Annotated in this window: 112 protein-coding genes, 1 tRNA gene and 1 other RNA gene (1 of these 114 running past the window's edge); 35 read left to right on the top strand and 79 right to left on the bottom strand. The window is 51.6% G+C overall.

Annotation, left to right across the window (positions count from 1 at the left end; translation table 11 throughout):
- The 5 genes from Q4526_RS07505 to Q4526_RS07485 form a co-directional block, all read left to right on the top strand.
- Positions 1 to 95, top strand: the end of a protein-coding gene (locus Q4526_RS07505) for a zeta toxin family protein (RefSeq protein WP_215976383.1). Its footprint begins 508 nt before the window's first position; only the last 95 of its 603 coding nucleotides appear in the window; the start codon falls outside the window, past its left edge; the stop codon is at positions 93 to 95.
- A 280-nt stretch (positions 96 to 375) separates the two neighbouring features.
- The gene (locus Q4526_RS07500; RefSeq protein WP_215976382.1) at positions 376 to 2,922 is read left to right on the top strand and encodes a hypothetical protein; all 2,547 of its coding nucleotides are present in this window, start codon (positions 376 to 378) and stop codon (positions 2,920 to 2,922) included.
- 15 nt (positions 2,923 to 2,937) lie between these two features.
- Positions 2,938 to 4,812, top strand: coding sequence for a GMC family oxidoreductase (locus Q4526_RS07495; protein ID WP_215976381.1), 1,875 nt, complete (start codon positions 2,938 to 2,940; stop codon positions 4,810 to 4,812).
- On the top strand, positions 4,812 to 5,774 hold the full coding sequence (locus tag Q4526_RS07490) for a DUF4331 family protein (protein ID WP_215976380.1): 963 nt from the start codon (positions 4,812 to 4,814) through the stop codon (positions 5,772 to 5,774). Before Q4526_RS07495 ends, Q4526_RS07490 begins: the two co-directional genes overlap by 1 nt.
- A gap of 5 nt (positions 5,775 to 5,779) precedes the next feature.
- A complete protein-coding gene (locus Q4526_RS07485; RefSeq protein WP_215976379.1) occupies positions 5,780 to 7,099 on the top strand; it encodes a hypothetical protein in 1,320 nt (439 codons plus the stop codon).
- Between the two features lie 318 nt (positions 7,100 to 7,417).
- Here the strand turns inward: Q4526_RS07485 and Q4526_RS07480 are convergent, their stop codons facing one another.
- The 5 genes from Q4526_RS07480 to rplU form a co-directional block, all read right to left on the bottom strand.
- The gene (locus Q4526_RS07480) at positions 7,418 to 8,164 is read right to left on the bottom strand and encodes a hypothetical protein (protein ID WP_215976378.1); all 747 of its coding nucleotides are present in this window, start codon (positions 8,162 to 8,164) and stop codon (positions 7,418 to 7,420) included.
- A 105-nt stretch (positions 8,165 to 8,269) separates the two neighbouring features.
- On the bottom strand, positions 8,270 to 9,391 hold the full coding sequence (gene proB / locus Q4526_RS07475) for a glutamate 5-kinase (protein WP_215976377.1): 1,122 nt from the start codon (positions 9,389 to 9,391) through the stop codon (positions 8,270 to 8,272).
- A 20-nt stretch (positions 9,392 to 9,411) separates the two neighbouring features.
- Complete coding sequence (gene cgtA / locus Q4526_RS07470; RefSeq protein WP_215976376.1) at positions 9,412 to 10,617, bottom strand: Obg family GTPase CgtA; 1,206 nt, start codon at positions 10,615 to 10,617, stop codon at positions 9,412 to 9,414.
- Positions 10,618 to 10,775: 158 nt separating this feature from the next.
- Complete coding sequence (gene rpmA, locus Q4526_RS07465; protein ID WP_215976375.1) at positions 10,776 to 11,033, bottom strand: 50S ribosomal protein L27; 258 nt, start codon at positions 11,031 to 11,033, stop codon at positions 10,776 to 10,778.
- A gap of 14 nt (positions 11,034 to 11,047) precedes the next feature.
- Positions 11,048 to 11,359 (bottom strand): 50S ribosomal protein L21, encoded by a 312-nt coding sequence (gene rplU, locus Q4526_RS07460; RefSeq protein ID WP_215976374.1) that lies wholly within the window; start codon positions 11,357 to 11,359, stop codon positions 11,048 to 11,050.
- 392 nt (positions 11,360 to 11,751) lie between these two features.
- On the opposite strand from rplU, the gene leuS reads away from it, so the two are divergent.
- The 4 genes from leuS (at position 11,752) to Q4526_RS07440 (ending at position 16,887) form a co-directional block, all read left to right on the top strand.
- On the top strand, positions 11,752 to 14,214 hold the full coding sequence (gene leuS, locus Q4526_RS07455; protein WP_215976373.1) for a leucine--tRNA ligase: 2,463 nt from the start codon (positions 11,752 to 11,754) through the stop codon (positions 14,212 to 14,214).
- Between the two features lie 33 nt (positions 14,215 to 14,247).
- Complete coding sequence (gene lptE, locus Q4526_RS07450) at positions 14,248 to 14,748, top strand: LPS assembly lipoprotein LptE (RefSeq protein ID WP_215976372.1); 501 nt, start codon at positions 14,248 to 14,250, stop codon at positions 14,746 to 14,748.
- 3 nt (positions 14,749 to 14,751) lie between these two features.
- The gene (gene holA / locus Q4526_RS07445; RefSeq protein ID WP_215976371.1) at positions 14,752 to 15,801 is read left to right on the top strand and encodes a DNA polymerase III subunit delta; all 1,050 of its coding nucleotides are present in this window, start codon (positions 14,752 to 14,754) and stop codon (positions 15,799 to 15,801) included.
- 201 nt (positions 15,802 to 16,002) lie between these two features.
- A complete protein-coding gene (locus Q4526_RS07440) occupies positions 16,003 to 16,887 on the top strand; it encodes a DUF3014 domain-containing protein (protein WP_215976370.1) in 885 nt (294 codons plus the stop codon).
- Positions 16,888 to 17,128: 241 nt separating this feature from the next.
- Here Q4526_RS07440 and Q4526_RS07435 read toward each other — a convergent pair whose 3' ends face one another.
- Positions 17,129 to 18,145, bottom strand: a complete 1,017-nt coding sequence (locus tag Q4526_RS07435; RefSeq protein ID WP_215976369.1) for a LacI family DNA-binding transcriptional regulator — start codon at positions 18,143 to 18,145, stop codon at positions 17,129 to 17,131.
- Between the two features lie 265 nt (positions 18,146 to 18,410).
- On the opposite strand from Q4526_RS07435, the gene fucP reads away from it, so the two are divergent.
- Complete coding sequence (gene fucP / locus Q4526_RS07430; protein ID WP_215976368.1) at positions 18,411 to 19,712, top strand: L-fucose:H+ symporter permease; 1,302 nt, start codon at positions 18,411 to 18,413, stop codon at positions 19,710 to 19,712.
- Here the strand turns inward: fucP and Q4526_RS07425 are convergent.
- From Q4526_RS07425 to Q4526_RS07395, 7 genes are all read right to left on the bottom strand, one after another.
- Positions 19,709 to 20,620 carry a DUF4380 domain-containing protein gene (locus Q4526_RS07425; RefSeq protein WP_215976367.1) on the bottom strand — a complete coding sequence of 304 codons (912 nt, stop codon included), beginning with the start codon at positions 20,618 to 20,620 and terminating at the stop codon, positions 19,709 to 19,711. The genes fucP and Q4526_RS07425 overlap by 4 nt on opposite strands.
- Positions 20,621 to 20,675: 55 nt before the next feature.
- Complete coding sequence (locus Q4526_RS07420) at positions 20,676 to 21,524, bottom strand: co-chaperone YbbN (RefSeq protein ID WP_215976366.1); 849 nt, start codon at positions 21,522 to 21,524, stop codon at positions 20,676 to 20,678.
- A 24-nt stretch (positions 21,525 to 21,548) separates the two neighbouring features.
- Positions 21,549 to 22,085, bottom strand: a complete 537-nt coding sequence (locus Q4526_RS07415; protein ID WP_215976365.1) for a YaeQ family protein — start codon at positions 22,083 to 22,085, stop codon at positions 21,549 to 21,551.
- A 3-nt stretch (positions 22,086 to 22,088) separates the two neighbouring features.
- A complete protein-coding gene (lysS, locus tag Q4526_RS07410) occupies positions 22,089 to 23,573 on the bottom strand; it encodes a lysine--tRNA ligase (protein ID WP_215976364.1) in 1,485 nt (494 codons plus the stop codon).
- Positions 23,574 to 23,590: 17 nt separating this feature from the next.
- Positions 23,591 to 24,686 (bottom strand): peptide chain release factor 2 gene (gene prfB, locus Q4526_RS07405; RefSeq protein ID WP_215976363.1). Its coding sequence is split into 2 segments (ribosomal slippage): positions 23,591 to 24,613 and positions 24,615 to 24,686, totalling 1,095 coding nucleotides; the frame shifts between segments, so codons are not numbered across the junction.
- A 111-nt stretch (positions 24,687 to 24,797) separates the two neighbouring features.
- A complete protein-coding gene (locus tag Q4526_RS07400) occupies positions 24,798 to 25,889 on the bottom strand; it encodes a permease (protein WP_215976362.1) in 1,092 nt (363 codons plus the stop codon).
- Positions 25,882 to 26,328, bottom strand: coding sequence for a MerR family transcriptional regulator (locus Q4526_RS07395; RefSeq protein WP_215976361.1), 447 nt, complete (start codon positions 26,326 to 26,328; stop codon positions 25,882 to 25,884). Before Q4526_RS07395 ends, Q4526_RS07400 begins: the two co-directional genes overlap by 8 nt.
- Positions 26,329 to 26,621: 293 nt before the next feature.
- On the opposite strand from Q4526_RS07395, the gene Q4526_RS07390 reads away from it, so the two are divergent.
- Positions 26,622 to 26,849, top strand: a complete 228-nt coding sequence (locus Q4526_RS07390; protein WP_215976360.1) for a 4-diphosphocytidyl-2C-methyl-D-erythritol kinase — start codon at positions 26,622 to 26,624, stop codon at positions 26,847 to 26,849.
- A 23-nt stretch (positions 26,850 to 26,872) separates the two neighbouring features.
- Here Q4526_RS07390 and Q4526_RS07385 read toward each other — a convergent pair whose 3' ends face one another.
- Complete coding sequence (locus Q4526_RS07385) at positions 26,873 to 27,127, bottom strand: DUF4404 family protein (protein ID WP_215976359.1); 255 nt, start codon at positions 27,125 to 27,127, stop codon at positions 26,873 to 26,875.
- A 156-nt stretch (positions 27,128 to 27,283) separates the two neighbouring features.
- Here Q4526_RS07385 and Q4526_RS07380 point away from each other — a divergent pair, with 156 nt between their 5' ends.
- A complete protein-coding gene (locus Q4526_RS07380) occupies positions 27,284 to 27,670 on the top strand; it encodes a GtrA family protein (protein WP_303609575.1) in 387 nt (128 codons plus the stop codon).
- A 4-nt stretch (positions 27,671 to 27,674) separates the two neighbouring features.
- Positions 27,675 to 28,625, top strand: a complete 951-nt coding sequence (locus Q4526_RS07375) for a glycosyltransferase family 2 protein (protein WP_215976357.1) — start codon at positions 27,675 to 27,677, stop codon at positions 28,623 to 28,625.
- Positions 28,626 to 28,676: 51 nt separating this feature from the next.
- Here the strand turns inward: Q4526_RS07375 and Q4526_RS07370 are convergent, their stop codons facing one another.
- Together Q4526_RS07370 and Q4526_RS07365 are read right to left on the bottom strand one after the other, a co-directional pair.
- Entirely contained in the window at positions 28,677 to 31,151 is a 2,475-nt protein-coding gene (locus tag Q4526_RS07370) for an ABC transporter permease (protein WP_215976356.1), read from the bottom strand.
- Between the two features lie 9 nt (positions 31,152 to 31,160).
- Positions 31,161 to 31,850, bottom strand: coding sequence for an ABC transporter ATP-binding protein (locus Q4526_RS07365; RefSeq protein WP_303604478.1), 690 nt, complete (start codon positions 31,848 to 31,850; stop codon positions 31,161 to 31,163).
- 59 nt (positions 31,851 to 31,909) lie between these two features.
- On the opposite strand from Q4526_RS07365, the gene Q4526_RS07360 reads away from it, so the two are divergent.
- Positions 31,910 to 32,536 (top strand): arylesterase, encoded by a 627-nt coding sequence (locus Q4526_RS07360; protein WP_215976355.1) that lies wholly within the window; start codon positions 31,910 to 31,912, stop codon positions 32,534 to 32,536.
- Here Q4526_RS07360 and recJ read toward each other — a convergent pair.
- From recJ to Q4526_RS07310, 10 genes are all read right to left on the bottom strand, one after another.
- Entirely contained in the window at positions 32,533 to 34,263 is a 1,731-nt protein-coding gene (recJ, locus tag Q4526_RS07355) for a single-stranded-DNA-specific exonuclease RecJ (RefSeq protein WP_215976354.1), read from the bottom strand. The two genes, Q4526_RS07360 and recJ, sit on opposite strands and share 4 nt — an antisense overlap.
- A 105-nt stretch (positions 34,264 to 34,368) precedes the next feature.
- A complete protein-coding gene (thrC, locus tag Q4526_RS07350; protein WP_215976353.1) occupies positions 34,369 to 35,766 on the bottom strand; it encodes a threonine synthase in 1,398 nt (465 codons plus the stop codon).
- Between the two features lie 56 nt (positions 35,767 to 35,822).
- Complete coding sequence (locus tag Q4526_RS07345; RefSeq protein WP_215976352.1) at positions 35,823 to 37,127, bottom strand: homoserine dehydrogenase; 1,305 nt, start codon at positions 37,125 to 37,127, stop codon at positions 35,823 to 35,825.
- 113 nt (positions 37,128 to 37,240) lie between these two features.
- On the bottom strand, positions 37,241 to 38,035 hold the full coding sequence (locus tag Q4526_RS07340) for a DsbC family protein (protein ID WP_215976351.1): 795 nt from the start codon (positions 38,033 to 38,035) through the stop codon (positions 37,241 to 37,243).
- 82 nt (positions 38,036 to 38,117) lie between these two features.
- Positions 38,118 to 38,993 carry a site-specific tyrosine recombinase XerD gene (xerD, locus tag Q4526_RS07335; protein WP_303609578.1) on the bottom strand — a complete coding sequence of 292 codons (876 nt, stop codon included), beginning with the start codon at positions 38,991 to 38,993 and terminating at the stop codon, positions 38,118 to 38,120.
- 159 nt (positions 38,994 to 39,152) lie between these two features.
- Complete coding sequence (rplS, locus tag Q4526_RS07330) at positions 39,153 to 39,506, bottom strand: 50S ribosomal protein L19 (RefSeq protein ID WP_215976350.1); 354 nt, start codon at positions 39,504 to 39,506, stop codon at positions 39,153 to 39,155.
- A 32-nt stretch (positions 39,507 to 39,538) separates the two neighbouring features.
- Positions 39,539 to 40,252, bottom strand: coding sequence for a tRNA (guanosine(37)-N1)-methyltransferase TrmD (gene trmD / locus Q4526_RS07325; RefSeq protein ID WP_303609577.1), 714 nt, complete (start codon positions 40,250 to 40,252; stop codon positions 39,539 to 39,541).
- A gap of 72 nt (positions 40,253 to 40,324) precedes the next feature.
- Entirely contained in the window at positions 40,325 to 40,864 is a 540-nt protein-coding gene (gene rimM / locus Q4526_RS07320; RefSeq protein WP_215976349.1) for a ribosome maturation factor RimM, read from the bottom strand.
- 14 nt (positions 40,865 to 40,878) lie between these two features.
- On the bottom strand, positions 40,879 to 41,124 hold the full coding sequence (gene rpsP, locus Q4526_RS07315) for a 30S ribosomal protein S16 (RefSeq protein ID WP_215976348.1): 246 nt from the start codon (positions 41,122 to 41,124) through the stop codon (positions 40,879 to 40,881).
- Between the two features lie 233 nt (positions 41,125 to 41,357).
- Positions 41,358 to 43,256 (bottom strand): beta-ketoacyl synthase, encoded by a 1,899-nt coding sequence (locus Q4526_RS07310; protein WP_215976347.1) that lies wholly within the window; start codon positions 43,254 to 43,256, stop codon positions 41,358 to 41,360.
- 145 nt (positions 43,257 to 43,401) lie between these two features.
- Between Q4526_RS07310 and Q4526_RS07305 the strand changes: the two genes are divergently transcribed.
- The gene (locus tag Q4526_RS07305; RefSeq protein WP_215976346.1) at positions 43,402 to 44,403 is read left to right on the top strand and encodes a GlxA family transcriptional regulator; all 1,002 of its coding nucleotides are present in this window, start codon (positions 43,402 to 43,404) and stop codon (positions 44,401 to 44,403) included.
- A 17-nt stretch (positions 44,404 to 44,420) separates the two neighbouring features.
- Here the strand turns inward: Q4526_RS07305 and Q4526_RS07300 are convergent, their stop codons facing one another.
- The 3 genes from Q4526_RS07300 to Q4526_RS07290 all read right to left on the bottom strand — a co-directional run bounded on the left by Q4526_RS07300 (position 44,421) and on the right by Q4526_RS07290 (position 46,668).
- Positions 44,421 to 45,020, bottom strand: a complete 600-nt coding sequence (locus Q4526_RS07300; RefSeq protein WP_368411098.1) for a class I SAM-dependent methyltransferase — start codon at positions 45,018 to 45,020, stop codon at positions 44,421 to 44,423.
- Positions 45,021 to 45,120: 100 nt separating this feature from the next.
- Positions 45,121 to 45,600: an Hsp20 family protein gene (locus tag Q4526_RS07295; protein WP_215976344.1), complete on the bottom strand. Its 480-nt coding sequence runs from the start codon at positions 45,598 to 45,600 to the stop codon at positions 45,121 to 45,123.
- Between the two features lie 141 nt (positions 45,601 to 45,741).
- Positions 45,742 to 46,668 carry a TIGR01777 family oxidoreductase gene (locus Q4526_RS07290; RefSeq protein WP_215976343.1) on the bottom strand — a complete coding sequence of 309 codons (927 nt, stop codon included), beginning with the start codon at positions 46,666 to 46,668 and terminating at the stop codon, positions 45,742 to 45,744.
- A gap of 116 nt (positions 46,669 to 46,784) precedes the next feature.
- Here Q4526_RS07290 and Q4526_RS07285 point away from each other — a divergent pair, with 116 nt between their 5' ends.
- On the top strand, positions 46,785 to 47,216 hold the full coding sequence (locus tag Q4526_RS07285; RefSeq protein ID WP_215976342.1) for a universal stress protein: 432 nt from the start codon (positions 46,785 to 46,787) through the stop codon (positions 47,214 to 47,216).
- Positions 47,217 to 47,268: 52 nt separating this feature from the next.
- Here the strand turns inward: Q4526_RS07285 and Q4526_RS07280 are convergent, their stop codons facing one another.
- The 10 genes from Q4526_RS07280 to thrS all read right to left on the bottom strand — a co-directional run bounded on the left by Q4526_RS07280 (position 47,269) and on the right by thrS (position 55,808).
- Positions 47,269 to 48,015 carry a SapC family protein gene (locus tag Q4526_RS07280; RefSeq protein WP_215976341.1) on the bottom strand — a complete coding sequence of 249 codons (747 nt, stop codon included), beginning with the start codon at positions 48,013 to 48,015 and terminating at the stop codon, positions 47,269 to 47,271.
- 195 nt (positions 48,016 to 48,210) lie between these two features.
- Positions 48,211 to 48,287: transfer RNA gene (locus Q4526_RS07275), tRNA-Pro, on the bottom strand.
- Positions 48,288 to 48,404: 117 nt separating this feature from the next.
- A complete protein-coding gene (locus Q4526_RS07270; protein ID WP_215976340.1) occupies positions 48,405 to 48,773 on the bottom strand; it encodes a MerR family transcriptional regulator in 369 nt (122 codons plus the stop codon).
- Positions 48,754 to 49,062 (bottom strand): integration host factor subunit alpha, encoded by a 309-nt coding sequence (gene ihfA / locus Q4526_RS07265; protein ID WP_215976339.1) that lies wholly within the window; start codon positions 49,060 to 49,062, stop codon positions 48,754 to 48,756. The genes Q4526_RS07270 and ihfA overlap by 20 nt, the downstream gene beginning before the upstream one ends.
- 11 nt (positions 49,063 to 49,073) lie before the next feature.
- On the bottom strand, positions 49,074 to 51,452 hold the full coding sequence (gene pheT, locus Q4526_RS07260) for a phenylalanine--tRNA ligase subunit beta (protein ID WP_215976338.1): 2,379 nt from the start codon (positions 51,450 to 51,452) through the stop codon (positions 49,074 to 49,076).
- A gap of 53 nt (positions 51,453 to 51,505) precedes the next feature.
- On the bottom strand, positions 51,506 to 52,543 hold the full coding sequence (pheS, locus tag Q4526_RS07255; RefSeq protein WP_215976337.1) for a phenylalanine--tRNA ligase subunit alpha: 1,038 nt from the start codon (positions 52,541 to 52,543) through the stop codon (positions 51,506 to 51,508).
- Positions 52,544 to 52,655: 112 nt separating this feature from the next.
- Positions 52,656 to 53,015: a 50S ribosomal protein L20 gene (rplT, locus tag Q4526_RS07250; RefSeq protein ID WP_215976336.1), complete on the bottom strand. Its 360-nt coding sequence runs from the start codon at positions 53,013 to 53,015 to the stop codon at positions 52,656 to 52,658.
- 33 nt (positions 53,016 to 53,048) lie between these two features.
- Positions 53,049 to 53,246, bottom strand: coding sequence for a 50S ribosomal protein L35 (rpmI, locus tag Q4526_RS07245; protein WP_215976335.1), 198 nt, complete (start codon positions 53,244 to 53,246; stop codon positions 53,049 to 53,051).
- A 61-nt stretch (positions 53,247 to 53,307) separates the two neighbouring features.
- On the bottom strand, positions 53,308 to 53,847 hold the full coding sequence (gene infC, locus Q4526_RS07240) for a translation initiation factor IF-3 (protein ID WP_215976397.1): 540 nt from the start codon (positions 53,845 to 53,847) through the stop codon (positions 53,308 to 53,310).
- Between the two features lie 20 nt (positions 53,848 to 53,867).
- Positions 53,868 to 55,808 carry a threonine--tRNA ligase gene (thrS, locus tag Q4526_RS07235; RefSeq protein ID WP_215976334.1) on the bottom strand — a complete coding sequence of 647 codons (1,941 nt, stop codon included), beginning with the start codon at positions 55,806 to 55,808 and terminating at the stop codon, positions 53,868 to 53,870.
- Positions 55,809 to 56,005: 197 nt separating this feature from the next.
- Here thrS and Q4526_RS07230 point away from each other — a divergent pair, with 197 nt between their 5' ends.
- The 5 genes from Q4526_RS07230 (at position 56,006) to xthA (ending at position 60,709) form a co-directional block, all read left to right on the top strand.
- The gene (locus tag Q4526_RS07230) at positions 56,006 to 56,629 is read left to right on the top strand and encodes a DoxX family protein (RefSeq protein WP_215976333.1); all 624 of its coding nucleotides are present in this window, start codon (positions 56,006 to 56,008) and stop codon (positions 56,627 to 56,629) included.
- 86 nt (positions 56,630 to 56,715) lie between these two features.
- The gene (locus Q4526_RS07225; protein WP_303609574.1) at positions 56,716 to 57,339 is read left to right on the top strand and encodes an RNA polymerase sigma factor; all 624 of its coding nucleotides are present in this window, start codon (positions 56,716 to 56,718) and stop codon (positions 57,337 to 57,339) included.
- On the top strand, positions 57,333 to 57,563 hold the full coding sequence (locus Q4526_RS07220) for a zf-HC2 domain-containing protein (RefSeq protein WP_215976331.1): 231 nt from the start codon (positions 57,333 to 57,335) through the stop codon (positions 57,561 to 57,563). The genes Q4526_RS07225 and Q4526_RS07220 overlap by 7 nt, the downstream gene beginning before the upstream one ends.
- A gap of 117 nt (positions 57,564 to 57,680) precedes the next feature.
- A complete protein-coding gene (locus tag Q4526_RS07215) occupies positions 57,681 to 59,831 on the top strand; it encodes a carboxy terminal-processing peptidase (protein ID WP_303609573.1) in 2,151 nt (716 codons plus the stop codon).
- A 62-nt stretch (positions 59,832 to 59,893) separates the two neighbouring features.
- A complete protein-coding gene (gene xthA, locus Q4526_RS07210) occupies positions 59,894 to 60,709 on the top strand; it encodes an exodeoxyribonuclease III (protein WP_215976330.1) in 816 nt (271 codons plus the stop codon).
- 43 nt (positions 60,710 to 60,752) lie between these two features.
- Here the strand turns inward: xthA and Q4526_RS07205 are convergent, their stop codons facing one another.
- Both Q4526_RS07205 and Q4526_RS07200 read right to left on the bottom strand, forming a co-directional pair.
- Positions 60,753 to 62,990: a response regulator gene (locus Q4526_RS07205; protein WP_215976329.1), complete on the bottom strand. Its 2,238-nt coding sequence runs from the start codon at positions 62,988 to 62,990 to the stop codon at positions 60,753 to 60,755.
- A gap of 27 nt (positions 62,991 to 63,017) precedes the next feature.
- The gene (locus Q4526_RS07200) at positions 63,018 to 63,218 is read right to left on the bottom strand and encodes a DUF2788 domain-containing protein (protein WP_215976328.1); all 201 of its coding nucleotides are present in this window, start codon (positions 63,216 to 63,218) and stop codon (positions 63,018 to 63,020) included.
- Positions 63,219 to 63,401: 183 nt separating this feature from the next.
- Between Q4526_RS07200 and Q4526_RS07195 the strand changes: the two genes are divergently transcribed.
- Entirely contained in the window at positions 63,402 to 63,761 is a 360-nt protein-coding gene (locus Q4526_RS07195; protein ID WP_215976327.1) for a hypothetical protein, read from the top strand.
- 23 nt (positions 63,762 to 63,784) lie between these two features.
- Here the strand turns inward: Q4526_RS07195 and moaE are convergent, their stop codons facing one another.
- The 3 genes from moaE to moaC are packed head-to-tail and all read right to left on the bottom strand — an operon-like array spanning position 63,785 to position 64,979.
- Positions 63,785 to 64,240: a molybdopterin synthase catalytic subunit MoaE gene (gene moaE, locus Q4526_RS07190; RefSeq protein ID WP_215976326.1), complete on the bottom strand. Its 456-nt coding sequence runs from the start codon at positions 64,238 to 64,240 to the stop codon at positions 63,785 to 63,787.
- Positions 64,241 to 64,492, bottom strand: coding sequence for a molybdopterin converting factor subunit 1 (gene moaD / locus Q4526_RS07185; protein ID WP_215976325.1), 252 nt, complete (start codon positions 64,490 to 64,492; stop codon positions 64,241 to 64,243).
- Positions 64,493 to 64,496: 4 nt separating this feature from the next.
- Positions 64,497 to 64,979, bottom strand: a complete 483-nt coding sequence (gene moaC, locus Q4526_RS07180; protein ID WP_215976324.1) for a cyclic pyranopterin monophosphate synthase MoaC — start codon at positions 64,977 to 64,979, stop codon at positions 64,497 to 64,499.
- Between the two features lie 66 nt (positions 64,980 to 65,045).
- Here moaC and Q4526_RS07175 point away from each other — a divergent pair, with 66 nt between their 5' ends.
- Positions 65,046 to 65,738, top strand: a complete 693-nt coding sequence (locus Q4526_RS07175) for a glutathione S-transferase N-terminal domain-containing protein (RefSeq protein ID WP_215976323.1) — start codon at positions 65,046 to 65,048, stop codon at positions 65,736 to 65,738.
- Here Q4526_RS07175 and Q4526_RS07170 read toward each other — a convergent pair.
- The 3 genes from Q4526_RS07170 to Q4526_RS07160 form a co-directional block, all read right to left on the bottom strand.
- Positions 65,735 to 66,499, bottom strand: coding sequence for a YdiY family protein (locus Q4526_RS07170; protein WP_303604495.1), 765 nt, complete (start codon positions 66,497 to 66,499; stop codon positions 65,735 to 65,737). The two genes, Q4526_RS07175 and Q4526_RS07170, sit on opposite strands and share 4 nt — an antisense overlap.
- A 771-nt stretch (positions 66,500 to 67,270) precedes the next feature.
- The gene (locus tag Q4526_RS07165; RefSeq protein WP_215976322.1) at positions 67,271 to 67,750 is read right to left on the bottom strand and encodes a hypothetical protein; all 480 of its coding nucleotides are present in this window, start codon (positions 67,748 to 67,750) and stop codon (positions 67,271 to 67,273) included.
- Positions 67,751 to 67,946: 196 nt separating this feature from the next.
- Positions 67,947 to 68,378, bottom strand: coding sequence for a hypothetical protein (locus tag Q4526_RS07160; protein WP_215976321.1), 432 nt, complete (start codon positions 68,376 to 68,378; stop codon positions 67,947 to 67,949).
- 1,045 nt (positions 68,379 to 69,423) lie between these two features.
- On the opposite strand from Q4526_RS07160, the gene dusA reads away from it, so the two are divergent.
- The 3 genes from dusA (at position 69,424) to Q4526_RS07145 (ending at position 72,054) form a co-directional block, all read left to right on the top strand.
- Complete coding sequence (gene dusA / locus Q4526_RS07155) at positions 69,424 to 70,443, top strand: tRNA dihydrouridine(20/20a) synthase DusA (RefSeq protein WP_303609572.1); 1,020 nt, start codon at positions 69,424 to 69,426, stop codon at positions 70,441 to 70,443.
- A gap of 203 nt (positions 70,444 to 70,646) precedes the next feature.
- Positions 70,647 to 71,606, top strand: a complete 960-nt coding sequence (tal, locus tag Q4526_RS07150) for a transaldolase (RefSeq protein ID WP_215976320.1) — start codon at positions 70,647 to 70,649, stop codon at positions 71,604 to 71,606.
- 16 nt (positions 71,607 to 71,622) lie between these two features.
- Positions 71,623 to 72,054: a TerB family tellurite resistance protein gene (locus tag Q4526_RS07145; RefSeq protein ID WP_303604500.1), complete on the top strand. Its 432-nt coding sequence runs from the start codon at positions 71,623 to 71,625 to the stop codon at positions 72,052 to 72,054.
- Between the two features lie 5 nt (positions 72,055 to 72,059).
- On the opposite strand, the gene Q4526_RS07140 is transcribed toward Q4526_RS07145, so the two are convergent.
- Together Q4526_RS07140 and Q4526_RS07135 are read right to left on the bottom strand one after the other, a co-directional pair.
- Positions 72,060 to 72,557 carry an STAS domain-containing protein gene (locus tag Q4526_RS07140; protein ID WP_215976318.1) on the bottom strand — a complete coding sequence of 166 codons (498 nt, stop codon included), beginning with the start codon at positions 72,555 to 72,557 and terminating at the stop codon, positions 72,060 to 72,062.
- A gap of 1 nt (position 72,558) precedes the next feature.
- Complete coding sequence (locus Q4526_RS07135) at positions 72,559 to 73,734, bottom strand: SpoIIE family protein phosphatase (RefSeq protein WP_215976317.1); 1,176 nt, start codon at positions 73,732 to 73,734, stop codon at positions 72,559 to 72,561.
- Between the two features lie 337 nt (positions 73,735 to 74,071).
- On the opposite strand from Q4526_RS07135, the gene Q4526_RS07130 reads away from it, so the two are divergent.
- Positions 74,072 to 74,377 carry a PilZ domain-containing protein gene (locus tag Q4526_RS07130; protein ID WP_215976316.1) on the top strand — a complete coding sequence of 102 codons (306 nt, stop codon included), beginning with the start codon at positions 74,072 to 74,074 and terminating at the stop codon, positions 74,375 to 74,377.
- 77 nt (positions 74,378 to 74,454) lie between these two features.
- Here Q4526_RS07130 and Q4526_RS07125 read toward each other — a convergent pair whose 3' ends face one another.
- From Q4526_RS07125 to Q4526_RS07030, 20 genes are all read right to left on the bottom strand, one after another.
- Positions 74,455 to 75,147, bottom strand: a complete 693-nt coding sequence (locus Q4526_RS07125) for a VacJ family lipoprotein (RefSeq protein ID WP_303609571.1) — start codon at positions 75,145 to 75,147, stop codon at positions 74,455 to 74,457.
- Between the two features lie 166 nt (positions 75,148 to 75,313).
- Complete coding sequence (locus Q4526_RS07120) at positions 75,314 to 75,766, bottom strand: hypothetical protein (RefSeq protein WP_215976315.1); 453 nt, start codon at positions 75,764 to 75,766, stop codon at positions 75,314 to 75,316.
- Positions 75,766 to 76,674 (bottom strand): porin, encoded by a 909-nt coding sequence (locus tag Q4526_RS07115; protein ID WP_215976314.1) that lies wholly within the window; start codon positions 76,672 to 76,674, stop codon positions 75,766 to 75,768. The genes Q4526_RS07120 and Q4526_RS07115 overlap by 1 nt, the downstream gene beginning before the upstream one ends.
- Positions 76,675 to 76,921: 247 nt before the next feature.
- Entirely contained in the window at positions 76,922 to 77,668 is a 747-nt protein-coding gene (locus tag Q4526_RS07110; RefSeq protein ID WP_303609570.1) for a DUF2063 domain-containing protein, read from the bottom strand.
- Complete coding sequence (locus tag Q4526_RS07105) at positions 77,661 to 78,527, bottom strand: DUF692 domain-containing protein (protein WP_215976312.1); 867 nt, start codon at positions 78,525 to 78,527, stop codon at positions 77,661 to 77,663. The genes Q4526_RS07110 and Q4526_RS07105 overlap by 8 nt, the downstream gene beginning before the upstream one ends.
- Complete coding sequence (locus Q4526_RS07100) at positions 78,527 to 78,853, bottom strand: hypothetical protein (protein ID WP_215976311.1); 327 nt, start codon at positions 78,851 to 78,853, stop codon at positions 78,527 to 78,529. The genes Q4526_RS07105 and Q4526_RS07100 overlap by 1 nt, the downstream gene beginning before the upstream one ends.
- Before the next feature lie 158 nt (positions 78,854 to 79,011).
- A complete protein-coding gene (gene hrpA / locus Q4526_RS07095) occupies positions 79,012 to 82,920 on the bottom strand; it encodes an ATP-dependent RNA helicase HrpA (protein WP_215976310.1) in 3,909 nt (1,302 codons plus the stop codon).
- A gap of 154 nt (positions 82,921 to 83,074) precedes the next feature.
- A complete protein-coding gene (locus Q4526_RS07090) occupies positions 83,075 to 83,545 on the bottom strand; it encodes a Dps family protein (protein WP_215976309.1) in 471 nt (156 codons plus the stop codon).
- A gap of 140 nt (positions 83,546 to 83,685) precedes the next feature.
- On the bottom strand, positions 83,686 to 84,471 hold the full coding sequence (locus Q4526_RS07085; RefSeq protein ID WP_303604505.1) for a class II glutamine amidotransferase: 786 nt from the start codon (positions 84,469 to 84,471) through the stop codon (positions 83,686 to 83,688).
- Positions 84,472 to 84,485: 14 nt separating this feature from the next.
- A complete protein-coding gene (locus tag Q4526_RS07080; protein WP_215976308.1) occupies positions 84,486 to 84,920 on the bottom strand; it encodes a GNAT family N-acetyltransferase in 435 nt (144 codons plus the stop codon).
- Positions 84,920 to 87,043 carry a VWA domain-containing protein gene (locus tag Q4526_RS07075; RefSeq protein ID WP_215976307.1) on the bottom strand — a complete coding sequence of 708 codons (2,124 nt, stop codon included), beginning with the start codon at positions 87,041 to 87,043 and terminating at the stop codon, positions 84,920 to 84,922. The genes Q4526_RS07080 and Q4526_RS07075 overlap by 1 nt, the downstream gene beginning before the upstream one ends.
- A gap of 65 nt (positions 87,044 to 87,108) precedes the next feature.
- The gene (locus Q4526_RS07070) at positions 87,109 to 87,483 is read right to left on the bottom strand and encodes a hypothetical protein (RefSeq protein WP_215976306.1); all 375 of its coding nucleotides are present in this window, start codon (positions 87,481 to 87,483) and stop codon (positions 87,109 to 87,111) included.
- A 1-nt stretch (position 87,484) separates the two neighbouring features.
- Entirely contained in the window at positions 87,485 to 87,928 is a 444-nt protein-coding gene (locus tag Q4526_RS07065) for a YcgN family cysteine cluster protein (RefSeq protein ID WP_215976305.1), read from the bottom strand.
- Entirely contained in the window at positions 87,928 to 88,218 is a 291-nt protein-coding gene (locus Q4526_RS07060; RefSeq protein ID WP_215976304.1) for a YcgL domain-containing protein, read from the bottom strand. The genes Q4526_RS07065 and Q4526_RS07060 overlap by 1 nt, the downstream gene beginning before the upstream one ends.
- Positions 88,215 to 89,357, bottom strand: coding sequence for a ribonuclease D (gene rnd, locus Q4526_RS07055; RefSeq protein ID WP_215976303.1), 1,143 nt, complete (start codon positions 89,355 to 89,357; stop codon positions 88,215 to 88,217). The genes Q4526_RS07060 and rnd overlap by 4 nt, the downstream gene beginning before the upstream one ends.
- A 50-nt stretch (positions 89,358 to 89,407) precedes the next feature.
- Positions 89,408 to 90,004, bottom strand: a complete 597-nt coding sequence (recR, locus tag Q4526_RS07050; protein WP_215976302.1) for a recombination mediator RecR — start codon at positions 90,002 to 90,004, stop codon at positions 89,408 to 89,410.
- Between the two features lie 27 nt (positions 90,005 to 90,031).
- A complete protein-coding gene (locus Q4526_RS07045) occupies positions 90,032 to 90,355 on the bottom strand; it encodes a YbaB/EbfC family nucleoid-associated protein (protein ID WP_215976301.1) in 324 nt (107 codons plus the stop codon).
- Positions 90,356 to 90,381: 26 nt separating this feature from the next.
- Positions 90,382 to 92,454, bottom strand: coding sequence for a DNA polymerase III subunit gamma/tau (gene dnaX / locus Q4526_RS07040; RefSeq protein ID WP_215976300.1), 2,073 nt, complete (start codon positions 92,452 to 92,454; stop codon positions 90,382 to 90,384).
- A gap of 99 nt (positions 92,455 to 92,553) precedes the next feature.
- Positions 92,554 to 92,650: signal recognition particle sRNA small type (ffs, locus tag Q4526_RS07035), an RNA gene on the bottom strand.
- Positions 92,651 to 92,750: 100 nt separating this feature from the next.
- The gene (locus Q4526_RS07030; protein WP_215976299.1) at positions 92,751 to 94,238 is read right to left on the bottom strand and encodes an AbgT family transporter; all 1,488 of its coding nucleotides are present in this window, start codon (positions 94,236 to 94,238) and stop codon (positions 92,751 to 92,753) included.
- A gap of 212 nt (positions 94,239 to 94,450) precedes the next feature.
- On the opposite strand from Q4526_RS07030, the gene tpx reads away from it, so the two are divergent.
- The gene (gene tpx / locus Q4526_RS07025; protein ID WP_215976298.1) at positions 94,451 to 94,948 is read left to right on the top strand and encodes a thiol peroxidase; all 498 of its coding nucleotides are present in this window, start codon (positions 94,451 to 94,453) and stop codon (positions 94,946 to 94,948) included.
- Between the two features lie 7 nt (positions 94,949 to 94,955).
- On the opposite strand, the gene Q4526_RS07020 is transcribed toward tpx, so the two are convergent.
- Positions 94,956 to 95,153: a hypothetical protein gene (locus tag Q4526_RS07020; RefSeq protein ID WP_215976297.1), complete on the bottom strand. Its 198-nt coding sequence runs from the start codon at positions 95,151 to 95,153 to the stop codon at positions 94,956 to 94,958.
- A gap of 243 nt (positions 95,154 to 95,396) precedes the next feature.
- Here Q4526_RS07020 and Q4526_RS07015 point away from each other — a divergent pair, with 243 nt between their 5' ends.
- Positions 95,397 to 96,254 carry a 6-carboxytetrahydropterin synthase gene (locus Q4526_RS07015; RefSeq protein ID WP_215976296.1) on the top strand — a complete coding sequence of 286 codons (858 nt, stop codon included), beginning with the start codon at positions 95,397 to 95,399 and terminating at the stop codon, positions 96,252 to 96,254.
- Here the strand turns inward: Q4526_RS07015 and lpxL are convergent.
- The 3 genes from lpxL to fabV are packed head-to-tail and all read right to left on the bottom strand — an operon-like array spanning position 96,245 to position 99,260.
- Positions 96,245 to 97,165: an LpxL/LpxP family Kdo(2)-lipid IV(A) lauroyl/palmitoleoyl acyltransferase gene (lpxL, locus tag Q4526_RS07010; RefSeq protein ID WP_215976295.1), complete on the bottom strand. Its 921-nt coding sequence runs from the start codon at positions 97,163 to 97,165 to the stop codon at positions 96,245 to 96,247. The genes Q4526_RS07015 and lpxL overlap by 10 nt on opposite strands.
- Positions 97,162 to 98,064, bottom strand: a complete 903-nt coding sequence (locus Q4526_RS07005) for an acyltransferase (protein ID WP_303609569.1) — start codon at positions 98,062 to 98,064, stop codon at positions 97,162 to 97,164. The genes lpxL and Q4526_RS07005 overlap by 4 nt, the downstream gene beginning before the upstream one ends.
- A gap of 11 nt (positions 98,065 to 98,075) precedes the next feature.
- Positions 98,076 to 99,260, bottom strand: coding sequence for an enoyl-ACP reductase FabV (gene fabV, locus Q4526_RS07000; RefSeq protein WP_215976293.1), 1,185 nt, complete (start codon positions 99,258 to 99,260; stop codon positions 98,076 to 98,078).
- Positions 99,261 to 99,424: 164 nt separating this feature from the next.
- Here fabV and Q4526_RS06995 point away from each other — a divergent pair, with 164 nt between their 5' ends.
- Positions 99,425 to 99,835, top strand: a complete 411-nt coding sequence (locus tag Q4526_RS06995; RefSeq protein WP_215976292.1) for an MAPEG family protein — start codon at positions 99,425 to 99,427, stop codon at positions 99,833 to 99,835.
- Positions 99,836 to 100,111: 276 nt separating this feature from the next.
- Here the strand turns inward: Q4526_RS06995 and Q4526_RS06990 are convergent, their stop codons facing one another.
- Positions 100,112 to 100,597: a midcut-by-XrtH protein gene (locus Q4526_RS06990; protein ID WP_303609576.1), complete on the bottom strand. Its 486-nt coding sequence runs from the start codon at positions 100,595 to 100,597 to the stop codon at positions 100,112 to 100,114.
- A 315-nt stretch (positions 100,598 to 100,912) separates the two neighbouring features.
- Here Q4526_RS06990 and Q4526_RS06985 point away from each other — a divergent pair, with 315 nt between their 5' ends.
- The 3 genes from Q4526_RS06985 to Q4526_RS06975 all read left to right on the top strand — a co-directional run bounded on the left by Q4526_RS06985 (position 100,913) and on the right by Q4526_RS06975 (position 107,289).
- Positions 100,913 to 102,883: a hypothetical protein gene (locus Q4526_RS06985; protein WP_215976291.1), complete on the top strand. Its 1,971-nt coding sequence runs from the start codon at positions 100,913 to 100,915 to the stop codon at positions 102,881 to 102,883.
- A 280-nt stretch (positions 102,884 to 103,163) separates the two neighbouring features.
- Complete coding sequence (locus tag Q4526_RS06980; protein ID WP_215976290.1) at positions 103,164 to 106,217, top strand: FAD-binding and (Fe-S)-binding domain-containing protein; 3,054 nt, start codon at positions 103,164 to 103,166, stop codon at positions 106,215 to 106,217.
- A gap of 268 nt (positions 106,218 to 106,485) precedes the next feature.
- The gene (locus tag Q4526_RS06975) at positions 106,486 to 107,289 is read left to right on the top strand and encodes a peptidylprolyl isomerase (protein ID WP_215976289.1); all 804 of its coding nucleotides are present in this window, start codon (positions 106,486 to 106,488) and stop codon (positions 107,287 to 107,289) included.
- On the opposite strand, the gene Q4526_RS06970 is transcribed toward Q4526_RS06975, so the two are convergent.
- Together Q4526_RS06970 and Q4526_RS06965 are read right to left on the bottom strand one after the other, a co-directional pair.
- Entirely contained in the window at positions 107,273 to 107,635 is a 363-nt protein-coding gene (locus tag Q4526_RS06970; RefSeq protein ID WP_215976288.1) for a DUF6164 family protein, read from the bottom strand. The two genes, Q4526_RS06975 and Q4526_RS06970, sit on opposite strands and share 17 nt — an antisense overlap.
- A 3-nt stretch (positions 107,636 to 107,638) precedes the next feature.
- Positions 107,639 to 108,079 carry a thioesterase family protein gene (locus Q4526_RS06965; RefSeq protein WP_215976287.1) on the bottom strand — a complete coding sequence of 147 codons (441 nt, stop codon included), beginning with the start codon at positions 108,077 to 108,079 and terminating at the stop codon, positions 107,639 to 107,641.
- Between the two features lie 194 nt (positions 108,080 to 108,273).
- Between Q4526_RS06965 and Q4526_RS06960 the strand changes: the two genes are divergently transcribed.
- Together Q4526_RS06960 and Q4526_RS06955 are read left to right on the top strand one after the other, a co-directional pair.
- The gene (locus Q4526_RS06960; protein ID WP_215976286.1) at positions 108,274 to 110,103 is read left to right on the top strand and encodes a sodium:proton antiporter; all 1,830 of its coding nucleotides are present in this window, start codon (positions 108,274 to 108,276) and stop codon (positions 110,101 to 110,103) included.
- 77 nt (positions 110,104 to 110,180) lie between these two features.
- Positions 110,181 to 111,551, top strand: a complete 1,371-nt coding sequence (locus Q4526_RS06955) for a YihY/virulence factor BrkB family protein (protein WP_215976285.1) — start codon at positions 110,181 to 110,183, stop codon at positions 111,549 to 111,551.
- Between the two features lie 50 nt (positions 111,552 to 111,601).
- On the opposite strand, the gene Q4526_RS06950 is transcribed toward Q4526_RS06955, so the two are convergent.
- The 3 genes from Q4526_RS06950 to Q4526_RS06940 form a co-directional block, all read right to left on the bottom strand.
- Positions 111,602 to 113,743, bottom strand: coding sequence for a methyl-accepting chemotaxis protein (locus Q4526_RS06950; protein ID WP_215976284.1), 2,142 nt, complete (start codon positions 113,741 to 113,743; stop codon positions 111,602 to 111,604).
- Positions 113,744 to 113,964: 221 nt separating this feature from the next.
- Entirely contained in the window at positions 113,965 to 114,825 is an 861-nt protein-coding gene (purU, locus tag Q4526_RS06945; RefSeq protein WP_215976283.1) for a formyltetrahydrofolate deformylase, read from the bottom strand.
- An 83-nt stretch (positions 114,826 to 114,908) separates the two neighbouring features.
- The coding region (locus tag Q4526_RS06940) for an AEC family transporter (RefSeq protein WP_215976282.1) at positions 114,909 to 115,343 on the bottom strand (435 nt) is incomplete at its 5' end.

The following is a 115,343-nucleotide window of genomic DNA, read 5'->3' as shown; positions in this document are numbered from 1 at the left end:
TAAAAATAAAAACCGGATATTATGAAAACGTACAACCTATTCCACCTGATTGGGTTAGACAAAGCTACCCCACTTACCAATGCGAGATAATTTAAACACTACGACTTCACTTCCGCTTTATTATTTTCATTTATGGCGCTGAAATATACCGTTTGTATTTTTGCGCATATTTTAATTGATTCTTCTGCAAACTCTGTTTAGAGTGCTCAAGCAACAGGATGTTGTCCAGCCCCAGATGTAACTGTCGCCATTAATTGTGGCGCCAATTGGACGTAGCAGTACATCTCATAACTTTATTATTTCAATTCTACAACTCAACAATAATGACCAGTTTCTACTGGCTGCAACCTATTGGCTTCAAGGAAGGGGGATACCATGCGGGCATTACGCTTCATTACCTTTTATTCAGCAATCACTGCGTTGTTATTATTATCAGGGTGTAGTGATGCCCCCTGCGGGTCCGGCGCTGGAAATGTACTCGACGAAGCCCAGTGTGCCGGCGTTAAAGAAGATCAGCTATCGGGTTCAACGAACGATTACTACGCCGACATGGATTACGGAATTTCCAAAAATCCTAAGGCTTTACAGGCACGACTCGCCCCTTTCTTTCCCGGTATATCAGAAGAAGATGCCGTTAAACGCTTTGCCAGGGGTCGCAATAACTGGATTGTTTGGACGGCCGGTAATGACCGGTTTTGGGACGAGCTTAGCCAATTCACTTTTGGCAATTCCGACTTACTTAAAACCATTTCTAACCACCCTGAATTAGGCTATAGCCGCGATAACCGCTGGGAATATCTTGGTGTGGTGAACGAACCGTGCTTCACGAAGGCCAATAGCCCCAGAGCCGATCGTTACGGCCTTTGGCTCGATGTGAGAGACGAGAACTGTCAACCCGATCCGTTTGAAAATGCGGATGAGTATCCTGGTATTAAAATCGGCGCCCGCGGTGAAAATATCGAAGTGGGCTCTTATTACGGCTATGGCACTGGGATTGTGGGTTTACGACTTTTCCCTAATCCCGAGTTTGACGAACAAGCCGAAGCCAACTGGGACCCAGTACGCTACTACACAGACCCGGATTATTACGACAATAAGGACTTAATTCGCCCATATCGAGTCGGTATGTCGTGCGGGTTTTGCCATGTTGGCCCCAACCCAACCAATCCACCACAGGATTTTAATAATCCAGAGTGGGCCAACCTGAACTCTAACCCAGGAGCTCAATATTTTTGGGTGGATAGAATTTTATTGTGGCGCCAAGATGAAAGTAATTATTTAAAACAACTGTTTCACGCCTCAAAGCCAGGCGCGCTCGATACCTCTTTGGTGTCAACCGATTACATTAATAATCCGCGCACTATGAATGCTATTTACAACTTAGCATCACGCCTGGAGCTCTCTACCAAGTGGGGTAAGGAAAATATTGAAGGTCCAGAGCAAGATAACAAACAACTTAATGACTTCCTTCCTGACGACCATGCATTAAGTCAGTTTTATGATGCCCCTGATACCGTTTACACACCCCGTGTGCTCAAAGATGGGGCCGATTCGGTCGGCGCACTAGGCGCACTGAACCGAGTGTATGTCAACATAGGTCTTTTCAGTGAAGAATGGTTAGAGCACTTCCGTCCGGTGGTCGGTGGCAAGAAAATCACCCCCTTCCCCATAGCCAGCGCCCAAAAGAACTCTGCTTACTGGCGTGCCAATGAAAACCAAACCGCTGATGTGGCATTATTTTTTCTGGGCAGTGCCGAGCCGGATTACTTAAAAAATGCTCCCGGCGGCAGCAGTCACCTTACAGACGATGAAGCTCAGCTCACCTTGGGCAAAGAGGTTTTTGCCAGTACCTGTGCGCGCTGCCATTCCTCTAAACTACCCGATTATGTATTCCAGGACTTCTTCCCCGACAAAGGTTGCGTCAATAATAACTACTTAAAATGTTGGAACGATTACTGGCAACACACCAAGACCGATCAATTCAAATCAGCGATGGAAGATATCGTTCAAGCGGATGATTTTCTCGACAATAACTTTTTATCCAACGAGCTGCGGGTCCCCCTACCCCTGCTCGAAACCAATGCCTGCAGCCCGCTGGCACGCAATGGCCTGGCCGGTGATATATGGGACAACTTCACCTCCAGCTCTTACAAATCACTGCCGCCGGTGGGAACCATTAACGTGCAAAACCCTTATACCGGTGAGCTGCGTGATTTCACCATGCCTGGCGGTGGCCGGGGTTATACCCGCCCTGCCTCTTTAATCAGCCTTTGGTCGAGCGCTCCATTTTTGCTAAACAATGCCCTCGGGCCGTTTGAGTACCAAGGCACCGTTGATGCTCGAATGAAATCGTTTAACGAGTCTATCGAACGCCTACTATGGCCGGAACAACGCGCCTATTCGGGGCAAGATGATCAGTACGATTACGATTATCCGTTTGAAGTCATCACCCGCTCCGGTAAAAAACACCCAGGTTATATTCAAGTAACTCAGCAAACCACGCATTTAAATATTACTGAGGGCTACTTGCCCAAGGTGGTCGCTGAATTTGAAGGTATCTTGGCAAAATTACTGCCTAAATTCTTCTCGTCCGAGGGGATTACTCTGGGCCCAATCCCAGCCGGCACGCCTGTTAATTTGTTGTACAACACAGACCTGGGCAATATCGATAAGCAACGGATTAAACTGTTAGTCAAAATAATTAAAGACTTAAAGAAATTACCGGCCGATGCAACCGACGAGCAGGCCAAGGCGATCTTTGCCAACTTAGTCGACCCACTGCTTAAAAACAGTAGTTGCCCCGACTATGTAACCAACAAAGGTCATTATTTTGGCACGGATTATCTACCCGACACGGAAGAAGAGGCGCCGCTAAGTGACGAGGAAAAATTTGCTCTTATTGAATTTCTAAAAACCTTATAAACAAAGGAATTTGACATGAGTAATTACGATTATATTGTCGTCGGCTCTGGGGCCGGCGGCGGCACTGTAGCAGCTCGACTGGCCGAATACGGCGCGCGCGTTTTAGTACTGGAATCCGGGCAAGATCCAGTCAAACACCGAGGATCTGATCAGGTAAGTGATGAAAATCGCTTACCTGAGGATTACGAAGTGCCCGTCTTTCATGCCTTTTCTACCGAAAATAACGAAATGCGTTGGGACTATTTTGTGCGCCACTACAGTGACCAAACCCAGCAAGAAAAAGACCCTAAGTATTCTGCCGAGTATTTAAACCAACCGGTCAATGGTGTGCTTTACCCGCGCGCGGGCTGCCTTGGCGGCTGCACCGCGCACAATGCCATGATAACCGTTTACCCTCACAACCAAGATTGGGACGGCATTGCCGAGCTAACAGGCGACGACAGCTGGAACTCGAGCAATATGCGCTCTTACTTCCAAAAAATGGAAGATTGTCGTTATCGTCCAGTCTGGCGTTGGATTCATAAACTGTTTCGACTCAACCCTTCGCGACATGGTTTTAGCGGCTGGTTTCGCACTGAAAAAGCGATTCCGCTGGAATCGGTTCTGAAAGATCACGCCCTGATCGATACGATCGAAGAATCCGGAACCATCGGCTTTAAAATGCTTGCCAAGCCTTTACAACGCCTCGGTTGGGTTAAAGAAGGCGCCGGCGACCCGAACGATTGGCGACTAGTAGAGAAAAATGCCACCGGACTCAGATATCCGCCACTTGCGACCGATAAGCATAAACGCCACGGCACTCGTGAGCGTCTACTAGAGGTTGCCGCTCGTTTGCCCAACCACCTAACCATTGAAACCAATGCCTTAGTGACCCGAGTCATACTGGATGAAAACCTCAATGCCACTGGAGTGGAATATCGCAAAGGCGAAAAGTTATATCGCGCCTATCAATACCCAAGTGGCGAACAGGGAACCCTCCACCAAGTCTACGCCAACAAAGAAGTTATTTTGGCCGGTGGCGCTTTTAACACGCCACAATTGCTGATGCTCTCGGGTATAGGCCCGCGCGAAGAACTAGAAAAACACGATATACCCTGCTCTGTCGACTTACCAGGGGTAGGCAAAAATTTACAGGACCGCTATGAAGTCGGTGTCGTCAACCGTATGAACTTCGAGCACTGGAAGGTATTAGAGCACGCCAATTACGACACTAAAGACCCGCAATACCAACAGTGGTTAAAAGGCAAAGGCGTCTACACCACTAACGGCGCCGTGCTCGCTGCCATTAAACGCTCTTTCCCTGAGCGCCCCCTGCCCGATTTATTCTGTTTTGCTCTGCTTGCGGAGTTTCGTGGCTATTTTCCTGGCTACTCTCAGTTAATCAAAAAGCTCAATTATCTAACATGGGCCATCCTTAAAGCCCACACAAACAATACTGCCGGTTACGTTAGCCTCGCATCCAATGATCCACTGGATCGCCCCTACATTAACTTCCGCTATTTCGAAGAAGGTAATGATACCACGGGGGAAGATTTAGCATCGGTGGTAGAGGGCATTAAATTTGTGCGTGAAATGACCCAGCCATTGATTGAAAAAGGCATTATTGCCGAGGAGGAACTGCCAGGCAAAGAAGTTCAAACAGATCAAGAATTAGCGGAATTTGTTCGCAACCGTGCTTGGGGCCACCACGCCTCTTGCACTTGTAAAATGGGTCGCGATGATGACCCTCTCGCGGTGCTCGACAGTGATTTTAAAGTGCGCGGAGTGAGTAATTTACGCGTCGTGGATGCTTCTATTTTCCCACGTATACCCGGTTTTTTTATTGTCACCTCAATTTATGTGGCCGCCGAAAAAGCCGCTGATGTCATCTTCAAGAGCCAAAAACCCTAATGATAAAGCTACCGTTAATCAAAATCTTTGCTAGCCTTATTTTATTATTGCTACTGCAGGGAGCCGCCGCCTCTGATCACGCTGACCCTGTTTTTAATCAACAACCGACTCGAAGTTTATCCGGTCTGTTTGCGTTTATTGATAACAACGATCTAATAATCATTTTAACCACCCATCCGGGGCTTAATCATCCACTGCCCATTCATCATCTTCACGAACAAACTTATCGAGTACACCTCGATTTAACCTCTAAGGTGTCGTTCGACAACCCGCAACAACGGATGCGATACGGCGGCAGCATCAACCGTCCAAAACATATTAAAGAGAGTGCCACCTTGGCGTTCTCCCTTAACGAGAACGCTGAACTCGTTAAATTTAAACCGCAAGGAGCTTTGCAAGAGACAGACAACATTCGGGTTTTCACCGGCGTACGAGACGATCCATTTATTTTCCCCAAGTTTTTTGGCACCAATGTCGTTGCAATGGTCACGGCAATACCTCTTGATGCCTTCCCCAAGCAGCAAAAGGATTTTGTATTGTGGGGCGATATTATTCGAAAGGGTAAAAAAATAGATCATGTAGGACGATCAAATCGAACCATGCAACCCAGGCTCGACTTTCTCAATACACTAGAACCTTATGAACACCTTGAGGCTATCAACAAAAAACATAATGACCCTGGGCTTGTCGATAAGGTTCTGATGTCTAAGTTAGCACCTTTGTTTGCCATACGAGACTACGACAAATTTCCCGACGTAATGATTTTTAGTCGGCACCATAAGGCAGGTTTCCCCAACGGCCGTTTACTCACCGACGATGTTGCCGATTTGACCTGTCAGCTAGGCGATTGCCTACTGTGGGAGCTGTCGTATGGCGATGTCAGAACTTGGAATTGGCCCAGAAAAAACACCAACGACAAGCCATTTCTGCCTCACTTCCCCTATTTAGCTAAGCCTTGGTAAATATTATGCGCAACACACTTATCCGCCTAGGGCTTTTGCTAGGGAGCGTGGCGATCCTGGCCTTTATTACCACCTCCTGTACTCGTGATACGGCATGGCGCACCCAACCGCCTGCCGACTGCCAACAAGGTTGTGGCTCGTCTTACATAGAAGAACGAGAAAACTACGAGCTTAGTTTTATTGAATTTTCTGAGCGAGGCAATCAATTTGATCGACGTAGGACGCGCGATATTATCAATCGTATCGAGCGTTATTCCGCTCAAGAGTCAGGTGTCGCGGTAGTGGTTTTTGTACACGGCTGGCTACACAATGCCAGCGACAGTGACCGCAATGTCAAAAGCTTTCGTCAGGTTCTGGATAAAATTGGGGCGTCCGGTATTCTAGGGCAACGACAACTAATGGGTGTATACGTAGGCTGGCGAGGAAAATCACTGCATGGCGCAGGCTCTGAATATCTAACCTATTGGTCCCGAAAATCTGTTGCCGAAGAAATTGGCACCAACGGAGTTTCTTCTGTCTTATTAAAACTGTCCGAGATTGACGCACGTAAACCCAGTAACATTTTACTGGTAGCCGGCCACAGCTTTGGCGGCGCCATGACGCTGTCTGCCATCGACAATATATTATTAACCAAGATGATTCACGGCCTGGCCGATGATAAACCGGCGCCTACTATTGGTGAAGGAGTCGTGCTGTTAAACCCAGCTATAGAGGCGAATCAGATATTTGCGCTCAAAGAGCACAGCATGCAATTTGCCAAAATTAAAGAGCCTCAGCCGGAGCTATTGCACGTTATAAGCTCGGAAGGTGATAAAGCGACCCACGTCTATTTTCCTATCGGCCAGGCTATTGCCGCTTTAGCATGGGACGAGGTGGACTTTGAGCGCCTGTACAATGATCAAACCTATCGATTTTCGGAACACAACCTAGACACCACCACAATCGGCAATTACCAGCGTTTTTGGACCGGTGCACTGACATTAAACAAAAACAATCAGATGGATGCCTACGACCAACCCATGGGAAAATGGAATTTTCACGATTTTTGTGACAGCTCGACTACAACCCACGATCCAACCACTGCCCGCCTACCTTGCAGCCATCAAGACCCCATTGTTTTTCTTAAAACTGACACCAGTTTTATCAAAGATCATGGCGATGTGTTTAATGACAAAGTATCCGCTTATATGACTTCTATTGTAGCGGCCAATATGTACCATGAATCGAAGATGTTGAGTGAGCAGTGTACATATCAAGGCACCTTTTCATTCTCGCTGTGTTTTGATTTCTTTTTGGGCCGGTTTAACGATCTGAATGCCGAGTGAGGCATGCCAAATATTATTTTTTGCACGCTAGATAAACTCACTCAAGGGCCGCAGGGAAATTGCAACAAACGGGTTTATTTAAACTGGCCTATGGTTGGAACACATTCAATATTACTGTGTGATGATTCTAAATTTTTCCACTTCAGAATTTATGCCCGTCGCATCAAGCGTGCCAAATCCATAACTAAGCTCGCCTGACCAATATACTGCTGTACTGCCCCTGCCAGTTGACGTTGAGTGGCATCATCTACCACTCAAAAATGTTGGCTATTATTTTTGTCTACGGGTGAGCACCACAGCCCTCACCCGTAATATGTATTATGGATAACCGGTCTCAGCTTCATCCACTAAAACTTCTAATACTCGCCAGCTATTGCTATAGCGCGACGTATTGGAAAAAACAATTCGCCCCTGTCCTTTATACAAGGCAGCTTGGCGACGAATATCACCACCTTTATAGTTAAACGGAATCCATTGTTTACCGGTTTGATAGGTATGCTCGGAGGTTGGATAACCCACCAAGTCATAGGCCTCCTGAATGCTCATGCCCTCGCGAACAATAGTGATGGGGTGCACTTCTCGGTTTGACTCAGTTGCAGCGCTTGCGCCCGCAACTGGTGACGCTTGATCCGGCTCATAATCGGCCAGCACAACACTACCCGGCTCGTAAGCTGGCCCTTCGGGCAAGTCGTCATCTTGCATTTTTCGTGCATATTTGGCTATTTTTCGATGTGAAGCATTCTCTGCAACCTCGGCCAATATGACCTGATAGCGGTTGGTGTCGGCCAAAGCAAGCGCTTTAATCACCCAAGCCAATGCATCGATTTGAGTGTTATCAATAGCGACCTGATAATCGCGCATTAATACCTCTGCCGCCACATCCAACACTTGCGTATTGGCTTGCTCAGAGCGATAGATGCTCTTCGCTACATCGCGTATGGTGGTAGGGCCACCGATACTTAAACGCTCCACATAGCGCTGATCAATAGGGGAAAGAGGCTCTGTTGAGAAACAGGGGTGAGAGAAAAACAGAACAGTAACAAGTGCCAAATAAAATATCTTCATCCTTGGGTCCTTTTTTAATTATTAATATAGCTGCTCAAGCCGGTAAGAACACCGCCTTGAGCTCACGATTCTAACACTAAACATTTGCAGTGTTAGCGGTAAGAATCAGTGAATAACCATATTATCGCGATGAATCAACTCTTCATCGCCTTGATAACCCAACACCGATACAATTTTTGAACTAGAGAGGCCAATAATTTGCGCAGCCTCAGTGGCATGGTAGTTAACCAATCCGCGGCCTATTTCCCGCCCCTGTAAATCTTTGCACACCACCATCTCTCCGCGCTTAAAGTCACCCTGCACTTCTCGCACGCCTACCGGTAGCAAGCTTTTACCTTGTTTTTGCAATACACCCACTGCGCCGTCATCTAGAATCAACGTGCCGCGAGATTGCAGGTGCCCCGCCAGCCATCGTTTGCGCGCCGCCTGTGGTTGTTGATCAGCCCAGAGTAAAGTGCCCAGCGCTTCTCCGGCATGTAAACGAGTCAGCACTGCATTCTGGCGTCCGCCAACAATAATCGTATCAGCCCCAGAGCGCGCCGCCACTTTTGCCGCACGCACTTTGGTGATCATACCGCCGCGACCTAAACTGCCGCCGTCGCCGGCCATCGCGCTGAGTCTATCGTCGGCCGCCGCCATTTCGCTGATTAATTGCGCATCGGGATTGCTGCGCGGATCTGCCGTGTACATACCGTCTTGATCGGTCATGATGACCAGTACATCGGCGTCAATAAGGTTCGCCACCAACGCACCCAAGGTGTCGTTATCACCAAAGCGGATTTCGTCGGTCACGACTGTGTCGTTCTCGTTCACGATGGGAATAACGTTGAGATCTAGCAGGGCTCGTAGGGTCGAGCGCGCATTTAAATAGCGCTCGCGTGACGATAAATCGTCGTGGTCCAACAGTACTTGCGCGGTGTGCAAGCCGTATTGAGAGAATTCTGTTTGGTAGTTTTGCACCAAACCCATCTGCCCCACTGCCGCCGCTGCCTGTAAAAGATGAACCTCGGTTGGCCGTTCGTTCCACCCGAGCCGAGTCATGCCCGCCGCCACCGCGCCAGAGGAGACCAATACCAACTCAATACCGCTTTTCTTTAGCGCCGCTATTTGCGCCACCCACTCGGCAATGGCGGCATAGTCTAAACCTTTACCGTCATTGGTCAGCAAGGCGCTGCCTATTTTAACCACCCAGCGCTGGGCGCGATTTAATTCCTGGCGCTTAGACATGCATTCCACTCTTACCGATTTTAAGGGGCGTAAACCACTTCGACATCATCATCGTCGTCATCGAAATCGTCATCATCATCATCGTTCGATTTTTGAGCTTTTCGAGCTGCGCGGTGTTGCAGGCGTAAGGTTTCAATTCTTTCCCGCACCTCTTCTTGCATGGCATCCTGAAAGGCGTATTCAGCTTCTAGCAGCTCTGGGTCGTCCTTTTCTGCTTGCCACAGTGTCTCGAGATGCTGCATCAACGCGCCTGTCAGAGAGTCAACATTGTCACCACTGACCGCTGCAATCGCAAAAACAGGGCCTTCCCAGTCAAGAGCCTGGGTGATCGCCCGGCACATCTCTTCGCGTTCGTCTGGGGGTAGTAAGTCGATTTTATTTAGTACCAACCAACGCTTGCGCTGGGCTAGATGCGGACTGAAATTTTCCAACTCGCGAGCAATCGCTTTGACGTTTTCCACCGGGTCACTACTATCCACCGGCGCAACATCCACTAAATGCAACAATACCCGGCAGCGAGTTAAATGCTTTAAAAAGCGAATACCCAAACCGGCACCATCTGCCGCGCCTTCAATCACACCGGGGATATCGGCGACTACAAAGCTGCGATGCTCCTGTACTTTTACCACCCCTAAATTTGGTACCAAAGTGGTAAACGGGTAGTCAGCTACTTTCGGTTTGGCCGAACTCACCGAGCGAATAAAAGTGCTTTTACCCGCATTTGGCAAGCCCAACAGTCCCACATCGGCCAGCACTTTCATTTCCAATTTTAAATTGCGAAACTCACCTGGACTACCGGGGCTGGTTTGTCTTGGAGCACGGTTGGTGCTGGATTTATAGCGCGCATTACCCAGGCCGTGGAAGCCACCCTGTGCCACTTTAAGCAGATCACCTTCACAGGTTAAATCACCCAAAGTTTCACCGGAGTCTTGATCGATTACCGTGGTACCTACCGGCACAGGAATGATTAAGTCTTCACCGCTTTTACCGCGGCAATCTTTACCGCGCCCGCCATCACCACTTTGGGCTTTAAAGCGGCGGGTATAACGGTAATCCACCAAGGTATTGAGGTTAACATCGGCCTGTAGATACACGCTGCCGCCATCACCGCCATCGCCGCCGTCTGGGCCGCCCTTGGCAATAAATTTTTCCCGGCGAAAGCTTAAGCAGCCATTGCCGCCCTTTCCTGCTTCCACGTATATCGGTGCCTCGTCGACAAATTTCACGGCTTTCTCCGCTGAGTGAACTGATTAGACCGGATGAGTACGTCTCACAACCCGGCCCTTGTTGTGAGTTTACCAACAAAAAAGCCCCATCGGTATCGACGGGGCTCTTTCTATTCGGCTTGCGCCGAGTGGCTGCCAGGCAGCCGACCTAGGATGACTTAGGCAGTTTCGATGGAAACGAAACGGCGGTTTTTGTCACCTTTGACTTCAAATTTTACAGTACCGTCTGATTTGGCAAACAGGGTGTGGTCTTTGCCAATACCCACGTTTACACCGGCGTGGAACTTGGTGCCACGCTGACGAACAATAATTGAACCGGCCGATACAGCTTCACCGCCAAAGCGCTTAACACCAAGGCGTTTACTTTCCGAATCGCGGCCGTTACGTGTACTACCGCCTGCTTTTTTATGAGCCATGAGTAAACTCCTGCTTAACCTTTGATACCGGTGATTTTAACTTCAGTGAACCACTGACGGTGGCCCTGACGCTTCATAGAGTGCTTACGACGACGGAACTTGATGATTTTCACCTTGTCCGCACGGCCGTGGGTAACCACCTCAGCGGTCACTTTAGCACCAGCTACTACTGGCGCGCCGATTTTTACATCATCGCCATTAGCAACCAGATAAACTTTGTCGAATTCGATTTTTTCGCCGGTGGCGACTTCGATTTTTTCGAGCTTCAGGGTTTCGCCTTCCACTACACGGTGCTGCTTACCACCGCTTTCAAAAATAGCGTACATAACTGCTCCAATACTCTTGGACGGCACGAAGTAACATGGGGTTCCCATGCGTTTTATAGACTTGAGCCGTATTCGGGGCCGCGATTCTATGCCAAACCCCCTGCCAAATCAACCACTTTTGCGGTTTTAACGGTGGCCTTATGGGCCGAGATATAGGTATGTGCCCTAGTGATTGGTGATTGAGACGCCAATTGACTATAAATAAAGCCGCCTAAAATTGTAGATTGACCGATGAACACGCAGGCTTTTTCAAATAAGCCGGCGAATGATTGTTCACATTGCCAGCATCGAGCGAGAAATAGCCGGCCCTGCCCTTGGTATCAAGCGGCCTACCCCCTATAATGCGCGGTCTTTATCAATCAATGACAAACCGCAGGGAAATACAGCCCAAAATGCAAGAGCAATATCACCCCGCCGAGGTGGAATCCGAGGCCCAGAGCTACTGGGATGAAAACCAGAGCTTTACCGTCACCGAAGACACCAGTCGCGAGAAGTTTTACTGTCTCGCCATGTTTCCCTACCCCAGCGGTAAACTGCATATGGGGCATGTGCGCAACTACACCATTTCCGATGTAATTGCCCGCTTTCAACGCATGCAAGGCAAAAATGTGCTGCATCCCATGGGCTGGGATGCGTTCGGCTTGCCGGCCGAAAACGCCGCCATTAAAAACAATTCGGCTCCGGCCAAGTGGACCTACTCCAACATCGAATACATGAAAGGGCAGCTGAAACAGCTGGGCTTTGGTTTCGACTGGAGCCGCGAGCTGGCCACTTGTCGCAGCGACTACTATCGTTGGGAGCAATGGTTCTTCACCCGTCTGTACGAAAAAGGGCTGGTGTATAAAAAAATGGCTACGGTTAATTGGGACCCTGAAGACCAGACCGTACTGGCCAACGAACAAGTGATCGACGGTCGCGGCTGGCGCTCTGGTGCCGTTGTCGAGCGCAAAGAAATACCTCAGTGGTTTATCCGCATTACCGGCTATGCCGAAGAATTGCTCAAAGATTTGAACAAGCTGCCCAACTGGCCCGAACAAGTAAAAACCATGCAGCGCAACTGGATCGGCAAAAGCCGCGGCGTGGAGATGCGTTTTGATTTGGCCGAGAAGCTCGGTGGCCACACCGGCTTTGAAGTCTACACCACCCGGCCCGACACCCTGATGGGCGTTAGCTATGTCAGCCTTGCCGCCGAGCACCCTATTACGCAACAGCTAGCCGAAAACGACGAATCCATCGCGCAGTTTGTCGCCGAGTGCAAAGAACAGTCGGTCGCCGAGGCTGATATGGCCAGTATGGAAAAAATCGGGCTGGATACCGGTCTAAAAGCGCTGCACCCCATTACCGGCGATGAAATTCCGGTATGGATCGCCAACTATGTATTGATGGATTATGGCTCGGGCGCGGTGATGGCGGTTCCCGCTCACGATCAACGCGATTACGAATTCGCCCACAAGTACAACTTACCCATTCAGCAAGTTATCGCCCCTAAAGATGGCTCGGCCATTGATCTGGATAAAGAAGCCTATGTCGAAAAAGGCGTATTGGTAAACTCGGGCGAGTACGACGGACTGGACTTTAAAGCCGCTTTTGACGCGATTGCGCAAACCTTAAAAGCCGCTAAAAAAGGCAAGGTGCAAACCAACTATCGTCTGCGCGATTGGGGCGTATCGCGCCAGCGCTATTGGGGCACCCCTATCCCTATGATGAATATGCCAGGCGGTGGGGAAATACCTGTTCCTGCCGACAAGCTGCCCGTATTACTGCCCGAAGATGTGGTGCTAGACGGCGTGCAATCGCCCATTAAGTCTGACCCCGAGTGGCGCAAAACCGAGCATGACGGCCGTGCAGTGGAACGCGAAACCGATACCTTCGACACCTTTATGGAGTCCTCCTGGTATTACGCGCGCTACACCTGCCCTAACTTCGCCGACGGTATGCTCGACTCCGACGCTGCCAACTACTGGCTGCCGGTGGATCAGTATGTCGGTGGTATTGAGCACGCCATCTTGCATCTGTTATATGCCCGCTTCTTTCACAAGCTGATGCGCGATGAGGGGCTGGTAGACAGCGACGAGCCTTTTGACCGTCTATTGTGCCAAGGCATGGTGCTGAAAGACGGCACCAAGATGAGTAAATCCAAAGGCAATACGGTTGATCCGGCCGAGCTGATTGAGCAGTACGGCGCCGATACGGTGCGCCTGTTCTCGATGTTCGCCGCCCCTCCCGAGCAAAGCATGGAGTGGAGCGACTCTGGTGTAGAAGGTGCCAACCGCTTTTTGCGCCGCCTCTGGAAGAGCCTACACGGGCACCTGCAAGCGGGCACCCCGGGCAAGCTCGACGGCAATACGCTGAATGATAGCCAGCGCGACTTGCGCCGCAAAACCCACGAGACCATTGCCAAGGTCACCGATGACTACGGCCGCCGTCAAACCTTTAATACCGCAGTGGCCGCGGTCATGGAATTAATGAACGAGGTCAACAAGCTGGCGGACCGGGCCACCCCAGAAGGCTTAGCGGTCGAGCGCGAGGCTCTGGAAACGGCCGTGCTGATGCTCGCCCCCATTGTGCCGCATATTGCGCATAAACTTTGGCAAGCGCTGGGCCACAACAATATTCCGCTGGATGCTCCTTGGCCGAGCGCTGACGAAGCCGCCCTTAAACGCACCAGCATTGAAATTGTGGTGCAGGTTAACGGCAAGGTCCGCGACAAAATCCAAGCGCCAATTGATGCCGCCCGCGATGATATGGAAGCACTGGCTCTGGCACAGGACAATGTGCAGCGCTTTTTGGCCGACCTCACCGTGCGCAAGGTAATCGTGGTACCCAATAAGCTTGTCAACATTGTTGCCAATTAACCACACCCGTGCTTTGCACAAGGGAGGCCGCTTATGAATACTTGGCTGATGGCCGCTCTACTCCTGCTGGCTGGTTGCGGCTGGCAGGTACGAGGTGATTTGCTGCCTCCCTTCACGCTTGAGTCGGTGCGCTTAATCTCCAGTGAGCAGCACACACCGGTGCAGCAAGCTTTGAGCGACGCCTTTACCCAAAGCGGGATTGAGATGGTGACCCAAGCGGGCCAAAAGGCCGAATACCGCCTCGCCCTCGAGCCCGAAGAGCTGCGCAAACGCACAGTTGGCGTAGGTACCGATAGCCTAGCTGCGGCTTACGAGCTGCAGTTGAGCCAAGACTTCCAATGGTTTGATGCCGCCGGGCGCGAAGCCACCGGCCCGCTGACAACGGTGGTCACCCGATCGCTGGACGCCTCCGATGCCACCGGCATCGAGCGCGAAGAAGCGCTACTGCTGGAAGAAATGCGCCGCGATTTGGCCCAACAAATACTGCGTCAGAGTTACTTTCAGCTGCAACCCGATCAGGCCAAACCGGAGTAACCCGTGGCCAAAATACGTATCGACCAACTGGGCCGCAGTCTGACCGATAAGTTGGCGCCTCTGTATTGGGTCAGTGGCGATGAACCCCTATTGGTTCAGGAAGCCTGTGACAGCATTCGCCTAGCCGCGCGCCAGCAAGGCTTTACCGAGCGCGACCTCCATCACGTTGACCAAAGCTTTGACTGGGGGCAACTGCTGAGCGCGGCCAACAGCCTCTCTTTATTCGCCAATCAAAAGCTTATTGAGCTGCGCCTACCCACGGGCAAGCCTGGGGACAAAGGCTCTCGCGCCCTGGTTGAATACTGCACCAACCTGCCGGACGACACCCTTCTGCTGGTCGTGACCGGCAAACTCGATGCCACGGCCACCCGCAGTAAATGGTACAAAGCCATTGACGGGGCCGGCATTCATCTGCCGATTTGGCCCATTGATCCGCCGCAACTGCCGCGCTGGATTGGTCAGCGTTTAAAGCAAGCAGGGTTAAACGCCGACAACAGTGCCATTGAGATGCTGGCATCACGCATTGAGGGCAACTTGCTGGCAGCCGCTCAAGAAATAGAAAAATTAAAACTTTTAACCACCGACGGTTATGTCAGCGCCGAGTTAATGGCCTCCGTGGTCGCCGACAGCGCGCGCTACGACATTTTTGGTTTAGCCGATAAAGCCCTACTGGGCGATGCCCGCGCTGCGGTTAAAAGCCTGCACGGCCTCAAAACCGAAGGCACAGAGGCGCCCGCCATACTCTGGGCCCTCACCCGCGATTTGCGCCAAATGCTGCAAGCTTCCATTCAAATTGAGCAAGGTAAACATCCGGATTGGGCCATGAAGCAAGCGGGTATTTGGGCCAAACGGCAAGCGTTGGTCGGCGGCGCCCTAAAAAGACTCAAGCGCGCCAAATTGGAATTACTACTGCGCCAGGCCGGAGGCATCGACCGCGCCATTAAAGGCATGCGCGACGCCAGCGCCTGGGATGACCTGCTGGATTTAGTGATCAACATTGCCGGCGCTCAGAGCTTATCCCCCATCAATATTCGCTTGAATTTAAAGCTCTAATCATTGCTCAGAGCAAGCAATAGCCAACCCGAAAGACCAAGCCTAGCCTGATAAATCGACCCAGTTTGGTGCGGCAAGTCATCTTTACCTTTCTTATAAGAAAAAATCTCTGAACCAACACGAGAAATAACATTCTAATACTTGTAAATCCGTAAAACCTAACGCAAAGTTAGGGAAAAGAAGAGCTCAACGGAGCAAGCTATGAAGGATAGTAGTACCTCGGGCAACCTAGTTGCCATCATCGCGATCGTAGTAGTCATTGCACTGCTAGGAGGGTTTATTTATTGGTATAAGACGCTATCAACTCCGGCCGAGCCCATCGAGGTTCCTGTTGCCAGCGTTCATACCAACTCTGTATCCTCAAGCTCAGCCTCCATACCGGCGGCCAAGCCAATTGCCGCCCCTAAAGAGCCTAGTCCACCGCCACCCGAGCCCATTCAAGAAACCGTTGAGAACACAGAGCCTGCAGCCGAAGAAAGTGAACCCGCCGTTAGCTTACCCCCTCTTAACGACAGCGACGCTTTTGTCAGTGAGCAGCTATCCACCCAAAGCGAACAATCTCTGATGGGGTTAATCGTACCCGACGAGGTGGTGCGTAAAAGCGTTAGAGCAATTATCGGGGTTGCCAACAATCGCCTGGTGAACCAATACCGGCCTGTGCTTTCACCGATGCCAACATTGGGGGTTTCTCAAATTAGCGGCGGCGAAGATGCTGAATACGAATTAACCGAGGCGAATTTCCGTCGTTATGACAAACATATCGCCTTAATGCAATCTTTTGAGCCGGCCACCCTAGCAAGCGTCTTCGATAAACTGGAGCCCCTGCTCAGCGAGGCTTATGCCGAACAAGGATTAGACGGCAGCTTTCGTGAGGTTGTCATCAGTGCGATCGACAACCTCTTGGCCACCCCCGATATCGATAAAACATTAATTTTGACGCGGCCAGCCGTTATGTTCAAATACGCCGATCCTGAGCTCGAAGCACTGCCAGAGCCACAAAAACTGATGCTGCGTATGGGTCCCGATAACCGGGGCAAAGTCAAAAGCTACTTAAGCGCGTTCAAGAAAGCGTTATCCGAAAATTAAAAATGTCACTTCAATAATATTGTTGGCGTTTTTCTTATAGGTGGGGGAAAACCGAAATCGGGGATGCCAAAATTATTATGCCAATAGACGTATTTCACACCTAAGCACAGGGGGGATTAAGCTGCAAAGCTTCCCCCAAGCCCCACCTTAACGGTGAAGCCCAATGTAAACAGCGGCGCTGATCATCGGTGGTAAAAGTCCAGTCGAAAATCCATGGCTTTAAAACCCATACCTTGCCAGCTTAAACCGATGGCGCCTTACCGGTACTTTCCCGCTCCAAAATACAGCAATCCATCGAAGCTTCGGCCCCTTTGGGTTTACCATCAATCGACCGCAGCAAAAGCTCTACTGCTCTTTCGGACATATCACTGATCGGCTGACGCACGGTGGTTAACGAGGGGTAAATTTGGTGGGCAACCGGCGTATCATCGAAACCGGCAATGGAAAGTTCGGCCGGCATAGAAATGCCGCGATGATGGGCAGCAATAATAGCACCCGCAGCCATATCATCGTTACCGGCAAAAATGGCGGTGGGAGCATCGGCCAAGGCCAGAAGTCTCTCGGCGCACTCGCTGCCCGAATCAAACGAGTTGTAACCCTGCTCGACCAAAGCCGGATCGAGGGCTATAGCGCGATCATCCAGTGCTTGCTTGTACCCCAAAAAACGCTGCACAACGGCTTTGTGATCGGGGTGACCGGCAATAAAACCTATACGCGTATGACCGAGATCCAACAAACGGCAGGTCATTTCATAGGCCGCCTGCTGGTCATTGGTCTGAACATAGGGGCAAATTTTCTTGTCTTCGGTGGGTGACAAACGCACCACGGGCACTTTTGCCTCCACCAACTGGTGCACCAGCTCAACCATATCCGACAAAGGCGGGGTCAAAATCAACCCATCAACTCGATTTTGCCTAACCAATGACAGAACCTCTTCAATTATTGAGGCGCTCTCGTGACTGCAGGGGTGAATTAACAAGTCATACCCAAGCCGACGACAACTTGCCAAAGCGCCCGACTGCACGTCAATAACATAGCTCGCACTGGGATTATCGTAGAGTAAACCTAAAACGTAGGAACGATTGGCGGCTAACGAGCGAGCAGATTGGCTGGGCCGATAATCGAGCTCGGCAATGGCTGATTCGACTTTTTCGCGGGTAGTGGCGCGCACATTGGGCTCTTTGTTGACCACACGCGACACGGTCTTCATAGACACGCCCGCCAGTGCAGCTACATCGTCAATGGTTGCTCTTGCCACTTACTACCCCCGTTAAAGCCTCATTTTACCCCAATGTGGGTAAACTTGTGTGAATTGAGATGACAGCGCTGTCAGTTTGTTTTATAGTAACAGAATAATATGGCTGCAACGAGTAGATTTAACCTGCCTTGCCCAGCGCAGGGGCTATTCAAAGGTCAATAAAACAGCAGGAAGTACCTGACAATAATCACACTGCACTCCTTCGGGGGTCACACTTACCCCCTTAAACAGTGCAATAAAATACGTTTTTCCTACGAGGTTTACTATGGCAACTGCTCCGACCAGCGCTGGCGTCAGTCAGGTAGCTGAACATAACAACCAAAACTACACCACTCCACTGGTCATCATTACATTGCTATTTTTTATGTGGGGCTTACTAACAGCCATGAATGATGTGCTGATCCCCCATTTAAAGAATGTGTACACCTTAAGCTACACCCAGGCGATGATGGTGCAGTTCTGTTTCTTTTTTGCGTATGCTGTGGTTTCACTACCCGCTGGTATGCTGATTAGAAAAATCGGCTATCAAAATGGCGCGGTGACAGGCTTAGTCATAGCAGGCTTTGGTTGTTTCTTGTTCTATCCAGCCTCCATGAGCACATACTCAGTATTCCTGCTCGCCTTTTTTATTCTCGCCGCAGGTATTACAGTGCTGCAGGTAGCCGCCAACCCGTATGTAACCGTACTTGGCCCCGCACGTACTGCCTCCAGCCGATTAAATTTAACCCAAGCGTTTAACTCACTAGGCACCACTATCGCCCCGACTTTGGGTGGCCTGTTAATTCTGGCCGCCGCCGGTGAGGCGATCGACTCCGCTGCCCTGTCAGAACTGGATGCCGCCGCAGCTAAAGCCAAAGAGGCCGCCGCGGTGCAAATGCCCTACCTGGTGCTGGCGGGTTCTTTGATTGCACTTGCCATCTTTTTTAAGCTGGCCAAGTTGCCCAAAATCACTCATGACTCGGACCCGGTAGAAGCCACATCGAGCGAGCAAACTAAAGTTTCCATTTTCGCCAAACCGCATTTGTTATTGGGCGCACTGGGAATCTTTATGTATGTTGGGGGCGAGGTTGCCATTGGCAGCTTTCTGGTGAACTTTTTCGGCGAAGACAATATCGCCGGCCTGAAAGAGCATCAAGCCGCAGCCTATGTTAGCTTTTATTGGGGTGGCGCCATGATCGGCCGGTTTATTGGCTTTGTGGTGATGCGTCATGTTCAGCCTGGCAAGGTGTTGGCTGTTAACTGCTTGGCAGCGATTGCATTGGTTCTGTCGGCGGTTTTCTTTGAAGGCAAAATTGCGATGTGGTCGATCATTGCGGTGGGCTTATGCAACTCGATTATGTTCCCAACCATTTTTAGTATGGCGTTGCACAAGCTGGGCGGCCTAACCAGTCAAGGCTCGGGTCTATTGTGTGTTGCGATTGTGGGCGGTGCTTTTATCCCGCTGCTACAAGGTGTATTAGCGGACAGTATCGGTATTCAAATGTCCTTTTTACTGCCTGCAGCGTGTTACGGCTATATTCTGTTTTACGGTGTGAAGTACGCCAACCTGTTCAATAACGAGGATTAATCCTCGTTATTGCGTGCGAGCCTGGCCAGTTGGCGGGCTCGTACTACCCACCCCTCGCGATGCGAACTCGCATCGGTCTCAGACAACGATGCAAACACCCAACTTACCTGCCAAGGTAAAGTTTCACCCGGCATCAGTGTGGTCAAATATCCCTGTTGCTCCATTTCAATATAGCTGCCATCGCCTTTGGCATAGAGTTCAATTTCACCTTCACCGGGCGCTATAAGTTCGGCGGGCACCTTTTCGAATACTTTAACGAACAACCAATCTTCGGCTTGGTAAGCCAGCCAGCCCTCCTCCCCATCGGTCATGGATTTGTGGTGCTCGGCGGTAAAATTTTGCGCGGCAGTGTTAAACCAAGCAATGCCGTTATCAAGGGTAAAATTCAAAGGCGAGAATTCACCACTGTGAAAATCCGTTTCTCCTTTGGGGAAAAACACCTGCCCTTGCGCTGGCAGTCGGGTAACCTCCCAAGGGGCTAAGGTCACTTCAGCGTCGGATTTATTATGAATCTGGTATTGAATAATTAACCGGTCGCTATCGTCGGCCAGCGTGTAGAACTTACTAAAAGCCACCCCCAGTTGTGAATCGTGTGGGCCATGCAGGTAAATCCCTTTCGAGGTTAATTCCACCCGGTAAGGCGCAGAGTTTAAGGCCTCAGGCGGAGGCCAGCCCCAATCACTTTGCGGGCTGGTCCACAGCACATTCCCCCAAGGATTATTCTGCGCAGGGGTAAGTAGTCGTTCACGTCCGGCGTACACCAAAGACTCAATACGCCCAGCCACACCAGGGTTGATAGTGACACGCAGTGAGCCGCGCTCAAGGTAGATTCGGCCATCGGCCATCGAGACGAAATCCGGCGGTGTAACAGCCACCAATTCCGCATTTTTATCACTGCACTGTGTCATTGAGAGCGCCGCGGCCAATAAAACGATTTTAACGTGTGCTTGCACCTTGTTTGAATCAATACAAAAGCGTAAACAACTTACGCTGGTACTGCACCGCTAGCGGATCACCCTTACCCAATGCAGCAATGATATCGGTAATGGCTTTGCGTGGCGCACCGTCTTTAAAATTGCGATCGCGCTTGAAAACATCCAGCAATAACTCCAGTGCATTTTTATGCTGGCCTTCTTCGTTCATCTGTACAGCCAGAGCATAGGCCGCCTCCAGGTTAGAAGGGTTAGCCTCGTACTCAGCCTGTAGCTTTTCCAGTTCGGGCGAGTTAGCCGCTTGTTTTTTCAACTCCAGCACGGCCATTGCCTGCTGATAGCTGGCATCTTGATCGGCCATTTTTACTTGCGCCAATAACGCTTCAGCCTCCTCGACACGATTCATCTCGGCATAGCAAAGCCCCAACAAAACCGCGATAAAAGGCAACTGATTGGACTCTTCCAGCGCTTGGCGCAACAACGGTAGCGCCTCGGCGTAGTTCGCCTCATCGAGAAATGCTTGCGCTTGGGCAACATCGGCCTCCCAAGCTTTGGGCAGGTATTTTTCAAGTAACTCACGAATCTGCGGCTCTTGCTGTTCTCCGGCGAATCCATCCACCGGCTGGCCATCTTTGATTATCATAACGGTGGGCAAGCCCTGGATACCGAACTGCTGCACCAACATTTGCTGCTCGTCTACATTAATTTTGGCCAGCAACATATTGTCGGTGTACTCAGCGGCAAACTTCTCCAATACGGGCATCAGAGTTTGGCAGGCCGGACTGCGAGCCGACCAAAACTGAACGACGACAAGACGTTTAAACGATTCGTCGATTACCGTCTGCTGCGCGTTTTCTGCAGTCACATCAAAAATATTCATTTCACTCGTTCTCTTAGAGAGTTCTCATCCAATATCGGTTAACGGGGTGATATTGACACTGTGCTCGGCACTGCTGATAAAAGCACTGCCCTCACTGATACATACACTTAAAGTCATATTTTTTTGCGCTAACGCGGCAAGTTCTGCCACCTCACCAGCGCTTAAATGGTAAACAGACAAATCGGTAAATGCACCGAGCGCCTCTTGCACACTGTGCCACCACTGATCCCGCCCGCGCCCGGCGCTGTAGATAACCTGCCGGGTGGAACGCGAACGCCCCTTTTTTAATTTATCGACGCTCGGCTGGCCCACTTCAATCCATTTTTCAATCACACCTGAGGGGGCCACATGCCATAAATCAGGTTCGTCTACGGTGGACAGGCCTTTGCCGAAGATTAGATCCTCATTGGCATGGAAGCACCAGGCGAGCAAGCGCACCATCATGCGTTCCTCGGTTTCCGATGGGTGGCAGGCCAGAGTCAATTTGGTATCCAGGTAAACCTGCCGGTCCATATCCGACAGGTTGAGATCGACTTTGTAGACCGTTGCCGTCAGTGCCACCGGTTACTCCGGACGCATGTGCGGGAAGAGCAATACATCGCGAATGGTAGAGGCATCCGCAAATAACATTACTAAGCGATCGATACCGATACCCTCACCGGCAGTGGGAGGCAAGCCATACTCCAGAGCGCGCACATAGTCGGCATCGTAGTGCATGGCTTCGTCATCACCGGCGTCTTTTTCCGCGACCTGAGCCTTAAAGCGCTCGGCCTGATCTTCGGCGTCGTTGAGCTCGGAAAAGCCATTGGCCACTTCCCGGCCACCGACAAAAAACTCAAAGCGTTCGGTAACAAATGGGTTGTCGTCTTTGCGACGCGCCAACGGCGACACTTCGGTCGGGTACTCGGTAATAAAAGTCGGCTGGTCCAACTTTTCTTCCACCGTCGCTTCAAAGATTTCGATTTGCACCTTGCCCAAACCGTAACTGTCTTTCAGTGGGACGTGTAACTTTTCTGCCACCTTGCGGGCGGAGTCTAAATCTGAAATGTCAGCCGCAGTAAGATCGGGGTTATAATGCAAAATAGAATCAAATACGCTGATGCGCTGAAACGGTTTGGCAAAGTCGTATTCACTGCCCTGATACTGAATCGTGGTCGTGCCCATCACGCTTTCACACATACCGCGCAACATGTTTTCAGTATGGTTCATCAGGTCGTTGTAATCGGCGTAGGCCTGGTAGAACTCCAACATGGTGAACTCGGGATTGTGGCGGGTCGACATCCCCTCATTGCGGAAATTGCGGTTAATTTCATACACCCGCTCAAAACCACCGACCACCAATCGCTTAAGATAAAGCTCGGGCGCGATACGCAAATACATATCGACATCCAGTGCATTGTGATGAGTGACAAACGGACGCGCGGTAGCGCCCCCAGGAATCACCTGCAACATGGGGGTTTCCACCTCCATAAAGCCTTGGCCATCCAGATAGTTGCGAATAAAACTGATGCACTTAGAGCGCAGCTTGAATGTATCGCGTACCTCGGGATTTACAATTAAATCCACGTAGCGCTGGCGATAACGCAGCTCTTGGTCGGCCAAGCCGTGGTATTTTTCCGGCAGCGGACGCAAAGATTTGGTCAAGAGCTTCCACTCGGTTAAGTTGACATACAAGTCACCTTTGCCCGATTTGTGCAAGGGCCCGGACCCGCCGACAATATCGCCGATATCCCACTGACCGTCGGTTTCTTTAATAGACTTTTGCACATCTTTCGCGGCGTAAAACTGAATGCTGCCCTCGCTGTCTTGAATCAGCATAAAGGGGCCGCGTTTGGCCATAATACGACCGGCCACGGCGACTTGATGATCCAAAGCTTCCAGTTCTTCTTTGGCTTTCTCGCCAAATTTTGCCTGCAAATCGACGCTGACATCGGTGCGGCGAAAATCATTGGGGAACGCATTGCCGCGCTCGCGAATCTGGGCGAGCTTGGCGCGGCGCTCGGCGATCAGTTTGTTTTCTTCCTGTGCAGTTTGCTTTTCGTCAGTCATGGGCATCACTTGTTGGGTTAGAGTCCAGCCTTGAGGCTCGCTTCAATAAATAAATCTAAGCCGCCGTCGAGTACGGTTTGGCAGTTACTGGTCTGTACGCTGGTGCGCAAATCTTTAATGCGCTGGTCGTCCAGCACATAGGAGCGAATCTGGCTGCCCCAGCCGATATCAGATTTGGTATCTTCCAGTGCTTGCTTATCGGCGTTGCGCTTTTGAATCTCCAGCTCGTACAACTTAGCGCGCAGCATTTTCCAGGCTTTGTCCCGGTTGGCGTGTTGCGAACGCTCGCTCTGACACTGCACCACGGTACTGGTTGGCTCGTGTGTTAAACGCACGGCCGAATCGGTTTTGTTCACGTGCTGACCACCGGCCCCAGAGGCGCGGTATGTGTCGGTGCGCACATCGGACGGATCGATATCAATTTCAATATTGTCGTCAATTTCAGGCGAGACAAACACCGAGCAAAACGACGTGTGGCGACGATTGCCCGAATCGAAAGGCGACTTGCGCACTAATCGATGAACCCCGGTTTCGGTGCGCAACCAGCCAAAGGCGTATTCACCTTCAAAGCGAATGGTGGCACTCTTGATACCTGCCACCTCACCCGAGGAGGCTTCTTCCAGGGAGGTTTTAAAGCCTTTGGCCTCACCCCAGCGCAAGTACATGCGCAACACCATTTCGGCCCAGTCCTGCGCCTCGGTACCGCCCGAGCCAGACTGAATATCCAAGTAGGCGCTGTTCTCGTCCATCTCGCCGGAAAACATCCGGCGGAATTCCAACTTTTGCAGCTGTTGGTCGAGCGCCTCGATCTCTTCAATGACATCCGCCAGGCTGTCTTCGTCGTTTTCCTCATTCGCCATGTCCAGCAACTCGGACAGGTCACTGACCCCGGTATCCAAATCGTCAATGGTTTTCACTACGGCTTCGAGGGAGGCGCGCTCTTTACCCAGCGCTTGGGCGCGCTCGGGTTCGTTCCAGACATCGGGCTCGCCCAGCTCTAATTCGACCTCGGTCAGACGCTCATGCTTGGCATCATAGTCAAAGATACCCCCTAAGCACGTCGGTGCGTGCTTTAAGGTCTTTAAGGGCAGTCAACTGCGGGTTAATTTCCATGGATTCTCGCTGTCAAAATTGTATACAAAAGCGGCGCATTCTAACGCAGAAACGCTGTGCAAACTACCGCCTGCACAGCGTCTCGGGGTTTTCGGTCACAATGCAAGCGTCTTATCCGGCCAGGTTTAGCACCACCCCCACCACAATAACTTGCGGCAAAACCACTAAGGGCAAAAACAGCGCCGTTTTCCAAGACTGCATGGTGTCTTTAATCACCATAATCTCGGTATAGTCCGTCGCCACTCCCGCCATAAGAAACAAAAAGCTATTGCCCGGTGCCCGGGCCCGATTCATCAAATCGGCGGCAATCGGGGTAGAGCCCTCGGAGCAAACCTCAATAATCGTCGCGGCCACGGCCGTCAGCAACAACCCCAGAAAGGTGGGGCCAAACCAGTCGGCAAACACATCGGTCGGTACCAGAGCGCGAATCAGTGAAGCCAAGAGCACACCGAACAACAACCAGCGCAACACCATACGCGAGCCCTGTAAGCCCTGTCGCGCCAACTCTGCCACACCGGCTGGCGTAAGCCGAATACCGCTCAAAAGCTGTTTTAACTGCGGCAACACAGGAGCTGACTCTATCTCAGCAACCAGTGCCGGATTGTATTGCAGCCGTTTGCGGGCCACCAAGGCGTCGAAGATAAGCCCAGTTATCACACCCAACACCATCGATAAAGCGATGAAGGCTAAAGTCCAGGGCAAGCCGATCAAGGCAATCATAACCAGCGTCAGCGACAGTGAGTTCCAGGGGCTTGCCACTAAAAATGCCATCACCTGCCCCAGGCTAGCGCCTTTTTGATAGAGCTTCATACCGACCATCAAGATGCCGTGGCTGCATAAGTCCATCAATACGCCGGCCGCCGTGGCTCGCATAATGCCACTTAGGCTGCCGCCGCGCCCGAGCAGGGACACCACCAAGGTTTGCGGTACAAAATGTAACAACCCGACAAATACAATCCCCAGAGCCACCCCCCACCACATGGTGTTGAGCAGTTCAAACACTCCGTGCGCCACATGCGTAAGCCACTCAGGCAAAGGAATACCCAACCCGTAAAGACCATAAAGGAACGCGCAAGCAATCAGTGAGCCCCAAAGCAGTAAATCGGGTCTCGACTTAGTGTCTTGCGAGTTTGAGCCACCACAACAGCCATGTTCAGGCGCTGGAGCGGTTTGAGTCTTGTCGCTGTGGCAGTGTTCAGTCATTGGAATTCTCCGTGCCCTGCTCGCCCTCTACTAAGGTAAAGCGCATAGGGTTTTGCGGTGCGGTAAGGTTTTGCAAAATAGCGCACTGCGGCGATTCATCGCCTATACAGCGCTCGGCCAACTCAAGCAATGTAGTGCGTATTGAGGTTAACTGCTGCACCTGTTGATCAATTTGGGCCACCTTGCCCAACACCTGATTTTTCACATCGATACTGCGGCACTCTTGGTTATTGAACATCATCAGTAAGCTGCGACACTCTTCCAGTGAGAAACCAACCTGCCGAGCACTGGCCACCAGCTGCAACTCTTTAAGACACTGCGGACTGTAGTGTCGATAGCCATTATCCAACCGTTCGCTTTGCACGAGCCCGAGCGACTCGTAATAGCGTATAGACTTTGCACTTAAACCCGTGGTTTGGGCCGCCTGTCCAATCTTCACCCTGCTCTCTCCTGCCGCGCTTAGCGAACGTCTGTTGCTTGCTATTGACTACAATAAACCTTCCCACAAGGTTAAGGTCAAGCTAAATTCAGGCTGTTTTTTCGAGCACACCGGCCTTCAGACACTATATTTTGAATTAAAATCACCCAATTTAGATACAAAAAACCTCAAACCAACACAACAAAAACTTAATTATATTGTTATATTTCAGCGACTTATAACAACTAGTTGACAAATGAAATTAATTATTCAAAATAACCTAAGAATCGGACTTTCAAAGAGTGGCAAATGCGATGGAATATTTAGACGTTTCGCACCCAGAGTGGGGCAAAATGTGGGATGAACTGGCCTCATACCGCTTAAACGATGGTGACCACTTGTGTATTCATGAGGGATTTTGCTGGGAGTATATGGGGTCGAGCATGGACCACCATCATTTAAAGCATAACCGGCACCCCGCGACCGATAAAACCGAATACATTTATATCGAGCGAGCGCGGGCTGCGGTAGGCTGGGCCTAACGCAAGCCTACTGAACGCGGCCGTTAAATTCCCATATTTTTAAGCGATGTAATCACCTGGCCTAATACGGCTGACACCTGCGGATGCTCACCTTCAAACTCATCAAGCATTTCCTCCAGAGTATCCAATGGTCTAGGGTCTAGCTGCTCGTCGCTTCCCGTCGCATGAGTATGCCTTGCCAACTCAGCCATTAATCGCTGCTGAGCCGGGCTCTCATCCTCGGTTCCGAAAAGCTCATGTAAGCGACCGATTAGCTGGTCCAGATTATCGTTTGACATACAAAATTCCTCTCAATATTAAAGCCATCGGGTGCATAGGCTACTTGCTGCGTGATATAACACTTTTTCACTATAGCCAGAGTTAACGCTGAACGTCTACTTAGGATCCCTACTTTGACCGATGTAACGCCTCAAAAGCAATCACGCGCTGCATATATGTCGCAGCTTAAGTCTGGCCTGCAAACGCGTTTTGGACGGTTTTTAATCGTTGGCGGCACCGCCACAGCGCTGCAATACATCTTGCTCATTGTCTTGGCAGAGGTTACGCCCCTGCCCCACCTTTATTGCTCAGCGCTAAGCTATGCATTGTCTGCCATTTTTAACTATCTGGCCAATTACTACTTCACCTTTGAAGCAACCGGTGATCACAGCTCAACCAGCGCCCGCTTTGCCATCACGACCGCGATTGGACTTGGCATCAACACCCTTGTGTTTTACTTGGCAAATTTAATTCTGCCCCACTATATACTCTCGCAAATTATGGCTACTGGCGTTACTCTAGTCAGCAACTACTTATTACATAAATATTGGACATACCGATAACACTATGGATACCCCATCTCTGGCGATTGTCGTTCCCTGCTACAACGAAGAGGAAATGCTGCCCACCAGCCTGCCGGCATTGCTGGCCGTACTCAATCAATTGCAGGCTCTCAATAAAATCAGCCCTGAGTCTAAGCTGTATCTAATTGACGACGGCAGTCAGGACAATACATGGGAGCAAATAGAGCAAGCCTGTGAGGAATACCGCGGGCAGGTGGTCGGTCTAAAATTATCACGCAACCGCGGCCATCAATACGCACTCTTGGCGGGTTTGGAAAATTGCTGTGAAGATATTACCGTCAGTATTGATGCCGATCTGCAAGACGACCCCAGTAATATTGAAAAAATGGTGGACGAGTATCACCAAGGCAGCGATGTGGTTTACGGTGTGCGCGCTGCGCGCGATACCGATACATTCTTCAAACGCGCCACAGCAGAAGGCTATTACTCATTAATGCGCCGCATGGGTGTGGACTTAGTGTTTAACCATGCTGACTTCCGCTTAATGTCGCGCCGCGCACTCGATGCCATGCTGGAGTACCGGGAGAGCCAACTCTTTTTGCGCGGCATTGTGCGCGAAGTGGGATTTCCTTCCAGCACCGTGGAATACAACCGACAAATTCGTATCGCAGGGGAGAGCAAATACCCGCTGCGCAAAATGTTATCTCTGGCGTGGAGCGGCATTTCCAGCTTTTCCACCGCACCTCTGCGAGCCATCACTGTACTTGGCATAGTCGCTAGCGGCCTATCGATGTTGATGATTGTGTGGGTACTCTCTGTACGCCTGTTTGGTGACAGCGCAATACCCGGCTGGGCATCGATTCTAACCCCATTGCTGTTTATTGGCAGCGTACAGCTGTTGAGCCTCGGCGTCATTGGGGAATATCTCGCTAAGCTCTATAACGAAATCAAACAGCGACCGCGCTACCACATCAGTGAAAAGCGCGGAGAATAAACCATATACTCACAACTACCCCAGCAGCATAAACAGACAATGCACTGCCCGCTATAATGCCTCGCGCAATACAGTGGCAGGTGGTGTAGTGACGCTTTGGCGGCAACTCAGCGCGCCCAAACTGCTGACAAAGAACGCACTGAGCACAGGCGTCAGTAACCAGTATATATAATGCGGTTGTACAGGAATTTCAAACACAAATACCTGCAGCCCCAGCAGCAATGCCTCGGCGGCCAATACGGCTATCAGCCCCGCACAAAAGCCCAATAGAGCAAACTCAATCCAAATACTGCCCACCAGTAATCGTCGCGGCGCACCTAGCGCACGCAATAATCCCGCCTCTTGTTTGCGCGCTTCAATGCTGCCCGTAACCGCTGCAATCAATACCAAACAACCGCCCAAGAGCACCATCACCAGTACCATGCCCACCCCATCGCTGACCTGAGCCACAATGTCACGAATTTGATTAATAATTCGATCCAACTCAAGTACAACAATCGTTGGATAGCGAGTGAGCAATGTATTGATAAAACGCTTTTTCTCGGATGGCAGGTAAACACTGGTCATATACATGGGCGAGTAATCAGACAGGGCGCCAGGTTCAAAAATAAAATAAAAATTGGGCCGCAGTGACTCCCACTCCAGCGTGCGAAAACTGGCGACTTGCGCCTCGGCGATTAAACCGCCAATGGAAAACGTCAATCTGCTGCCAAGCTCGATACCGAGCCGCTGCGCCACTTCTTGTTCTACCGACACACCGGGCAACTCACCATCCGCCCCCGACCATTCATTCCACCACTTGCCGGCTACAATTTCGTTGTCGTCGGCCAGTTGGTCGGTCCAGGTTAAAGACGCTTCGCGATCTAGGGTGTCGTCCGGCTTGGGCTCGCCATCAATGTGAGTCAGGCGGCCGCGCACCATTGGGTACAGGGGTTCAACGCGAAGATTGTCATCCATCAACAACTGTTTAAAGTCTGCCACTTCGCTCGGCGCAATATTGATTAAGAAATGATTGGGGGCATCGGCCGGCACTTTCACCTGCCACTCCTCAATCAAGGAGGTGCGCACAATGGTCAAGGTCAGTAGCAACATAATGGCAGTGGCAAACACCACAACTTGTAACACGCTGGCACCGCGACGGCGCTGAATACTGGCCAGTGCCAAGCGCCAGCGACTGCCCGCCTGCGCTCCGGCTTTTTTGCCCATTGTTAACAAAGCCAGCGCCATTGCCGCGGTTAATACCCCCACTACCGCCAGAGCGGCTAAAACCGTAAAACCTAACAGTAAATCGCGACCAAAAACGCCCACCAGAATAACCAAAACCAAACTGGCCATGCCTATTTGCCAACCCATCGCGCTTTTATCCAGAACCAGCTCTTGGCGCAAAACTTTTATCGGCGGTACACCCGGCAAAAACCACAAACTGGGTAAGGCAAATCCCACCAAGGCTAATGGGCCGCTCAACAGCGACAAAATATAAGGCGTTGCGCCGGCCGCCGCCATAGGGATTTGGTACAGCGAGAGCACCGCTTGGGCAATGAGTGCCTGTAAGCTGACCCCCAGCGCCAAACCAATCATTGAGGCAATGCCGGCCAACATCAATAACTGCAAACAATACAAACGCCGAATACGCTGCGAGCTTGCCCCCAAGCTTTTTAACAGCGCCACTTGGTTGACATGACGCTCGGCAAATTGTCGGGCCGCCAAAGCAATTGCCACGCCCGCCAAGAGTACACCCATAATCGCAGCCAGCACTAAAAACTGACGACCAGTTTGCAGCGTGCCTTGCAATCGGCGCTGGGCATTTTCAATGTCCATCACCTCGTCATGATCCGACAGGCGCGGCTCTAACCAAGTCATCAGCGATGCGACATCGGCGTTGTCTCCGGCCAGCAACCACTGGTACTCAACTCGACTGCCCGGCTGAATAACTCGGGTTTGCGCCAAGTCTTGCCAATTTAAAATAATGCGCGCGCCCATCATGCTAAAAGGGCCACTGGCGTCGGGCTCACTGATAATCACTTTGCTCGCTTGCAGTGTTTGCTCACCCACTTGCAAGGCGTCACCCAGCTCAATATTGAGTAAGGGCAAGAGTCTGGAGTCTACCCACACCTCGCCCGCCGCCGGCACACCTTGAGCGCGTTCTATTAAGCTGGTGTCGGTGGCAAAGGGGGTGTTGCTCACATCGATATAACCGCGCAGAGGGTAGTTTTCGGCCACCACTTTCACCGCGGCCAAATGCATTTCATCCCCGGCGTATACCATTGATGCAAAGTGAGCGACTCGGGTGTGTGCAACCCCTTCGGCCTCGGCGGTTGCTTCCCAAGCCGGCTGATGTGGCTGGTTGCTTTTTATCAGGCGATCGGCACCGAGCAGGGAGTTACTCTGCTCCAGCAATGTGCCTTCTAAGCGGTCGGTAAACAGGGCAATGGCACTGACAACGGTAACAGCCAAGACTAAGGCTACCGCCAATAATTTTAATTCTCCACTGCGCCAATTGCGCCAAAGTAATTGCCAAGCTAACACATTCGTCCCCTATTGAACGGCGGCCGAGCCGCAGATCATTAATTCGCCGGCAGCCAGTTGTACTTGGCGAGCGCAGCGATTGGCTAATCGATCTTCGTGGGTAATTAACACCAAGGTCGTCCCCATTTCGGCGTTAAGCTCAAACAGTAAATCGTTAATGGTGTGGCCGGTGGTGCTATCGAGATTACCGGTAGGCTCATCGGCAAATAAAATGTCGGGCTTGCAAGCAAAGGCACGCGCTATGGCCACTCGCTGCTGCTCGCCACCGGACAATTGCGGTGGATAATGACTGAGCCGCTCCCCCAAGCCCACTCGATTCAGGTATTGTGCGGCTTGCTCGCGTACGTTGCGATCGCCGCGCAGCTCTAGCGGCAGCATGACATTTTCCAGCGCAGTCAACCCCGGCAAGAGCTGGAAGGATTGAAACACAAAGCCTACATGATCGGCGCGCACCTTAGCCCGCCCCTCTTCATCCAGCGTGTTCAAATCAATACCCGCTAGCGCCACACTGCCGGTGGAGGGAACATCCAAACCGGCCAGTAGTCCAAGCAGCGTGGATTTGCCCGAACCCGAGGCCCCGGTAATGGCTAGGCTTTCACCCTTAGCGACAGTCAGATTAATATCGGTAAGGATGGTAAGATCACCGCTGGTGGTGGTGACGGTTTTGCCCAGTGCTTTGGCCTGGATCATAGTCGCCATAGGGTCTCCCTAAAAGTGCCGCGGTGCGGCTTAAAACCATTGAATAACTGGATTCTACTATGACCGGTGGGTTAAAACGTTTAATTTTGGTAAATAGCTACCTGATATGCCTGTTTTTGGCGAGCTTTGCTCAGGCTGACAACAAAACCTTGTTGGTGGTGGGCGACAGTTTAAGTGCAGGTTATGGTATCGACATCAAACAAGGCTGGGTGCACCAACTGCAACTCAAGCTCGACCGAGAGCAATTGGCGTATACCGTCGTAAACGCCAGCGTCAGTGGCGAGACGACCACCGGCGGCAAGGCTCGACTGCCAAAGTTATTAGAGACTCACCAGCCTGATATCGTGTTGTTAGAACTAGGAGCTAACGATGGCTTGCGTGGCCAGCCGATTAAAATTCCACACAATAACCTCGCGAATATGATTACCGCCGTGCAAAACGCCGATGCTCAGGTGTTGCTGATTGGCATTCAAATACCACCTAATTACGGGGCGCGGTACACAGAAGCCTTTGCCGGGATCTTTGCGCGCTTAGCGCAAACTTACGATACCGCCTTAGTGCCTTTTTTATTAGAGGGTGTCGCCCTTAACCCGCAACTGATGCTAAAAGATGGCATACACCCAACCGCCGAGGCCCAGCCCATACTGCTCGATACGGTTTGGCCTTACCTCAAACCACTGCTTTAACAGGCCTCAAGGTAATCGACCATTAACTGCACCGATTCGCGCCCACGGTACTCATTGACGTTGAGCTTATAAGCCAAGCGCACCTTTTGCGCGCTGGGGTTGGGCCAGAGATCGGTATCGATATTAAAGGCAATGGCGTCAATCAGTTGCTGACGCGCCTCATCGACTGCCAGTAAGAGTTTAAGATGCTTCTCTCCCACAATGCGTTGCTCGACAAGATAAAAATCGCCATCGAATAACGGCTCGGGAAATTGCTGTCCCCAAGGCCCGGCATTGCGCAACTGGTGGGCGAGGTCTAAGGCAAATTCAGAAGGTGCCAAGGCCCCGTCGCTCAACAGCACCGCTTGTAAATCGTCCTCATTTAATCGACGCTTGATTTCGGCATCAAAGGCCTGACTAAACGCTTGATAGTGCTCGGCCTTAATGCTCATTCCGGCCGCCATAGCGTGGCCACCAAACTTTTGTAACAGCTCAGGCTGACGCGCGGCCACTGCATCGAGAGCATCGCGAATGTGCAAACCGGGAATCGAGCGCGCCGAACCTTTTATCTCACCTTCATCGGTATCGGCAAAAACAATCACCGGTCGATGAAAACGGTCTTTAATACGCGAGGCAAGAATACCGATGACGCCTTGGTGCCAGCTGGCATCGTACAGGCAGAGTCCCCAGGGTAGCTCATCGCTCTCGTTTAACTGAAGTTTATCCAGCATGGCAAAGGCTTCGCGCTGCATACCCGTCTCAATCGCCTTGCGATCGCGGTTAAAACCATCCAGCTCTGCCGCCAGCTCTCGCGCCTCGGTAAGGTTGTCGGTCAATAGGCACTGAATACCGATACTCATATCATCCAGTCGGCCCGCCGCGTTTAACCGCGGCCCAATAGCGAAACCTAAATCGCTCGCCACCAATCGCTCTTTGTTACGACCGGCCACCTCTAGTAGAGCCAGTATGCCTGGACGTGCGACACCCGCCCGAATTCGGCGCAACCCCTGCTCCACCAAAATACGATTGTTAGCATCGAGAGGCACCACATCGGCTACCGTCCCCAAGGCTACCAGGTCGAGATAGTTGGCCATATTGGGCGGATCAATAGCCAACTCGTTAAACCAGCCAGTCTGAACCAACTCGTGTTTAAGAGCGTTTAGCACATAAAAAATCACCCCGACACCCGCTAAGTTTTTACTGGGGAAGTCACAGCCCGGCTGATTGGGATTAACAATCGCCTCGGCCGGGGGCAGGTATTCACCTGGCAGGTGGTGATCGGTAACCACCACCGCTATACCCAGCTGTTGCGCGGCGGCAACACCGGCCAAGCTGGAGATACCGTTGTCGACGGTGATAATAACGTCCGGTTCATACGCCGCCGCCACCTCGACAATCTCCGGTGTTAAGCCATAGCCGTATTCGAAACGATTGGGCACCAAGAAATCGACATGGCGTGCCCCCATGGCGTTTAAAGCCAGCACGGCCAGAGCCGAACTGGTGGCGCCATCGGCATCAAAGTCGCCCACAATCAACAATCGGGCATCGGCCACAACCGCATCGGCCAAAAGCGCGGCGGCCTCTTTTAAGCCTTTCATGGTGGGTTTGAGTAACTGCTGTAGCGTTAACTCCAGCTCTTGCGGCTGGCGCACACCACGCGCCGCATAAAGGCGCTCTAACAGAGGAGGCAAGCCGGTGCCAGACAATAGCTGGGAAGGTAGTTCGCGACGTTTAATGAGTTTTTGCATAGAGACTCGTCGGATGACTGAAGCCAGAGGGCTGACGCAAAGGCGCCCGATTAGCGCCTCGCATCAAATATGAAAACGTCTGAGGTCAGGCCTCAGACGTTTTCATCAACATGCCAAGTGGCCGGTCATAAATTTATGCACGGTTTCGGCGTCATTGGGCAGAACTTCGTAGCGCTCTTCGCGCTGGAACAAATCGGCCATATGGTGTGGCAGTTTGGGATCTTCTTCCTGCCCGGCTTTTTGCACGGCCTCGGGGAATTTAGCCGGGTGCGCAGTTGCCAGACACACCATGGGGATATCTTTGCTCTTGCGTGTCACACGAGCGGCATCGACACCGATTGCTGTGTGTGGGTCTAACAGGTATTCGGTGTTTTCAAATACCTCGCGAATCACCTCCAACATACGCTCGTCGTTCACCTTGTGGCTGGCAAACAATTCGCGGGCACGAGTGAGCGCCCCATCGTTTAAGTGCATGGCGCCAGATTTAAAATCTTCCATCAATTGATTAATGGCCGCGCCGTCACGATCGTACAAATCAAACAACATTCGCTCAAAGTTACTTGAAACCATAATATCCATACTAGGCGACAACGTGTGATGCAGCTCTTGCTTACTATGATCATTGTTGCTGATAGCACGATGCAAAATGTCGTTACTATTGGTGGCAATAATTAACTGATCGATTGGCAGCCCCATTTGCTTGGCCAAATAGCCGGCAAAAATATCGCCAAAGTTACCGGTAGGAACCGAAAAAGAAACCGGACGATGCGGGCCACCCAACGCCAGTGAGGCGTAAAAGTAATAGACGATCTGCGCCATAATGCGCGCCCAATTAATGGAGTTTACCGCCACTAACTGACGCCCTTCCGGCAAGAAAGACTGGTCGGCAAAACTGGCTTTAACCATGTTCTGGCAGTCGTCAAAGTTGCCGTCCAAGGCAATATTGTGCACATTGTCTTCCAATACGGTGGTCATCTGACGGCGCTGCACATTCGATACACGATTGTGTGGGTGCAAAATGAAAATATCGATGTTCTCGCAGCGTCGACAACCTTCAATAGCCGCCGAGCCGGTATCACCCGAGGTTGCCCCCATCACCACGACTTTTTGATCACGTTTTTTCAGAATATAATCGAGTAAATGGCCGAGAAACTGCAAAGCAAAATCTTTAAACGCCAGGGTTGGCCCCTGAAACAACTCTAAAATCCACTCGTTGTGACCTGTTTGCACCAGTGGCGCAATCGCGTCGTGGCGAAAACTGGCATAAGCCTTATCAATCAGTCCTTTTAGATCGTCATCCGGCACTTCACCGGCCACAAAAGGCTGCATGATTTTAAAGGCGAGCTCTTGGTAAGAGAGTTCAGCCCAGCTGGCGATTTCTTCTTTACTGAAACTCGGCAGTGTTTCGGGCACATACAGGCCACCGTCCGATGCGAGGCCAGTCAGTACCACCTCTTCAAATGAAAGTGCCGGCGCTTGGCCGCGAGTGCTAATGTATTTCACGTTATTAACCTGAGTTGTTCTGTCGTTAAAGGCTTGCGCCTATCGTCATGCAATGTTTATTTTAGCGGTTCTAAGCGAATCCGGGTGATCGGGCCGGTAATCGAGCTTAACGCCTCTATCTTACTGATTGCGGTAGCCAAGTCTTTTTCCACCGCGCGATTGGTGAGCAAGATAAGTGGCACAATTTCTTCTTCGTTAACCGCCTCTTTTTGGATCAGAGCTTCAATACTGATGCCTGAATCGCTCAAAATGGTGGCCACTTGCGATAACACGCCGGGTTTATCCAGTGCTGACATGCGCAAGTAATAAGCGGTATCAACCTCTTCAATAGGCATAATTTCGTCGTCCACCAAACTGCCTTGATGGAAGCCCAAATATGGAACCCGGTGTTCAGGGGCTGCGGTTAAGGTGCGAGCCACATCGACAATATCGGCAATAACCGATGAAGCCGTAGGCTCAGCGCCGGCACCGGCACCGTAATACATGGTTGGCCCGACGGCGTCACCTTTCACCATAATCGCGTTCATCACACCATCGACATTGGCCAACTGTTGACGCTCGGGTATCAACGTCGGGTGTACCCGCAGCTCAATACCGTCATTGACCCGCCGGGCGATTCCTAAATGCTTGATGCGATAACCCAGTTCATCGGCATAGGCTACATCCACCGGTTCCACCTTACTGATACCTTCGGTGAATACCTTTTCAAACTGAAGCGGAATACCAAAACACATAGAGGCTAAAATCACCAGTTTGTGTGCGGCATCAATACCCTCAACGTCGAACGTCGGATCGGCCTCGGCGTAACCCAGTTCTTGGGCTTCCGCCAAAACATCGGCGAAATCACGACCTTTGTCGCGCATTTCGGTCAAAATGAAGTTACCCGTACCGTTAATGATACCCGCCAACCACTCGATACGGTTGGCTGACAGCCCTTCGCGAATGGATTTAATGATGGGTATGCCACCGGCCACAGCCGCTTCAAACGCCACGGTAACGCCCTTACCTTCTGCGGCGGCGAAAATCTCGTTGCCGTGCTCGGCAATCAAAGCTTTGTTCGCGGTAACCACGTGCTTACCATTTTCAATGGCCTTCATGACCAGATCGCGCGCCACTGTAGTGCCACCGATTAGCTCAACCACCACATCGACATTCGGGTTGACCACAACCTCAAAAATATCGCGGGTAACATTTAAAGCCGACATATCCACATGGGCATTGTCGCGCCGTGCACCCACTTGCTCCACGATAATCTCACTACCGGCACGGGCATTGATGACGCGCTGATTGCGCGCTAATACGTTGATAGTGCCACTGCCTACGGTACCTAGACCGCAGATGCCTAATCTGACCGGTTTCAATGTCTTATCCTCTTTTGGGTGCTGCAAAATAAAAGACAGCAACCATACTCAGAGCAATGGTTGCTGTCAATTAGTGAACGCTTGCTGTGATGGCTAGAGCCAGCTAAGAGTGACTACTCGCCCTGAGCAAAGATTCCTACCATGTCTTCGGGGGGACGATAACCCAAGTGCAGCTCGCCATTCGGCAACATAATCGCTGGGGTCGCGTTAACACCAAGCTGACCACCTGTCACAAAATGACGGGCAATAGGAGCGGACTCACAAGTTTTTTGGTCCACCGGCTGCATTGCTTTCAGTTTATCCAAGGCTGCCTGCTGGTCGTCCGCACACCAAGCACTCTCAAGCTTTGCGGCAGAAGGGCTGCCAATACCAGCACGCGGGTAGGCCAAATAGCGAACCTCAATCCCAAGATCGCTGTAACCGGGCTTGAGCTCGCCTTTTTCCCGGTACTGGTGCATATGGTTATGCAAACGACGACAGTATCCGCAGTCAACATCGGTGAACACATACATGACGTGCTTGGTTTCACCTTCTGGCTTAAAGTTAATAGTTTCATCATCGCTCAGACCGGCCAAAAAGTCTTTGCGAGCATCAATCAAGTAAGGATCTTGTACTTGAGTAAAACCGGTTGGGGCAATTTCCAGCAGATCACCGACAACAGCATGCTTGCCGTCGGGCGTGACCATTAACGTAGGTCCGCCGACGATTTGAACCGAATACAATCCATCGATCACAGAGGGGCGAACTGGGCCTAGCTGTGAAGCACCACCCACAGCAGGAGCCAGGGCTTGAGTGATGGTTTCTTCGGGGCTCAACGCTTCCGCCGAATCAGCCGAATCTTGCGCCGCAACGCTCAGAGGAGCCAGAACACAGGCCAGCAAACCAGCCTTCACATAATTTATCCACATAATAACTATCTCTAAAACACGTTAATCGGAGTGTACCACAATCACCCTTTGCCATTTGGCTACACACGCCAGCTTATCAGCGCTATCCCCTAGGGTGATGCATCTTATGCAAACTTTGCATTCGCGCCTGAGCCACGTGGGTGTAAATTTGCGTGGTCGATAGGTCACTATGGCCCAGTAATAACTGCACCACACGTAAATCGGCGCCATGGTTAATCAGGTGCGTGGCAAACGCGTGACGCAAGGTGTGCGGCGACAAAGGCTTTTCAATACCAGCCACCCGAGCCCAATGCTTAATGCGGTACCAAAACGTTTGGCGCGTCATGGCCACACCGCGTGTACTGGGAAAGACCGCCTCACTGGGACGCGCCGCCAACAACTCAGAACGCTTTGAGGTGATATACCGTTCAAGCCAATAGGCCGCCTCTTCACCCAATGGCACCAACCTTTCTTTACTGCCTTTACCCAACACACGCACCACGCCTTGGCGTAAATTGAGCATAGGTAGGGTGAGCTGGGTTAGCTCAGTGACGCGCAAACCGCAGGCATAGAGCAACTCCAACATGGCTTTATCGCGCAAACCTACGGCATCGTCCACATCGGGGGCCGACAATAGAGCTTCGACATCGCTTTCGGTCAAAAGTTTAGGCAATGAGCGAGGTAATTTAGGATTCTCAATGCCGGCTAATGGATTTTCACTGATGGCGTTTTCCCGCAGCTGAAAGCGGTAAAACCCTCGCAAACACGATAATAAGCGCGCCGTTGAGCGGCTGGAGTAATTGGCACTGTGGCGCCAGGCGAGATAAGCCATCACTTGTTGCCCGGTAACAGCGTTTAGGTCATCCTCGCCCTGCTCACCCAACCAGCGGGCAAAATGAGTAAGATCACGCTGATAACTTTGACGAGTGTTATCCGCCAGGCCCTTTTCCAGCCACAGGCTGTCGAGATATAGACGAATACTGGAGTCGACACTTTGCGAAAGGGCTTTGATAACCGTGTCCTTATCGGGAGTAGATTGGCTATTATGCTGTCCAAACCAAAAAACTCAAGGCACAAACAAGCCGACCCTTAGGTCGGCTTTTTTGTGCTTGGCAAAATCGACAAATAATAACGTCGATTATGCGCCCAGCTTTTCTTTAATACGAGCCGCTTTACCGGTCAGGTCACGCAAGTAGTACAGCTTGGCCTGACGCACATCACCGCGACGCTTAACAGCAATGCTGTCAACCTGACGGCTGTGAGTTTGGAAAGTACGCTCAACGCCAACACCGTAAGAAATTTTGCGCACGGTGAAAGCAGAGTGCAAACCGCGATTACGCTTAGCGATTACAACACCTTCGTAGGCCTGTAGACGCTCGCGGTTACCTTCGGTTACTTTTACCTGAACCACAACGGTATCACCCGGTGCGAATGCTGGTACGTCTTGCTTGAGCTGTTCGTTTTCGAGCTCTTGAATAATCTTGTTGGTCATCTCTATTCTCCTGAGATTCTGTAGCTTCACAGCTAGAGTGAGTCGTTTTCAAGGTCCCGACGAAAGTCCGTCAACAGCGTTTGCTGCTCCTCGGTTAAGTCTTTGTGTTGCAATAAATCTGGCCGTCTTAGCCAAGTTCGCCCCAGCGCTTGTTGTAAGCGCCAGCGCCGAATTCTTTGGTGATCCCCTGAGAGTAAAACCTCAGGCACCTTGTCACCCTCAAGTATTTCCGGGCGCGTATAGTGCGGATGGTCCAGCAAACCGTCACTAAAGGAGTCTTCCTCGGCCGATTGTTTATCGCCCAGCGCGCCGGGTAACAACCGAATCAGAGCATCCATCAATACCATAGCCGGCAACTCGCCGCCAGACAGTACATAGTCACCAATGGACCATTCTTCATCCACTATTGACTCGATCAGGCGCTCGTCGATACCTTCATAGCGCCCGGCAATTAAAATCAAATTGCCTTCGGTGGCCATTACTTGAGCGGCCTGTTGGGTAAACTTTTGCCCCTGCGGGGACAAGTAAACCACTTTAGCGGCACCGGTCCAGGCTTTAGCGGCATCAACCGCATCGGCCAAAGGCTGCACTTTCATTAGCATGCCAGGGCCGCCGCCGTAGGGGCGATCATCCACTGTACGATGCTTATCAACGGTGAAGTCCCGCGGGTTCCAACACTCGATGGCGACCCGGCCCTCCTTCACCGCGCGCGCGGTTATGCCACTTTCCGTCAAGGCCGCAAACATTGGCGGGAAAAGCGTAATGACAGCCAACTTAATAGGCGCCTGCTCCGCTTTATCGGTCACGTTGACCCCCTGCTAGAATGCCGGATCCCAATCAACCGCTAGGGTTCGGGCTTCTAAATCCACCTCAAGCACATACTGCCCAGGTATATAGGGCACTAAGCGTTCGCGATCATCCACACTGCTTTGATCGGCTTGAACCACCAGCACATCGTTAGCACCGGTCTCCAGTATTCGGCTGACGCACCCCAAACGGGTTTGTGTGCCGCCAAAACGGGAGATAACGGCCAAGCCTTGCAGCTGATGCCAATAGAACTCGCCTTCGGCCAGATCCGGCAACTGCTGTCGCTCAACCGCTATAGTTGTACCAGCATAAGTGGCAGCCGTATCGCGATCATCAACACCTTTGATATGGGCCACAAAGCCCTTACCGTGGGGACGAACCGCGTCTATATCGACTGTTTTCACCCCGTGGGCTGTTTTCAGCCACCAAGGGTGGTATTCAAACAAGTTCTCTGCGGGCTCGGTGCCAGAGTGGATTTTCACCCAGCCCTGAATACCAAATACCGCAGTGATACGCCCGACATCCACCAGATTAGAAGACTCTGTCGTCATCGGGCTAACAGCAATTAAGCGGCAGCTTTGGTTTTGATCAGCTTAGCAACACGCTCGCTAACCTGGGCGCCTTGGCCTACCCAGTAGTCGATACGGTCTTGATCGATACGCAGGCTTTCTTCCTGGCCGCGGGCGATTGGGTTGAAGAAACCAACACGCTCGATGAAACGGCCGTTACGTGCACTGCGGCTGTCGCTTACGGTCAGGTGGTAAAAAGGACGCTTTTTGGAGCCACCACGAGACAGACGAATAGTTACCATTGATGCTTTCCTGTAGTTGTATCAGATGGGTTTTCCCCATCATTGTTAAAACTGGTTCACGCAAGCGAGCTTAAGCCGATTGCGAAAGGCGCCGTATTCTAAGGTAAAGAAGTGGCTTTGTATAGCACTATTGCCGCCCAGCTGGGCAAAAAATCATCACCCACTGCAATGACTGCCCTAGCGGCTGGTCAAAACTGAGCCGGCGGGCACACTTTAGCGCTACTGGCCTGCCATCACACCATGTCGTCAAAGCGATTAGGCAAGTCGAGGTTCACGGCCTTGGCAAACCCCGGCAGGCGAATTTCGCCATCGACAAATTCAATTTTCGACTCGTCAATCAGGCCTTCACCAAACTGGTAAATAGTGCCGAAATCACCGCGCAGCGCGGCCTGGTCATATTGTTCAGCCTGAGTGCGGGTCTGTTCGCGCAAAGCTTGGTAGCGAGCAAAACGGTCGGCACCATAACGTTTTTCCAGCATTTGATCCACCACTTTCGGCGATAACACGCTGGCGGTGGCGTTGTTACCGCCAAACCCTTTGGAATTCAAAAAGGCAACATCAATCCCCTCTTGCGGGGTGAAATCGGCAACCTGAATATTCAGACGATCAGCAAAAACGTCATCAGCAACCCGATCGATGGTTTTAACCCCAGGTACCATCCCATATTTGAACGTCCCCAAGCTGGCAATCAATTGATCACCGCTGGCCGGTGACAGCGAGTGTCCCACAAAGGCTTTAATAGCGGCGACAGGCCAGTCGGTTATGCCAAAATACTCAGCCACCTGATCGAATATTTGCGACTCGGTCACCCTGTTTTGCGGAGTACTGGAGCCGTGTGCGTGCACCATAGAGCGCTGGCGCACCACTTCATCACCGACAATAGCGCGGGCCGAAGCCACCGCCTTGGCAAAGGTAATATGGTTGCCGGGCCCTGGAGCTGAAATCGATTTTTTGTAGCCGTCGGCATTGATAAACACATCATTGACTGCGCCGTGAATGTCAGCGCCTAACTCTAGCGCCAATTCGTCATCCATCAGCACAATATACTGCGATGACTCGGCGATAGTAAAACCGCAATTTTCCCCAAAGGGGCGACTGCTGCGCGCCGGGTCGGTGTCATCACTGCCGTCTATTTTCTTCAGTTTCTCTTCGGTAGCCAGAGCACCCATGGTGGCGTAGCCATCAATAATTTCCGATGTAATGGGCGCCTCAGCATTACCCACCACAGCCACACGACAACGGCCCGAGCTAATATCCTCCACTGCCGCGCGCAGGTTGTACAAGAACGAGGCGCAGGCTCCGGCAATGGCGCCAGTGTGCCCGACACTACCCAGGATATAAGCATTAACAAAATCCGCCGGCATGCTGTTCAGCCCCAACGGACACTGCTTCGTGGTCACCCTGCCACCGAGCAAACGCGATTTCAGCAGACCACCGAAGCCATTTTCATCCATTTGGCTCATTACGTTGCTGGCATAAACTCCCACCTCATCGGGCAAGACCGAAGCGGCCACCTGCGCCCACTCAATACCCATCGAGCGCACCGCATCGGATGCACCTATCACGGCCAGTTGCAAAGCGCGGGGATGAAAGCGGGCGTTGTATAAATCTTCTGGATTGAAACCCTGCGGCAGTTGGCCGGCTGATTTCACCGGCATGTCGCGGTAACTGTCGAGCTTAACCTCGAGCGACTGAGAAATATCCACCCGCACCTGCCGTTCTTCCAGCTCGGTAACTGTCCAGTTTTCGGGTACCGGCTCTGGCAAATCGCGAGCCTTTAATATGAAACTCTGGGTGCCTTCCTCGATATTAAGCTTGGCGGATTTTTGCCAATGCACCGAATCGACATCAAAAAAGCGACCATCGATACGGCGAATCAGGCTGCCAGCGCGAATAGCATCGCCAAACTGTGCCTCAATTTGTGCCAGCGTCAGCGCTTGCCCCTGGTCATCACACCACTGCCCTTCTTGGCACCGAACCAACCCCATCATCACGCCAAGGCCTGCCAGAGTTTCCTGCCGTTCACACTCGGGCAAGCTTTCTAAAACCATACGCCGAAAACCTTGGTGCCCGGAGCTACGACCCGCAGCATTAAAACCGCCAAAACCTACAATAACGGGCAATCGGGACATGTTTTTCTCCTAACAAGCGACAATAGAGGGTCTAGCATTAATAGGCTGGCAGTGTATTGCTATACAGCCCATGCGAACAGGGTCATAATGGCCATATGAAATGGCATATTAGCCAAACACACTCCTTTGAGTAGCTTTTTGCAACATGCAGACAGAACAGACCCACATCACCTTCGTGTTGACCGAGAATATGCTGGCCACAGGGACGGTATTACCGATGGAGATGCTGCGCACCGCTCAGCTGGCATACAACTCAGACAAGGCCGCAGGCGACCGGCAAATCGAGCTCAGCACCACCGCGCAAGCCAACGCCTTATTGAGCGCTCCTGCGGGCTTACAATGGGTGCCCGATACCACGTTGGACTCTGCCGGCGTGCCGGATATCATTTATTTACCCGCATTATGGCGCAACCCCCGGCCCACCTTACAACGTTCAGGCGAACTGATTGACTGGTTGCGCGCCTGTCATGAAAACGGCTCAGCGCTGTGCGCCGTGGGCACGGGCTGCTGCTTTATGGCCGAAGCCGGCTTGCTAGACGGTCAAGCAGCCACAACCCATTGGCATTACTTTGATCAATTCCAACGCGACTACCCAGAGGTGAAATTAAAAAGGCAGCATTTTATCACCCAGTCCGGTCGACGCTATTGCGCCGCCAGCGTTAACTCTCTGGCCGATCTGACAGTGCACTTTATTAGCCGGTTGTTTAACCGCTCCATTGCCGGCCATGTAGAGCGTCACTTCTCCCATGAAATACGACGCTCTTATGAAAGCTCGGCCTATTATGAAAATGATGACCACCCACATCCGGACGAGCAAATGGTGCAAGTTCAAATGTGGTTGCGAGACAACTATGCGCGATTTAGTTCAATGAACGAACTGGCCAAACGCTTTGATATGAGCACCCGAACTTTAAATCGGCGCTTTAAAAGCGCGACCGGCTTAACCCCGCATACTTACCTGACCAATGCCCGAATGGCTGTCGCTCGAGATTTATTAAAAACCAGCAATTTAAGCATTAGTGAAATCGCCGAGCGCTGTGGCTATCAAGATACTGCCTATTTTGCCGATTTATTCAAACAACACCTAGACACCAACCCTAGAGACTACCGCGCCACGGTCAGGGCCAAGCTGTTTAGTTCGCAATAAAATTACTTCAGGAAAATTTAAGGCTTTTGCAATAAAACGACATCAGCGGCCGGGAAAGTGAGTGTTGCGCCCCACTGCTTGGCCAACCATCGAAAGGTTGACTCGCTAAAAAAACAAACGTGAGTAAGATCATTTTTATAGTGCCAAGTAGCGAAGGCGGCTTGGCTTTGCACCCGCTTAGTCATAATCGCCAACACCCCTTGAGGGTTAACTCGCGACCATAGTCGATCTAACTCCCAGTGCGGATTATGCAGATGTTCTACCACCTCGGTGGCGGTAATAAAATCATAGTATCGGTCAAACACCGCTTTATGTGGAGCGTAAAAAATATCGTAGATATCCATCTCAAAGCCCGCCGATTGCAACATATCTTGCAGCGCCGGCCCCGGACCGCAACCAAAATCGAGCCCTTTTGCAGGAGGCGTTATAATCTCCAAAAGCGGCTGCGCCAAGCGATTTAAAAAGCGCCGGTAACCCTGATCGAAAATGTCATTTTCGTGCAGATCGTATTCGGCTTTTTCTTTTGATGCTGACAGTAAAAACTCTTGCCCAACAAACACCAAATCACACTGCCCACACTGCCAATAATGACGTTTGGTGTCGCGATAAAAATCCACTAGCCGCACACACCGACAAAGCGGGCAACAATTACCGGACATAAAAAAAGTGCCGGCAAAACCGGCACAAGTCAGGGGTTAAGATAGTGAGCAGCGGCATTTAGGCGGCGGCTGAATCATTGGGCTTTTGTTCCTGTCCAACACGAGATTGCTGGCCGGCGGTGGATATTTCAATTGTGCGAGGCTTAATAGCCTCCGGCACTTCGCGAACCAAATCGATATGCAGCAAACCATTTTCAATGTTAGCGCCTTGCACTCGCACATGATCGGCCAGCTGAAAGCGACGCTCAAAGTTGCGCGCTGCGATACCGCGATGCAAGAAGGTACGCGAGTCGTCGTCTTCGGTTTTTTGTCCGGCAACGGTTAAATTATTTTGATTTACCTCGATGTTTAATTCACCGAGATCAAAACCCGCCACCGCCATGGAAATTCGGTAGTGATCTTCGCCCGTCAATTCAATATTGTAAGGCGGATAACTGGGCTGACCTTGTTCGCTGCGGGCCATATTATCAAGCAGGCTGGCCATACGGTCGAAGCCAATAGAAGAGCGGTATAGTGGAGTAAGATCAAAATTACGCATAGTAATATCCTCAAATTCAGAGCAATATAAAGTTAGATGCCCATCACAAAGATCGGGCGGTATGTGCACTCCTCATTCGAGCGAGTACATAACCTATCTAGGGTCATCTAAATTTATTTCAAGCGTAATAAAATAATTTTTTTACAAACTGGCACTAATGGCCTGCGTTAAATCAGAATAGCGAAAGGTAAAATTCTGGCCCAATGCCTGAGCGGGCACAACCCTATTGCTCGCCAGCAGCAACTCTCTCCCAGCCTGACCGAATAACAATTGCACCGCAATCGCAGGCATTGTCACAAAGCTTGGGCGATGTAGCACTTGCGCCAGAGTGCTGGCAAAACAACGGTTACTAACCGGCTTGGGCGCGACCGCATTAATCGGCCCGCTCATCGCTGGAGAAATCAGAAGCGAAAGTATCATAGCGACCAGATCATCCAGATGTATCCAGCTCATCCACTGCTTGCCAGATCCCATGGGACCGCCCAAACCCAATTTGAAAGGCAGCAGCATCTTTTGCAGTGCGCCGCCATTGGGGCCCAGTACGATGCCAGTTCGCAACAAACACAGACGTGCACCCCCGGATTTAAACCCGAATGCCGATTCTTCCCACAAACGACACAACTGTGCAGCGAAACCTGCACCGGGAGCGGCCTGCTCAGTCACCTCAGTATCACCGGTATCTCCGTAGTAGCCAACGGCGCTGCCACTGACCACCACACTCGGAAAACGCGCGTGGTTGCGCAAATGCTCTAGCAACAGCTCTGTGGTTTCAATGCGACTGGCGAGTAGTTCGGCTTTGCGTCTGGCAGTCCAACGACTCGCCATTATCGGGGCACCGGCAAGATTGATCACTGCGTCATATCCAGCACTGTCCAAGCTGAGCAAATCCCCCACCACCAAAACGCCGGCGGGTAGTTTTTCTCGGGCCTGCCTAGGGTTGCGCGTGTACACCGTAACCCGCGCTCCTGCGGCCAGCAACTCAGGTACCAGTGCCCGGCCAATAAAACCTGTACCGCCACTTAACAGTACATTTTTCCCCTGCAAAAAATCGACAGTTTCGGTCGACATAAGCTTTGCCTCACACTAAAGTTTACATAATCGATATTTATAGATTACGTTCAATGCAAACTTTAGTTCATCGCTGGGCTGTGTTTGCTTATAACAATTAATCGCGGAGACAAAATATGGCTGGTTACCGCAAAGTCTTAGTGGCTCTTGAACTCGGTAAAGACAACCACGGTGCCCTACTGATTGCTAAAGCCCTGGAGCTGACCACAGCGCCAAACATTCATATTGCTCATATCGAAAGTCATCCCGTAACCGGGCTGGGCGACATGACCGGGCACAATCATGTAGCCAATGAGACCCATATACGCCAGCAAATTTTCCCCGATCTCAACGCTCTGGCCTCGAACAACACGATTCCTTCGACCAATCTACACATTGCCTTTGGCGACCCAACCGATGAGCTATACCGCTGTCTGGAAAACCTTGGTTGCGATCTTTTGGTTATTGGCCACCACAGTCACTCTGGGCTCGTGGCCTCTCTCTTTCACACCACCGCCAGTGATATCGTTAGTCGCGCTCCCACCGATACTCTGGTTATCCGGCTTTAAAAACAAAAAACCGGCCAGTGGCCGGTTTTTTTACTGCTAAAGCGTCTCGCCTTTAGGCGGCAGACAGCTTGTTACGCTTGCGTTCAACCAAGTGGTTCAGGTTGTCCAGCGATTGCAGGTGAGCGTAAATCAGCTCCAGACCATCACGCTTAAACAGATCCAACGCCTGTTCATCAGTCAATTCTTTTAACTTTTCACGCTTGATGGTGTAAAAGCCTTTGATGCTCATGTTCTGATCTTCGTTGGTACGGAACTCGATATTAGCCTGCATAGGCTCCAATAAATCGAGTTCTTTCAACTGCTTACAGAAGACTTTGGTCATTTCCGCGCGGTATTGATAATCCTGCAAGAATTTCAGGATATTTTGCAAAAACTCGGTTTGCTCACCCTTGTCGTCAAACAAGCGGTTGCCTTTCGAGCCATCTGCGACCAATGCTTTGCTTTTCGCATCCAAACAAAGTGTCAGCTTTTCACCGTTTTCAACGCCAGCAAACACAAAGGGGTAGCGGCGAATAAAAGCCGGAATGTAACGCGCTTCAAGCGCATTATTAGCATTAAGCATTAAGTTCTCACCACGCTCAACACCGACCACAGCCAGAGGCGTGTGCTCGCCCTGCTCGTTAGGCGAAGAGAAGATAACCGGGTACTCGGCCGCGGCCAGTGGAATCTCAGTCGCCAACAAAGGAATTGAGGTCAACTCGCTGGTAAAAGAGTGATCGGTCAAATTAACCGAGTAGTTGCGGTGCTTATCGCTAGTAACCGGTTGAATATCATCATAAATCATTAACTGCTTAGCCACGTACATACCTCTTTGTTATTGTCGGACAACGGGTAAACCCCGCGTGCCCATACCTGATTCAAAAAATAGATGCACATAGTAGCATCTTCTTAGAAGTGTGCCACCCCAGAAAGGAACGCATTCATCACAGATATACAGAGGCTCGGGCAGAAAGTGCGAGCAAGGTAGACAAGCTATTGGAAATTAAAAAGAAAATGGTCGGAACGGCGGGATTCGAACCCACGACCACCACACCCCCAGTGTGGTGCGCTACCAGGCTGCGCTACGTTCCGATAGAGGCAAGTTCCCAAGCCAGCTGGGGTCGGCCAGGGAGGTGGGCATAATACCCGAAACAGCGCAGATTGCAACTGCCTGAGGCCTTATTTTTCAGCCACTTAGACGGGTATTGATCAGCGGCGGGAATCGGGCTTAAGCACCTCAAGCAGATGCTCCAGCTCGGAGATCATTTGGCTGACCAACTGACTGAATTGCGTGACATCTTGCTGTGCGGTTTCGCCGCTCATTTGTTGACGAGCACCGCCAATGGTAAAGCCCTGATCGTAGAGCAGCGAGCGAATCTGGCGGATGGTAAGCACATCAACACGCTGGTAGTAGCGGCGGTTACCCCGTCGCTTTACCGGCTTTAGCTGGGGGAATTCCTGCTCCCAATAGCGCAATACGTGCGGCTTGACCGCACATAGCTCGCTTACCTCACCAATGGTGAAGTAACGCTTGCCGGGTATTACCGGCAGTTCGTCGTTATGACTTGGTTCCAGCATAGGTTTCTACTCGAGCCTTGAGCTTTTGTCCGGGCCTGAAGGTAACAACACGCCGGGCACTAATGGGAATCTCTTCGCCTGTTTTCGGGTTGCGCCCCGGGCGCTGACTTTTATCACGCAAATCAAAATTACCAAAGCCGGACAACTTAACCTGCTCGTTGCATTCCAGAGAATGGCGAATTTCTTCAAAGAAGATTTCCACCAGCTCTTTCGCCTCGCGCTTGTTAAGGCCCAGCTCTTCGTATAATTTTTCTGCCAAATCCGCTTTTGTCAGCGCGTTGTTGGACATAGGTTTCCTGCCTATCTCAGGGCTGCACCGTACTTTTCGGTTACGTGGTTGACCACCGTATCGACATACCCGTTAATTTCTTCGTCGTTAAGAGTGCGGGAAGGATGCTGAAAGGTCAAGCCCAATGCCACACTTTTTCTATGTGGATCAATACCTTTGCCCATATAGAGGTCAAATACCTTTAAGTCAATCAAGTGCTCACCCGCGGTTTGGCCGATAGCGCTGAGAAGATCATCCACCGCCAGCGTGCGATCCACCACCAGTGCTAAATCGCGTCTAACGGCTGGAAATTTAGACAGCGGGGTAAACGCCGGCACCTTAGCCTCGAGCAGTGACTGCAAAGCCAGCTCGAAGACGAAAACACCATCGGGCAGGTCCAGTTCGTCTTGCAGCGCTGGGTGAATGGCACCCACCACCCCTATTTTTTCATCTCGACAAAAGACACCAGCGGTTTGTCCAGGGTGCAACGCCGGGTGAACGTCGGCCTTAAAGCTGAAATCAGCACCGTTACCACCCACAGCCAACAGAGACTCCACATCCCCTTTGGCATCAAAGAAGTCGACTTTGGCATCACTATCGGTCCAGTTTTCGCCGGCCACAGGGCCAAACACCAAACCTGCCAAGGTGGGGGTTTGAGCCACACCGTTGGCACCCGGCACAAATTTTTGTCCGGTTTCAAACAGGCGTACCCGCCCCTGCTGACGATTGATGTTATGACGCAGCGCACTGACTAAGCCCGGTAATAGGCTGGTGCGCATCACACCCATATCGGCACTGATTGGGTTTTGCAGGGCAACAGGGTCGATATCAGGTTCAAATTGCGCACCCATTTTTGGATCAACAAAGCTATAAGTAACCACTTCCTGATAGCGACGAGCAATTAAATGGTGGCGTAATCTGGACAGGGTTTGACGAGACTCGGTGTGAGACTTAATCGCCATGCTCTGATCGGGCACTTTGGTCGGCAAACGGTTATAGCCGTAAATACGCGCCAACTCTTCCAGTAAGTCCGCCTCAATCGAGACATCAAAGCGCCAACTGGGCACACTCACCTGCCAGCCTTCTACTGTAGTCGCGTCAATAACAAAACCCAGACGACTGAGTATATCTGCCACGGCGGCATCATCCATTTCAATGCTCAGACCGCTGACAATACGCGCTTTACGCAACTCAACCTTGTTGGCCGCTGGCAACGAATCACTCACTTGTTCGGTAATGGGGCCGGACTGACCGCCCACAACGCCGAGCAACAGTTCAGTCGCACGCTCCATCGCCTGGCGCGCCAAGTCATAATCGACGCCGCGCTCAAAACGGTGGGAAGAATCGGTATGTAACCCATAATTGCGAGCCCGACCGGCTATTGCAATGGGGTTAAAGTAGGCGCTTTCTAAAAAGATATCCTGGGTCGATTTACCCACAGCGCTCTCCAGGCCGCCCATAATGCCCGCCATCGCCAGAGGCTTGGCGTTATCGGCAATAAGCAGTGTGCCTTGTTTAAGCTCGATTTCTTGCTCATCCAGCAAAGTCAGTTTTTCATCGGCACTGGCTTCGCGCACAGTTATGCCGCCATCGATCTTAGCCAGATCAAACGCGTGCATGGGTTGGCCCAACTCAAGTAAGACGTAATTAGTGACATCCACCACTGCATCGATCGGGCGCAGACCGGCGCGGCGCAGCTTTTCTTGCATCCATAAGGGGCTGGTAGCGTTGACATCGATACCGCGAATTACTCGACCCAAATAGCGTGAACAAGCACCGCTGGCCGCAATAGTAATAGGCAAGGTATCGTCAACCTGGGCGGATACCGGCTGCGTTACCACCTCTGAGACGGGGTGACGGTTAATCACACCTAGCTCGCGGGCGAGCCCGCGCACGCTTAAACAGTCGCCGCGGTTAGGAGTAATGTCTACCTCAATCAGGGTGTCGTCTAAATTCAGGTATTCGCGCAAATCCGCCCCTACCGGTGCATCGACTGCCAATTCCCACAAACCTTCGTCGTCGTCACCTGCCTCAAGCTCGGTTTGGCCGCACAACATACCAAAGGACTCAACGCCGCGCAGTTTGGCTTTTTTGATTTTAAAGTCGCCGGGTAACTTAGCCCCAACGGTGGCAAATGGCGCTTTCAAGCCGGCCCGTGCATTGGGCGCACCACAGACCACTTGCACCAGCTCACCCTCGGGGTGGCCGGCCACCTGACAAACACGCAGTTTGTCGGCGTCTGGGTGCTGTTCAATACTGACAATTTCACCCACCACAACACCTGTAAACGCTCCGGCTACCGGCTCGGTTGCGTCCACTTCTATGCCCGCCATGGTCAGTTGATCCACCACGGTTTGCGTATCGATATCTGGGTTGACCCACTCGCGCAACCAGGATTCGCTAACTTTCATATTGCTATCTCTTTGTGCCTTTGCGGCTTCATTCTGGGTTTGTTTTGCAACCGTTAAAACTGTTGCAAAAACTTCAAATCATTTTCAAAGAACAGGCGCAGATCATTCACGCCATAGCGCAGCATGGCCATGCGTTCCACGCCGATACCAAAGGCAAAGCCGGTGTATTCGTCGGGGTCGATATTCGCGGCCCGAAACACATTGGGGTGCACCATACCGCAGCCCATAATTTCAATCCAACCGGTGTTTTTACACACTCGACAGCCTTTACCGTGACATTGGGTACAACCAATATCCACCTCGGCCGAAGGCTCTGTAAAAGGAAAGTACGACGGGCGGAAGCGCACAGGGGCGTCCACTTCAAAAAACGCTTTAAGAAACTGATCCACCGTGCCTTTCAAGTCGGCAAAACTGATGTCTTTATCCACCACCAAGCCTTCTACCTGATGAAACATCGGGGTATGGGTCAGATCCGAGTCACAGCGGTAGACGCGGCCCGGGCAAATAATGCGCAGAGGCGGCTCGGACGATTCCATCACTCGCACCTGTACGGGCGAGGTGTGAGTGCGCAGGACATAGCTGCCGCCACTAGTGGCGAAGTGCTTATCTTCCACATAGAAGGTGTCGTGCATGGCACGCGCCGGGTGGTGAGCGGGAATATTGAGCGCTTCGAAGTTGTGCTGATCGTCTTCGATTTCGGGGCCTTCGGCCACCTCGTAACCCACCTGGGCGAAGATTTCGGCTATGCGATCCAGGGTGCGGGTCACCGGGTGTAAACCACCGGTGTCGCGGGCGCGGCCGGGCAAGGTGACATCGATGGTCTCCTCGGCCAATTTGGCCTCAATGGCGGCGCGCTCCAGGCGAGATTTCACCGCTTCTATGCGGGTTTGCACCTGCTGTTTGGCTTGATTAATTTTGGCGCCGGCTGCGGGGCGCTCTTCGGCGGACAGCTTGCCCAGCATTTTGGCCTGAGCACTAATTTGGCCCTTTTTGCCCAAGTACTCCACCCGGACTTTATCCAAAGCCGCTAGATCTTCGGCTTTATCAACTAATGCAAGCGCCTCATCGGTGAGCGCGGCGAGATTTTCCATCGCTGTATCCAATTATGTATTCGTTAGCAATAAAAAAGGGGAGGCCAGTACCAGCCCTCCCCTTTATCGCGTCAGTGCACGGGCGCAATACCCGTCTGCGTCATTGCGGCGATTAAGCAGCCAGAGCTGATTTTGCCTCGGCAACAACGGCAGCAAAGGCCGCTTTGTCGTGTACGGCAAGATCTGCCAGTACGCGACGGTCCAATGCGATTTCGGCTTTCTTCAAACCAGCAATCAGCTGGCTGTAAGTCATGCCTTCTGCACGTGACTGAGCGTTAATACGGGTAATCCACAAAGCGCGGAAGTTGCGCTTGTTGACACGACGGTCACGGTACGCGTATTGGCCAGCTTTGATAACAGCTTGCTTAGCAACACGAAATACGCGCGAACGAGCGCCGTAATAACCTTTTGCAGCTTTTAAAACTTTCTTGTGACGACGACGCGCCTCTACACCACGTTTTACACGGGCCATACTAAACTCCTCTTAAAATCTCAAATGAACCAATTACTTGGCGCGTAACATACGATCAACATGAACGGTATCAGCGGCGTTAAGCACGCTGGTGCCGCGCAGCTGACGCTTGCGCTTAGTGGTCATTTTGGTGAGGATGTGGCTCTTGTTAGCGTGTTTGTGCTTATAACCAGCAGCCGTCTTTTTAAAGCGCTTGGCGGCGCCAGAGTGTACTTTAGCTTTTGTTGCCATGAGATAAAACTCCGCATTTACAATGATTAATATTCAGTAACCTAGGCAGCTAAAAGCCCGACTACTTTCTCTTTCTCGGGGCCATGACCATAATCAGTTGGCGACCTTCCATTTTAGGCCGTTGTTCCACTGTTGCCAGTTCCTCAAGGTCTTTCTCGATGCGTAGCATCACGTCCATCCCGAGTTCCTGGTGAGCCATTTCACGACCGCGGTACCGAAGCGATACCTTAGCCTTGTCCCCGTTTTCTAGGAAACGTATCAGGTTGCGTAGCTTGACCTGATAATCCCCATCTTCCGTCCCTGGACGAAACTTCATTTCTTTAATTTGCTGCTGCTTTTGTTTCTTCTTGGCAGCAGCTTTGGTTTTCTTAATTTCAAACAGGTGCTTACCGTAGTCCATCACTTTACAAACTATCGGCGTACTATCAGGCGCTATTTCAACCAGATCCAAATCGGCATCTTGTGCCACTTTTAGAGCATCTGTCAGCGGGACTACCCCCACCTGCTCTCCGTCAGCACCGATCAGTCGGACTTCAGTCGCTTCAATTTGATCGTTAATACGGGCTTTCTTGGATTTGCCTTTAGCGTTATCTCTTTTGATAGTGTCTATCTCCTGTTCGATTAATCTTCCGAGTCAGACGACGAAACCCGACTGCGGCTAGCAACATCCGCTGCCAACAGGTCGGTAAATGCGTCCAGACTCATGACACCCAGGTCTTGGCCTTCGCGTGTGCGAACGGCAACCTGGCCGGACTCCACTTCTTTATCACCCGCGACGAGGATATAGGGAACCCGCTGTATAGTGTGCTCGCGGATTTTAAAGCCGATCTTCTCGTTTCTCAAGTCCGATATGGCCCTAAATCCCTTATTAGCCAAGGTTTTTTGCACTTTTTGCACATATTCGGCCTGATTGTCGGTAATATTGGCCACCACGACCTGTTCGGGTGCCAACCACGTCGGGAATGAACCCTCGTAGTTTTCGATCAAAATACCGATAAATCGCTCAAATGACCCCAAAATTGCACGGTGCAACATGACCGGCACCTGACGCGAGCCATCTTCGGCCACATATTGGGCATCCAGACGTCCCGGCATAGAGAAATCCACCTGAATCGTGCCACATTGCCACACCCGGCCTAAGCAGTCTTTAAGTGAGAATTCGATTTTAGGTCCGTAGAAAGCACCTTCACCCGGCAAGAGTTTATAATCGAGCTCTTTGGCATCCAGCGCATCGGCCAGTGCCTTTTCTGCCTTATCCCACACCGCATCATCACCCACACGCTGCTCGGGGCGAGTAGACAGGCGAATAATTACTTCGTTAAACCCAAAGTCGGCGTACACCTGATATAGAAGGTCGGTAAACGCTGACACTTCGTCCTGAATGGCATTTTCGGCGCAGAAGATATGGGCGTCATCCTGGGTGAAGCCGCGCACACGCATAATACCGTGCAGCGAGCCGGAAGCCTCGTTGCGGTGACAACTGCCGAACTCCGCTAAGCGCAAAGGTAAATCGCGGTAGCTGCGCAAGCCCTGATTAAACACCTGCACATGGCAGGGGCAGTTCATCGGCTTAACCGCAAATTCGCGATCTTCCGATTTCAACATAAACATATCGTCGCCAAACTTATCGGCGTGACCGGATTTCTTCCACAGGCTTAGATCCACCACCTGCGGCGTGTTAATTTCCTGATAACCATTATCGCGCTGAACACGACGCATGTACTGTTCGATTTCGGTGTAAACCGACCAGCCCTTCGGGTGCCAAAACACCATACCCGGAGCCTCTTCCTGCATGTGGAACAGGTCGTACTTTTTCGCCAGTTTGCGGTGGTCACGCTTCTCAGCCTCTTCCAGACGACGCAAATAGGCTTTTAACTCTTTCTTATCGTTCCAAGCGGTGCCGTACACACGCTGCAACTGGGTGTTGTTAGCATCGCCACGCCAGTAGGCGCCCGAGACGCGCATCAATTTAAAATGACGCATAACACGGGTGTTCGGCACGTGGGGGCCGCGACACATATCGATGTATTCTTCGTGGTGGTATAGCCCCACCGCCTGCTCACCCTCGGCAATCAAACCATCCACAAGCTCGACTTTATAGTCTTCACCGCGTGCGGCGAATACCTCACGCGCCTTGGCGATGGGCGTCATCTCTTTGATAACGTCGTAGTCTTTTTTGATCAGCTCTTTAATGCGCTGCTCAATCGCCTCCAGGTCTTCCGGTGTCAGGGTGCGCTCGTATTCGATATCGTAATAAAAACCGTCGTCGATCACCGGACCAATGGCCATTTTGGCCTCTGGGTACAACTGCTTGATAGCGTGCCCCACCAGATGAGCAAAGGAGTGACGTACAACCTCAACCCCCTCGTCATCGCGACCGGTAATCAGCGAGATCTCGGCATCCTGCTCAATCAACTCACAAGCATCGACCAACTCACCATTGATGCGGCCACAAACGGTCGCCTTGGCAAGTCCGGGGCCGATATCTTCGGCAACTTGCATCAGTGTAACGGGCTGATCAAACTCGCGCTTGGAACCATCGGGAAGGGTAATTACAGGCATGTGTCATCCTTAAAGGTCAGTGGTGGCCCCTACCAAAGGCCACGTGTGAATAGGTGTTTTGCAAAAGCCCGCCAGTATAATAAAACGGACTCTTTAACGCCACCTTATAACAGCGCCGACTAACCACGGCGGCCTACTTTCTGTAACAAAAGCTCGCAGCATTCGTCTAGAAAGGAAAGACGACTGGAGATTAAAACATGGACACACTGCTTCGCTGGCGCTCGCAAACGCTCAACGCACTTACCCAGATGGATTCACTGGCAGCGCTGGCCTTAAGGCTGTACCTGGTGCCTATTTTTTGGATGGCAGGCACGCAAAAGCTGGCGCACTTTAGCGACACCGTAATCTGGTTTGGCAATGCTGAATGGGGACTCGGCCTCCCCTTGCCGGGGCTAATGGCTTTTCTGGCTACCGCCACCGAATTGATCGGCGCCATACTGTTGGCCCTCGGGTTGTTTACCCGCGCCATTACCATCCCTTTAATGGTTACCATGCTGGTGGCAATTTTTGCCGTCCATTGGGATTACGGTTGGCAGGCAATTGCCGACGCCGGAGCCCCTTTCGCCAATGAACGCGTGCTCGCTGCCACCGAAAAGCTCGATCGAGCACAAAGCTTGCTGCGTGAGCACGGCCACTACCCCTGGCTAACCTCCAGCGGCAAGTTCGTGGTGTTAAACAATGGTATTGAGTTTGCCGCCACCTACTTGATTATGCTGTTGGCGCTTTTGGTCTGGGGCCCCGGTCGGTACTTTAGCCTCGATGATCATCTTATCCGGGCGCTCACCAAACGCGCCCGCGCCCACAACAAGAGCGTCTCGTAATAATGCTATATTATATGCAACACCATAGCTTATTGCCCACCGCGCCTGTTAGGCAGCCGCGCAAGGCACCACCTAAGGGGCACCTATTGAGCGCAGCCAACCATCATACCGACGAAAAAGATCTGGTTTTCGCCGCCATCAACGGCAACGATAACGCTTACGCCGAACTGGTACAGCGCCATCATTCAATCATGGTGGCGGTAGCCGCCGCGATTGTTGGACCTTCATTGGCCGAAGATGTGGTGCAAGATGCCTGGGTTTCAGCCCACCGCGCCCTGGCAAAATTTGAACATCGCTCAAGTTTAAAAACATGGCTGCTGCGCATTGTCAGCAACGAAGCTCTAACACGCGCTAAGCGCGAATCGCGCCACATCTCTCTCGACACGCAAGCGGATGAGAGTAGCTATCTCGACGACGACAATTTTAATCGCTGGGGCCACTGGGCCAATAAACCACCCTACTGGCATCTGGATACGCCCGACGCCCTGCTGGAAGAGGTTGATTTACATCACTGTATTAACAAAACCCTGCTGTTACTACCGCCCACCCAGCGTGCGGTATTCCGTTTGCGGGATATGGAGCAGACCAGCTTTGATCAGATCAGCGAGCTACTGGGTGTCTCTGCAGCTAATGCGCGCGTGCTGGTGCACCGGGCGCGATTAACCCTGATGAATATCATTGACAGCTATCAGGAGACCGGACGATGCTGAAATGTAAGGATGTGGCACACCGAGCCGGCGAATACCTGGAAGGCAGCCCGGATAAGCGCCTAAAATGGCAAATGCGCTTACATTTGGCTATGTGCAGACACTGTCGCCGATTTGTGCGTCATCTCACGCTAACCCAGGATCTATCCACATCGGTGGCGCAATTTGAGCCCTGCTCGCCGGACAAAAGTCAAAAAATCGTACAAAAAATCCGCAGCAAGTCGTGAATGTCTGGGTTTGGCTGGGCTGACAGAACAAATAATGCTATGTTGCTGTCTAATGATTGTTATTAATGCGCCTTAGCCCGAGGCCTTAAGCAGTACATTTGGAGCCCCAACGAGTTTATGCCAGATAAAATGCCCCCCCGCCCTACCCGCAGAGCCGTCGCAAGCCGTACATTAACCCTATTGATCAGCTTGTTGCTTGCCGTCCCCGCCTTGGCCCTAAGCCCCGAGCCACTGGAAGTGACCAAGCAGCAAGAAAAGACGACCGCGGAAATCGTACGCACCTTGCACGAGTACCACTTTCGCGACCAGACGCTCGACGATGAGCTCTCGGAAAAGTTTTTAAGCAATTACCTAGACTCACTCGATCCGGGTAAAAGCTACCTGCTGCAGAAAGATATCGATACGTTTATGCAGCACAAAGCCGAATTTGATGACGACTTTAAGAAGGGCAAACTGGATACGGCGATTAATATATACGCCACATTCCTTGAGCGTTTTATTGCCCGCTCTGAGGCCATTATTGCTCAACTGGAAGACGAGCAATACAAGCTGGGCTTCGAGACCGAAGAATCACTGCGTGTAGACCGCGATAAAACCGGCTGGCCAGCCAACGCTGCCGAGGCAGATGAGCTCTGGCGCAAGCGTATTAAAGCCGACGCCCTCAATTTAAAATTAGCGGGTAAAGAGGTTAAAGAGGCGCGCGAATTATTGATTAAGCGCTACCGCAACCAAGCCCGCCGCATTAGCCAACAAACTGGTGAAGATGCATTCGGTGCTGTAATCAATTCATTCACCACTTTATACGACCCCCACACTAACTACTTATCGCCCCGCACTTTGGAAAACTTTAATATCAATATGTCCCTGTCTCTGGAAGGCATTGGGGCGATGCTGCAAAGTGAAGATGAATACACCAAAGTTGTGCGCCTCATTCCGGCGGGCCCTGCCGACAAACAAGGACAACTAAAACCCGCCGATCGTATTGTCGGTGTAGGCCAAGACGGCGAGGGTGAAATTGTCGAGGTGATTGGCTGGCGTCTTGATGAAGTGGTCGATTTAATTCGCGGCAAAAAAGACAGCACCGTGCGTCTGGAAATTTTACCGGCTAAAGCGGCTGCAGGTAGCAGCACTCACATTATTAGCATTAAACGCGACAAAGTTAAGCTGGAAGAGCAAGCCGCACAAAAAGCGGTTTTCGAGCTGAAAGATGACAGCGATAAGGCCTACAAAATTGGCGTTATCGACATCCCTACTTTTTATCTGGACTTCGCCGCTTACCGCCAACGCGACCCCGATTACCGCAGCTCCACTCGCGATGTGTTTCGTCTGTTAAGCGAATTGGCCGAGGAAAATGTAGACGGCATTGTTGTGGATTTACGCAACAACGGCGGCGGTTCACTGCATGAGGCCACCTCACTCACCGACCTATTTATTGACCAAGGACCGGTGGTGCAAATTCGCCAAACCAATCAACTGATTACCCGCAATCACCGCTCCCACTCAAAGGCCGTTTACCGCGGGCCAATTGTGGTATTAATTAATCGCCTGAGCGCATCGGCTTCGGAAATTTTTGCCGGCGCCATCCAAGATTACGGGCGCGGCATTATTATCGGCAGCCAATCTTTCGGCAAAGGCACTGTGCAAACACTGCAGCCTCTACAGCACGGCCAACTGAAAGTGACCGAATCAAAATTCTATCGCGTCTCTGGTGACAGTACCCAGCACCGCGGTGTGGTGCCCGACATTGCCCTACCCGACCTGATTGACCCCGAACTTGTCGGCGAAAGCAGTTACGACCACGCACTGCCCTGGGACAGCATTCACGCCGCCAAGCACAATCGCTACTTCGACATTCCGGCGGCTCTGCCGAGTATTACCCAGTCCCACATGGCGCGGATAAAAGAAGATCCGGATTTTGTCTACCTTACCGACGAGCTGGAATTGGCCGAAGAAATGTCCAGCCGCACCACCATCTCATTGCGAGAAAAAACCCGAATCGCTGAAAAAGATGAATACGAAAACAAGGTGCTCGCGCTAGAGAACAAACGTCGCAAAGCTAAGGGGCTAGAACCTTATAAGGCTTACTCCGATATTAACGGCACCGACGAGGAAGATGGCGAAGCCGACCCAGAACAACAAGCGCTGGACGCTGGGCCGGAAAAAATCAACCCGGAAGAAGATCCCTTCCTAACCGAGGCGGGGCATATTCTGCTGGACTTTATTAAAGCGAACGAAAGTCAAGAAACGCCCAAAATCGCCAACTTCTAAACTTATTCATTATGCGGCGGCCTTTGTGGCCGCCCCCACTGCCAAATTCAATCATACACTCCATGAAAGCTATCTCATTTAACGTCAACAGTATTCGCTCACGCCTGCATCAACTGCAAGCAGTGATTGACACGCATCAGCCCGATTTTATTGGTTTGCAAGAAACCAAAGTGGCCGATGAACAATTCCCACTGACCGATGTGGAAGCGATGGGCTATCACGTCGTCTTTCACGGTCAAAAAACCCACTACGGTGTTGCGCTTTTATCGCGCCACCCTTTTGTAACCAGCACCAAGGGTTTTGTGGGCGACAGTGAAGAATCACAAAAACGTTTTGTCGGCGGCAGCTTTGAAGTGCCTGAACACGGTTTAGTACATGTTTACAATGGCTACTTTCCGCAAGGTGAAAGCCGCGACCACCCTTTAAAGTTTCCCGCCAAAGAAAAATACTACGCTGACTTACAGCAATTATTGGAAACCCAACACAACGCCGCCGAATCCATATTATTGATGGGGGATATGAACATCTCCCATCAGGATATTGATATTGGCATTGGGGAAGACAACCGCAAACGCTGGCTGCGCACCGGTAAATGCAGCTTCTTACCGGAGGAACGCGAGTGGCTTAACCGGCTTTTAGCCTGGGGGTTGATTGACACCTACCGCCAACATTTCCCCACCACTGAGGCGCTGTACAGCTGGTTTGATTACCGCTCAAGAGGCTTCGAGCGCGACCCTAAGCGCGGCCTGCGCATTGATCTAATTCTGGCGACCCGGGCACTGGCAGAAAAATGCACTGCGGCGGGCATTGATTACGACATAAGAGCGATGGAAAAGCCCTCGGACCACTGCCCGATTTGGGCCGAATTTAACGCCTAAGCCAAACTCACGGGGAGTCTCTGGTTAAGCATTCAGAGCCCCCTTAGCTATTGACCATCCCGAGATCCAACCAGCGCTGAACCCGCCCTTCAAGCGCATCAAAACGCAAAGGCTTATCGATTTGATCATCGAAGCCGACCGAGAAGAGTTCACTGACTTGCTCCTCGGTCAGCTCGGGAATCATGGCAATAACCGGAATACGCCGGCGCGAATTGTTGGTTTTTTCTTGCTCACGAATTTTCATAACTGCTGACAAACCGGAACTCTCGGGCAATTCGCTGTCGAGAAAAACCAAATCAAAGCGCTCTTTCTCCAAAATCGCCACCGCCTCGGGGCCACTGCTGACCAATTGTACGTAGCAGCCGAGCTTTTTCAGCATACCCGAAGCCACAATTTGATTAACCCGGTGATCCTCCACCACTAACACTCTTTTCGTTCCCGGCTCATCTGCCACCGGCACAATCGGTGCAGCAGGCTCTGCCTGAGTGGGTTCGGGTTCTTCGCTCAGCAATAAGCGCTGGCACAAAGCATCGTACAAATGTTTGTAGATAATCGGCTTTTCTAAACAGCTCACCTGTTTGTAATGCGCTAAGTGTTCTTGCACCTCTGGGGTGTCGCGCTGCAACACACTCATGGCAATGATTTGTTTAAGCTGGGCAGAAGTTTCGTCTTGCGCCAGCTCACGCGACAGGGCCAGCGCGTTAAAGCTGTTCAGACGGTTGTAGACAACAACGCAATCTATGGCTTCACCGGCATCTTGGCAAGCTTGTACTTTATCGACGGCTTGTTCATAACCGTAAACGGTTTGCCCTTCAACCCCCCAATTACTCAGCTCGTCTTGCAAGTCGAGGGCGACCCGATCGGGCAAATCAACCAACAGCAAGCGCTTACCTCGCAGGCGCTGATCCGCGCCCAGGATTTTACCCTGGTGACTAATGGCCTCTAGGTTGACGTTAATAAGAATTCGATTGCCACCCGTGGGCGTTTTCAGTAGGTGTACACTGCCACCCATACACTCGGCCAGCCCTTTACTGATCGACAAGCCAATACCGACCCGCCCGGTTTGCTCGGCCTCTTGCAGGCGCGACTCATCCACCTCAGCCTTAGCGTCTTCGGTACGATGATAGTGGCTGTCACTAATCACGATTTGCAATTCGCCGCGGCTCTCATCGGCCGCATCAAAGGTTACCTCGACAAAGACATTGCCCGTTACCGAAAATTTAAGCGCGTGGCCAAGCAAGCTGCTGGTAATTTGGCGCAGCCGCGCGGCATCGCCTTTTACTCGTGCGGGCAACTCCGTATCGAGCAGGTAGTTCAATTCAACGCCTTGCTGGTGAGCCTCCAGCGAGAAGTCGCGCACTAATTTAGACACCAGGCGGCGTAAATCAAAGACCGATTCGTCCAGCTCTAGCGACTTGGTGGTGATTTTGGAAAAATCGACCACGTTGTTCACCAAGTCGAGCTGTCGCTCGCCAGCCTTGGTGGCCATGCTTAATAAATCGCTCTGGCGATCACTCAGCTCGGCTTCATCCACCAGGGACAAAGTGCCTAAAATATCGTTAAGTGAGACCCGAAATTCATGGCCTAGATTCACCAAAAATTCATTTTTCAAATCGATTGCGGCGCGGGAGCTTTTTTGTTCAAACTCCAGCCCACGAGCGCGCTCATCGAGAATATGATTGGCTTCTAAGCGCTCCCAATAACCCACACCATTCACCTTGGCTTGGTGCACGAGCATTAAGTAGAACATCACCATAATGGCAGCGTAGAGAGCGCCCTCAACCGAGCCCAACATCAGCGCTGTTCCCGCCGCCGGAATCATGCCGATAAATAAATAAATCTTGAGAAAGCGAATATAAGGAGCGAACACATTGGCCACAGAGGAGTAAAACACCACCGTATACAGCCACATAATGAGGGTTTCATCGCGCATCCCCAGCACGTGAGTGAGGCTAACGAGAATCACACTCCACCAGATAGCGCCCATAAAGGAGGCTAAAAAATACTGGGTGCGCCAGCGTCTGGGGGCTCGTGAGTAGAGCACTTCAAACCGGAACAAGTAATAACTGCGCAGCAAGGTCACCAGCATCAAACCGGTAATCAGCACGACCGCTAAATTGGTTTCACGGTGAAAAAAGTCACCAAACACTAAGCTTAAAGCAAACACCAGAAAGTTGAGCACAAGGCCCCGGCGGCTGTATTTGGCGACGCGGGCATCCGTATCGTGAATAACCTGACGGTCTTTTTGAGCTTTGCAATATGGTGTAAATAACTCGAACATAAACCCTACCCCGATATGGCACCCATGTTATTTTTCTATAACTTCGACCAGTACAGCTTTAATAAGAAAACCTAACAACCCTAAACCCAGCGCGAGAAATAAGATAAAAGTCCCAAACCTACCCGCTTGAGACTCTTTTGCCAGATCCCAGACTATAAACAACATAAATCCAATTAAACCGCCGATCCCCAAAAACAGAGACACGGTTTCAAACTGCTCAAATGTCATGTAACCACTTTAGTGAATTAGGCCGATACGGTAGAGAATACGGGGCCTATACTGCTTTGGAGCCCCCGTGATAATCGACCTATTGTAACCAAGTTCACACTCTGTCGCACGTTTCGACTTGTGCTTACCCCCCAAATATTCATACACTTAGCGCTCAAGCAAATAATAACCAGAGGGAAACGTATGAATATTTACTCAAAACTGTTGCTAATCGCCGCCTTGGGTACCTTGGCCGCCTGTTCTCCCAAAGAAGAAGAGGCCAGCATGGAGCAAAATGCTGAGCAAGCTGCTGAAACTATGTCTGACAAAGCGGCTAACGCCACCGAAGCGGCCAAAGATAAAGCGGCTGAACTGAAAGAGAAAGCCGAAGACATGGCTGATGATGCCGCTGACGCTACCGAAGATGCCATGGAAGATGGCAAAAACGCTATGGAAGATGCTGCTGATGACGCAGAAGACGCTGCTGATGACGCTGCTGATGCCACCGAAGATGCTATGGAAGACGCTAAAGGTGCTATGGAAGAGGCCATGGAAGACAAATAGTCTTTCTTTGCGCACTGAGACGGTCAGCCCCAGCGGCTGGCCGCTTTCTCATCACTGCCCTTCGCTGCCACCCAATGACTTGTACCATCCTGCCGAATTTCTTTTTTCCAAAATGGCACGGTCGATTTGAGCGTATCCATTAGGTACTCACAGGCTTCAAATGCCTCGCGCCGATGAGCCGCACTGACTGCTACCAGAACAATTTCATCCCCCAGTAGAATTTCTCCGACCCGATGCACCACCCGGATTTGGCCCAACGTCCAGCGGCGGCGAGCTTCGGCCATTAAGTCTTCGAGTACTTGCTCGGTCATGCCTGGGTAATGTTCTAGCTCCAGAGCCACCACCGGATTGGCCTCACTCTCGGCCCGCACCCGCCCGGTAAACAGGACCACGGCACCGCACTCGCCGGCGTCGGACGATACCGAGGAGTACTCTTCAGCGGCGGAAAATGGCGCGTTTTGTATGCTTACCGAGTCCATTTAACCCCCTGTCACCGGTGGAAATAATGCCAACTCATCGCCATCGGCCAACAAGTAATCGGGCTTTACCATTTGCTGGTTGACCGCAGCCAAGCATTGACCTTGCTCGAATGCTTCACACCAGCCCGGCTCTCGCTCCGCCAAGGTGGTGATAACGTCGGCGACGCTGGCCCCGGCGGGCAAGGTCAGCGAGAGCTTATTGCAGCCCAAGCGCTCGCGCAAACTGGCAAAAAACAATACGGTCAATACCATTTTTCTAACCCTCGCCCTGCCGCACATAATGGCCGCGCCGACCACCGGATTTTTCCAATACACAAATATCTGATATCACCATCGCCATATCCATGGCCTTACACATATCAACGATCGTCAGCGCCGCTATACTTGCCGCGGTAAGCGCTTCCATTTCCACCCCGGTCTGCCCGACCAGCTTGCAATAGCTCTCGACATAAATACGGCCCTCGCCGGGCTGTAATTGAAAGTTCACATCCACCTTACTCAATGCCAACGGGTGGCAAAGGGGAATCAGATCACTGCACTTTTTCGCCGCCTGAATGCCGGCGATGCGGGCCGTGGCCAAAACATCGCCCTTTTTTAAGCGGTTATCGGCCACTGCCTGTAGCGTCTCCCCGCTCATGTAGACATACGCCTGAGCACGCGCCTCCCGCTGGGTGACCGCTTTATCAGCCACATCGACCATACTGGCCGCACCCGTCTCATCGCAATGTGTTAAAGTCATAATCGTTATCTCATTCCAAACAGTGTTGGACCAATTCATCCGAATCAACCCAATCTGGAGCATCCCATGCAACTTCAACTCGTTCGCGAGCGCTGGCCCGCCAAACACCCAAGCTTCATTCAGCTGTACTCTATGAATACGCCTAATGGTATCAAAGTCGCGTTGGCGCTGGAGGAAATGGGGTTAAAATACGAACCACACCTCATCAATATTTTAGAAGATGATCAGTTCACACAGGCGTTTAAGGTCATTAACCCCAACAGTAAAATACCGGCCTTGATTGACCCCAACGGCCCCGATGACCACCCCATCAGCCTGATGGAGTCGGGGGCCATTTTGCGCTACTTAGCGGACAAAACCGGTGAGTTTACTCCCCTCGACCGCGCCGGGCGCAGCGCCTGTGATCAATGGTTATTTTTTCAGGTGGGCCATATCGGCCCCATGTTCGGCCAATTTGGTCACTTTTTTAAATACGCCGTCGAAAGCTGTGACCACCCATACCCCGTGCAGCGCTATACCAATGAAACACGACGACTGCTCGGCGTGCTAGACGAACACCTGCAACGCCACGAGTATATGCTGGGCGAAAGCTACAGTATTGTCGATATGGCAATAGTACCCTGGGTAGAGGCGCTGACCAGCGCGTACAAAGCCGCAGAGCACTTACAGCTTGCCGACTTTACCTCGGTAACACGCTGGGAAGCGACATGCACTGCTCGCCCGGCATACCAACGGGCGAGGCAGGTGTGCGCACTTTAAAAGTTGTAGACTAAATTGATGTAGGTGGTGGTATCGGTTTTCTCTTTGTCGATCGCCACATCAGTGTCGTGGGTGACGGAGTAACCAACTTTCATTTGCAGGCTACCGCTTATTTGAGTACTGACAGCGGTATCACTTTGCACACGGGTATTGTCGTCGCCGCCTTCAACGCCCAGCTTCTGGGTGAAGGTGGCGTTTTCAGAAATTGTCCACTTCAAATCCGCCGCTGCACGCAGCATGGCACCCTCTTCTTGGACAACCAGCCCCAGATCCTCATCGATCACTTGGTCCCCCCAATAGTAACCAGGGCCAATTTCAGCATCTAAAGTCAGTGTTTCAGCGTTAATTAAGCGCTTACCGTATCCGAAAGAAACCGTTGTGTATTTGCGATACGAACCGAACTCATCGTGAGTGTGCGAAGCATATCCGAATAAGTTTCCATACTCACCCGTTAGCAAATAGGCGCTTTTCACCGAGGCAAAGTATTTCTCCGCCGTCTTTTCGCTCGACTCAATGCCGGCATCATTTTCGACCTGATCTTCCTTGTAAAGAACACTGGCGGCAAAGGTGTTTTTCCAGCGCTCTAGATTCTGAATAACGTCCAATTTACCGTTAAACGACGTTGTTTCTGTATTACCGGTGGTATTGATCGCCCCCAATTCCGCCGATGCCTCCCACTTTGGGGGGGCATCCTCAGCAACAACCCAGGCCGAACCACTCATTAGTGCCACTGCGGCAATACCAGATACTAAAACCTTCATAACTACTCCTCTACAGGCAAGTCAGCAAATGGGAACATTATACATGGACAGCAAAGGGGGAAAAGTGATCTTCTCGTTATAACCGACTTGGGGCGAGTTTAGTAGGGCGGGCTGTACTAGTGTAGGATTGCAAGCTGCGCATTTCCGCCTAACTCAAACGAAGAGGCGAAAACGCAAATCGAATACTCTGCGCCCCCGCTGCCACCCTAACAGGGTCAGATAGCCCCCACAAGGCTCGCTTCACCAACGATGGCCGTTACATATTGGAGCCGATGCCGGGGCACCATATATTCACCTGTTCACAAAACCGGATGAACGCTGGCACGGCAACCTGCAACCTACAACCGATAGACTCGCTCCGAGCAATGGATGAAGAAACTTTTCAAAAGGGTCGTTACAACGTCGAGAAAGGAGGGCCAAAAGGGATAGATCTCGACAGCAAAATGCGCGTGCTTGTCACCACTTCAGAGCACCAGCCCCTCACCTTCTACCACCTGCCAGAAATACTACAGCAGAAAAGCTAGGTCACGGCATAAATCCGGAACGGATACTCCGCTCTCATTCTGCTTCAACTTCGCCAGTATTTGGCTATCGCTGTAACGTGACTTTTTCATAGAAAACTCCTTGATCCTATTTTAATGGAATTTTCTACTAATAACTGCTGTGGATTATTGGGGGGATTACAATTACAGCTAGTTCGAGCCCAACAAGCGGAGCCAAACAAAACAAAGGGGCGAGTAGTTTCTCCTAGCCCCATTATTGTTTTAAAAATCAAAAAATATTGCCAATCAATACTGTAAAAAAATAGCCGACAACATAAAGTATAAAAAGAGCAGGCATGGAAGCTATAGACCACTTAACCATAAATATAACCATAGACAGAAAGGGCATACTTATATCGGTAACAATAACTTCGCCCACCGGACTATTGAGTGGCGAGGAGAAATTAGCCGTCTTAATTATCGGAGAGGAATCCACCTTGCCTGTGGAACTAGCAATCTCCGTATCCTCAGGCTTCTTCATAGCTCCTAGAGTATCACGTATTAGTTTTCTCGCCTGACTTTCAGCATATGTTTTGCTCGTCAAGTGTTTAAATCTAACAACATTTGAACCATCAAACTCAAAGTCACGACCAGATGCTATACAAGCCTCCTGAAGCTCAATCAAGAATTGATCATTAAGATTATCAAAAGTTACCAGAACGTGTGTTTTATCTTCTTTTATATTAGATATTTCAACTGAATTTGGCATTACATAAATCCTTATAATAAACGATAGTCCTGACTCGACTTTCCGAGCCAACTTTTAATACAGAGAACAATAACCTAGAAAATAAGTTTTTCTAAAGTGCTTAACAATTTGCACATGCCAAATAACTGGCATGTAATCCTTCCATACATTCATACCCCCGATCTCGCGCAAAAATATGCCTCTAAGAATCGGTTTGTTATAGCGCACTTCTTGTGCCCTTAAATAGAGGTTCAAAATATTGACCAAACACAGATCTTCCACAATCTGCATCATTTGTGTGTTTTAAGCGGCCTGAACTCTGATCGAAAACGAATCTGCTATATATACAATTATCTTGGTGGAAGATTTCTAATTTTCCTCTTCTAATTCTCCAAGAGTTTTCATTTGGATTTTTCCCTTCCCCTATCTCGCCATTTGGTAGAAATGTGACAGGCTTAAATTTTTTGTCTGTTGGCCGATAAAAGAAATTGAACCTTCTTCCACTTAGAAGAATTTTCTTTAGCTTTTCATTTTCTCTGTACCATTTAATTGGCCCATACATCCACCCAAGAATAACTGAACCTAAAAATAGAATGACAGTGACAGCTATCTGAATTACAACTGATTCTGTGATGCTGTCAAAATTCACGACATTGTCTCCTGTGCGCTATAAAGTTTCATATCGTGCATACGCGTCATTACTCCTTGAAAAATTTCAAAGTTAAGGCGAAAACTTTTGATTTTTAAACGATTTAACCAATATATTGACTCAGGGAAGGGCGGGCAAAGCGTGCGAGCGCATTATCTTGCACACAGATGGCATGTTATCTAACCTTCCGATTTGGTTAAGACACTGACTATAAAGGTTTTTTCATATATTGAAAACTGCCTAGCGTACACCAGCGTATGGATAAACGAGCGAAGCCAGCAATTGGGTAGAGTGTCTAAAGTCCGTCGTCTGATGTCTGACGCAAAAACAAAACCGGTTACGAAATCCCCTCCCCCATGCCACTGAGCCGAGTGGAGGTTGATTTTAGTGGGTAAGCAAACAGGGAGTTTGCGCAAGTATCGTCAGGCTAGGGAAGGCCTGTCGATACGGCCCGCTAAAATCAATCGGAGTGAGGGCACCCCGCTGGGGCCAGTTGCCGGGGGCGGCTTTTTGGGTACTTTTTGGAGTAAAAAGTGCCTCGCCCGCCGGGCGAAATCCGGCACATGCTCAGGAGCGGCCGGTACTTTTTTTTGCAGAAAATTTAATCCCCCTAAGAAGTCGAAACATTAAACTTAGATGCCTGACGGGAAATGAAAGTCTGACGTCTGACGCAAAAACAAAACTCGCTACGAAGCGCCCTGACCCACCCGTTGTATCCAGCCGAATTCGAGCTAGTTTTGTGGGTTAATTGCACATGGACGTGCAATTAAGGAAAAGCGCTGGGAAGCGATCTTTTCCGACCCTCAAAATTGGCTTGAATTCGGGAACCCGAATAGCTACATGGATGTAGTTTATTAGAGCAACGCAGGAGCAGTTGCCGAGGGCTGAGATGCGGGGGCGCGCCTTTTGGTCACTTTTCGTCGCGTCACGAAAAGTGACTCGCCCGCCGGGCGAAAGAGGACATAAAAAACCTCGACTTTTGTCGAACACCCCCCAATCAGGGTAGAATACCCGCCACCGAAAACCCACTAGACGCTCTCTTTCCGTGCCAAAAACCCCGCAAAAAACAATCAATCGCCGCTTCACCTGTGCCCCGATGATGGACTGGAGTGATCGCCATTGCCGATACTTTTGGCGATTGCTGAGTCAAGATGCCGTGCTCTATACCGAAATGGTCACCACCGGGGCCTTGATTTATGGCGACCGCGAGCGTTTTTTGCGCTTTAACGCCGAAGAGTCCCCCGTTGCGCTGCAGCTGGGTGGCTCAGACCCGCAGGCGCTGGCCCAGTGCGCCGACTATGCCCAGCAATGGGGTTATGATGAGGTGAACCTCAATTGCGGTTGCCCGTCAGACCGGGTGCAAAGCGGCCGTATTGGTGCCTGCCTGATGGCGGAACCGGAGCTGGTGCGCGACTGCATGAGTGCCATGATTGAGCGGGTGGATATTCCCGTTACTATTAAGCACCGCATTGGCATTGACGACATGGAGGATTACGAGGGGTTGCTGCAGTTTGTCAATACAGTGGCAGACAGCGGTTGCAAAACGTTTATCGTTCACGCCCGCAAAGCCTGGCTGCAAGGGCTAAGCCCGAAAGAAAATCGCGATGTTCCACCGCTTGATTATGCGCTAGTGGCGCGCCTCAAGGCCGAGCGGCCGGACTTAGAAATTATCGTCAATGGCGGCATTAATACCTTGGCGCAGTGCAAGGAACTACTGCATGATCTCGACGGGGTCATGCTCGGCCGGGAAATCTACTCCAACCCGTACTTAATGGCTGAAGTTGATCAAACAATTTACGGCCGAAGCCGCCCCATACTGAGCCGCTTGGACGTTATGCGCCAGTTTGTGAATTACTGCGAGCAGGAATTGTCCAAGGGGGTGAAGCTAAGCAGTATGACGCGGCACACCCTGGGGCTTTATCAAGGTTTGCCCGGGGCGCGCCGCTTTCGGCGGGTAATCAGTGAGAACGCCCATAAAGCGGGTGCCGGCACAGACGTTATCTGGGCTGCACTGCAAGAAGTTGAGCCCGAGCTATCGGCCGTCAGTGGCGCTTTGCCCCGCTGACGTTAACGTTTACAATAGCGGGGCTAAGTGAATCGACAATAACGACGGACCAGTCGGCTGTATAACACTTTGTGATTTAACCGACTTGTCTTATGGCAGCCCAAACCGGCCCATTTAGCCTGATATAAAGCTCCAGAAAGAGAGCATGCGGGTGTCGCCAGTGATACATATCGCCTATTAAATATACATTTAGGAGCCAAATTGTGAGTACCAAACTCGAACAACTCAAGCAGATGACCGACGTGGTTGCCGATACCGGTGACATCGAAGCGATCAAACTCTACAAGCCTCAAGACGCCACTACCAACCCATCTCTGCTGCTAAAAGCGGCCCAAATTCCGGCCTATAAGCCATTATTGGATAAATGCATCGCTGCGGCGGGCAAAGAAGGCGGTAGCAGTGACGATCAAATCAAATCGGCTTGCGATCACTTAGCTGTTGCCATTGGCTGTGAGATTTTAAAATTAGTGCCCGGCCGTATCTCGACAGAGGTTGACGCCCGCTTGAGCTTTGACACCAATGCGAGCATCGATAAAGCTCACCACCTGATTGATTTGTACCAGCAAAACGGTATCGACAAATCGCGCGTTTTGATTAAGCTGGCCTCTACCTGGGAAGGTATTCGCGCCGCCGAAAAACTGGAAAAAGAAGGCATTAACTGTAACCTGACGCTGTTGTTTGGTTTCAACCAGGCCGCCGCCTGTGCCGATGCCGGTGTATTTTTGATTTCGCCGTTTGTGGGCCGTATTCTGGACTGGTACAAAAACGCCACCGGTGAAGAGTACACCTCAGAGACTGACCCAGGTGTGCAATCGGTACGTCGCATTTACAACTACTACAAGCAACACAACTACAACACTGTTGTGATGGGCGCCAGCTTCCGCAATACCGGTGAAATCGAAGCCCTGGCCGGGTGTGACCGACTCACTATCAGCCCGCAGCTGCTCAAAGCCCTTGATGAAGACACCGGCTCTCTGGAGCGCGTGCTGTCACCAGAAAACACAGGTGAGTCCATTGATAAGTTGATTGATACCGAAAGCTCTTTCCGCTTTGGCATGAACGACGATGCCATGGCCACTGAAAAGCTGGCTGAGGGTATCCGCAACTTCGCCGCCGATCAGGTGAAATTAGAAAACTTACTGAAAGACTCGGCCAATGCTTAGTAGGATTGCCCGTTTTATGGAGAGCCGTCTGAATACTTCAGACGGCTCGGCCGCGCCGCTTACCGAAGACGACAAACAACTCGCAGCAGCCGCTTTGCTTATGGAAGTAGCGGCCGCGGATACGGTGTTTGATGACAGTGAGTTGCAAGCGTTCAAACAGGAGCTTGAGCAAACCTACCAGTTAACCCGCGAAGAAGTGAATGAGCTGCAAAGCCGGGCGGAAAACCGACAGGAGGATGCCACCTCACTCTTTCAGTTTACTCAAATTGTGAACGACCAGTGCTCGCGCGAAGAAAAGTTTGCTTTGGTGAAGTCTATGTGGACGATTGCCCTTGCCGACGGCCAGCTGGATAAATACGAAGAGCATATCATTCGCCGAGTGGCGGAGTTGGTTTACTTATCACATACCGATTTTCTGGTGGCCCGCAACGCTGCGCGAAGCGAGTAAGTTTATTATTCGCTTTCCAGCATGTTGACTAAATCGGTAAACGTCTCTTGGTTTTCACGGTTTAAGCCCATTAAGACTTTATGGGCTTCAATGACTTTATCCTTCACCACGGCTTCATCGTTATCGGTGTCTGGCTGATCGTCACTGACCAAAACTTCTGTCGCGGTTATTGGCGGTTTCAGCTCGTGCACAATGGTGAATATATCGCCAAACCCCATAGTATCCAATATGCGGTTAATGCTGTCATTGGGGGAGAAAATCACGGGTCGGGCGCCGACTCTCTCGCCGCCCAATATGGATATTTTTGCCATCAACCCCAGTGTTGTGCTGTCGATGGCTTCGGCCTCAGACAGGTCGAACAACACTTCACAAAAGTCGTCACTGGCAAACATAGCATCAATAAATTGATCAAATGACATACACAGTGTGAGACGAACATCCCCCACCATTTTGATAATGTAAACGCCTTTATGATCGGCAACCAATATTTGACCCGGCCGCATCTCAAAAACCTCGAGTAATGGTCAAAACTGCGATGTCATCCGGTGTTTCGCTAACATCCTTGATATTAAGCGCATCGCACACAGTCTCTAGATTTTGAGCCTTTTGTGCGATTAATTCCAGTAAATGCGCTTCTTTTTTTTGCAGCGAATCATCCGGCAGAATTTCCAATACACCATCGGAAAAACAAACCAATGAAAATTGTTCCGGTAAGGTCATGGCATGTATATGCCAGCTAATGTCTTTAAAGATGCCCACCGGCTTGCCGCGCCCGGTTAAATACTCGGCTTTACCGTCCCTGATCAACACCGGCATGGGCAAGTGCCCAGCCACCACGTAGCGCATATCGTGGGTGTGGGTATCGATCACTCCAACAAAAAACGTTAAATGGTGATTGAGGCTAATTTCGTTCAGTTCGCGATTAATATACTCCAGCATGGTATTGGCACCGGACTCGAACGAGTCGTGGTCGGCAAACAACCCCTCTTCGCGCACCATACGACTAACCAAATGTTTAAGCCAGATCGTAACAAAGGCCGATGATGCCCCATGGCCAGACACATCGGCCAAGTAAAAGGCTAAATAGCGCTTGCTGATATGAGCATAATCAACGAAGTCACCACTTAAATAGAGCGACGGCGCTATATGATGCGCCACACTGTAACCTTCGACGGTGGTTTGAGGCTGAGGTAGTAATCGGCGCTGCACCTGCCGGCCAGCGGCCTGATCTCGCTCCAGCACTCGCAGGTTTTCACGCAAACCGCGGTTGGCACTTTCGAGTTCGTCGCGGTATCTTTTATTCTCGGCTAATAAATCTTGGCGCTCTAAGGCCTTTTCTATGGAGTGCTCTAACACTTCCATATCGACTATCGGTTTAATTAGATAGTCGCAAGCCCCAAGGCGCAGAGCACTGACCACATCGCTCATAACTCCGGCACCGGAAATCACGATAACCGGTATGTCACAAGAGCGCTCACGCAACTGTCGCAACACACTGACCCCATCCATACCGGGCATCCGTAAATCGGTAATCACCAGATCGATATCGCCTTGCTCAAAACGTTCGAGCCCAGCGGGCCCATCTACCGCTTCAATAACGCCATAGCCACTGTCCTCTAAAAAGGCAGAAATGCTATGTCGAACCGGCTTATCATCATCAATAATCAGAAGCTTTCGCATAGATTGGAATATGTAATGTGTGGTTGCTTTGGCAGAGGCGCATAACACTACTCCGTTCGTTTACTAGGTGCAAGTCAATCACCCTAAGCCTAGTAAAAACTCTGTTTTTATAGCCACCAACTTCACTTTTGAGAACTCTTAGGCTCTTTAGCAATATGTACTTAGCGCCGCTTAAACAACTATGGTTTTGCGCGAGATTCACTGTTAATCTTGGATTTGTGCAAAGTTGTATTTTCCTATGGACTCGCAATATATACCGAGCAGCACCCAATGGCGCCCCACTGTTAAATACATACAATGCACCCTGTTTGGCCTGTTGCACCCAGAGGAAATCACAATGAGCTTGACCAATAAGACCTTTGAGGAAAAACGCGATTTTATTCGAATGAAAATCGAAGCTCCGCTCGAGGCAACACTCTCGAGTGATACCGGACAGCACAGCGGTGAATGCCGAGAGCTGAGTGGTGGCGGTGTTCAGCTGATGCTCGACACAGCCCTACCCGAACAAAGTGAATGGGAGCTAAATATGGCTTCTAGCCATGGCCATAATCCTCAATTGCGAGCGGTGGTGAAAGTGGTTCGAGTGATACCAGAGGGCGAGCTATACGCAACAGGACTACAAATTATGGACGTTATCCGCTAGCAAGTTTGCCGACTTAGCTTAGCGCCATTTAGGGCTGGCCCGGAATATCCGGGCCGGTTACGTGCAAATACCTAGAGCTAGAAATCGTCGAAATCGTCCAGGTCGCCACCAAAGCTATCTTCCACCTCGCCGTCATTGATCAAGTATTCACGGCGCTGTAAATAAATATCGCGATACAATGCGTATTTATCGGAACCAATATCCTGCTCCAGCGATAATAGGCCCGCACGGGTATCCAACAACTCAATCGCTTTGATCTCGTAACTGGTTCGCGTGTGCCCCACATAGGTTTTGGGGTCAGTTACCCAGTCTATCGGCATGCCAGCTGCATCGCGCAGGGTGCGAGGCCCCAGTACCGGCAACATCAAATAAGGGCCATTGGGCACACCCCATTTAGCCAGCGTTTGACCAAAATCCTCGCCCTCGGTGCGCGGTATTCCCATATGGGAAGCCACGTCAAACAACCCGGCAACCCCCAAAGTGGTGTTAATGAAAAAGCGCCCGGTATCTTTACCGGCACGACCAAACTTGCCCTGTAAGATGCTGTTAAACACATTGGGGACTTCCTTCAGGTTGCCAAAAAAGTTACCCACCCCCAACTGAACCGGCTCGGGGGTTATCGTCTCATACCCCACCGCAACCGGACGGACAACGTAGGTATCGGCGACATCGTTAAAAGCGAAAATAGCGCGATTGAAGCCCTCCCACGGGTCCCTTTCATCCGAAGCTTGCGCCATAGGCGCGAGTATCGCCAACATCCAACATGTCATTACTATTCGTAGAGAGTTCACGGTGTTTTCCTATTGATGCCGGAGAAACGAAAGTGTGCCTAGGCGCCCTTTCGCTGAATGAAGAAACGTCCACATAGTAGCGAATTCACTAGAAGACTGTCCAGAGTGTCGATACGCAGAGGAATTTACCCGTGGGGGTTAAGTGTTATTGCGAGGTGCAATGATACTCAACTGTCAGCACTAAGCCATCTGAGCCGTACTGAACGAGCTGACGCTGTATCTCGGCTTTTAAGGGTTGGCAAAGTTGGGCCGCACGCTGCAGTAGCTGAAACCGCTGCTGGGTATAGCCCAACCCGTCGCTAACCGGAGTACTCGCCAGACGAGCAGAGTGTGCCGGCTGGGCTTGAGCTTGAGTGTCTGGCGCAGGGGCCGATGACGATGCTTGCTGTTGCGAGGGCTCTTTGTCCTGCGCCTGAGTTCGGCCCGACAACAACTTATTTAGGCCTTGGTCACTGTAATCGCAGTCGCCGATACGATTGACCGCATCAAAACTATCGGCCAAGTCCACCGCCGGCTCGCACGGCTCTTGTGCCAGAGCCGTTAGCGACCAGACGCTTAGCCATATAAGCCCGCAAACCAAGCAATAGCGCTTGAGCACTAAAACTTCATCTCCATACCGACACCGACGTAGTCATCATCCCGACCGTTGTCATCTTCATTGTGAGTGGCATAGACAAAGGCTTTGGTCGATTTGCTGAGTTTATAATCACCGCCGACACTTAAGGTTTCGCGACCTTCTTTTTCGATATCAGACTGGCCGTATTGACTCTTAAGAATCCACTTATCGGTCAGTTTCCACTGTACCGAGCCGAAGTAACCATCGCCGTCGCCCGTCTCCCCATCGAAAGACTCGTACAGTGCCCCGAGCTGAACACTACCCAAAGTGTAGGCCCCTACCAAACGGTATAAATCGGTAGCGCCTTTATTGTCTTCTACATCCTGATCAATGGCAGCCGCCAGATATAGTGCATCTTGTTTATACGCCAGCGACGCCGACACGCCGGCATCGCTATCAGTCTCTTCCGTGATGTAAGCGACTTTAGCGGTAAAGGGCCCGATGGAGCCCGGAGAGACATACTGCACAATATTCTTAACCCGGTTGTCACCGGTAACAATATTTTTAATGTCACCCTCAAGGTTATCAAACAGATCCACTTTGCCCTGAGCTTTCTTGGTCGGCGTATCAAAATTACCGGCCATTAATGTGCCCGCGGAGGTTTTAAGCCCAAGATAGATATTGCGCTGGGTAAAGGTTTGGCCCGAGCTGTCGCCATCATCGATCTCGGTTCCGTATTCGAACTGATAGATCACCTCGATCCCTTCGCTGATTTCTTCACTGCCCATCACACCGATTCGCGAAGCGTTACTGACCAGCTGCAGCTCGGACTCCCCGCTCTCATCGGCATGCTGTAAAGCAACATTGCCCTTACCATAGACAGTGACAGCCTGAGTAGGCTGCGCCAATGAAACAGCCAAAAGACCCAGAGCCAGAAAATGACGTTGCATTTGATTTCCTCTTTCGGCACCAAATGACAAATTGGTGACTATTTGATGAACCTAAGATGACATATTAATGACAGCGCGTATCTTGCTTGCCAATTATTACAATTATATTACAGAAATCAGAGTTCATTAGATTTATTCAATAGCGGGATTTTGGCGCCACATAATTTATGTTTCACACATTAATATAGAAGGTAAATCAAGGGTTTGCCCGATTTCCTACTCAATAGTAGCGGCCCAAGAGGGAAATTTATATGGCTCGAGGCCAGAGAATATCGCACTGATAAAGCTGCTCCAGCAGATCAGAGCCAAACTTTAACAACTGGGAAGGCGTGGGATACTGCATTTCATCAACCAGTTGCAACAGTGCTTCACGTCCGGTGCGCTCACCGCTTTGCAACAACTTAATCAAGCGAACAGTGACCGCATTGCTCAACATAAACGCCACCTTATCGGACCTGTCGCGGTAAACCAGCAAAAAAGTGGGGGCTTCGGGAGGGGTTTCCGGCTGGTAATCGGGCCCGATCTGATGCACCGGGTAGCGATAACTCAAACACCAAAGCAGTGGTGACACCTCCAACACCTGCTCCAGCAATTGAGCGTGCACAGGCTTGGCGGGTAACTCTCCAGGCGCCACATCCAGGGCCAGCTCCACCCACTCGTAGTGGGCTAACTCCAGCATAAAATCGGGGTAACGCCCACTGGGCTCGAACTCCCGCTGCAAGAATTGTAAAAACTCTTGGCTGATTTCCAAAAAGTAGGGGCTGAGGCTGCGGTGATGGCGCACAAAATCCCGAACCAAAGCGTGCCAGAGCTCATCGTTCAGTATGTCTCTTAATACCGGAAATCCACCGGCAATAAAACCTTCGATGTTGTTGTAGATTAAATCCCGGTAGATGGCCACGCGGCGGTCTTCCATACCCGCCGGTGCTAGATGTTGCCCGGGGTCGCGCAAATGATCACTCAGCGTTTGCTGCACTTGTTGAAAATCACTCACGCACAAGCTCTCCATGTGTCCTGTCGGTTGCGCTTAGGTAAGGCGCTTGAATACGACGAATCTCGGCCACTTCTTGCAGCAGTACGGGCATAGGTGGAATATTAAAGTCTCGCTCCAGCAAGGTGGCTACTGGGCCTGCCTGCTGATAGAACGTATCTAGCAACTGCCAGGCTTCTCGCTCAACGGGGGCGCCATGGGTATCAACCCGCAGATCTTCGGCTTCGTGGTAGTGACCGGCAATATGGGCGTAGGCGACTCGCTCCAAGGGCAGTGAATGCAAAAATTGCCGGGCATCGTAACCGTGGTTAACACTGTTGACGATGATATTATTAACATCCAACAACAGGCTGCAATCGGCTTTTGTCAGCACTAGGTTAATAAAGTCGCTTTCCGACATTTCTGCCCCCGGCGCACAATAATAGGAGGCATTTTCAATGGCGATACGCTGGCCGAGAATATCCTGCGCTCGTAGTATACGTTCGGCTACATAACCGGCCGCTTTTTCGGTAAAGGGAATGGGTAAAAGATCATACAACTGACCATCATCACTGCAAAAGCTTAAATGCTCAGAATAGCCGTGGATGCCATGCTCGCGCATAAAGTGCTTAACGGCGTAGAGTAACTCTTCGTTCAGTGGGTCGCGCGAGCCGATAGAGAGCGACAAACCGTGGCAAACAAAGGGGAAGCGTTCGGTATAGCGACGAAACTGTTTACCAAGCCGCCCACCTACCCCAATCCAATTCTCAGGCGCCACCTCCATAAAGGCGATATCCGCTGTATCGGTCTCGGCCAGAGGCGTTAATAAGTTCCGGCGCAGGCCCAAGCCCGCGCCGGTAATGTCAAAGTGATGACCAGACATTAGTGACCACAGGTGCCTTCTTTGTCGGCTTTTTCACCACCACATTTACCTTCTGTGTCGGCTTTAGCTTCACCACATTTGCCTTCGCCGCATTTACCTTCGCTCTCAGCTTTCTCTTCGCCGCATTTGCCTTCACGGTCGGCTTTCTCTTCCCCGCACTTACCTTCACCACACTTGCCCTCGGCATCGGCTAATTTATAGCCCGACTGCAGAGTCTCGGCGGCAAAAGGGTTTTCAGCAGCCGTCGCTACCGAGGTCATTGCGGCACTTGCCATAAACGCTGCGCCAACCGCAGCTGCCATAGGGGCTTTAAAGTTTTTATTCATTTGACCATCTCCATGTATTTAAAGGGTTCGTGCTGCAGCTCAAACCGACATCCTGTATGAGCTGCACACTGACTATAGAGGATCAAAGAGGAAAATTGTTACAACTCGCCCACGGTTTTATAAAATAAGCTCTCGTTTTTGCCTCAAAAGGCAAGCGGCTAGGTGCCAATCTCTTGCCAGAGCTTGTTGAGGCGCTTACCAGAAACGGGCAAGCGAGTCTTTAACGTCTGAGCAAATAGTGACACGCGCAGCTCTTCAATCGACCAGCGATACTGCGCCAAGAGCGGATTTTCGTGCAATTGGTAGTCGCCATTTTTGCTCAGGTATTCCTCTAAGCGACCCTCGTGCACCTCGATTTCCGCCATTTGCACTCGATCTTTCTGGGCGTTAAGCACAACTTTTTCCAGCCGCACCTGTATCGCCTCAAGGTAGCGTGGGTACTGGCAAAACCAGTCGTAAGGAGTATTAAAGACTATTTTTGGATAAAACAGCCCATCCAACTGGCGACTGACATCACCGGCCGCGAGTGCCATGGTCAGTGCATTTTTACTCTGTTTTAACTGCTTTTTAATCGCCACCACCCGCGCCAGCGATTGAACTAAAATATCCGCTAACGCTTGGCTTCGCTCTACCAGCTCTGGCTTTACCTTAGCAACGGCAGCGGCAAAAGCTTGCTCATCTCGGGGCAGCTCGCCGCCTGCCAGCCCCAGCTGGCAGGCGGCGGCCATGCAAATATCGTCAACCACGGCATCGCGTTTGCCCAGCTGCACCACCGTTAGCCCCAGCTCTTTACCTTTCAGTAGCTCTTTGTTGAGGTACTTAACCGTCTCGCGGCACTCCAGTAAAATTAGCCGACTGACACCTGCCAATGATTGGTAATGCGCTTGGCGCGGATTATCCAGCACTTCCATTGCGGCGGAATCGGCTTTGTCCACCAACGTCGGGTAGGCTCTGATACTGATACCTTTGCGTTTCAGCTCAACCGTTTCCGGCAATTGTAAGTCCCACTGGGTAATCCCTTCGCGAGTCATATCATCGGCGGCGTCGCGTATATTGCTTTGCACTTTTTCTTTGTAGCTTGCCCGCAACTCGGATAGATCGCGACTGGCAGCGATGGCTTTGCCACGATCATCCACCACCCGAATATTGAAGCGGAAAAAATCTTCTATATTCGCCTGCTGCCAGTCGGATTCTTTAACCTCTACCAGAGTTTGGCGTTTTAACTGATGCGACAGCGCCTCAATTAGGGGGACATTATCCACCGCCATAGCACTGAGCGCTTTGTCCACCACATCAGGCACGGGCACAAAGTGTTTGCGCAGCGATTTTGGCAAGCTCTTTAATAAATCGATGCACTTGTCGCGCAACATGCCCGGCACCAGCCAATCCAATCGATGCTCTGGCAACTCGTGTAACAAGCTCATGGGGACATTAACGGTCACTCCATCATCACAATGCCCGGGTTCGAAATGGTAAGTTAACGGGAAGCGCATCCCCTGCCATTCAAGTTCATCGGGAAACTGAGCTTCACTGATATCCTGCACGGTGCGCTGCATTAAGCGTTCGCGCGGGATTTTTAGTACATCGGCTTGTTTTTCTTCGGCCTGTTTGCGCCAATTTTCGAAGCCGGCGCGATTGATCACATCGCCAGGAATGCGTTCATCGTAAAATTGAAAGACGGTTTCGTCTTCGGCCAAAATATCGCGCCGGCGCGACTTTGCCTCAAGCGCTTCTAACTCTTCGATCAGCTTTTGATTGTGACGATAAAAATCCGGTGCCTTTTGGCCACGTTTAACGTACCGCCCTTCCACCAGGGCGGCCCGGATAAACACTTCGCGGCACTCAACCGGGTTGATTTGGCTGTAGTTAACCCGCTGTCTCTCAACCAGTGTTAACCCATATAAGCTGACTTTTTCAAACGCTTTTACCTGGCCGGACTTAACATCGTAATGCGGTTCAAAGTGGTTGCGTTTTACCAAGTGTTTTGCCGCCTCAAGCAGCCACTCGGGTTCGACTTTAGCGACGTCGTGCGCAAACAGCTGCGAGGTTTCCATCAATTGCGCCGCCACCATCCACTTGGGACGTTTTTTATTTTGGGAGGAACCTGGGAAAATCGAAAATTTTCGGTTGCGCGCACCGAGGTATTCTCGTCCCTCGTTATGAAAACCTATATTGCCCAGTAAGCCTGTCACCATCGACTGGTGCACCGAGGCGTAATCGGCGGCCTCTTTGTTGAACTTGAGCCCTAACTTTTGTCCGGTTAACTTCAACTGGCGATGTATATCCCGCCATTCACGCAGGCGCAGGTAAGACAAAAACTCTTTCTTGCACAACTTGCGCAATTGATTTTGCGACAACGCCTGACGCTGCTCTTCATAGTAGCGCCACAAATTGACGTAACCGACAAAGTCAGAGTTTTCATCCCAAAATCGGCGGTGCATTTGATCCGCGGCTTGCTGCTTTTCCGCCGGTCGCTCGCGCGGGTCTTGAATCGACAGGGCGCTGACAATAATCAAGACTTCATCCAGTGCGCCTAAATCACTGGCGGCCAGCAGCATTCGCGCCAGCGTTGGGTCCACACTCAGCTGTGCCAGGCGCCTGCCATCGGCTGTTACGCGCTGCTTGCCGTCCACTGCGTGGAGCTCTTGCAACAGCTTAAAACCGTCGTTAATGAGGCGTGAGTCCGGTGCATCGACAAATGGAAACTTATGAATATCACCGATTTTAAGCTGCAGCATTTGCAAAATAACCGCGGCCAGATTGGTGCGCAGGATTTCGGCGTCGGTAAACTCGGGGCGCCCGAGGAAATCCTCTTCGCTGTATAGCCGCACACAGATGCCGTCGCTGACCCGGCCACAGCGCCCTTTACGTTGATTGGCACTGGCCTGGGAGATTGGTTCTATCGGCAGGCGCTGCACTTTAGTGCGCACGCTGTAGCGGCTAATCCGCGCCACGCCGGTGTCAATCACATAGCGAATACCGGGCACGGTGATAGAGGTTTCTGCCACATTAGTGGCGAGTACAATCCGCCGCCCTTTGTGGCTGGAGAAGACACGGTTTTGCTCGGCCAGGCTCAGACGGGCGTAAAAGGGAAGCACTTCGAAGTGACGAAAATCGGCATGGCGCAAACGTTTTGCCGCCTCGCGAATATCCCGCTCGCCACTTAAAAAGACCAGTATATCGCCGCCCCGCCCTTTGCCGGTTTTTCGCTCGTGCTGGTCGATTTCACTGATGGCGTCGATAATGGCCTGGTGGCTGTCGTTGTCTTCGCTATCGCTGTCGATCATGGGGCGATACCAAACATCCACCGGATAAGTACGGCCCGACACCTCAATCACAGGTGCGTTATTAAAGTGCTCAGAGAAGCGCTCGACGTCAATAGTCGCCGAGGTAATAATCAGTTTTAAGTCGGGCCTTTTGGGCAGCAGCTGCTTGAGATAACCCAACAAAAAATCGATATTGAGACTGCGCTCGTGCGCCTCATCGATGATCAATGTGTCGTAACGATTGAGCATCGGGTCTTGTTGGATTTCAGCCAGCAAGATCCCGTCGGTCATGACTTTAATCAGTGACGTCTCGGTCGTCTGTTCGGTGAAGCGAACTTGGTAGCCCACCATTTCACCGAGATTTGAGCCCAACTCCTCGGCGACCCGTGCACCTACGGTTTGCGCCGCAATACGTCGGGGCTGAGTGTGGCCAATCATGCCTTTGACGCCCAATCCCAGCTGCAGACATATTTTGGGCAGCTGGGTGGTTTTACCCGAACCTGTCTCACCGGCTAGAACCACCACCTGATGATCGCGAATGAGCTCGGCAATGTCATCTCGTTTACCGCTGACAGGTAAATTCTCAGGAAATTCAATACTTTGGGGAACAGCTTGAGCGCGCGCCTGTACCAACTGGCAGGAAACTGCCCACTCTTGTTGCCAGCGGTCGATCATCTGATCCACGGGCTTGCCCTGCTTTTCACGCTGGCGAATATCCTGCGCTTTGCGCTTAAGGCGAAACACATCCCGCAGCATTACTTGCTCTAGCGGACGATCGAGATTAAGGGGTAATTCTGACATACACTCTCCAATTACAGGGCCGCTATTGTACCCTGTTATCGGATCTTTGATGAGTGGCAGCGGTTGCGTAAAGCAGTAAGAACACACTCCATGCCCCAAACAAAAACGGCCCGGCGTCTAAGACACCGGGCCGCAGGGTATAACCGCTAAAGCATTACTCTTCCAAAAGCGAGCGTAGCATCCAGGCGGTTTTTTCGTGCAGCTGAATGCGCTGGGTTAATAAGTCGCCGGTGGCCTCGTCACTGGCCTTATCCACTGTTGGGTAGAGGGCACGTGCCGTTTTCACCACAGATTCTTGGCCTGCCACCAGGTTGGCAATCATTTCTTTAGCGCTGGGCACACCTTCCTCTTCTTTAATCGAAGAGAGCTCAGCATAGGCCTTGTAGGTGCCAGGTGCCGGGTAACCTAACGAGCGAATTCGCTCAGCCAAATCGTCCACAGCAATAGCAAGTTCAGTGTATTGAGTTTCAAACATGGTGTGCAGCGTCTGAAACATGGGACCTGTCACATTCCAGTGGTAGTTATGGGTTTTTAGGTACAAGGTGTAGGTGTCTGCCAAAACCCGCGCCAAGCCCTCGGCCAGTTCTTTGCGATCTGCTTGTTTGATACCTATATCAATATCCATGTGTTCTCCTTTACTGCGTTATTCACGAGGTATGAATGCATAATAACAATCTCGCTCAAGGTTAAGACAATCAATAATCTAAATAGTCGCTATAAATATACAATATGGCTGCTGCAGGTGATTTCAAGGTACCACTAGAATTACTTGACTTGCAGTGCCACCTCACCCTGGTCAAATACAATAAACTCACCCGGCTGCATCTTGCTCCACCGTTCGTTATTGGTTAACGGCTGGGTGGCAATAACTGTCACTATGTCTTTATCAGTGGTGTGTTCACCAAAATCCACCGCCATTTCGGCATCGCTGAGCTGCGCCTCACCAAAGGGCGCGCGGCGAGTCACCCAATGCAGCTTAGTAGAACAATAGGCGTAAAGATAGCGACCTTCGCTGAATAGTAAATTGGCTACTCCGCGGCTATGCAAATGGTCACACCAGCGCTTTAATTGCTGCCAGTACGCGGGGCGGTCTTGCTCAATAATCTTTGGCTCAGAAAAGTGTTGTTTAATACTGCCAAGTAACCAACAAAATGCACGTTCGCTGTCAGTTGTCCCCACGGGGATAAAATCGCCCAGCGCTAGCTCATTGGGGTTAGCGAGCTGGCCATTGTGGGCAAAGGTCCAGTTCTGCCCCCACAGTTCGCGCACAAACGGATGGGTGTTCTCCAAACATACCGAGCCTACATTCGCCTCGCGGATATGGCTGATGGCAATACAGCTTTTCATGGGAAAACGGCTCACCAACTTGGCAATTTCGGACTCGACGCTAGGTGCACTGTCACGAAAGGCACGGATGCCTTTGCCTTCGTAAAATACCACTCCCCAACCATCGCGGTGGGGGCCGGTGCCACCGCCGCGTTGCAGCAACCCAGTAAAGCTAAAACATAGGTCGGTGGGGACATTGGCTGACATTCCCAGCAATTCACACACAGTCTGTTCCTCGTTCAATCACAGCAGGCGGCCCCGAAACCCAATAAAATAAAGCTTTTGCCGTTAGCTCGATAGCGACAATAAGGGTCGGCCACCACCTTGGGCACTTCAGAGGGTAGCATTTCGCAAAACCCAAGACCGAGATAAAACTCTCGCAAATAATCCAAGGCGTAGCAATATAGTGGTTGAATCTGAGGATCTTGCAAAATGGATTGCATTAATTGGCGGGCATAACCGCGGCCGCGCAAGCTGGGGGCAATGGTTAAATTGCGCAATAAAAAAGCGTTATCGGCTAACGGCAGAATTCGAGCCGCCCCTACCCAAGCGGATTCGTCATCGCTGAGCGTGTATACATGATCAAGCTTGCCGCACTTGGCTTTTTCGCCCCACTGCCGGTAACAGCGCGAGATCGCCGGATAGCAATCCCGCTCGGCTTTAGTGGCATACATTAGGGCTTGCTGTCTGGGTCATTATCCAGCTCGTCCATAGGGATATCGCCAGCGTTGTTTTTAGTATCATCAACTGGAAACATTTCATCCGAGTCCGGTGCGCTAACGGACAGAGCATCTAAAGCGGCCAGAGGATCGTCATCATCCACGGCGGGGGCCGGTTTAGTAGCAGCCTGAGGCGTTGTTTCAGGCTTATCTTCGCCCTCAAGGTTTTGCTGTAGCGCTTGTTCAAATTCATCCAGTTCGCTTTGCACATCTTTCGTACTGAACTGGCGATAAACAAAATAAACCATGGCCGCCAATAACACATTGCCACCAGCTATAGCCAGGATCATTAGCCAATCGGTTCCGCCCTCTTCGCGGTCTTCTTCAGGCTTACTGTCTGAATCAATTTGGCTTGTTGCAGCGGCCTGTACTTGAGGGGCACTTGAGCTACTTGCAGATAAACTGGAGGATTCACTGTCAGCAGATTGCTCTTCGGGCAACGTGGGCTCAGGTTGATTCGTTTCTGCGGCTAGTGCTTTTTTCTCTTCGGCCAGCAACTGCTTCAACGCTTGTATTTCTTTATCCGCCTCGGTCAGGATCGGGTCGCCTTGCTCCGGGTAGGTGAAATACAAACTGGGCAGGTTTTCGTCAAACGCATTGCCATCGGCATCCTCACCGCTGGCCTGTAGGTCTATGGCATAACGGGCGACTTCATCCGCAGTAACACTAAACACCCAGCGACCGATATCGGTTTGACTTAAGGTTTCCAACTCACTGTTGCCGCCTGAGGTTTTAACATGAGCCACCACGGCGGAAAGCTCGGTATTTATCAGGTTCGGATCACCTCTTACCACAATATCGTAGTGAACTTGATCGTTTTCAATGCGCTTATCCATTTGCACATCAAACAAAGAATCAACTTTGACACGGTGTTTAAATTCGCGAGCAAAGGTCTTGCCATCGACCACAATGGTGAGATCAAAATCGCCACGCTGTTTAAACTTTGGTATGGTTTCGGTGAAGACTCCCCCCGCCGGAATTGGGTCGGTGGGCAAAGGTAGCTGCCAACGCCCAGGCTCGCCAACTGGCGTGATTTCGGCTCGGGCGGTTAGTAGGTTTAAGAAGTCGGGGTCAGTGATGACCTCACCTTTTTCATACAAACCAAATTCGACGGGCAGTTCGTTACCGGCGATGACATTATTGGGTAACTCGGCTACTCGCAATTCCAAGTCGCTGACAACGGTCACTCTATTTTGTGGTGTCTCATCGGCCACTACTTGCCATTGGCCGGTTTTGGGGTTATGCACCGTAATCAGATCGTAACTGTCGGCGCCGTACCAAGACACCGTATTGGGGTGTTGGGCACTGTTAATTTTATTACCCGCCGGATCAATTAGTTGCGTAGGGCTCGAGTCGGGCTGGCGAAAAATCAGCGCCGTGAATTCATCCACCGAGCTGTCGACCTGAAAGCGGTTATCGGATAGCGGCAGACGCTTGGCCGGTACAGCCTGATCAAACATCAGCAAGTAGGACTGCATTAGCTCATCCGCTGTTTCCGCCACCGAATATACCCCATCGGTGGTACGCGACAACTGCTGCAATAATTCTGTATCAGCGTCGTTAGACAGCGCGATGGTATGGATGGTAAAGCCTTTGCGTTTTAATTCGGGCAGTAATTCAGAGAGGATACGTTGGCGCTCTTGCGCATTGCGGCTGGCCTTTTTATCGATATCGACTTTGCCGTCCGTCAGTAACACCAGACTGCTCATACCTGACTTGGGGGCAACGGCAGAGGCCTTTTCCAGCGCCTCGCCAATATTGGTAAATAACCCTACCGAATTGATTTGGCCGGTTTTATTTTGCGCTTGCTGGCGCCAAGCATCGTCGACCGAGTCGAACGGCACCAACATATTGACCTGCCGACCAAAACTCCAAACACCGGCTTGAGTGTCCTCTGGTAGCAATTTAACCATCAGTTCGAGCGCTGGGATACGCAAGTTATTGGGGTCAGTTTGTTTCATACTGCCGGAAATATCCACCAGTAGCCTGACATCCGCGGGTACACTGTCTTGCGCCTGAACAGACAGTGGAGCCATCAAAACCCACAGAGTCGCCAGTATTATTATTCGTATACCCATATCATCCTCAATTCAATAAAACCCTTATACCACTTATAGCAGTGTGCTGAATTTGTGCAATGGTGTTATGAGGGATGCTCCGTCGCCTCACGGGTGTGTGCGTGCTTGCGACGAGCAACTCGACGGCCGCTTAACAGTAAATAGATCAGAGAAACCAACAGTGCCCCAATCCAAATAAGTGCCAAAGTCACCGCAGCATCAAGCCCCGCTTCTACCCCCTGAAACAAACTATTTAACACTGCTACAAAAAGCGCTGGTGCATAGGCATCGGGCTGTTCAGCCAAGTTTAGACTAAAGGGGGTAAAGACCAGAACCGCGTAGGAGACTAGTAAGAAATGTTGCCAGTAGCGCGATAAAGGCCGGGTGATTCGCCAGCCAAACAAGCCCAATAAGACGCCTGCTGCCAAGTACACCAGCCACGCCGTGGTTAATTTTTCCATGTCAGATTACCCAGTGAATAATATGTTCTTCAAGATCTTCGTCTGCCACTTGTTGCGCCGTCTGAACATGACCGGCCACGGACATACCGGCTTTTAAAGTCGAGTCCGGATCACCGCTGACCAATGGGTGCCAATCGGGCAGCGGTTGCCCACCCGCTAACAATCGGTAGGCACAAGTTGTCGGTAACCATTGAACGGTTTTTAGGTCGTCCAGGGTGAGCACCATGCACTCTGGCACGCGTTCTTGCCGGTGTGGGTAATCACTGCATTGACATTGTTCGGCATCGAACAGCTGGCAGGCAACATCGGTATAAAACACCTCTCCGGTGTCTTCATCTTCCAGTTTGTGCAAACAGCATTTACCGCAGCCATCGCAAAGCTGCTCCCACTGTGAGTGCGACATTTCGGCCAGGCTTTTACTCTGCCAAAAAACCTGATCGGCCATCAGTAGAGCTTAGAATTTTTCACGGCCACCGCCTGTGCTTCTTCACTTGCGATTGTGGCTGGCGGCAGCTGTAGAAAATATCCGGCCTCTTGCAGTGCTGCCATTACTTTGGTGATATCAGCATTGGCCAGCTTACGCTTTTCGTCCAGCATTAATACCATGGCAGGTTCTGCCCGGCCAAAGCGGTTCATCAACGCCTCAGGCACTTTGCTCAGACCCTCTTCTTTTTTACAGTAGAGGTACATACCACTGTCTTTCGTGCTGCGGTATATCTGACAAATGATTTTCATTGCACTTCCTCTACCTGTCGCTGGGCAACATCCAGTAAATCGCGGGCAAACAATGCCGCTCGCCAACCATTGAGCCGCCCGGGCAGTTCAGGTTGACCGGCCGCCACCGCGCGAATAATTTGCTCGTACTCTTTTTTCCGAATCAATACTTCAATCGGTATGGCTTCGCGTTCCGCCCGGTCTTTAACCCATGCTTTTAGTTGTTTCATGGCGGCGCCATATTCGCGCCCCAAAGGCGGAGTCATACGTGCGGGCAATTCGGACTCGGGCAGTGCACAGCCTTGGGCGATAATATCCAATAATTGTTCACCATCATCGAGCAGCGTGCGTTTAGGGATACCGTCAATGCGCTCTAGCTGCGACAGGCTATCGGGTAAGCGACGAGCCATTTCAAACAGTGGCTGCTCTTTAAGCAAACGATTACGCGGCAGATCGCGCTTGCGAGCCTCGCACTCACGCCACTGGGCCAATAGTTGTAGCACTGCCACACTGCGCTCGGCTAGCTTCCAGCCCATGCCTATTTTTTCATAGGCTAGTGACGGGTTAAGGGGAGTACGAGCATTGTTAATCAATGCTTCGCAGTCCGATTGCACCCAGCTCAAGCGGTTATTCTGTTTCAGAGCCTGCAAAAGCTTGCCGTACACAATTAACAAATGAGCGACATCCAATGCGGCGTATTTTTTTTGCGCCACGCTGAGTGGACGCGCCAACCAGTCGGAGCGGGTTTCACCCTTGGGGATATCCACGCCCAACATTTCACGGGCAAGATTGGCATAACCTAAAGAAAAGCCATAACCGGCAAAAGCCGCGGCTATTTGCGTATCAAACAAAGGGGTGGGCAAAGCAGACATGGAGACATTAAAAACTTCCAGATCTTCCGAGCAAGCATGCAGCACCTTAACCACGTTTTCGTTACGCCACAGCTCGGCCAAGGGCGATAGGTCTTTAATGGCCACCGGATCAATTAAATAGCAGCCGTTACCATCGCCTACCTGAATTAAACCGGCAATAGGATAGTAGGTATCGCTGCGCATAAACTCAGTATCCACCGCGATAGCAGCTTGAGTAGACCAGCGCTGACAAAGCTCGCGCAACGTTTGTTCACTCTCGACCCAAATAGGTTCTGTTGGTATTTGCATATATGTCTTAATGATCTGCGTGCCGAGCAAGTCGCTGAGCACACATAGATTTATCGAATGGCGCGGCGACTTGAGAACGCATGAGCCAAAGTGCCGCCGTCAATATATTCTAGCTCACCCCCCAAGGGGACACCGTGGGCAATGCGCGATACGGTTACGCCGGCTCGCTGAGCTTTTTCGCTGATATAAAACGCTGTCGCTTCACCTTCAATGGTCGGGTTAGTCGCCAGAATAATTTCTTCAATAGGCTCTTGGTCAATCAGGGTTAATAACTGATCGATACCAATATCCTCAGGGCCAACACCATCAATGGGCGATAAGTGGCCGAGCAGTACAAAATATTTACCTTGATAACTACCCGCCTGTTCAATCGCCAATACATCGGCCGGAGTTTCTACCACACACAATAGAGAACTATCGCGGCGGCTATTGGCGCACACACCGCATAGCGGCTGTTCGGTAAGCGTACGACAGCGCTGGCAGCGTTTAACCCCTTCGACCGAACGCACCAGGCAATCGGCCAATTTTAAAGCGCCTTCGCGGTCGTGCTCCAGCAATTGCATGGCCATGCGCTGGGCCGACTTGGGGCCGACACTGGGCAGGCAACGCAGCGCGGCCATAAGTTCATCAATCAGTGGGCTAAACATTCTGTGATTCTTTTCCCCGAACGAGAGTTAAAAAGGCATTTTAAAACCAGGTGGCAAATTCATGCCGGCGGTCACTTCTGACATTTTCTCTTTGTTGTTGCTCTCGACGCGGCGCACGGCGTCGTTCACTGCCGCTGCAATCAGGTCCTCTAACATTTCTTTATCTTCGCTCATCAAGCTGTCATCGATGCTTACGCTTTTAACATCGTGGCGCCCGGTCATGGTGATTTTCACCATACCGGCACCAGCCTGCCCTTGCACTTCGGCCCGGGCCAGTGCTTCTTGCACCTCTTGCATTTTCGACTGCATTTGTTGGGCCTGTTGCATAATATCGCCCATACCTTTAAACATAATTACCTCCGGACTTGTGCCCTAATTTAATGACTGTCCACAGGCTCGACAGTACTCTCATCGAGTGTGGCAGAAAAGTGTTCAATCAACTGTTGCACTATGGGGTCAGACTTAACCGCTTCAACCGCCTGGGTTAAGCGCGCACTGCGTTTGCGCTCTGCAATTTGCGCCGGGGTTTCGGTATCAATAGTCCCGGGTTGAATCATGACCTGCACCGGCTGCTGAAAATAATCCGTCAGGGCATCGGCTAAGCGCTGCTGATGTCCCTCGCTGTATAAGCTGCTGTTGTTCTCATCCAGTACAAAGTGAAATTGATTGGCCTGGCGCCCGACTAACTCGCAATTGGCCGCCGTATTTTGCAACATACCACCAACATCTAATCCCAAAAATATCTGTGGCCAGGTGGTGGGGTTGGCATTGTCGAGCACAATACGCTCAACCGGCGCGCGCGGCGGTGCCACTGATGCCGACGGAGTGGGTGCCTGAACGGCAGGCTGAGCTGAGGTCGACACAGAGGGCTGACTCGGCGTCTGAACCGGGGCTTGCGGCCTCTGAGGCGGCGCAGCTTGCGGGGGCTCTTGCGGGGACTGTTGCAAAGACTCTTGTGCAGGTGCCTGATGTGGCTCAGATCGATAATTCGCGCTCGGCTCAGGCGGAGAAATTTCCACGTCAGGCACCGACTCGGCCTGCATAGATTCTGGTGCGTTATCCCACGGCGGTGGGTCTTCTGATACCGGGTGCTGAGAGTTCGCAACGGGTGCTGATTGCGAGGGCACGGCCTGCTCCGGCGCAGCACTTTGGGGGGCGGGCTCACTCATGGCTGCCGCGGGTGAATCGACTTGGCTGGCATCGCTACGGGTCGGTTCAACCTCGGGAGGACTGACCTCGGGGGCACTGACCGCCGGCGCACTCTCGGTAGGTGCCGGTACTACTGATGGCGCTGGAGCCGGTGCTGCTGGTTCAGGCGCATTCCCTGCTGATGCCGGTAAGGTCTTGCTCGGCACATCGGTTACCCCTTGGGGCCTAAACGCCAGCATTCTTAACAACACCATTTCCAGCCCCGCCCGTGGCTCTGGCGCCAAAGGTAGATCGCGCCGCCCCAACAGGCCGGTTTGGTAAAATAATTGTACGTCTTCACTCGGCAACTGGGTGGCCAGTGCCAGCACCTGATCTCTGTCACCCTGGCTGTTATCCACAGCTTCCGGCAGGGCTTGACCAATGGCCACGCGATGCAAAATTGATAATAAATCGGCCAGAGCACTGGCAAAGTCCGGGGCGTGTTCGGCCATTTGCGCAACGGCTTGCAACACCGCTTTCGCATCACCCACAGCCAAAGCCTGCAAGATGTCGTATACCGCACTGCGATCAATAGTGCCGAGCATGGTGCGTACTTGCGCTTCAGTCACCTTGCCGGAGCCAAAAGCAATGGCCTGATCGGTCAGACTCAGAGCGTCGCGCATACTGCCATCGGCGGCGCGCCCCAACTGCCATAAGGCGCTTTCTTCAAAGGGAACCGCTTCGGCTTCCAGCACATGCTGTAAGTGCCCTGTCACCAATTCAGGAGTCATATTCTTAAGGTTAAACTGCAGGCAGCGCGATAGAATAGTCACCGGCAAACGCTGCGGATCGGTGGTGGCCAAGAGAAATTTAACGTGCGGTGGCGGTTCTTCCAGGGTTTTCAAAAGCGCATTAAACGAGTGCGTCGACAACATGTGCACTTCGTCAATTAGGTACACTTTGTAACGACCACGGGTCGGCGCGTACTGCACGTTTTCCAACAACTCGCGGGTATCTTCCACCTTGGTACGGCTGGCGGCATCCACTTCGATCAAATCGACAAAGCGATTTTCGGCAATTTCAACGCAGGCGGAACACTGACCACAAGGTGTCGAGCTAACCCCTGCTTCACAATTAAGGCACTTGGCGAGAATTCGGGCGATGGTGGTTTTGCCCACACCGCGGGTGCCGGTAAACAGATAAGCGTGGTGAAGTCGGTCGTGATCGAGCGCGTTGACCAGAGCCTGCAGCACATGCTCCTGCCCCACTAAATCGCGAAATGTGCGGGGGCGCCACTTACGTGCCAGGACCTGATAACTCATGCCTTCCTCGTTATTGCTTTAAATCAAAGGACAGATTATAGCGATACCGAGCGCAAATAAACACGGCAAAGGAAAGATAGGGGAAGAAATTGGAGGCGACCCTACCAGCCACACCCCGGCACATGATACCACCGCTACCGTTGCTCCCTTCCGGGCCTGGCGGAGTTCACGGTTGATCATTGCGAGGGGACCGATAGGGCCACCATTACAGCGCCAAGTCAGTGAAAAGTGTCTGACTTGCCGAGGCCGCGCATTATCCGCAAGTTGCCATCACTTTGCAAGGGCGCGCTGGCCTATTAAAAACCTAAAGGCCAACCCAGTGCTAACCACAACCCAAAAAACACACTCCAGCCGAGCATAAACACCAACGAGTAAGGCAACATCATGGCCAATAGCCCGCCCACCCCTATGTCTGAGCGGTATTTGGCGGCAAAAGCGAGCACCACACCAAAATACGGCATCAGCGGGGTAATGATATTGGTCACGCTATCGCCGATGCGAAACGCCATTTGAGTTTGCTCCGGCGCCACCCCCAACAAAAATAACATGGGCACAAAAATCGGGCCCAGTAGCCCCCATTTGGCCGAAGCGCTGCCCACAAACAAATTGATCAGGGCACTGATCACCAGAAACAGGAGTAAAAGCACCACAGGCTGATCTTTAAAACCCTGTAAAAAATCGGCACCCTGCGCCGCCGCCAGCGCACCTAACTGAGTCCAGCCAAACCAGGCCACCGCTTGAGCGGCAAAAAACATCAACACCAAATAACCCGCCAGGCTTGCCATGGACTGCTCCATACCCACGGTGGCATCGCTGCACCGGGCAAAGCGCCCGCACAGCTTGCCGTAAATCAACCCCGCCACCGCCGCATACAGGGCAATCGCCGGCACCAGCGCCTGCAGCGGTGAGCCGGCCGGGCTCGCACTGCCCAGTGGCGCCCCCTCGGGCACCACCAGACACACAGCCACGGCACCATAGAGCAGCGTCCACCCGCCCACCCAGCGCAGCGCTCGCGCACTTCCCAACTCCGGCATTGCGGCATCGCCCGAATCACTGCCCTGCCAAAGGCCGAGATAGGGCTCCACCACTCGGTCGGTAAGCCAACCCCCGATTAAGGCTAACAGTGGCGTCGACAACGCCAAAAAATAATAATTAGCGCCAATGCTCACACTGCGCCCGGGGGCCACAAGTGCCATAGCCTCGGTGGAAATTCCCGACAAAATGACATCCGCCGGCCCCAACACAACATTGGCACTGTAGCCGGCTGAAACCCCGGCAAACGCGGCGGCAATACCCGCTAATGGGTGTCGACCCGCCGCCTGATACAAAGCACCGGCCAAGGGAATCAACAATACATAACCCACATCAAAAGCAAGGTTCGACAAAATGCCCGCCAACACCACCGCAGCACTGAGCAGGCGGCCGTGAACCGCGGCAACCAAGCGCACCAGAAGCACTCGCAACAGGCCCGACTGCTCGGCAACGCCCAGACCCAACATCGTTACTAGCACAGCGCCCACCGGTGCAAAACCGGTAAAGTTATCCACCGCGTTGATCAGTGCCCAGCGCAGCCCCTCACCAGACAGTAAATTGCGCGCCCGAATTGGCTCATCGGACGCGGTTAACGCCACTTGCCAGTCGCCCCATTGAGCCAACCAGGAGCCGAGGGCAATCAACCCCATCAACCAGACGAACATCACCACCGGGTGTGGCAGTCGATTACCGGCGCGCTCTAAGCGGCCTAAAGTGCGAAGGGTCCAGTGCTGGACGGTTTGATTGGGCATTTTCTTATCCGATTGTTGCTGGGGGCATTGAATTTACAGATTTTGCCTGCAGATATGGGTTAGGGTCAGCGGGCACGCCCTGACTATAACGGAAAACCAGTGCCCCGCGCTCGGCCTGTAGCCCACCGATCAGCAAACACACAGCCGACAAACACATCTGGGCGATGCACCTATAATCGACCAACATCAATTAAAATTTGAGGAGATCCATCATGGCGACCGTCAGTTTGAAAGGCAACCCCGTAAGCACCAGTGGCGATTTGCCGAGCGTAGGCAGCACAGCCCCCGACTTTACCTTGGTAAAAGCCGATTTAAGCGAACTAACCTTGGGTGAGTACAAGGGCAAGCGAGTAGTACTGAATATTTTCCCCAGCGTGGACACCCCCACTTGCGCCCAATCTGTGCGCACATTTAACGAGCAGGCCAGCAAGCTGGACAATACTGTGGTGATTTGTGTATCGAAAGATCTGCCCTTTGCACAGGCGCGTTTTTGCGGTTCGGAAGGCTTGAGCAATGTAGTGACAGGCTCGGCCTTTCGTTCAGACTTTGCCGAAGCCTATGGTGTATTAATCACCGACGGCCCCTTGGCCGGTGTTACCGCGCGCGCGGTTGTTGTTATTGATGAGAGCGGCTCGGTTAGTTATCAGCAATTGGTAAGCGAAATTGCTGACGAACCCGATTACGACAGTGCTTTGCAGGCGCTTAGCTAAGAGCTCGCTATGGCTCGGCTCGCTTGATCGGCGCTAGCAAGTAAAAAGCCGTCCAGGCGAGCCAACTGGTAAATACACAGGCTACAACCCATAAGTATTTTTCGGCACCGACGACTTGGCGCGAATAGGAAATATCCATCAGGGGAACCCCCCAAAAGATGACCAATAGGGGCAAAGCTCCCCAAATCACTGCCGGCTCTGGCATCACCCACTCCCTTTTCCCTGTGATGAACATAACAACCTTTGCGCTTTCAGGCACACCAGCGCTCGGCACACAGTGTGGCACAATTACGTAAAGAGGACTGCCCAGACTGCCAAATTGGCACCCTACTAAACACATTTGCCGTAATTTACGCCCCCAGATACTATGTAAGTCGGCAGTTACTGAGAAAATGGCCGCATGCTGGTATGATAGCCGCCCTGTCCCATCAGCCCTAAAGATCTTTCTATGCTTCTGTTTGTAGACAACCTCACCAACGTCGATTTTAGCTACCTCGACCCGGCGCGAGGCGTCGTCGGGGAAACCTGGCTGGCCAATATTCGCCTACACGGCGATCTGGATGAACAGAGCATGGTGTGCGATTTCGGGCAGGTTAAATCTATTACCCGTCAGTGGCTGGACACCGAGCTGGACCACCGCTTGGCAGTACCGGCACACTCCGAACGCCTGAGTTTGCGCCATGACGGCGACCGGCTTGAGCTGAGCTGGCAGCTCGACAGTGGTGATTTTATCGAACTGAGCTGCCCACGCGAGTCGGTGGCACTGGTACAGGCCGCCGAGCTAAGCCCGACCAGTGTCGCCCAATGGTGCGCCACTCAATTGATGCAAGCATTTGCCAACCCTCTGCAAAAGCTGGAGCTGGACTTTACCACCGAAGTTATTGAGGGTGCGTTTTACCACTACTCTCACGGTCTGAAAAAGCACGACGGCAACTGCCAGCGCATTGCCCACGGCCACCGTTCGCGAATTGATATTTGGCTGGATGATTCTAAATCGCCTGCACTGGAACAGCAGTGGAGCGAACGTTGGCGCGACATTTACATCGGCACCCGCGAAGATATTGTGGGGGAAGAACTGTGCCAAGGCCGCCCATACTATCAGTTTGCCTATCAGGCACCCCAAGGGCATTTCCGCTTATCGCTGCCTCAGACTCAGTGTTACATCATCGAATCAGACACCACTGTTGAGTGCCTAGCCGAACATATCGCCGCAGTGATCAGTGCCGAGCACCCCGGGCGACGCTTACGCGTGCGCGCCTACGAAGGTATTAACAAGGGCGCGGAAGCTTTCCGCCATTACTCGTAAAACTCAGGCTCGCCTTGCGGCCGTGTTTTAAAACGTGGCTGGGCCCAAAAATACTGTTCGGGGTATTTTTTAATTTCACTTTGCATAAAATCAGCAATGCGCTGTGTGTCGGCCACATCATCGCCGCTGGGGAAGTTATCAAACGCCGGATGAATCACCAACTCATAGCCTGAACCGTCGGCTCGCCGATATTGAGTAAAAGGCACCACCCGGGCCTTACCCAAGGTGACAATTTTACTGGTGGCAGTCACCATAGCCGTGGGCACGCCAAAAAAATCAACAAAGACACTATTTTTGGGGCCCAAGTCACGATCGGGTGCGTACCACACAAAGCGCCCTTTGCGCAGCCGCGCGATCATGGTGCGCACGCTGTCGCGGGGAATGGCAAGGCCTGTTTCACAGTAAGACTCTCGCCCTTTGCGCTGCAAATAATCATACATAGCGTTACTGTGGGGGCGATACAAACCATCAAATTCAGTGTGGCATCCTAAAAACGCACTGCCAATATCCAGCGTGCTGAAGTGCATGGTCAATAACAACACCCCCGCACCCTCTTGCTCGGCCTGACGCAGATACTCCTCACCTTGAATACTGTGGATTTTGTTTAATCGACGCGAAGACCAAAACCAACCGATACCTGTTTCAAATATGGCCATCGCCATCGACTCGGCATTTTTCTTCAACAAAACTTCACGCTCTTGTGCTGATAGTGTCGGGAAGCATTCAGCAATATTCTTGCGTGCGTAACCGATACGTTTTTTATTGCGTAACAGCAAAGGCGCCACAACCCTAGCCAGCCTCATCTGCCAACGATAAGGCAATTGTGCCAGCAGCATCCACAGCAAAGCGATCAGCCAAAAAAACCAATAGCGCGGATGTATTAAAGCGAGAGAAAAATGGGTACGTTTCATAGGGAGTTACGATTCTCATTGCGCGACAAACGCTCTAACAGTGCGTCTTTTTCTTGCCAGAGGGCATTTACCCACGCCTGAAAACGGCGGCGGTATTGTTCATCGTTAGCGTAATCGCCCAGCAAGTTAGCTTCAATAGACCGCTCTTGGGCAACCACATTGATGTGTTCAACCTGGCCACTCAAATACTGCCAAAAATTGGGGCGCCCAGCGGGATAGTGAATAGTGACATCCAACAAAGTGTTAATGCGGCCATTCATAGCGGTTAAGGTAAACGCCAAACCACCCGCTTTGGGAATAAGCAAATGCTGGTACGGTGACGCCTGCTCTCGATGCTTAGTGGGGGTAAAGCGAGTACCTTCTAAGTAACTAATAATGGTCACAGGTTTGGCGCTGTAGCGCTCGCACTGTTTTTGGGTCGTGGCTAAATCTTTACCCGCCAAGCTTGGGTCGCGAGCAATCTGCGCTTTGCTGTGGCGACGCATAAACGGGAAGTCCAGCGCCCAAAAAGCCAAGCCCAATACCGGAATCCAAATCAAAGAGGTTTTTAAAAAGAATTTAAAATAGGGTACCCGGCGAGTAAACAGCCGCAGCAGTACCAAAATATCGACCCAGCTTTGATGATTCACCACCAACATAAACCATTGCCGCGGGGTGAACTGCTCTGGGCCCTCGTAATGAATACGAGTAGGCAACAGCCAGCACTGGTGAGCGTTATTAACCACCATCCAAGCACTGGCAATCTTATCCAGCCAGCGCGTTAGCAGTGGTCGATAAGTACTGCGATACGCAACCAGTTTAAACAGCGACAAACTGATCAGCGGAACACCAATCACCAGCGTTGTCAGGGTAAACAACAATAGCGACAAAATGCCCCGCGCAATCGACACAAGTAACATCACGACTTTATTTAAAAGTTATGAGAAACCAAGGGCGAGGTCTCAGCCTCGTAATCGACGCCGTCAAAACCAAACCCAAACAAACGCAAAAAGTTTTCGTTATAGGTTTTGTAATCGGTCAAACTCATTAAGTTCTCTTCGGTCACCTCGGGCCAAATAGCTTCCACCTCGGCTTGGGTGGCCGGGTCCAGCTCAAGATCATCTACTCGGTAACGGTTGTCGCTGTCTAGCCGTGGGCTGTTGCTGTATACGCACTCGGTAAACAAACGCTGCAACTGCTCAATGCAGCCCTCGTGGGTGCCCTTGGCTTTCATGACTTTAAACAAAATCGCCATATACAAAGGCATGACCGGAATTGCCGAGCTGGCCTGTGTTACCAGCGCTTTTAAGACAGCCACATTAGCGCTGACATTTTTATCGGCAAACCGCTCGGCAATTGCCGCAGCGGCGCGATCCAGATCCTCTTTCGCTTTACCGATAGTCGCATGGCCGTAAATGGGCCAAGTGAGCTTATCACCCAGGTAAGTGTAAGAAACGGTCTTAGCACCCTCGGCCAGCACATCGGCTTCGGCCAAGGCACTCATCCACATTTCCCAGTCTTCGCCGCCCATCACTTTGACGGTGTTGTTAATCTCTTCATCCGTGGCAGGCTCCACCGTCATGTCCGATATTTTCATGGTATCGGTGTTCAGGTTTTTAGCGGTGTAGCCTTCGCCGATAGGTTTTAATACCGAATTGTAGGTTTCGCCGGTATTGGGGTCAGTGCGCCGTGGCGAGGCCAGTGAATAAACCACCAAATCGACCTTACCTAAATCTTCTTTAATCGCCGCAATAGCTTCGGCTTTAATGTCGTTACTGAACGCATCGCCGTTAATTGTGCGGGCGTACAGGCCGTCTTTTTCCGCCGCAGCGTGAAAAGCGGCGGTGTTGTAGTAGCCAGCAGAGGCGGTTTTGCGCTCGGTAGGCGGTTTTTCAAAACACAACCCCAGGGTTTTAGCGCCACTGCCGTAGGCGGCAGTAATGCGCGAGGCCAAGCCGTAGCCGGTCGAACAGCCAATCACCAAGACGTTTTTGGGGCCACCTTCCACCTCACCCTGAGCGCGGGTGTAGTCAATTTGCTCTTGTACGTGGGCCGCACAGCCTTGTGGGTGAGCGTTAATGCAGATAAAACCGCGTACTTTTGGCTTAATAATCATAGACTTGCATCCTGTTGTATAGGTATCGAGCGGCCGCCTGCCGCCGCGCAACCCGCTGGTTGCGCCAACTGAAAAAGGGGTATTATAGTGCTCTTAGCGCCGATTAACAGAGCCGCGCGATTCCCGCCTTGTTCTGCCAACATTTTAGCCCGATAGGAGACTATATGATCTACCCAATGGCCGCCATGGTTCTGCTTACTTTTTATGTCGCCCTGCGTATGTTTAAAGCGCGAGTAAACGCTGTGAAAAGTGGCCAGGTATCGATAGAGCACTTTAAAACCTACGCCACCCCCAGCCACGAGCTGCCACCGATGATGATCTACACCCAACGCTGCTACAACAACTTACTAGAAATGCCCATTTTGTTTTATGCCGCCTGCCTAACGGCCATGACCATCCAGCTTACCGGCATGCTCATGCTAGTGCTGGCTTGGGTGTATGTAGCGTGCCGCATCTTGCAGGCCATGCTGCACTTGCGCGGCAAAGTACGTTGGCGTATGCGCTCGTTTTTGGCCAGCGTTGTCTGCCTATTAGCAATGTGGGCGGTATTGGTGGGGTCGGCACTGGCGAATTAACGCCCCCCCCCCTTCAACAAAAGCTCACAACGACAATCCAGCATTGGGTGGCTGCGAGCATTCGGAGGTGTTTTTAACGTACTCCGGCCCAATCAAGTCGATAGGGTGGTAACGCCTAAGGTTTAAGGTAACGGTGCGTTTTACACGGCGGTAGGTTTACGTTATTGCCGGAGAAGGGACTGAAACAAAGACTGAAACAAACAAAACCACCCACAAGCGCATCAACGTGGCCTGTGGGTGGTGGTGCATTCTAATATTAATTATTTGGGCACCGCGTTAATGACCATCGCAGATATCACTATAATCCAGCACACAAGTCTCGCCGGCTGCGAGCACACTACCTGCAGTGCACGCAGTGCCAGCAGGCGCCGCTTCCAGCACAGCCTCTGTCGACTTAACACTGGGTTTGGCCGGCTGGCAGAATGGGCCCGTAAGATCTGGACCATCAATCTGAGTCACCTTTAGATCCACACCCGAGGCATTATAAAAGCTAAAAGAGATGTAACCGTCATCAAACTCCGCCGATGCATCAATATATTCCCCGGCAGGGTTGGTAAATTCATAGAAGTTCGGTGGTAGGTTCGCTCTAAGCTCAGGGCTCGCGATTAAGGCCCCTCCGACACCGATCAATAAAGCAGGGCCGGCAAGCGCGGCCAATAAATTGGGCTTTTTGCTCAGCGCCCAGTAACCAATAGCGATTAAACCCAACACGGTGGCGACGATCGCGACCGTACCGTTAACAGGTAATGCGCTAGCATTCAGTGAGCAGGTTCCAACGCCTTGTGCGTATAGATTGGATGTAGTAGACCGGCTAGTAGTGTAAAGCCCCCAAAGGCCCTTATAGTTGCTTTCATAACAATTCTTTATGAGTAGTTAGACGACGGCGTGTGTTTGTAGCTTCGTTCGTCACAAACAATCGCATAACGATGCCGCCTTTTCCAGAAGCAATCACCTGTCTTCAAGCCCTGCAGAAATACCCCCTATTTAGTAGGTTACGCTACACAGTAAAACCCCATAAACTGTCGCTTAGCCCAATAACACCTTACCGTTAAACCACAGCCTCGCGAGCGCTCAACCATGGCAAATTTACGTTTTACCGTCTCCGCCCGCGCATTAACATTAATGCTGTTCATCGCAACCACGGCTCGGGCCCAAACTGGCGCGGTGAATATTCAGGGGCTTGGCAGCCACGCCCTACCTATGCTCGACCACCCCATGTTAGTTGCACTGGGGCTGACTTTTGCACTGATCGCGATATTTAAGCTGCGCCACTCAACCCTGCTGGCAAGCGTGCTATTAGCGGGAATGGTGATTGGGGTAGCGGTCAACTCACCCCGCCTGATGGCCGCCATAGGCTTAGAAATTCCAGCCAGCAGCCCCGCCTGCAGCGGTGGCTCCGACTCGTTCAGCTTTGATCCTTACTCGGCCCCCAGCTTAACCAACCAGTGCCCCAGCACCTCCGTGCGCATTAGCGGGTACGAGCTACCCTGTGCCACGGTCGAGTCCGGCGCCGATGTGGGTAGCACTCTTACCCCCGGCGTCAGCCTTAGCTTGCAGCAATGTGTTGGTGGCAACCGGCCGCCCAGCTTTAGTTTATCGACCACCAGCCTGACTATTGCCGAAGATGCAGGTTCGCAAACCCTTAACAATTGGTTAACGAATTTATCGGCCGGGCCTGCCAGCGAGTCGGCGCAAACCGTAAGCGTCAGTGTTAGCCACAATTACCCGGCGTTATTTGCCACCGCACCCACGCTGGCGGCCGACGGCAGCTTAAGCTTTACCGCCGCCGTTGATGCCTTTGGTGAGGCCATTATTACCGCCACTGCAACCGACAGCGATGGCGCCAGCAGTAGCCAGACACTGACGCTAACCATTACCCCAGTAAACGACCCACCCACTTTTACCCTGCCCGCGGTACTGCCCCTGCTAGAAGACAACGGCCTGGATATCAGTACCGACCCCAACGAACCCGAGTACGATGAAGGCCCCGATGGCGTCACCTCGACTCCGGTAAGCGTGGCCAACCTCGCCACCGATATCTCACCCGGTAATACCTGGGAGGCAGGCCAAGCGGTACACTTTGAGATCAGCCATTTTGATGGCAACGCCGATTATTATTTCCACAAGGGTGTGGCGTTCTTTGAGCCCTTCCTCGCCAATAAAGTTGAAAGTGTCGAGCTAGTGCAAATTGACAACGACCCGCTGGTGCAAGTGGATGGCGTATGGGGGGTTCAACACGACTCCGGCTTTATTGGCCTTGCCGTTACGCAGGGGGTCCACTCGGGCATACGGTTTCCTGTTTTTATGCTCAACGACCGCAAACGCCTGTTGCACAATGGCGACTGGATACTGGTGAATAATTTCTTTGATGGCGAACGCGGAATACAAGCGCTTATTGACGGCGACCCCAGTGGCACGCTGCCAGGGGAGCGCCTCAACACCATCGGGTTTAGGTCCGTACATACTCCCATCAGCCATGATATTAGCGACTACCAACTTAACCCCGCGGGCACATTTAGCGCCGAATTGTTGCCCCACGCCTTTGGCGAGGTAGAGCTAAGCGTTACCGCGGTAGATGCCGGGGGCCTGCGCTCGGCCCCCCAGCGTTTACGGCTCGATATCGCCCCCGTGTGGGACACCCGCCCAGAGGGGCGACCGGTTCAGGAAAGCGGGCCCGAGAACTCCAACTGTATTCAGGTGTCATGGCCGGGCATTACCTTTCGCAACACGAGCCGGCCACACTTTATACTCAGTGATGCCAATTTAAACGGGGGCCAATTGCTTACTAACGGCAATCCGATGCCTTTTGGGTCACCTCACTTAGCTTCTACGCTTTGCTATGTACCGCCCGATGATCAAAAAAGTGCGTACAACACCTCGACTGATACTTTTGAGCCTTTTGCCACCTTTACCTACCGGGTGTGGAGCGGTTTTGGCGATTGGCAAACCGGCGAGAGCCCGGCGCTGGATGGCAGCGAACATTCTGGCGTATTTTTAGAGCTATCCGAGCCCAATCAGGTTGAGATTGTCGTTACGCCTAAGTTTTGATGTCACCTGAGCTCTCGTGTTTGGGCAGCGTTTAGGGGGGGGGGTGGCCCTCCCCTAAACGTTATGGCGAACATATTACGCAGCGGCAATGTATCGGCCGCGACCAATATTTTTTAGTGGGCTGCTTGCCGCCACAGCCTTTGAGCACTACCGCTCGGCTATGTATAGCCGTAAAGCCTTCAGGCATCCTAAACCAAACAAGCCCGCTCTTAGCGCTGGCCCTCAGCCCCTCAACCCCGTAAAATAAGCGCTTCTACACATTCTATTGATTCCGAGCCTTATGATCCCCCGTATACGCGAAACCTCGCCTGTTCAGTCGGTTTACTTAGCCTTTATCGAGGCCCTTAAAAACAGCGGCTTTGCCGGTGATTTAAACCCCGATTACGCCAATCGCACGGTACTGGCGACCGACAACTCGATTTATCAGGTGTTGCCGCAGGGCGTGGTCTACCCCAAGCACGTAGATGACTTAGTGCTATTGGCCCAACTCAGCGAGCGCGATGAGTTTAAGCAGGTGGTGCTCAGCCCGCGCGGCGGCGGCACCGGTACCAACGGCCAGTCGCTCACCGACGGGCTGGTGGTGGATATTTCCCGCCATATGAACGAGATACTGGAGATTAACCAAACCGAGCGCTGGGTGCGGGTGCAAACCGGCGTGGTCAAAGACCAACTAAACGCTGCGTTAAAACCATACGGTTTGTTTTTTGCGCCCGAGCTCTCCACCAGCAACCGCGCCACCATCGGCGGTATGATTAACACCGATGCCTCCGGTCAGGGCTCGTGCCTGTACGGCAAAACCCGTGACCATGTGTTGGAGCTTAAAACCGTACTGCTCGATGGCAGTGTCTGCGACTCGGCGCCTGTGGATGACACCGCCCTGGCGGCACTGCGCAGCCGCGCAGACCGTATCGGCCAAGTGGTGCGTACGGTGGATGATATTCAGCGCGAACACGCCGATTTAATCGACGCGAAATTCCCCAAACTCAACCGCTGCCTAACCGGCTACGACCTGGCGCATATTCGCACCGACGCCGGCGAGTTTAACCTCAACAGCATTTTATGCGGCAGCGAGGGCACCTTGGGTTTTATTGCCGAAGCCAAGCTTAACCTACTGCCCATCCCCAAATGCTCGGCGCTCGTCAACGTTAACTACCGCGATTTTAACGCCGCCCTGCGCGATGCTACCGAACTGATGCAAGCCGGCCCCACCTCGATTGAAACGGTAGACTCCAAAGTCCTGAACCTGGCCATGAACGATATCGTTTGGCACAGCGTGAGTGAGTTCTTCCCGCCGGTGCCAGGTGAAGACATTAAAGGCATTAACTTAGTCGAGTACACCGCCGACAGCGATGAGGCATTGGCCGAGGGCATTAAACGCCTGACCGACACACTGGACGCCATGAACGACTCGCTGCGTGAAAGCACCGGCCGCATTGGTTACTCCGTCGCCATGGGTAACGCCGCGGTGGGCAAGATTTGGGGCATGCGCAAAAAAGCCGTGGGACTGTTGGGCAACGCCAAAGGCGAAGCGCGCCCGATTCCCTTTGTGGAAGACACCGCCGTACCACCCGAGCACTTGGCCGACTTTATTGTCGAGTTTCGCGCCCTGCTGGACAGCCACAATTTGGCCTACGGTATGTTTGGCCATGTGGACGCCGGTGTGCTGCACGTGCGCCCCGCCATCGACATGAAAGACCCGGAGCAAGAAAAACTGATTCGGACAATCTCCGATCAAGTGGCCGACTTAACGCAAAAGTACCACGGCTTGCTATGGGGAGAGCACGGCAAAGGTGTGCGCTCGGAGTACGCCCCCAAATTTTTTGGCGAGCTCTACCCGCAATTGCAAAACATTAAAGCCGCGTTTGACCCGCACAACCAGCTAAACCCCGGCAAAATCGCCACGCCGGCGGCGGACATATCTTTGCTGCGCATTGACGAGGTCACCACCCGCGGCCAGCAAGATCGTAAAATTGCAGTCGAGGTGTGGGAGGGCTACGCCGAGGGCATGCACTGCAACGGCAACGGCGCCTGCTTTAACTGGAACCCCAACGATGCCATGTGCCCCTCGTATAAAGCCACCCGTGAGCGCATTCACTCACCCAAGGGCCGCTCGGCACTGGTGCGCGAATGGTTAAAGCAATTGAGCGAGCGCAAGGTAAACGCAGTGCAAGAGGCAAAAACCAACCGCGAGCGCAGCTTTGTATCCTCGCTACCGGCGCGAATTAAAAACACCATCAACAAAAAACGCGGCGAGTACGATTTCTCCCACGAGGTGAACGAATCCATGCAAGGCTGCTTAGCCTGTAAATCTTGCGTGGGTCAGTGCCCTATTAAAGTTGACGTACCCGAATTTCGGTCAAAATTTTTAGAGCTTTACTATGGTCGCTACCTGCGACCATTAAAAGATTATTTTATCGGCTCGCTGGAATACTTAATGCCTACCCTGGCGCGCGTGCCCTGGCTCTATAACGGATTAATGAAGCCGGCGTTTATGCAAAAAATACTGGCCAAAGTCGCCGGTATGGTGGACAGCCCGCTGCTAACCGGCGTGAGCTTAGATAACGCCCTGCGCGAGCTGGGTGTGCGCTACGCCAGTGCCGAGAACATCGCCACACTGAGCGATGAGCAAAAAGCCAACACGGTTATTGTGGTGCAGGATGCATTCACCAGCTACTTTGAAACCGAGCTGGTGCTAGACAGTTTAAAGCTGTTAAAAATACTCGGCTTTAACCCCATGCTCGCCCCGTTTAAACCCAACGGCAAGCCGCTGCATGTCCACGGCTTTTTAAAAGCCTTTGCCAAGGCCGCGAACAATAACGCCAAGATGTTAAACGCCTTGGCCGATACCGGTATTATCTTGGTGGGGCTCGAGCCTTCCATGACCCTGGCCTATCGCAGTGAATACCAAAAAGTGTTGGGCGACAAAGCGCCCAAAGTTGCCCTTATACAAGAGTGGTTGGCCGCGCAAGATATTACCGAGGCCACTCCGTTGTTTGGTAAAAGCGATTACAAGCTACTGGCCCACTGCACCGAAAAAACCAACGCCGCCGCGTCTATTAAAGACTGGCAAACCCTGTTTGGCGCACTAGGCCAAGAGTTGAGTGTCGTGGCCACTGGCTGCTGCGGCATGGCCGGCACCTATGGGCACGAAGCTGCCAACCTGGTCACCTCGAAAAAAATATTTTCGCAAAGTTGGGAGGCGGTAGTGACCGATCCTGCCAATAAGGGCAAGCTTACCGCCACCGGTTACTCCTGTCGCAGCCAGGTTAAGCGCATTCAAGACCAGCGCCTCCCCCACCCGCTGCAAGTATTATTAGGAGCTTATCAAGGCTAAAGATATGCCTACTCGAACTTAATGACATTTTGAATATTTCGTTAGGATTTATCCATGCCAGAATTTTCTTCACGCGCATTATTTTATCCATCCAATGGGTTTAAATAATGAGCGTTATTAAGGTGGGCTGACATAGGCGTTAAAAGTTTATCAAAAATCCTACACTTTGTTACAAATTTGGCGGATAAAATAAGTTAGTCTTATCGCTATAAATAAATAGTATTTTCATTATCAACTTCTGCCAACTCTAGGCTTTATGAGGCCCCTAATGTCTTTCACCGTTAAAACACTTTGCAGCGCCACTCTTTACCTGTGTGCCAGTGCAGCGCTCGCCACCACCGTGCAATTTCAAACCGTGATGGGTGATTTTGAAGTCAACTTATACGATCAAGATACCCCCGAAACCGTCGCCAACTTTTTAGAGTATGTCGACTCGGGCGCTTATGAGAACACCTTTATACATCGCTCTGTGCCCAGTTTTGTGGTGCAGGGGGGCGGATTTTCCTTTGACTTAGACAACGACAGTGTGAGTGCGATCGCCACCAACGAGCCGGTCGTCAATGAGCCGGTGTTTGCCAATTTACGCGGCACCATTGCCATGGCCAAAATAGGCTCAAGCCCCAATAGCGCGACTAGCCAGTGGTTTTTTAACCTAGGTAACAATAGTGCTAACCTGGACAATCAAAACGAGGGCTTTACGGTATTTGGCGAGGTAACCGGCAATGGTATGGCCATAGTTGATGCCATAGCTGATTTAGCCCGCGCCAACTTCACACCCGAACTTTTTTGGGATTCGGGCGTATTTGATGTGGTACCGGTTCGCGACTACAGCCAAGAAGATATAGACGCTGAAACTCTGCCGACCGAAGAAAACATCGTACTCATTCAAAACATTATGGTTTTAGATGCCGCCCCAGACACGGCCGCTGGGTTAAACCCAACACCAACAACGGCCACTGCTGACAGCGGCAGCGGTGGTGACGGCAGCGGTGGTGGCGGCAGCTTTGGCTTACGTTTACTGGCTCTACTCGCACTCGGCAGTCTCGGCCGTAAACTTATACGCCGCGGATAAACGGCAGTAAGGACACCCCCAGAATAAAGACAATGGCCAATACCCCGGCCATTGTCTTGAAGGGGTGCTGCGCGGCATGCGCGACAAAATTAACCGGCTCACCGCGGGCGCGCATCGCCCGATGCTGCGCTCGCGACTGCTGGGCAAAACGCGCCTGATACTCAGCGCCCACAGCATGGGCTCGTTCGATATCGGCTTTATCGCTCAACCAGAGTGCATCTACCCCAATTCTCCATCGACCTGATTGTGTGACATAGCAAGAGATACCCGCTTGCTCCAGTGCTTCCACAAAGCCGTCAACTTCCTCCGGGGTGGCGCCCGCGGTTTTCATTAAAAGGTGGGCCAAAATCTACTCCATCGCCTCGATAAGTTTAATCTGCTCGTGCAACTCAGGGGCTACCAGCGCTTTGCGTTGCGATTGTTTATCGAGCAGTACAATTTTAGCGATACCGGTAGACACCACCTTGCCTTGCTCGGTACTGAATATTTCGTAATCTTGAGTAATCCCATGCTCGTGCACCTCGGTCACGGTGCACCCCACCAGTAATGTGTCGGGAAAACGCACCGGCCGCAGGTAGCGACACTGGGTTTCAGACAAAACCGGTAGCACCCGAGTCATATCCAGCACACCGGTGGCGGCCACATGGCGCAAGTAAGCAATGCGCGCGGTTTCAAAGTAGCGTAAATAAATCACATTATTAACATGGCCAAAGGCATCCATTTCGCCCCACTGCACGTTTATTTCAGCCGTGATCGGAAAGTTATTACAAAAGCTGTCGCGGTCAGTCATAATTTAAGCCCTCTTACCCTAAGAGTTCACGGGGAATTACTGTGGATAGTGAAGTCATAGCGCTTAGCGCCGTTGAACACAACCCAAAACACCTATAATTATTATGGGTGTTCGCACTTTGCTTTTCGCCATTTTAGACCCTATCGGCTAAGATGAGTAGCGATCGAATCTGAATAAATTGCTAAGGATGATGTATGCACGAAACTGCTCTGGCGATAGCCGTCATTGGTATCACCGCCTTATTTTGTCAGTGGAGTGCCTGGCTTGCCCGTCTGCCTGCCATTCTCTTTTTACTGCTGGCCGGCCTTGCTCTGGGCCCGATAAGCGGGTTGTTATCACCCGACGAGTTATTTGGTGATTTATTGTTCCCATTGGTCTCATTGGCGGTGGCGGTTATTCTGTTTGAGGGCAGTCTGACATTAAATTTCAATGAACTGGGGCATATCTCCGCCGTCGTACGCCGAATGATCACCGTGGCGGCCCCGGTCACCTGGTTGATTGTCGCCGTAACCACACATTTTCTATTCGATCTCAGCTGGGAAATATCTATTCTGTTTGGTGCACTGATGGTGGTTACTGGCCCCACGGTTGTTACCCCCTTACTTCGCAGTGTGCGCCCCTCGGAAAGAGTAGCCAATATTCTGCGTTGGGAAGGCATTATAATTGATCCAATCGGCGCTTTGCTGGTGGTTGTGGTCTATGAATTTATTGTCTCGCAAACCCAAGGCGCGGCTTTTAGCCAAAGCCTACTGCTCTTTACCGAAATTATTGTCGTGGGTCTATCCATCGGCGCCGCTGCCGGTTACGCATTAGGCAAAATTCTGGCGGGGCGACGACTGCCCGAATACCTGCAAAATCTGGCCACCTTAAGCATCTTGTTTATGGTTTTTGCTTTTTGTAACCACCTGGCCCATGAGTCTGGTCTGCTGGGGGTTACCGTGATGGGTATGTGGCTGGGCAATATGCGCGGGGTTCATATTCACAATATATTAAATTTTAAAGAAAACTTAACGATTCTGTTTATTTCTGGGCTGTTTATTATTCTGGCCGCCCGCTTACCCACCCAACAGTTGCTCGGTATTATTGCCCTAGGCCCCCTGTTGCTGCTGGTTGTCATTCAATTTGTGGCCCGGCCCATTTCGGTGCTTTTGGCCACCCTTGGCTCAAATATCGGCTTTCGCGAACGCATACTGCTCAGCTGGATTGCCCCACGTGGCATTGTGGCCGCAGCGGTATCCGCCCTGTTTGCCCTGCGCTTAACCGACCAGGGTTTTACCGATGCTGAAGTGTTGGTACCTCTTACCTTTGCGGTAATTCTCGGTACGGTGATTTTTCAAAGCGCTACCGCCCGCCCCCTGGCGAGAATATTGGGCATTGTCGAACCCGAGCCCCGTGGCGTGCTTATTTTGGGGGCCAACTCGGTCGCTCGCAAGATTGCTCTCGCGTTAAAACAACAGTCGTTAGCGGTTATTGTCAGTGACTCTAATTGGGAAAATATTCGCGCAGCGCGCATGGCTGGGTTAAAAACATTCTACGGCAACCCAGTATCAGAATTTGCCGGCGACCGACTGGATTTAACAGGTATTGGCAATCTGATGGCCATGTCACCGCTGAAAGAACTCAACGTTATTGCCAGCATGCACTTTCGCAATGAGTTTGGTGACTCGCATGTTTTTACCATTCGTACCAGCGGTGATACTGATAAAACAGAAAAGCATCAGGTAGCCGCTCAACTTAAAGGCTCTGCACTGTTTCGCAATGATATGACCTACGCCAAATTGGCCAGCATGGTGCACACTGGGGCCGAAATAAAAGCGACCAAACTCTCTGAGACCTTTGGGCTCGATGATTTACGCCAACAAGATACCAGTGCAATCTTTTTATTCGCGATAACCGACAAAGGCAAAGTAAAGCCTTTTAGCGATGAGACGCCGTTAAAAAATAGCGCGAGCTGCACCATTTTAAGTCTCATCCCTGAGCCCAAAGAAAAGCAGTCTACTGCAGACGACGATAATGCTGGATAACCTGTTTAACGGGTGTTTCACAGTCTCGTTGCCTAGTAACGACTGCCTATAATTTTATAAATGATGGAATACAACCAATGAGCAATCAAACCGAACAGAACCCCGCGGAACCTGTCGGCAGCCGCTTGGAGGTGGCCTTTAAAAGGCTGGATAAGTGGCTATGGCAAGTCGAAACCGCTCACCGCTCTAAACCTCATCAACGCTTCTGGCACTTATCACGCGTACTGGTGGCGGTAATACGCGATCTTGCTCGTGGCTATATCACTCTGCACGCCATGAGTCTGGTGTACACCACTTTGCTGTCATTAGTGCCTTTTTTGGCGTTGAGTTTTTCGGTGTTAAAAGGCTTTGGTGTTCACAATCAGTTAGAACCGGTCTTGCAGAATGTACTGGCCACACCTCTAGGTGAACGCGGCCCAGAGGTGGTGGACAATATTCTAGGCTTTGTCGATAACATCAAGGTCGGTGTACTAGGCTCGGTAGGCCTCGGCTTATTAATCTTTACCGTGGTGTCTCTGATTCAGAAAATCGAGCGCTCGTTCAATGAGATTTGGCGCGTTAGCGAAAGTCGCTCGCTGGCTCAACGCTTTGCCAGTTATTTGAGCGTTATTATGATTGGCCCTCTGCTGGTATTTTCCGCCATGGGGGCCACCGCAGCTTTGGTAAACAGTGCCGCCGTGCAGCAGGTAATTAGCTTTGCGCCGCTGGGCTGGTTGTTTAGCGTAGCTACCAAGCTTACGCCCTACCTTATTATTATTGGCTTATTCACCTTTCTTTATACTTTTATACCTAACACCAAAGTCAAACTGCGCCACGCCTTTTTAGGCGGCCTGGTGGCAGGTTTTATTTGGCAGACCTCTATATTTGGTTTTACGCTTTTCGTTTCTAATTCTGGCAACTATACCGCTATTTATTCCGGTTTTGCGGTGGGCATTTTATTGTTGATTTGGTTATATTTAGCTTGGCTGATATTGCTGATTGGTGCCTCTGTGGCCTTTTACTCGCAGCACGCCCAACAAATTACGCGTTCGCGAGTTAATCCTCCGGCCGCACGAATTGATGAAATGACAGGCTTGGCCATTATGTTTGATGTGGCCCAACAGTTTGATCGCGACGGAGGTGGTGTATCTATTACTGCCATGGAATCCGGCCTTTCCGTAGGGCCAGACGTTATCCAACGCATTATTGCCAAATTACTCAAACACAATATCGTTATTCATGCTGGGCCCGCGGCCAACCAGCTGGTGCCGGCGCGTTCACTGGATCATATTACTTTACAAGAGCTGATTTTGGCCGTTAGAACTCAGGAGACCGACCTGCCATCTTCACTGCAAAGACATACCGAGGTTAACCGCTTAATGAACCAAATTGAGTTGGCAACCGCCGATATGCTGGAAGACCAATCCATTGCCGACTGGGTTCGCAACTCACAGACCGCTACCCATTAAATAAACTCAGCCGGTCATAACGGTGTATCAACGTTATGACCGGCTGTACTCTAACGTGCGGTCACCTGAAAAGAATCCACTAATTGATGCAGTGTGACTGCCGTATTTTGTAACCGATCAGAGCTACCTCTAAGCACCCGATACACTTGTGACATTGCATCACTGGAACTTGCCACTTCCCGAACTCTATCGCCACTTTGTCGACTGGTATGCTCAATGTGCTGAATTGCATTAAACATATTGGCAACAATTTCATGCAGCTCGGTATTATCTGATGACGACGCTTCGGCCAGTCGCAAGCCGCGATCAACCTCTTCGACACTGGTCTCCATATAATTGGCCGCTGTTTGCGATTCTGTCTGTATTGATAATATTTTCTGACTGATTTCATCGGCCACGTTCGCGGTTCTTGCCGCTAATGAACGCACCTCATCGGCCACCACTGAGAATCCCCGCCCGTGTTCGCCCGCGCGCGCAGCTTCAATCGCAGCGTTGAGCGCCAACAAGTTGGTCTGCTCTGTAATCCCACCTATCATACTGACCATGCTCGCAATTTCTGTGGTTTGCACGCTGAGACTTTGAATGGTTTTGGCTGAATTATCGACCACGTCACGAATGGATTGTGTGCCGGTTTGCACGGCCGACAGCTGTCCTCGCGCAGCCGCTACCACATCGTCCATTGTACGTTTCATTTGGTCAGCGGTGGTGCTGGCGTTACTGATTTCACCGACCTGACTTTCAATCAACTGCAGCATCTGAGTAATAGAGTCGGATACGGTTTGTGTTGTGTGGTGCGCCTCTTCATTGCGATCGAGCATTTGATCGCTATTGCTTTTGACATCTTGCGCAGCCCCAATGACCTCTCCAACTATCGTATCTAAATTATCGATAAAGCTATTGGTCCAGCGCCCCAGATCGCCGGTCTCATCCGCCGCCAAACGTCTTGTGTCGAGGCGCTGGCGCAAGTTGCCGCCACCTTCGGCGATGGTGTGAATCATCTCGGTCATCTTGCCGATTCGCCTTGCCAGGCGCCGCGGTCCACTCGCTTTAAAGATTTGGCCGGTTATTAACAGCAATGCGCCGGTGGCGATATTAATCTGCCACAAAGGTAGGCTGGTGTAAGCATGCAGTAAGCTGTTGCCAGTAAATGCGAGTGCCACCGCCAGTATGTAGAGCCGCATCATGGTGTAGGTTACCGAGCGAAAGCGGTACACCTCTTCTAGATCCGCTTCACACATCATCCCCCAAGTATCCGGTGACCCCTTTAAACTAAAGGTCACTCCTTTACCAATCACCGGTATATGACGATAATCTGAGTAACCTGGGTAGGTCACATAGAGATTATTGCCGTTTTTAATGGTTTCGCGTACACCGGGATGGAGTTGGCCGGTGGCCGGATCGGTAAAGTGAATTTCAAACTCAGTGTGCTCTCGAACTTTAACCACACCAAAGCCTGTGTGAATACCCGATTTGAGGTTTTCACCATGAGAGAAGGTGTCATCTTCAAAACGCGAGCGCGATAAGGCGGTGCCTGAGGCGATGCGTTTATCAAACTTCGACTCCACCATAAATAGGTAGTTATCGCCCGACTCGGTAAAAATATGCCCAGCTTCACGCTGTATAAGATCGCTCAGTACGTCATTAGGGTAGCGGGCACAAAGACAAGCCGTCTCACCCGAGTCCAGCGTAATGGGCAAGTAAAACATTAACGTCACTGCATCGTGAAATTTCGAACTGGATGGGCCAATACGCTCGGTTAGACGGTCGACGTAGGGTCCGTGCAAAAATATATCCGTTAAACCATGACCTAACGCTTTTTTATCGACATCGCGCTGACCAACATGCTCGGCAAAGGTCGAGGCCAATACCTCACCTTCGGCACTAACGACAAAAAGCTCTGAGCAGTCTTTCATGCGCTGTCGTTGGCGTGGCAAGAGCACCGCCAGCTCGGTATCCGCCTGCTCAAACCGGGCCGCTACACCTTGCATGTGCCGCCACTGGGACTCTACCCACTGATGCATAATTCGAATACGTGTATTGGCAATACTTTCAAACGCCTGCTCCATCAGAGCATAGCGACTGCGGTTAACCCAACAGGACCAACTTAAGCTCAATTTGCCGTTACCGCCCCACCAACCTAGCCATCGCCTCTCAGCGCTGGACAGCTGCATACGTTCACTTTGTAACATCATGGATTCTCTTTGCGGTGCAAACCGTCATAGCGGTTTGCTTATATTGGACATAACTTTCACATAGCAGAATTTAAGCCAATCTCTCTGGCAGAAAAATCGACATTAAAATAAGGGGTTAACTCAAACCCTACAAAATATACCGCTTTAAATCGGGGCAAAAAAAAGGGCTTGCACTATAATCAGGCAAGCCCTTCGAATTTTTTACCAGCGTTTTGACGAGTTTAGCGAGAAAACACCACCGTCTTAGTGCCATTGAGCAATACCCGGTGCTCGGCATGCCAGCGCAGCGCTCGGTTAAGGACCACCGCTTCGATATCGCGACCTATCTCCGCCATTTGCTCGGGCGAATTAACATGCGAGACACGCTCAACGGCCTGTTCGATAATTGGCCCCTCGTCGAGATCTGCGGTGACAAAGTGCGCCGTGGCACCAATCAATTTAACACCGCGCTCATACGCTTGATGGTAGGGCTTGGCACCTTTAAAACCAGGCAGGAAGGAGTGGTGAATATTAATAGCACGCCCGGAAAGCTTTTGACAAAGATCGTCGGAGAGAATTTGCATATAGCGCGCTAACACTAAACAGTCGGCTTCTGTTGATTGCATCAATGACCAAATCGCAGCCTCTTGTTCAGGTTTAGTCTCGGCGTTAACCGGCAGGTAATGAAACGGCAACTCGTACCACTCGGTCAATGGTCGCATCACTTCGTGATTCGACACAACGCCGACAATATCAATGGGCAGCGAACCCACCTTCCAACTATTCAATAGATTACTTAAACAGTGGCCCCACTGGGATACGGCAATCAGCACCTTAGGCTTGCATGCAGTATCGCTGATCTGCCAATCCATTTGGTAGTCATCCGCCACTGGCTGAAACAGCGCTTCCACATCGGCCATGGTAATTTCAGGCGGGCAATCAAAAACGGTGCGCATAAAAAATCGTTTGGCTGAGGTATCCTCAAACTGGGACGACTCGGTAATATTAAAACCGCGTTCAGCGAATACACCGGCCACTCGGGCCACTAAGCCTAAGCTGTCCTGACAACTAAAAGTTAATATGATTTCACGCACACCGGCCATGCTTATCTCCGTCTATTTAATGCCGCGCCAAGCGTATAGTAAGCGCAAGTCTTGGGCAAGAGCCTAAAGCCTTGAACTGGTGTTTAGAGCACGGCCCACAGCAGTACCGGCATCCCAATAAAAGCCAAAATTGTAGAGGTGACAACAATTGCGGCCACCTCTTGGTGATCACGATTGTAACGCAGCGTCAATAAGTAGCTAAACACAGCCACTGGCATGGCCGATTGCAGCAACACCACGCCGCGCTCAACCCCGGTTAACCCCAGAGCCAAACACATCAACCAACCGGCTAATAAACCACCGGCTAAGCGCATCACACTAAATAGCACGCTGCGATACCAGCGAGTGACTTTTAATCGCGCCAAAGACACTCCGAGAGTTATCATCATTAATGGGATGGTAAAGCCACCTAACAAATCGAGGGTATTAGCCAACCACAGCGGTAACGTCCAATCGGACAACAATACCCCCACCGCGATCACCATCGCCCACAAGACGGGCTGGCGGGCCACCGAGAT

Origin of the sequence: Gilvimarinus sp. 2_MG-2023, from assembly GCF_030547685.1 — a bacterium.
Classification (GTDB): Bacteria; Pseudomonadota; Gammaproteobacteria; order Pseudomonadales; family Cellvibrionaceae; genus Gilvimarinus.
This window is presented reverse-complemented; position numbering and strand designations above follow the sequence as displayed.

Coding starts and splice junctions, on each gene's coding strand:
- fabV (WP_215976293.1), bottom strand. CDS start 99,260: ATGATTATTAAGCCAAAAGTACGCGGTTTTATCTGCATTAACGCTCAC.
- Q4526_RS07495 (WP_215976381.1), top strand. CDS start 2,938: ATGAGTAATTACGATTATATTGTCGTCGGCTCTGGGGCCGGCGGCGGC.
- Q4526_RS07045 (WP_215976301.1), bottom strand. CDS start 90,355: ATGTTTAAAGGTATGGGCGATATTATGCAACAGGCCCAACAAATGCAG.
- Q4526_RS07205 (WP_215976329.1), bottom strand. CDS start 62,990: ATGTTCGAGTTATTTACACCATATTGCAAAGCTCAAAAAGACCGTCAG.
- Q4526_RS06995 (WP_215976292.1), top strand. CDS start 99,425: ATGATCTACCCAATGGCCGCCATGGTTCTGCTTACTTTTTATGTCGCC.
- Q4526_RS07485 (WP_215976379.1), top strand. CDS start 5,780: ATGCGCAACACACTTATCCGCCTAGGGCTTTTGCTAGGGAGCGTGGCG.
- xthA (WP_215976330.1), top strand. CDS start 59,894: ATGAAAGCTATCTCATTTAACGTCAACAGTATTCGCTCACGCCTGCAT.
- Q4526_RS07425 (WP_215976367.1), bottom strand. CDS start 20,620: ATGACACAGTGCAGTGATAAAAATGCGGAATTGGTGGCTGTTACACCG.
- Q4526_RS07075 (WP_215976307.1), bottom strand. CDS start 87,043: ATGGGTATACGAATAATAATACTGGCGACTCTGTGGGTTTTGATGGCT.
- rimM (WP_215976349.1), bottom strand. CDS start 40,864: ATGACGACAGAGTCTTCTAATCTGGTGGATGTCGGGCGTATCACTGCG.
- Q4526_RS07500 (WP_215976382.1), top strand. CDS start 376: ATGCGGGCATTACGCTTCATTACCTTTTATTCAGCAATCACTGCGTTG.
- rplT (WP_215976336.1), bottom strand. CDS start 53,015: ATGGCCCGTGTAAAACGTGGTGTAGAGGCGCGTCGTCGTCACAAGAAA.
- Q4526_RS07305 (WP_215976346.1), top strand. CDS start 43,402: ATGCAGACAGAACAGACCCACATCACCTTCGTGTTGACCGAGAATATG.
- moaC (WP_215976324.1), bottom strand. CDS start 64,979: ATGACTTTAACACATTGCGATGAGACGGGTGCGGCCAGTATGGTCGAT.
- dnaX (WP_215976300.1), bottom strand. CDS start 92,454: ATGAGTTATCAGGTCCTGGCACGTAAGTGGCGCCCCCGCACATTTCGC.
- Q4526_RS06955 (WP_215976285.1), top strand. CDS start 110,181: ATGAGCAATCAAACCGAACAGAACCCCGCGGAACCTGTCGGCAGCCGC.
- Q4526_RS06965 (WP_215976287.1), bottom strand. CDS start 108,079: ATGACTGACCGCGACAGCTTTTGTAATAACTTTCCGATCACGGCTGAA.
- Q4526_RS07065 (WP_215976305.1), bottom strand. CDS start 87,928: ATGGCCGATCAGGTTTTTTGGCAGAGTAAAAGCCTGGCCGAAATGTCG.
- Q4526_RS07145 (WP_303604500.1), top strand. CDS start 71,623: ATGGAGAGCCGTCTGAATACTTCAGACGGCTCGGCCGCGCCGCTTACC.
- Q4526_RS07135 (WP_215976317.1), bottom strand. CDS start 73,734: ATGCGAAAGCTTCTGATTATTGATGATGATAAGCCGGTTCGACATAGC.
- rpmA (WP_215976375.1), bottom strand. CDS start 11,033: ATGGCTCATAAAAAAGCAGGCGGTAGTACACGTAACGGCCGCGATTCG.
- Q4526_RS07100 (WP_215976311.1), bottom strand. CDS start 78,853: ATGAATAAAAACTTTAAAGCCCCTATGGCAGCTGCGGTTGGCGCAGCG.
- rplU (WP_215976374.1), bottom strand. CDS start 11,359: ATGTACGCTATTTTTGAAAGCGGTGGTAAGCAGCACCGTGTAGTGGAA.
- Q4526_RS07140 (WP_215976318.1), bottom strand. CDS start 72,557: ATGCGGCCGGGTCAAATATTGGTTGCCGATCATAAAGGCGTTTACATT.
- lysS (WP_215976364.1), bottom strand. CDS start 23,573: ATGACTGACGAAAAGCAAACTGCACAGGAAGAAAACAAACTGATCGCC.
- Q4526_RS07020 (WP_215976297.1), bottom strand. CDS start 95,153: ATGCCAGAGCCGGCAGTGATTTGGGGAGCTTTGCCCCTATTGGTCATC.
- Q4526_RS07005 (WP_303609569.1), bottom strand. CDS start 98,064: ATGTTACTTGTGTCGATTGCGCGGGGCATTTTGTCGCTATTGTTGTTT.
- Q4526_RS06960 (WP_215976286.1), top strand. CDS start 108,274: ATGCACGAAACTGCTCTGGCGATAGCCGTCATTGGTATCACCGCCTTA.
- lpxL (WP_215976295.1), bottom strand. CDS start 97,165: ATGAAACGTACCCATTTTTCTCTCGCTTTAATACATCCGCGCTATTGG.
- leuS (WP_215976373.1), top strand. CDS start 11,752: ATGCAAGAGCAATATCACCCCGCCGAGGTGGAATCCGAGGCCCAGAGC.
- hrpA (WP_215976310.1), bottom strand. CDS start 82,920: ATGTCAGAATTACCCCTTAATCTCGATCGTCCGCTAGAGCAAGTAATG.
- Q4526_RS07175 (WP_215976323.1), top strand. CDS start 65,046: ATGCAACTTCAACTCGTTCGCGAGCGCTGGCCCGCCAAACACCCAAGC.
- rpmI (WP_215976335.1), bottom strand. CDS start 53,246: ATGGCAACAAAAGCTAAAGTACACTCTGGCGCCGCCAAGCGCTTTAAA.
- Q4526_RS06985 (WP_215976291.1), top strand. CDS start 100,913: ATGGCAAATTTACGTTTTACCGTCTCCGCCCGCGCATTAACATTAATG.
- rpsP (WP_215976348.1), bottom strand. CDS start 41,124: ATGGTAACTATTCGTCTGTCTCGTGGTGGCTCCAAAAAGCGTCCTTTT.
- fucP (WP_215976368.1), top strand. CDS start 18,411: ATGGCAACTGCTCCGACCAGCGCTGGCGTCAGTCAGGTAGCTGAACAT.
- Q4526_RS07440 (WP_215976370.1), top strand. CDS start 16,003: ATGAAGGATAGTAGTACCTCGGGCAACCTAGTTGCCATCATCGCGATC.
- Q4526_RS07490 (WP_215976380.1), top strand. CDS start 4,812: ATGATAAAGCTACCGTTAATCAAAATCTTTGCTAGCCTTATTTTATTA.
- Q4526_RS07015 (WP_215976296.1), top strand. CDS start 95,397: ATGCTTCTGTTTGTAGACAACCTCACCAACGTCGATTTTAGCTACCTC.
- Q4526_RS07090 (WP_215976309.1), bottom strand. CDS start 83,545: ATGGATATTGATATAGGTATCAAACAAGCAGATCGCAAAGAACTGGCC.
- purU (WP_215976283.1), bottom strand. CDS start 114,825: ATGGCCGGTGTGCGTGAAATCATATTAACTTTTAGTTGTCAGGACAGC.
- Q4526_RS07220 (WP_215976331.1), top strand. CDS start 57,333: ATGCTGAAATGTAAGGATGTGGCACACCGAGCCGGCGAATACCTGGAA.
- Q4526_RS07420 (WP_215976366.1), bottom strand. CDS start 21,524: ATGAATATTTTTGATGTGACTGCAGAAAACGCGCAGCAGACGGTAATC.
- Q4526_RS06975 (WP_215976289.1), top strand. CDS start 106,486: ATGTCTTTCACCGTTAAAACACTTTGCAGCGCCACTCTTTACCTGTGT.
- Q4526_RS07200 (WP_215976328.1), bottom strand. CDS start 63,218: ATGACATTTGAGCAGTTTGAAACCGTGTCTCTGTTTTTGGGGATCGGC.
- Q4526_RS07290 (WP_215976343.1), bottom strand. CDS start 46,668: ATGTCGACCGAAACTGTCGATTTTTTGCAGGGGAAAAATGTACTGTTA.
- ihfA (WP_215976339.1), bottom strand. CDS start 49,062: ATGTCCAACAACGCGCTGACAAAAGCGGATTTGGCAGAAAAATTATAC.
- thrS (WP_215976334.1), bottom strand. CDS start 55,808: ATGCCTGTAATTACCCTTCCCGATGGTTCCAAGCGCGAGTTTGATCAG.
- Q4526_RS07400 (WP_215976362.1), bottom strand. CDS start 25,889: ATGACTGAACACTGCCACAGCGACAAGACTCAAACCGCTCCAGCGCCT.
- recR (WP_215976302.1), bottom strand. CDS start 90,004: ATGTTTAGCCCACTGATTGATGAACTTATGGCCGCGCTGCGTTGCCTG.
- rplS (WP_215976350.1), bottom strand. CDS start 39,506: ATGACCAACAAGATTATTCAAGAGCTCGAAAACGAACAGCTCAAGCAA.
- Q4526_RS07390 (WP_215976360.1), top strand. CDS start 26,622: ATGGAATATTTAGACGTTTCGCACCCAGAGTGGGGCAAAATGTGGGAT.
- Q4526_RS06950 (WP_215976284.1), bottom strand. CDS start 113,743: ATGATGTTACAAAGTGAACGTATGCAGCTGTCCAGCGCTGAGAGGCGA.
- Q4526_RS07130 (WP_215976316.1), top strand. CDS start 74,072: ATGAGCTTGACCAATAAGACCTTTGAGGAAAAACGCGATTTTATTCGA.
- Q4526_RS07270 (WP_215976340.1), bottom strand. CDS start 48,773: ATGCTGGAACCAAGTCATAACGACGAACTGCCGGTAATACCCGGCAAG.
- Q4526_RS07285 (WP_215976342.1), top strand. CDS start 46,785: ATGGCTGGTTACCGCAAAGTCTTAGTGGCTCTTGAACTCGGTAAAGAC.
- Q4526_RS07060 (WP_215976304.1), bottom strand. CDS start 88,218: ATGAAAATCATTTGTCAGATATACCGCAGCACGAAAGACAGTGGTATG.
- Q4526_RS07115 (WP_215976314.1), bottom strand. CDS start 76,674: ATGCAACGTCATTTTCTGGCTCTGGGTCTTTTGGCTGTTTCATTGGCG.
- Q4526_RS07385 (WP_215976359.1), bottom strand. CDS start 27,127: ATGTCAAACGATAATCTGGACCAGCTAATCGGTCGCTTACATGAGCTT.
- Q4526_RS07365 (WP_303604478.1), bottom strand. CDS start 31,850: ATGGCGACTATGATCCAGGCCAAAGCACTGGGCAAAACCGTCACCACC.
- tpx (WP_215976298.1), top strand. CDS start 94,451: ATGGCGACCGTCAGTTTGAAAGGCAACCCCGTAAGCACCAGTGGCGAT.
- recJ (WP_215976354.1), bottom strand. CDS start 34,263: ATGCAAAAACTCATTAAACGTCGCGAACTACCTTCCCAGCTATTGTCT.
- Q4526_RS07170 (WP_303604495.1), bottom strand. CDS start 66,499: ATGAAGGTTTTAGTATCTGGTATTGCCGCAGTGGCACTAATGAGTGGT.
- moaE (WP_215976326.1), bottom strand. CDS start 64,240: ATGGACTCGGTAAGCATACAAAACGCGCCATTTTCCGCCGCTGAAGAG.
- Q4526_RS07195 (WP_215976327.1), top strand. CDS start 63,402: ATGAATATTTACTCAAAACTGTTGCTAATCGCCGCCTTGGGTACCTTG.
- moaD (WP_215976325.1), bottom strand. CDS start 64,492: ATGGTATTGACCGTATTGTTTTTTGCCAGTTTGCGCGAGCGCTTGGGC.
- pheT (WP_215976338.1), bottom strand. CDS start 51,452: ATGAAAGTTAGCGAATCCTGGTTGCGCGAGTGGGTCAACCCAGATATC.
- Q4526_RS07125 (WP_303609571.1), bottom strand. CDS start 75,147: ATGACATGTTGGATGTTGGCGATACTCGCGCCTATGGCGCAAGCTTCG.
- Q4526_RS06980 (WP_215976290.1), top strand. CDS start 103,164: ATGATCCCCCGTATACGCGAAACCTCGCCTGTTCAGTCGGTTTACTTA.
- rnd (WP_215976303.1), bottom strand. CDS start 89,357: ATGCAAATACCAACAGAACCTATTTGGGTCGAGAGTGAACAAACGTTG.
- Q4526_RS07230 (WP_215976333.1), top strand. CDS start 56,006: ATGGACACACTGCTTCGCTGGCGCTCGCAAACGCTCAACGCACTTACC.
- Q4526_RS07105 (WP_215976312.1), bottom strand. CDS start 78,527: ATGTCTGGTCATCACTTTGACATTACCGGCGCGGGCTTGGGCCTGCGC.
- Q4526_RS07295 (WP_215976344.1), bottom strand. CDS start 45,600: ATGCGTAATTTTGATCTTACTCCACTATACCGCTCTTCTATTGGCTTC.
- Q4526_RS07340 (WP_215976351.1), bottom strand. CDS start 38,035: ATGTGGATAAATTATGTGAAGGCTGGTTTGCTGGCCTGTGTTCTGGCT.
- Q4526_RS07030 (WP_215976299.1), bottom strand. CDS start 94,238: ATGCCCAATCAAACCGTCCAGCACTGGACCCTTCGCACTTTAGGCCGC.
- Q4526_RS07480 (WP_215976378.1), bottom strand. CDS start 8,164: ATGAAGATATTTTATTTGGCACTTGTTACTGTTCTGTTTTTCTCTCAC.
- Q4526_RS07080 (WP_215976308.1), bottom strand. CDS start 84,920: ATGTATGCCACTAAAGCCGAGCGGGATTGCTATCCGGCGATCTCGCGC.
- proB (WP_215976377.1), bottom strand. CDS start 9,391: ATGTCTAAGCGCCAGGAATTAAATCGCGCCCAGCGCTGGGTGGTTAAA.
- Q4526_RS07215 (WP_303609573.1), top strand. CDS start 57,681: ATGCCAGATAAAATGCCCCCCCGCCCTACCCGCAGAGCCGTCGCAAGC.
- Q4526_RS07380 (WP_303609575.1), top strand. CDS start 27,284: ATGTCGCAGCTTAAGTCTGGCCTGCAAACGCGTTTTGGACGGTTTTTA.
- trmD (WP_303609577.1), bottom strand. CDS start 40,252: ATGTTTGCGGCCTTGACGGAAAGTGGCATAACCGCGCGCGCGGTGAAG.
- Q4526_RS07165 (WP_215976322.1), bottom strand. CDS start 67,750: ATGCCAAATTCAGTTGAAATATCTAATATAAAAGAAGATAAAACACAC.
- pheS (WP_215976337.1), bottom strand. CDS start 52,543: ATGGAAAATCTCGCCGCGCTCACCGATGAGGCGCTTGCATTAGTTGAT.
- lptE (WP_215976372.1), top strand. CDS start 14,248: ATGAATACTTGGCTGATGGCCGCTCTACTCCTGCTGGCTGGTTGCGGC.
- Q4526_RS07070 (WP_215976306.1), bottom strand. CDS start 87,483: ATGGAAAAATTAACCACGGCGTGGCTGGTGTACTTGGCAGCAGGCGTC.
- Q4526_RS07360 (WP_215976355.1), top strand. CDS start 31,910: ATGACCGGTGGGTTAAAACGTTTAATTTTGGTAAATAGCTACCTGATA.
- Q4526_RS07310 (WP_215976347.1), bottom strand. CDS start 43,256: ATGTCCCGATTGCCCGTTATTGTAGGTTTTGGCGGTTTTAATGCTGCG.
- Q4526_RS07375 (WP_215976357.1), top strand. CDS start 27,675: ATGGATACCCCATCTCTGGCGATTGTCGTTCCCTGCTACAACGAAGAG.